The 115,343-nt window shown below is 63.7% G+C and carries 83 protein-coding genes, 1 tRNA gene and 1 pseudogene (2 of these 85 cut by a window edge); 35 read left to right on the forward strand and 50 right to left on the reverse strand.

Annotated features, from left to right (window positions below; genetic code table 11):
- The 5 genes from KF708_05655 to KF708_05675 all read left to right on the forward strand — a co-directional run.
- On the forward strand, nucleotides 1–1,098 hold the end of the coding sequence (locus tag KF708_05655) for a serine/threonine protein kinase (protein ID MBX3412185.1). 1,512 nt of this gene lie to the left of the window's left edge; only the last 1,098 of its 2,610 coding nucleotides appear in the window; its start codon lies off the left edge, out of view; the stop codon is at nucleotides 1,096–1,098.
- Nucleotides 1,099–1,280: 182 nt separating this feature from the next.
- On the forward strand, nucleotides 1,281–1,952 hold the full coding sequence (locus tag KF708_05660) for a hypothetical protein (protein MBX3412186.1): 672 nt from the start codon (nucleotides 1,281–1,283) through the stop codon (nucleotides 1,950–1,952).
- 43 nt (nucleotides 1,953–1,995) lie between these two features.
- Nucleotides 1,996–3,486: a PEP-CTERM sorting domain-containing protein gene (locus KF708_05665; GenBank protein MBX3412187.1), complete on the forward strand. Its 1,491-nt coding sequence runs from the start codon at nucleotides 1,996–1,998 to the stop codon at nucleotides 3,484–3,486.
- A gap of 126 nt (nucleotides 3,487–3,612) precedes the next feature.
- Nucleotides 3,613–5,769, forward strand: a complete 2,157-nt coding sequence (locus KF708_05670) for a hypothetical protein (protein ID MBX3412188.1) — start codon at nucleotides 3,613–3,615, stop codon at nucleotides 5,767–5,769.
- 126 nt (nucleotides 5,770–5,895) lie between these two features.
- Nucleotides 5,896–7,947: a PEP-CTERM sorting domain-containing protein gene (locus KF708_05675; protein MBX3412189.1), complete on the forward strand. Its 2,052-nt coding sequence runs from the start codon at nucleotides 5,896–5,898 to the stop codon at nucleotides 7,945–7,947.
- 55 nt (nucleotides 7,948–8,002) lie between these two features.
- On the opposite strand, the gene KF708_05680 is transcribed toward KF708_05675, so the two are convergent.
- Nucleotides 8,003–9,727, reverse strand: coding sequence for a peptidylprolyl isomerase (locus KF708_05680; protein ID MBX3412190.1), 1,725 nt, complete (start codon nucleotides 9,725–9,727; stop codon nucleotides 8,003–8,005).
- Between the two features lie 171 nt (nucleotides 9,728–9,898).
- On the reverse strand, nucleotides 9,899–13,132 hold the full coding sequence (gene mfd / locus KF708_05685) for a transcription-repair coupling factor (protein ID MBX3412191.1): 3,234 nt from the start codon (nucleotides 13,130–13,132) through the stop codon (nucleotides 9,899–9,901).
- 285 nt (nucleotides 13,133–13,417) lie between these two features.
- Here mfd and KF708_05690 point away from each other — a divergent pair, with 285 nt between their 5' ends.
- Entirely contained in the window at nucleotides 13,418–14,452 is a 1,035-nt protein-coding gene (locus tag KF708_05690) for a ThuA domain-containing protein (GenBank protein ID MBX3412192.1), read from the forward strand.
- Nucleotides 14,453–14,553: 101 nt separating this feature from the next.
- Here KF708_05690 and KF708_05695 read toward each other — a convergent pair whose 3' ends face one another.
- Complete coding sequence (locus KF708_05695; protein MBX3412193.1) at nucleotides 14,554–15,594, reverse strand: NAD-dependent epimerase/dehydratase family protein; 1,041 nt, start codon at nucleotides 15,592–15,594, stop codon at nucleotides 14,554–14,556.
- A 199-nt stretch (nucleotides 15,595–15,793) separates the two neighbouring features.
- On the opposite strand from KF708_05695, the gene KF708_05700 reads away from it, so the two are divergent.
- Nucleotides 15,794–16,888 (forward strand): hypothetical protein, encoded by a 1,095-nt coding sequence (locus KF708_05700; protein MBX3412194.1) that lies wholly within the window; start codon nucleotides 15,794–15,796, stop codon nucleotides 16,886–16,888.
- 100 nt (nucleotides 16,889–16,988) lie between these two features.
- Here the strand turns inward: KF708_05700 and KF708_05705 are convergent, their stop codons facing one another.
- Entirely contained in the window at nucleotides 16,989–19,634 is a 2,646-nt protein-coding gene (locus KF708_05705; GenBank protein MBX3412195.1) for a YfhO family protein, read from the reverse strand.
- 133 nt (nucleotides 19,635–19,767) lie between these two features.
- The gene (locus tag KF708_05710) at nucleotides 19,768–22,359 is read right to left on the reverse strand and encodes a YfhO family protein (GenBank protein ID MBX3412196.1); all 2,592 of its coding nucleotides are present in this window, start codon (nucleotides 22,357–22,359) and stop codon (nucleotides 19,768–19,770) included.
- A gap of 469 nt (nucleotides 22,360–22,828) precedes the next feature.
- Here KF708_05710 and KF708_05715 point away from each other — a divergent pair, with 469 nt between their 5' ends.
- Entirely contained in the window at nucleotides 22,829–25,681 is a 2,853-nt protein-coding gene (locus KF708_05715) for a c-type cytochrome (protein ID MBX3412197.1), read from the forward strand.
- A 154-nt stretch (nucleotides 25,682–25,835) separates the two neighbouring features.
- Here KF708_05715 and KF708_05720 read toward each other — a convergent pair whose 3' ends face one another.
- Nucleotides 25,836–26,339, reverse strand: a complete 504-nt coding sequence (locus KF708_05720; GenBank protein MBX3412198.1) for a hypothetical protein — start codon at nucleotides 26,337–26,339, stop codon at nucleotides 25,836–25,838.
- A 665-nt stretch (nucleotides 26,340–27,004) separates the two neighbouring features.
- Between KF708_05720 and metK the strand changes: the two genes are divergently transcribed.
- Nucleotides 27,005–28,189: a methionine adenosyltransferase gene (gene metK / locus KF708_05725; protein ID MBX3412199.1), complete on the forward strand. Its 1,185-nt coding sequence runs from the start codon at nucleotides 27,005–27,007 to the stop codon at nucleotides 28,187–28,189.
- A 74-nt stretch (nucleotides 28,190–28,263) separates the two neighbouring features.
- A complete protein-coding gene (locus KF708_05730) occupies nucleotides 28,264–29,079 on the forward strand; it encodes a hypothetical protein (GenBank protein MBX3412200.1) in 816 nt (271 codons plus the stop codon).
- Nucleotides 29,080–29,355: 276 nt separating this feature from the next.
- On the opposite strand, the gene KF708_05735 is transcribed toward KF708_05730, so the two are convergent.
- The 4 genes from KF708_05735 to KF708_05750 all read right to left on the reverse strand — a co-directional run bounded on the left by KF708_05735 (nucleotide 29,356) and on the right by KF708_05750 (nucleotide 34,908).
- The gene (locus KF708_05735; protein MBX3412201.1) at nucleotides 29,356–30,303 is read right to left on the reverse strand and encodes an alpha/beta fold hydrolase; all 948 of its coding nucleotides are present in this window, start codon (nucleotides 30,301–30,303) and stop codon (nucleotides 29,356–29,358) included.
- A 111-nt stretch (nucleotides 30,304–30,414) separates the two neighbouring features.
- Nucleotides 30,415–32,487 (reverse strand): carboxy terminal-processing peptidase, encoded by a 2,073-nt coding sequence (locus KF708_05740; GenBank protein ID MBX3412202.1) that lies wholly within the window; start codon nucleotides 32,485–32,487, stop codon nucleotides 30,415–30,417.
- A gap of 286 nt (nucleotides 32,488–32,773) precedes the next feature.
- Nucleotides 32,774–33,547, reverse strand: coding sequence for a sirohydrochlorin chelatase (locus KF708_05745; protein MBX3412203.1), 774 nt, complete (start codon nucleotides 33,545–33,547; stop codon nucleotides 32,774–32,776).
- A gap of 8 nt (nucleotides 33,548–33,555) precedes the next feature.
- On the reverse strand, nucleotides 33,556–34,908 hold the full coding sequence (locus tag KF708_05750; protein MBX3412204.1) for a hypothetical protein: 1,353 nt from the start codon (nucleotides 34,906–34,908) through the stop codon (nucleotides 33,556–33,558).
- 235 nt (nucleotides 34,909–35,143) lie between these two features.
- Here KF708_05750 and KF708_05755 point away from each other — a divergent pair, with 235 nt between their 5' ends.
- Entirely contained in the window at nucleotides 35,144–35,581 is a 438-nt protein-coding gene (locus KF708_05755; protein ID MBX3412205.1) for a DUF423 domain-containing protein, read from the forward strand.
- Between the two features lie 38 nt (nucleotides 35,582–35,619).
- On the opposite strand, the gene KF708_05760 is transcribed toward KF708_05755, so the two are convergent.
- Nucleotides 35,620–37,569, reverse strand: a complete 1,950-nt coding sequence (locus KF708_05760; protein ID MBX3412206.1) for a hypothetical protein — start codon at nucleotides 37,567–37,569, stop codon at nucleotides 35,620–35,622.
- 318 nt (nucleotides 37,570–37,887) lie between these two features.
- On the opposite strand from KF708_05760, the gene KF708_05765 reads away from it, so the two are divergent.
- Nucleotides 37,888–39,288, forward strand: coding sequence for an HD domain-containing protein (locus KF708_05765; GenBank protein ID MBX3412207.1), 1,401 nt, complete (start codon nucleotides 37,888–37,890; stop codon nucleotides 39,286–39,288).
- Between the two features lie 24 nt (nucleotides 39,289–39,312).
- Here the strand turns inward: KF708_05765 and KF708_05770 are convergent, their stop codons facing one another.
- The 4 genes from KF708_05770 to KF708_05785 form a co-directional block, all read right to left on the reverse strand.
- Complete coding sequence (locus KF708_05770) at nucleotides 39,313–39,753, reverse strand: hypothetical protein (protein ID MBX3412208.1); 441 nt, start codon at nucleotides 39,751–39,753, stop codon at nucleotides 39,313–39,315.
- A 312-nt stretch (nucleotides 39,754–40,065) separates the two neighbouring features.
- Nucleotides 40,066–42,384: an HTTM domain-containing protein gene (locus tag KF708_05775; GenBank protein MBX3412209.1), complete on the reverse strand. Its 2,319-nt coding sequence runs from the start codon at nucleotides 42,382–42,384 to the stop codon at nucleotides 40,066–40,068.
- A gap of 212 nt (nucleotides 42,385–42,596) precedes the next feature.
- Entirely contained in the window at nucleotides 42,597–43,292 is a 696-nt protein-coding gene (locus KF708_05780) for an aspartyl/asparaginyl beta-hydroxylase domain-containing protein (GenBank protein MBX3412210.1), read from the reverse strand.
- 32 nt (nucleotides 43,293–43,324) lie between these two features.
- On the reverse strand, nucleotides 43,325–44,101 hold the full coding sequence (locus KF708_05785) for a hypothetical protein (protein ID MBX3412211.1): 777 nt from the start codon (nucleotides 44,099–44,101) through the stop codon (nucleotides 43,325–43,327).
- 946 nt (nucleotides 44,102–45,047) lie between these two features.
- On the opposite strand from KF708_05785, the gene KF708_05790 reads away from it, so the two are divergent.
- Nucleotides 45,048–45,641, forward strand: coding sequence for a sigma-70 family RNA polymerase sigma factor (locus KF708_05790; GenBank protein MBX3412212.1), 594 nt, complete (start codon nucleotides 45,048–45,050; stop codon nucleotides 45,639–45,641).
- A gap of 107 nt (nucleotides 45,642–45,748) precedes the next feature.
- Here KF708_05790 and KF708_05795 read toward each other — a convergent pair whose 3' ends face one another.
- Entirely contained in the window at nucleotides 45,749–48,151 is a 2,403-nt protein-coding gene (locus KF708_05795; GenBank protein ID MBX3412213.1) for a peptidase, read from the reverse strand.
- 463 nt (nucleotides 48,152–48,614) lie between these two features.
- Between KF708_05795 and KF708_05800 the strand changes: the two genes are divergently transcribed.
- Entirely contained in the window at nucleotides 48,615–48,863 is a 249-nt protein-coding gene (locus KF708_05800) for a hypothetical protein (protein MBX3412214.1), read from the forward strand.
- Nucleotides 48,864–48,882: 19 nt separating this feature from the next.
- On the opposite strand, the gene KF708_05805 is transcribed toward KF708_05800, so the two are convergent.
- The 5 genes from KF708_05805 to KF708_05825 all read right to left on the reverse strand — a co-directional run bounded on the left by KF708_05805 (nucleotide 48,883) and on the right by KF708_05825 (nucleotide 58,937).
- Nucleotides 48,883–49,770 carry a creatininase family protein gene (locus KF708_05805; GenBank protein MBX3412215.1) on the reverse strand — a complete coding sequence of 296 codons (888 nt, stop codon included), beginning with the start codon at nucleotides 49,768–49,770 and terminating at the stop codon, nucleotides 48,883–48,885.
- A 101-nt stretch (nucleotides 49,771–49,871) separates the two neighbouring features.
- Nucleotides 49,872–51,248 carry a DUF1501 domain-containing protein gene (locus KF708_05810; GenBank protein MBX3412216.1) on the reverse strand — a complete coding sequence of 459 codons (1,377 nt, stop codon included), beginning with the start codon at nucleotides 51,246–51,248 and terminating at the stop codon, nucleotides 49,872–49,874.
- A gap of 64 nt (nucleotides 51,249–51,312) precedes the next feature.
- The gene (locus tag KF708_05815; protein MBX3412217.1) at nucleotides 51,313–54,738 is read right to left on the reverse strand and encodes a PSD1 domain-containing protein; all 3,426 of its coding nucleotides are present in this window, start codon (nucleotides 54,736–54,738) and stop codon (nucleotides 51,313–51,315) included.
- Nucleotides 54,739–54,874: 136 nt separating this feature from the next.
- The gene (locus tag KF708_05820) at nucleotides 54,875–56,842 is read right to left on the reverse strand and encodes a hypothetical protein (GenBank protein MBX3412218.1); all 1,968 of its coding nucleotides are present in this window, start codon (nucleotides 56,840–56,842) and stop codon (nucleotides 54,875–54,877) included.
- A 73-nt stretch (nucleotides 56,843–56,915) separates the two neighbouring features.
- The gene (locus tag KF708_05825) at nucleotides 56,916–58,937 is read right to left on the reverse strand and encodes a hypothetical protein (GenBank protein ID MBX3412219.1); all 2,022 of its coding nucleotides are present in this window, start codon (nucleotides 58,935–58,937) and stop codon (nucleotides 56,916–56,918) included.
- Between the two features lie 908 nt (nucleotides 58,938–59,845).
- Between KF708_05825 and KF708_05830 the strand changes: the two genes are divergently transcribed.
- Entirely contained in the window at nucleotides 59,846–61,402 is a 1,557-nt protein-coding gene (locus tag KF708_05830) for a 2-isopropylmalate synthase (GenBank protein MBX3412220.1), read from the forward strand.
- Nucleotides 61,403–61,502: 100 nt separating this feature from the next.
- Here the strand turns inward: KF708_05830 and KF708_05835 are convergent, their stop codons facing one another.
- The 5 genes from KF708_05835 to KF708_05855 form a co-directional block, all read right to left on the reverse strand.
- Nucleotides 61,503–61,997: a DUF420 domain-containing protein gene (locus KF708_05835; protein ID MBX3412221.1), complete on the reverse strand. Its 495-nt coding sequence runs from the start codon at nucleotides 61,995–61,997 to the stop codon at nucleotides 61,503–61,505.
- Between the two features lie 205 nt (nucleotides 61,998–62,202).
- A complete protein-coding gene (locus KF708_05840; protein ID MBX3412222.1) occupies nucleotides 62,203–62,649 on the reverse strand; it encodes a hypothetical protein in 447 nt (148 codons plus the stop codon).
- Between the two features lie 115 nt (nucleotides 62,650–62,764).
- Complete coding sequence (locus KF708_05845; GenBank protein MBX3412223.1) at nucleotides 62,765–64,822, reverse strand: hypothetical protein; 2,058 nt, start codon at nucleotides 64,820–64,822, stop codon at nucleotides 62,765–62,767.
- A 546-nt stretch (nucleotides 64,823–65,368) separates the two neighbouring features.
- Nucleotides 65,369–67,591 (reverse strand): protein kinase, encoded by a 2,223-nt coding sequence (locus KF708_05850; protein ID MBX3412224.1) that lies wholly within the window; start codon nucleotides 67,589–67,591, stop codon nucleotides 65,369–65,371.
- Nucleotides 67,588–68,166, reverse strand: coding sequence for a sigma-70 family RNA polymerase sigma factor (locus KF708_05855; protein ID MBX3412225.1), 579 nt, complete (start codon nucleotides 68,164–68,166; stop codon nucleotides 67,588–67,590). Before KF708_05855 ends, KF708_05850 begins: the two co-directional genes overlap by 4 nt.
- A 161-nt stretch (nucleotides 68,167–68,327) precedes the next feature.
- On the opposite strand from KF708_05855, the gene KF708_05860 reads away from it, so the two are divergent.
- The gene (locus tag KF708_05860; GenBank protein MBX3412226.1) at nucleotides 68,328–69,074 is read left to right on the forward strand and encodes a hypothetical protein; all 747 of its coding nucleotides are present in this window, start codon (nucleotides 68,328–68,330) and stop codon (nucleotides 69,072–69,074) included.
- 887 nt (nucleotides 69,075–69,961) lie between these two features.
- On the opposite strand, the pseudogene KF708_05865 reads toward KF708_05860, so the two are convergent.
- A pseudogene (locus KF708_05865) lies at nucleotides 69,962–70,054 on the reverse strand (prepilin-type N-terminal cleavage/methylation domain-containing protein).
- A gap of 124 nt (nucleotides 70,055–70,178) precedes the next feature.
- Nucleotides 70,179–70,799: a class I SAM-dependent methyltransferase gene (locus tag KF708_05870; GenBank protein MBX3412227.1), complete on the reverse strand. Its 621-nt coding sequence runs from the start codon at nucleotides 70,797–70,799 to the stop codon at nucleotides 70,179–70,181.
- Nucleotides 70,800–71,168: 369 nt separating this feature from the next.
- Here KF708_05870 and KF708_05875 point away from each other — a divergent pair, with 369 nt between their 5' ends.
- Entirely contained in the window at nucleotides 71,169–72,047 is an 879-nt protein-coding gene (locus tag KF708_05875) for an alpha/beta hydrolase (protein ID MBX3412228.1), read from the forward strand.
- 30 nt (nucleotides 72,048–72,077) lie between these two features.
- On the opposite strand, the gene KF708_05880 is transcribed toward KF708_05875, so the two are convergent.
- From KF708_05880 to motA, 3 genes are all read right to left on the reverse strand, one after another.
- Nucleotides 72,078–73,313, reverse strand: coding sequence for a hypothetical protein (locus KF708_05880; protein MBX3412229.1), 1,236 nt, complete (start codon nucleotides 73,311–73,313; stop codon nucleotides 72,078–72,080).
- A gap of 129 nt (nucleotides 73,314–73,442) precedes the next feature.
- A complete protein-coding gene (locus KF708_05885) occupies nucleotides 73,443–74,240 on the reverse strand; it encodes an OmpA family protein (protein ID MBX3412230.1) in 798 nt (265 codons plus the stop codon).
- 28 nt (nucleotides 74,241–74,268) lie between these two features.
- Nucleotides 74,269–75,129: a flagellar motor stator protein MotA gene (gene motA, locus KF708_05890; GenBank protein ID MBX3412231.1), complete on the reverse strand. Its 861-nt coding sequence runs from the start codon at nucleotides 75,127–75,129 to the stop codon at nucleotides 74,269–74,271.
- Between the two features lie 373 nt (nucleotides 75,130–75,502).
- Between motA and KF708_05895 the strand changes: the two genes are divergently transcribed.
- Entirely contained in the window at nucleotides 75,503–76,258 is a 756-nt protein-coding gene (locus KF708_05895; GenBank protein MBX3412232.1) for a hypothetical protein, read from the forward strand.
- 34 nt (nucleotides 76,259–76,292) lie between these two features.
- On the opposite strand, the gene KF708_05900 is transcribed toward KF708_05895, so the two are convergent.
- From KF708_05900 to KF708_05935, 8 genes are all read right to left on the reverse strand, one after another.
- On the reverse strand, nucleotides 76,293–77,165 hold the full coding sequence (locus KF708_05900) for a DNA integrity scanning protein DisA nucleotide-binding domain protein (protein ID MBX3412233.1): 873 nt from the start codon (nucleotides 77,163–77,165) through the stop codon (nucleotides 76,293–76,295).
- Nucleotides 77,166–77,445: 280 nt separating this feature from the next.
- Nucleotides 77,446–79,467 carry an ABC transporter ATP-binding protein gene (locus KF708_05905; GenBank protein ID MBX3412234.1) on the reverse strand — a complete coding sequence of 674 codons (2,022 nt, stop codon included), beginning with the start codon at nucleotides 79,465–79,467 and terminating at the stop codon, nucleotides 77,446–77,448.
- A 136-nt stretch (nucleotides 79,468–79,603) separates the two neighbouring features.
- Nucleotides 79,604–79,930, reverse strand: a complete 327-nt coding sequence (locus tag KF708_05910; GenBank protein MBX3412235.1) for a hypothetical protein — start codon at nucleotides 79,928–79,930, stop codon at nucleotides 79,604–79,606.
- Between the two features lie 23 nt (nucleotides 79,931–79,953).
- Nucleotides 79,954–80,820: a hypothetical protein gene (locus tag KF708_05915; protein MBX3412236.1), complete on the reverse strand. Its 867-nt coding sequence runs from the start codon at nucleotides 80,818–80,820 to the stop codon at nucleotides 79,954–79,956.
- A 72-nt stretch (nucleotides 80,821–80,892) separates the two neighbouring features.
- The gene (locus tag KF708_05920; protein MBX3412237.1) at nucleotides 80,893–81,285 is read right to left on the reverse strand and encodes a type II toxin-antitoxin system VapC family toxin; all 393 of its coding nucleotides are present in this window, start codon (nucleotides 81,283–81,285) and stop codon (nucleotides 80,893–80,895) included.
- Nucleotides 81,282–81,539 (reverse strand): type II toxin-antitoxin system prevent-host-death family antitoxin, encoded by a 258-nt coding sequence (locus tag KF708_05925; protein MBX3412238.1) that lies wholly within the window; start codon nucleotides 81,537–81,539, stop codon nucleotides 81,282–81,284. Before KF708_05925 ends, KF708_05920 begins: the two co-directional genes overlap by 4 nt.
- Before the next feature lie 406 nt (nucleotides 81,540–81,945).
- Nucleotides 81,946–83,058 carry a hypothetical protein gene (locus tag KF708_05930; protein ID MBX3412239.1) on the reverse strand — a complete coding sequence of 371 codons (1,113 nt, stop codon included), beginning with the start codon at nucleotides 83,056–83,058 and terminating at the stop codon, nucleotides 81,946–81,948.
- A gap of 2 nt (nucleotides 83,059–83,060) precedes the next feature.
- Nucleotides 83,061–84,356 carry a right-handed parallel beta-helix repeat-containing protein gene (locus KF708_05935; protein ID MBX3412240.1) on the reverse strand — a complete coding sequence of 432 codons (1,296 nt, stop codon included), beginning with the start codon at nucleotides 84,354–84,356 and terminating at the stop codon, nucleotides 83,061–83,063.
- Nucleotides 84,357–84,801: 445 nt separating this feature from the next.
- Between KF708_05935 and KF708_05940 the strand changes: the two genes are divergently transcribed.
- Nucleotides 84,802–85,554, forward strand: a complete 753-nt coding sequence (locus KF708_05940; GenBank protein ID MBX3412241.1) for a hypothetical protein — start codon at nucleotides 84,802–84,804, stop codon at nucleotides 85,552–85,554.
- Nucleotides 85,555–85,619: 65 nt separating this feature from the next.
- Here KF708_05940 and proB read toward each other — a convergent pair whose 3' ends face one another.
- Complete coding sequence (proB, locus tag KF708_05945) at nucleotides 85,620–86,792, reverse strand: glutamate 5-kinase (protein MBX3412242.1); 1,173 nt, start codon at nucleotides 86,790–86,792, stop codon at nucleotides 85,620–85,622.
- Between the two features lie 194 nt (nucleotides 86,793–86,986).
- Here proB and KF708_05950 point away from each other — a divergent pair, with 194 nt between their 5' ends.
- Genes KF708_05950 through KF708_05960 form a run of 3 tightly spaced genes read left to right on the forward strand, consistent with a single transcriptional unit; the run spans nucleotide 86,987 to nucleotide 88,583 of the window.
- On the forward strand, nucleotides 86,987–87,517 hold the full coding sequence (locus tag KF708_05950; GenBank protein MBX3412243.1) for a hypothetical protein: 531 nt from the start codon (nucleotides 86,987–86,989) through the stop codon (nucleotides 87,515–87,517).
- A 12-nt stretch (nucleotides 87,518–87,529) separates the two neighbouring features.
- On the forward strand, nucleotides 87,530–87,736 hold the full coding sequence (thiS, locus tag KF708_05955) for a sulfur carrier protein ThiS (protein ID MBX3412244.1): 207 nt from the start codon (nucleotides 87,530–87,532) through the stop codon (nucleotides 87,734–87,736).
- 7 nt (nucleotides 87,737–87,743) lie between these two features.
- Nucleotides 87,744–88,583 carry a thiazole synthase gene (locus KF708_05960; GenBank protein MBX3412245.1) on the forward strand — a complete coding sequence of 280 codons (840 nt, stop codon included), beginning with the start codon at nucleotides 87,744–87,746 and terminating at the stop codon, nucleotides 88,581–88,583.
- A 15-nt stretch (nucleotides 88,584–88,598) separates the two neighbouring features.
- On the opposite strand, the gene KF708_05965 is transcribed toward KF708_05960, so the two are convergent.
- On the reverse strand, nucleotides 88,599–90,173 hold the full coding sequence (locus KF708_05965) for a hypothetical protein (protein ID MBX3412246.1): 1,575 nt from the start codon (nucleotides 90,171–90,173) through the stop codon (nucleotides 88,599–88,601).
- Between the two features lie 6 nt (nucleotides 90,174–90,179).
- Entirely contained in the window at nucleotides 90,180–91,853 is a 1,674-nt protein-coding gene (locus KF708_05970; protein ID MBX3412247.1) for a hypothetical protein, read from the reverse strand.
- Between the two features lie 335 nt (nucleotides 91,854–92,188).
- Between KF708_05970 and KF708_05975 the strand changes: the two genes are divergently transcribed.
- Together KF708_05975 and KF708_05980 are read left to right on the forward strand one after the other, a co-directional pair.
- Nucleotides 92,189–92,662 (forward strand): DUF393 domain-containing protein, encoded by a 474-nt coding sequence (locus KF708_05975; protein MBX3412248.1) that lies wholly within the window; start codon nucleotides 92,189–92,191, stop codon nucleotides 92,660–92,662.
- Between the two features lie 226 nt (nucleotides 92,663–92,888).
- Nucleotides 92,889–94,280, forward strand: coding sequence for an undecaprenyl-phosphate glucose phosphotransferase (locus KF708_05980; protein ID MBX3412249.1), 1,392 nt, complete (start codon nucleotides 92,889–92,891; stop codon nucleotides 94,278–94,280).
- Between the two features lie 43 nt (nucleotides 94,281–94,323).
- On the opposite strand, the gene KF708_05985 is transcribed toward KF708_05980, so the two are convergent.
- On the reverse strand, nucleotides 94,324–94,551 hold the full coding sequence (locus KF708_05985; GenBank protein MBX3412250.1) for a hypothetical protein: 228 nt from the start codon (nucleotides 94,549–94,551) through the stop codon (nucleotides 94,324–94,326).
- A 929-nt stretch (nucleotides 94,552–95,480) separates the two neighbouring features.
- Between KF708_05985 and KF708_05990 the strand changes: the two genes are divergently transcribed.
- The gene (locus tag KF708_05990; GenBank protein MBX3412251.1) at nucleotides 95,481–96,632 is read left to right on the forward strand and encodes a hypothetical protein; all 1,152 of its coding nucleotides are present in this window, start codon (nucleotides 95,481–95,483) and stop codon (nucleotides 96,630–96,632) included.
- Nucleotides 96,633–96,745: 113 nt separating this feature from the next.
- On the opposite strand, the gene KF708_05995 is transcribed toward KF708_05990, so the two are convergent.
- A complete protein-coding gene (locus KF708_05995; protein MBX3412252.1) occupies nucleotides 96,746–98,461 on the reverse strand; it encodes a serine/threonine protein kinase in 1,716 nt (571 codons plus the stop codon).
- A 193-nt stretch (nucleotides 98,462–98,654) separates the two neighbouring features.
- Here KF708_05995 and KF708_06000 point away from each other — a divergent pair, with 193 nt between their 5' ends.
- From KF708_06000 to KF708_06035, 8 genes are all read left to right on the forward strand, one after another.
- Nucleotides 98,655–99,245 (forward strand): hydrolase, encoded by a 591-nt coding sequence (locus tag KF708_06000; protein ID MBX3412253.1) that lies wholly within the window; start codon nucleotides 98,655–98,657, stop codon nucleotides 99,243–99,245.
- A 459-nt stretch (nucleotides 99,246–99,704) separates the two neighbouring features.
- Nucleotides 99,705–101,084, forward strand: coding sequence for a DUF1501 domain-containing protein (locus tag KF708_06005; GenBank protein MBX3412254.1), 1,380 nt, complete (start codon nucleotides 99,705–99,707; stop codon nucleotides 101,082–101,084).
- 242 nt (nucleotides 101,085–101,326) lie between these two features.
- Complete coding sequence (locus tag KF708_06010) at nucleotides 101,327–102,052, forward strand: US12 family protein (protein MBX3412255.1); 726 nt, start codon at nucleotides 101,327–101,329, stop codon at nucleotides 102,050–102,052.
- 281 nt (nucleotides 102,053–102,333) lie between these two features.
- A complete protein-coding gene (gene ispF, locus KF708_06015; GenBank protein ID MBX3412256.1) occupies nucleotides 102,334–102,831 on the forward strand; it encodes a 2-C-methyl-D-erythritol 2,4-cyclodiphosphate synthase in 498 nt (165 codons plus the stop codon).
- A 44-nt stretch (nucleotides 102,832–102,875) separates the two neighbouring features.
- Nucleotides 102,876–104,420: a cysteine--tRNA ligase gene (cysS, locus tag KF708_06020; protein MBX3412257.1), complete on the forward strand. Its 1,545-nt coding sequence runs from the start codon at nucleotides 102,876–102,878 to the stop codon at nucleotides 104,418–104,420.
- A gap of 20 nt (nucleotides 104,421–104,440) precedes the next feature.
- Nucleotides 104,441–104,968: a crossover junction endodeoxyribonuclease RuvC gene (gene ruvC / locus KF708_06025; GenBank protein MBX3412258.1), complete on the forward strand. Its 528-nt coding sequence runs from the start codon at nucleotides 104,441–104,443 to the stop codon at nucleotides 104,966–104,968.
- A gap of 38 nt (nucleotides 104,969–105,006) precedes the next feature.
- Nucleotides 105,007–105,633: a Holliday junction DNA helicase RuvA gene (locus tag KF708_06030; GenBank protein MBX3412259.1), complete on the forward strand. Its 627-nt coding sequence runs from the start codon at nucleotides 105,007–105,009 to the stop codon at nucleotides 105,631–105,633.
- A gap of 72 nt (nucleotides 105,634–105,705) precedes the next feature.
- Nucleotides 105,706–106,599: a hypothetical protein gene (locus tag KF708_06035; protein ID MBX3412260.1), complete on the forward strand. Its 894-nt coding sequence runs from the start codon at nucleotides 105,706–105,708 to the stop codon at nucleotides 106,597–106,599.
- Between the two features lie 157 nt (nucleotides 106,600–106,756).
- Here KF708_06035 and KF708_06040 read toward each other — a convergent pair whose 3' ends face one another.
- The 6 genes from KF708_06040 to KF708_06065 all read right to left on the reverse strand — a co-directional run bounded on the left by KF708_06040 (nucleotide 106,757) and on the right by KF708_06065 (nucleotide 109,608).
- Nucleotides 106,757–107,050: a type II toxin-antitoxin system RelE/ParE family toxin gene (locus KF708_06040; protein MBX3412261.1), complete on the reverse strand. Its 294-nt coding sequence runs from the start codon at nucleotides 107,048–107,050 to the stop codon at nucleotides 106,757–106,759.
- An 8-nt stretch (nucleotides 107,051–107,058) separates the two neighbouring features.
- Nucleotides 107,059–107,268 carry a hypothetical protein gene (locus KF708_06045; GenBank protein MBX3412262.1) on the reverse strand — a complete coding sequence of 70 codons (210 nt, stop codon included), beginning with the start codon at nucleotides 107,266–107,268 and terminating at the stop codon, nucleotides 107,059–107,061.
- Between the two features lie 139 nt (nucleotides 107,269–107,407).
- Nucleotides 107,408–107,977 carry a hypothetical protein gene (locus tag KF708_06050; GenBank protein MBX3412263.1) on the reverse strand — a complete coding sequence of 190 codons (570 nt, stop codon included), beginning with the start codon at nucleotides 107,975–107,977 and terminating at the stop codon, nucleotides 107,408–107,410.
- Nucleotides 107,956–108,168 (reverse strand): hypothetical protein, encoded by a 213-nt coding sequence (locus KF708_06055; GenBank protein MBX3412264.1) that lies wholly within the window; start codon nucleotides 108,166–108,168, stop codon nucleotides 107,956–107,958. Before KF708_06055 ends, KF708_06050 begins: the two co-directional genes overlap by 22 nt.
- An 88-nt stretch (nucleotides 108,169–108,256) precedes the next feature.
- Nucleotides 108,257–108,339 (reverse strand) — tRNA-Leu (locus tag KF708_06060).
- A gap of 114 nt (nucleotides 108,340–108,453) precedes the next feature.
- Nucleotides 108,454–109,608, reverse strand: a complete 1,155-nt coding sequence (locus KF708_06065; GenBank protein ID MBX3412265.1) for an exo-alpha-sialidase — start codon at nucleotides 109,606–109,608, stop codon at nucleotides 108,454–108,456.
- Between the two features lie 340 nt (nucleotides 109,609–109,948).
- On the opposite strand from KF708_06065, the gene KF708_06070 reads away from it, so the two are divergent.
- Nucleotides 109,949–111,196 (forward strand): hypothetical protein, encoded by a 1,248-nt coding sequence (locus tag KF708_06070; protein MBX3412266.1) that lies wholly within the window; start codon nucleotides 109,949–109,951, stop codon nucleotides 111,194–111,196.
- Nucleotides 111,197–111,637: 441 nt separating this feature from the next.
- On the forward strand, nucleotides 111,638–115,343 hold the 5' portion of the coding sequence (locus KF708_06075; protein ID MBX3412267.1) for a hypothetical protein. It continues 5,909 nt past the right edge of the window; the window shows 3,706 of its 9,615 coding nt (coding positions 1–3,706); the start codon lies at nucleotides 111,638–111,640; its stop codon lies off the right edge, out of view.

Here is a 115,343-nt window from a genome sequence, read left to right on the forward strand (position 1 = left end):
ATCCGCAGAGAGCCTACCAACCAGGATTATCGGCAAGCACTGGCCGCGAACCTGTTCTCTTACGGCGCGCACCTTCGTCGGCACAACGAGTTGGACAATCCGTTGGCGCAACCCTACGAGTATCTGGTTCTCTATCGGTATCTCCTCGGCATGGAACCTGCACAGGGATCCATCATCGCCGACTTCGCTGGGTATCTCTTGGAGCGAGGCAAAGCGCTGTCCCGTGCAGGAGAAACGCCAGCCGCTCACGAGCAGTTCCACTTGGCGGTGGTACTTGTTGTCAATGCACGTGGCAAGTTTCCCCGCGACGAGCGCTTCACTTGGATTCACGCGGTATCCAGCTTCTACCTCGCTTGCAGTTCGAGGCAGCTCGGATTGAAAAGCCAGGCCATTCAGCATTTCACCGGCTGCAACAACCTGCTGGACGAAATGGCACCGCAACGCGGCGAAAATGCCGAGTGGCTGTTCTACCGTGCGGAGGCCAGCCGGCTTCAAGCTGCCTGTATGCGTGATTCCGGGAATACCGACGAAGCGATCTCGATGTTTGAGACGGCACTTCACTTCTTCGAGCGAATGAAGAACGAAGAGGGAGAATCCCAGCGAGCGCTCAACTTGCTGGCGTCGACCTCGCTGAATCTTGCCGAACTCTACAAGCAGAAAAACAAACCCGAGTATGGCATCCTGAACTACGAACGATTCTGCGACTATGCCGGTCAGGCCATTCTCCGGCGCAGTGTCGCGAAACGTTATGCCGAGAGATTGCCCAAGGTTTTACTGGAGTTGGCTCGCAACGACCTGGCCAACGGACGTGACGAGGACGCCAACCGTCGCTTGATCTTTGCTTGCGAAGCCCTGGCGTATATCGATCCGCCGCGCGACGCGCATGCCGCGCCACGGCTGGTGTGGGCAGAGTGCCTGGGCCTACGGGCGGAGCTTGCCAAGAACCAGGGCCGCATCGACGAGGCGCTCAATCTCCACCGCAGCGCCCTCGAAGTACTCGACATCGACTTCCGCGACCTCAGCCGTCGCCAACGCGTCCAAGAACAGGTCGAACATCACCGGGCCGCCATCCAGGCGATCAATGCGGCCGCCGGATGAATCGCAGTAACTCATTGTCTACCAATGAGTTTAGCCTCTCGACCTGGGCCGCTCCGCGAAAAATACTGAATTTTATGTTCGGTTTTTGGCTTGATTCCTCGCTTACGTAAGTAGGGGCGCAATCGGCGCTCGGCCGCTGCCCTCTTTACTTTATTTGGCTTCGAGCGAGGAGAATTTCCACGATGGGCCCCTGTCCGTTCATGGTCTGGCTGCGACGTGTCGTAGTCGTCGTCGCATTGCAAGGGGCCGCCGTCTGCCAGGCCAGCGTCGTGGTCACGGGCGACGTTTCTCCCGACCCCACCACCACCACTTTGTTCGACAATCTCTACATCGGCTTCACGGGCCACGGCACCCTGACGATCGACGACGGTAGCACGGTCCAAAGTGCAAACGGTTATCTTGGCTATTGGTCTGACTCGACGGGCCACGTCACGGTCGATGGAGTCGGTTCGACATGGATCAACAATACGGAGTTGTTTTTGGGTGGTTTTGGCGATGGCACTCTTGTGGTCACTGGTGGCGGGGCGGTTGGTAGTACTCTGGGATTTATCGGTGTTGGCTCGACGGGGCGAGTGACCGTCGACGGTCACGGTTCCTCATGGACGAATACATGGGATTTGCTTGTGGGTGACGGTGCTGGGGGCGAGGGCACTCTGGAGATCACCTCTGGCGGGGAAGTCAGCAATAGCGGCGAGGGATTTGTAGCGTACGGCCCCGATTCAATCGGTGTCGTGACCATCGACGGCGTCGGTTCGACATGGACAAACGACGGGGCAGTGTTTATTGGCCGCCGCGGCGATGGCACGCTGGAGATCACAGGCGGCGGGAAGCTCAGTAACCGGGAAGCTCAGTAACACTGACGCTCATATCGGATACTTGTCCGGCTCGATGGGGCGCGTGACCGTCAACGGTGCCGGTTCGACATGGACAAACGACGGGGATCTGGTTGTAGGCAGCTTCGGAGGCGAAGGCTTGTTGGAGATCACTGGTGGCGGCGCGGTGAGCAGTATTTCGGGTTCCATCCAGCCGACTGGTCATGTCATTGCCGATGGCGCCGGTTCGGCGTGGTCGAACAATGGAGATCTGTTTGTAGGCGGTGGCGGCAAGCTGGAGATCACCGGTGGCGGCGCGGTGAGCAGTATTTCAAGTTTTCTGTGGGAAGACCACGCAACCGCCGCTGTTGACGGCGTCGGCTCAACGTGGACGAATGAATTCCTGGGTGTGCTCGGCGGTACGTTGGAAATCACCGGCGGTGGGGAGGTCAGTAATACTTGGGCTCATATTGGCAACGGCTCGACAGCACGTGTCACGGTCGCCGGCGCCGGTTCGAGATGGACGAACGACAACGCACTGCTTGTAGGCGAAAGCAACGGCGATGGCACGCTGGAGATCACGGGCGGTGGCGCGGTTAGCAGTTATCTCAGCCATATCGGACTTACCGCCTCCTCGACGGGCCGCGTCACCATCAATGGTCCTGGTTCCGAGTGGACCAACACTAGCGAACTGTTTGTGGGCAGTTCAGGAGAGGGCGCGCTAGAGATCACCGGCGGCGGCACGGTCAACAATCAGTCGGCCTCGGTGGCGTATTCTCCCAATTCGGTCGGAGTCGTGACCGTCGACGGCGCCGGTTCGACCTGGACGAACGAAGGAAATCTGGTCGTAGGCGAACGCGGCCACGGCTCGCTGGAGATCACTGGCGGCGGAGCGGTGGCCGTAGAGAACGAGTTGTACATCAGCCATTTCTCCGGCGGCGCCGGCTCCGTCCAGGTGGACGAAGATTCTCGACTGAACGTCGGTCAACGGATCCACCTGCACCAGGGCGGCACGCTTCAACTAACCGATGGTGGCGTCGCCGTCGTGGGAGCCCTTCCTCTCACTCTGCTCGACAACACCCTCCATGTCGGAATTGATGGCACCCTGTCCGGCAGCGGCACGATCCTGGGCGACGTGCTCGTCGATGGGGGTGTTGTTTCCCCTGGTTTTTCGCCCGGCAAGTTGGACGTGGTGGGGAATTACCTGCAAGGTTCGTTCGGCTCGCTCGATCTGGAGATCGGCGGTCTGCTGCCGGGGCAGTACGACCAGCTTTCAGTGACCGGCAATCTCTCGCTAGCCGGGACGGTGAACATCGCTTTCATCGATGGCTTTCTGCCCTCGGTGGGGGATCAATTCGATTTCTTCCAGGTGGGAGGAACCTTCGATCTAAGCGAGGCCACCCTTCAATGGAACAACGCTCCGGCCGGCTTCCAATACAACTCGGCGTTCCAAGATGGCCTCTATTCGGTCCACATCACGGCCGTCCCCGAGCCAAGTTCGCTGGTGTTGGCCCTGGCGGGGGCGGCACTGACAGCCTGGACGCTTCGCCAACGAAAGCAGCGAACGGCGGTTTAAAGACGACCTGCTCAGGACGTGCGATCGACTCGGAACCTCTAGGACTGCTAGTGAACAAGTACCACACCCTGGTTGATCTCAACTGGTTTGGCATTTTGTTCTCTTGTCCTGTGAGGTTCCGACCCCATGAATTGCGTATCTGTTCGCCCGTTTTTCCTAGCTGCTGCCGCTGTTCTGGCGACATTTCGTCTGTTTGCGACAGTTGGATTGGTGCAGGCCGACGATATTCGCTGGACCGGCAATCAATCACCCGGCGCCTATCCCGTTGCTCAAGGATCATTTCACGATGGAGCTAATTGGCAGTACTTTGCTCCGCCAGGCCCCAATGATCGGGCGATTCTTGGGTCAGGTCTGGTTACTGACGTGAATCCCACGACCTCGCCACGAAACGTCTACTTCGGCGACTCCATTTTTATTTACCCGAACACACCTAACGAGAGCTTTGTGCCGGGCGGAACGGCCACTGTGGGCTCTCTGGTCGCGCAAAGTGGATCGTGGACCTTCAACTTCGGCACCTTCGGAAGCTTTCCGCCAAGTTGGGAAGCCGTCTATGGAAATCTGCACGCGTCCGATGCTTTGGTCGTCGGCGCGGACATGCAGGATTTTGGGAATGCTCCCGGCAATGCGGAGTTGGTCATGCGCGGAGCCGGGCAAGCATCGACCCGTTCGTTTGCCATTGGCTACTCAGCAGACTCGACGGGGCGATTGGTCCTGCGTGATGGCGCGGAGCTCGAAAACTCTGGTCTCTTCGGCGTGGGGGGGATTATTGGCGACTTCGGAAATGGCACGCTCGTCCTCGATGGTCCCGGTGTCAGTCTCACCACTCCGATTCCCGACACCGGTCAGTTGGCGATCGGCAAGAACCCGGGAGCTGTCGGACGGCTTGAAGTATTAAACGGCGCCACGGCGGAAACGGGATACATCGGCTACTTAGGTGCCGGTGGCCACGGCACGGCGCTGATCAACGGTCCAGGCTCGCGTTGGGATGTAACGTGGGGCTTGTGGCTCGGTTCGGGCGGGAGTGGAACGGGGGAGGTGACGATTTCGAACGGTGGCGTGGTTTCCCTGGTCGGGGGCGGTGCGTTGGGAATCTTTTCGCCCGATACCTATGGTGAAATGACCATTACCGGCAGTGGTTCGCAGTTCATTGCCACCGGTGGCATGCATGTTGGACTCGATGGGCAGGGACAGTTGACCATTGCGAACGGCGGCTTCGCGAGCTTTGTGGGCAGCAACATTGGCGCTGGCGCAGACGCCGAGGGAACCGTTGAAGTAAGAGGCAATGGCTCGCGAATCGAAACGCAAGGCATCGGCGTTGGTGAAAATGGTCGCGGTACGTTGCTCGTCCGACAGGCCGGTCAGATCGATATCGACGGACACCTGACGGCCGGCATCGCCAGTACGGGAACCGGTGAAATCGACGTTCGTGCTGGCGCCTCCATCAACATGACGGGGGGCATCGATATCGGACAGGCGGGCACTGCTACGATGAATGTTTCTAGCGGGGCACAAGTCTCGAGTAGATGGGGCCAAATCGGCATGCACCAAGGATCCTCTGGCGAGGTGGCCATCAGTGGCGCCGATTCACAATGGAACCTGTCAGAATTCCTGTCTGTTGGTTCATCCAATAACAATAACGGTGGTGTCGGCTGGCTGACACTGGACGATCAGTCCACGATGCAGATTGCAAACCAGGTGCTCCTAGGTTCGCAGGGTACGCTTCAGTTGATCACGGGGGGACGCATGAATGTCGGGCAAGGCGATGTCGGCGACGTGCCTGCTAACACGCTCCGCGTCGGCCCTGGCGGCAGGCTGGGTGGAACAGGCACGATCCTGGGCGACGTGCTCGTCGACGGGGGTGTTGTTTCCCCTGGCTTTTCGCCCGGCAAGTTGGACGTGGTGGGGAATTACCTGCAAGGTTCGTTCGGCTCGCTCGATCTGGAGATCGGCGGTCTGCTGCCGGGGCAGTACGACCAGCTTTCGGTGACCGGCAATCTCTCGCTAGCCGGGACGGTGAACATCGCTTTCATCGATGGCTTTCTGCCCTCGGTGGGGGATCAATTCGATTTCTTCCAGGTGGGAGGAACCTTCGATCTAAGCGAGGCCACCCTTCAATGGAACAACGTTCCGGCCGGCTTCCAATACAACTCGGCGTTCCAAGATGGCCTCTATTCGGTCCACATCACGGCCGTCCCCGAGCCAAGTTCGCTGGTGTTGGCCCTGGCGGGGGCGGCACTGACAGCCTGGACGCTTCGCCAACGAAAGCAGCGAACGGCGGTTTAAAGACGACCTGCTCAGGACGTGCAACCGACTCGGAACCTCTAGGACTGCTAGTGAACAAGTACCACACCCTGGTTGATCTCAACTGGTTTGGCATTTTGTTCTCTTGTCCTGTGAGGTTCCGCCCCCATGAATTGCGTATCTGTTCGCCCGTTTTTCCTAGCTGCTGCCACTGTTCTGGCGACATTTCGTCTGTTTGCGACAGTTGGATTGGTGCAGGCCGACGATATTCGCTGGACCGGCAATCAATCACCCGGCGCCTATCCCGTTGCTCAAGGATCATTTCACGATGGAGCTAATTGGCAGTACTTCGCTCCTCCTGGAGTACTCGACCGGGCGGTGCTTGGGTCGGGCCTGGTTACCGAAGTGAATCCCACGACCTCGCCACGCTATGTCTACTTCGGCGACTCCACTTTTATCTACCCAAACACACCCAATCAAATGTTCATTCCGGGCGGAACCGCCACGGTCGAGGCGCTAGCGGTCCAAAGTGGAGCCTGGACATTCGACTTTAATACTTTTGGCGATCTGAGCATCTTTAATCTTTCCGAGATACGATACGGAAATCTGCATGTGAATGGTTGGCTTACGGTCGGCGGTCCGGCTCAGGATGTGTCATTCCAGGGTGCCGCGACCACATTGAACGTACGCGGCCCCGGTGAAACCCACGCCGGAGCAATCGCGGCGGGCTGGGACGCCGATTATGCCGGTACGATCAATGTGAGCAATGGAGCGAGGCTGGTATCGACCGCCGACGACATTGTGGTCGGTTTCTGGGGGGATGGCGCGCTGAATGTCTCCGGCGTGCCATCTGCCGATGGAATTCCCACCGTCGAGACGCCTTACTCATTAAGATTTGGTGTCCTCGGTAATTCGCTGGGGACCTTGTTTGCCGACGGCGGCGCAACGTTTCGTGCCGGCCAACGGTTAGACATCGGCGTGGGGGGCCAAGGCCAAGTCTGGCTGAGTGGTCCTGGCACCGATCTATCGACGCAAGAGGAAATTGGCGTCGGCTACTGGGGGCACGGAATGCTTGATATCCGATCCGGTGCAACCGCGCACACGTCAAGTTGGATGAGCATCGCGATCGCCTCGGGCAGTGCCGGCGAGGTGGTCGTCGAGGGAAACGGTAGCCAACTTAATGTCGCGGATATCCTCAATGTGGGATTCGGCGGCGAGGGACACCTGACCGTGCGAAACGGTGCCAGTGTGGTCGCACACGAGATGATCTCAGTCGGCGATCTGGCAGGCGCGAATGGCGAGTTGGTTATTGCGGATGGCGGCACTGTGCAGACGCATTTCCTGAGACTCGGCGAGCATTCACAAGCTGAAGGACGAGTTAATCTCAGCGGAAACTCGCTCCTGGATGTCACCGGAACGGGGTTGATTGGTCATCATGGGCACGGCGAAGTGCGGCTGGCGGCCACAGCCGCGCTGAATCTGATGAGCTTGGATGCGGCCATCGCGCCAACAGCTACTGCGGAGATCTTGGTGACTGGCGAGAGCTCACATTTAACTGTTGGAGGTGATGCGCGGCTTGGCGACCAGGGCGCGGCCCAGCTTCATGTTGTTGATAATGGATATGTCTCGATCGCCACACATTTGATGATCAACGCGACCTCAGAAGTCAACGTCTCCCAGGGCGGGATGGTGACGATTGGCCAGGCCATACCCATCAGCGATGCGGTAGTAATGGGCGAAGGTGGACTGCTTTCAGGCGCCGGCACAATCGTCGGTAATATCGTTAACGATGGGGGTGTTGTATCCCCTGGTTTTTCGCCCGGCAAGTTGGACGTGGTGGGGAATTACCTGCAAGGTTCATTCGGCTCGCTCGATCTGGAGATCGGCGGTCTGCTGCCGGGGCAGTACGACCAGCTTTCAGTGACCGGCAATCTCTCGCTAGCCGGGACGGTGAACATCGCTTTCATCGATGGCTTTCTGCCCTCGGTGGGGGATCAATTCGATTTCTTCCAGGTGGGAGGAACCTTCGATCTAAGCGAGGCCACCCTTCAATGGAACAACGCTCCGGCCGGCTTCCAATACAGCACGGCGTTCCAAGATGGCCTCTATTCGGTCCACATCACGGCCGTCCCCGAGCCCTCGACCTTGGTGCTGGCGGCATGCGGTGCTTTGGGCATCCTTGGCTTTGCCCGGCGTCGCAGTTGCAAACCCAACTCATAAAAACCGGCCAAATATCGCACGAGCTTTTCAAAGCTCGCGGGCCGACGAATGATGGTCAGCGTTTCTTCTTGCCGTCGGGCTTGGCGCGGGCGGTGGCTTTTTCGTCGAGCGGCGGCAGGTGATCGAAGATGGTGCTCACCTGCACGCTGGCGCGGGCTTCGTCGACATAATCTTCCGCCTGCCCCTGGATGCGCTCCGCGCGGATCTTTTCCTTGATCTCGGCCTGCGTCTCGGTGAAGGGCGTCCGCCCGGCTTCCTGGCGTTCGATCACCCGCACGATGTGAAATGCATCGTCGTCCTCGAGAATGGCGCTGAGCGTACCGATTGGCAGTGAGAAGATGGCGTGGTCGAGCTTTTTCGAGGCCAGGCTGCCGGCGGTGGTCCAATCGCGCACGCCGCCGTCGGCAGCGGTCGGGCCATCGGAGCCGCTCTTGGCCACCTCGGCGAAAGGTTCTCCGCGCATCACCCGATTGCCGAGTTCCGCGATCTTGGCGTACGCTTCGCGCTTGCGCCGTCCGCGGAAGTGGCGCACCGAGATTTGTTCCCACCGCGCCTTCGCGGCAAACTCATAGTCGGCGATGTGGTCGTGATAGTAGGCGAGCATCTCGTCGTGCGAGATCTCGAAGTCACGCTTGATCTGATTCTGCACCCATTGCTGCGCGAGCATCATTTCCATGAAGGCCCGCTTCTCGCGCTCGAGCGACGTCCCGTAGGTGCGATAGATCTCGTCGAGCTGCGTGCGCGTCTGCACCTTGGCGCGCTCCAGCCGTCGCTTCAACTCGTGCTTCTCGAACTCGTCGGCCAGCGAGCCGTCGATCTTCTTCAGATTCTCGGCCGGAATCTTGCGCCGCAACTCGATGATGACCGCCTTCGTATCGATCAACGCCTCGAGCCGTTGACGCGTCAATCGTTCACGGATCGGCTCGAGATACTCGGGCGGGATCTTGTCGGCGTTGCTCTTCAGCACTTCGTTCACGTGCAGCGCGACTTCGCTGGCCAGGATGACGTCCGATCCGACGCGAGCCAGAATCGTCGCCCCCGACAGCACCTGGGCGCCAGGGGGCGCCCCCTGGTCGGCCACGATCGGCCCTGTCGCAGGTCCGGGTACCCGCGTCATGCCCAAGCCCGCATCGATCGGCGTCTGAGAGGCGTAAGGCACGTCGCCAATCGGCGCCAAAGGCGGCCCCGCCGGCATCGACGAGGGGGGTGTGAGGGGCACTTGCGGCGCCGTCGGAATCGTCCCGCTCGTGGCTTGGTAAGGAGGGGGCACAGGCACGGCCGGGGGTACTTGGGCCGGCATTGGTCCCGCTACGGGGGACACGGCCGCGCCAGGCGCGACATTCGATCCCGGTTGCAGATAGGCCACCTGCTGCACAGACGCCTGCCGATAGGCCGCCTGTTGGCGCTCGGCGGCGATGGCGGCCGCGCGGCGCACGTCGTCGCGAGTCGGAATGCGCGGTTCGTCATCCGGAGGCGCGGCGCCCGGCCACGACGAGGGACGCACCGCCAACGTCGGTTCGTGCGGCGAACCCGGGATACCGGCTCGGTAGCGTGCGTCGTTGGTGGCCGTGCGGGCCCAGGCCGGCATGTCGGTCTGCGAGCCCAGGTATCGCGAACCCGAGGCGTCGTTCGACGTAATATACCCGTCGTTGACTTGCGCCAGTGCCGGCGCGGGCGAAACGATTTCGTCCAGCAACGTAGCGAGGAACGAATCGCTCCCGCCGACGCCCAGGACGACGAGCACGAAAATCGGCGTGAGCAGTCGGACAGTGCGTGCCACGATCGTTATTGACTCTCGAACCGGCTGATGTGTCCGCGGCAAAACAGCGTTTTGGCAACTCGCGACGAGCGTGCGAACGACCCTGTTTCGTCGCCCTCTGCCCACACGGCGAACGAGCGCGAAGTGTTTTCCGCCCGATCTCCAGGCGGGGGGCGGGATTGTAGAAAGGCCTTACGTGGCCTGCAACAGCGATTTCGCTTCGGCGTAGACCACGTCCGGATCGACAACGCCTTTGCCCAGCAAGAGATAGGCGCTCTCGCGATCGGCGATCTTCAATCGCCCGCCGCTCGAACGGGCCAGTTCCGCGATCAATTTCGGGTCGGAATAGCCCAGCACGAGGTAATTATCCTCGATCCGCACCGTGTGGACGCGCCACCGCGCGGCCAGCAGGCGCAGTTCTGCTAGCGCCAGCAAGCGACGCACCACGTCCGGATGCGGCCCGAATCGATCGACCAGCTCGTCCGCGAAATCCTTCAATTGGTCGAAGGTTGCTACCCGCGCCAGACGCCGGTACAGATCGATCTTCGATCGCACGTCGGGCACGTAGCCGCGGGGCAGCCACGCCTCGCCCGGTAGCGCTACGTCGACGTCGATCGTGGCCTTGGCGGGCATCTGCTTCAGATGCCGTACCGCCTTCTCGAGCAGGTCGCAGTACAACTCGTATCCCACCGCCGCGATGTGGCCGCTCTGCTCCGTGCCTAGGATATTGCCCGCCCCGCGAATCTCGAGATCGCGCATCGAGATGGCGAAGCCGGCTCCCATGTCGCTGAACTCCTCGATGGCCCGCAGCCGCCGAGCCGCCGTGGGATTGAGCGCCTTGTTCTGATCGATCAACAGATAGCAGTACGCGCGATGCTTGTAGCGCCCCACGCGGCCGCGCAACTGGTGCAGATCGGCCAGCCCGTACTGGTCTCCCTGATCGATGAAGATCGTGTTCGCGTTGGGAATATCGAGTCCGCTCTCGATGATCGTCGTCGACAGCAGGATGTCGTAGCGCTGGGCGATGAAATCGACCATCACCTGCTCGAGCTCCCCTTCGCCCATCTGACCGTGGCCGATGCAGATGCTGGCTTCAGGCACGATCTTGTTCAGCAGATCGGCCACGCGCTCGATATCGTGGACGCGATTGTGGACGAAAAAGGCCTGCCCCCCCCGGTTCAGCTCGCGGAGAATCGCCTGCCGGATGAGATCCTTGTCGAAGCGGGTCACGCGCGTCTCGACCGCCATCCGGTCTTCGGGGGGCGTCTCGAGATTCGAAATGTCGCGCAGGCCCAGGAGCGACATGTGCAACGTGCGTGGAATCGGCGTGGCGGTGAGGGTCAGCACGTCGACGATCTGTCTCAGCGTCTTGAGGCGCTCCTTCGCCCCCACGCCAAAGCGCTGTTCTTCATCGATGACGACGAGTCCCAGGTTGCGGAAGCGGATATCCTCCTGCACGAGCCGATGCGTGCCGATGACGATATCGATGCCCCCCGACTCCAGCCCCGCGATGACCTCGTGCTGCTGCTTGCCGGTGAGAAACCGGCTCAGCGAAGCGATCGTGTAAGGATACTCGCTGAAACGCGCGGCAAACGTTCGCCGATGCTGTTCGGCCAGCACCGTCGTCGGTACCAGCACCGCCACCTGATAGCCACTCTCGACGGCGCGGAACGCCGCGCGCATGGCGACCTCGGTCTTGCCGTAGCCGACCTCACCGCAAATCAGTCGATCCATGGGGCGCGAGCCGTGCATGTCGCGCTTCACCTCTTCGATCGCGGCCAACTGATCGGGAGTCTCCTGATACGGAAACGCGGCGTCGAACTCGTTCTGCCAGGGCGTGTCGAGCGGAAAGCTGATCCCGGGCCGCGATGCTCGCGCCGCCTGCAACTCGAGCATGTCGGCCGCCAGATCCTCGATCGCCTCTTCGACGCGATCTTTTTGCCGGCTCCAGGTGCGCCCACCCAATCGCGCCAGCATGGGACGCGACTTCATCCCACCGACATACTTCTGCACCAGCTCGATCCGCGAGACCGGTACAAAGAGCTTCGTCCCGCCGTGGAATTCGAGCTCCAGGTGCTCTTCGGTCTGCGCGCCCTTGTCGAGCAGCTCGAGCCCGCGATACCGCGCTATGCCATGCCCCACGTGGACGACATAGTCCCCCTCGCGCAGGTCGAGAAAACTGTCGATGACGCGACCCAAGCGTCGCCGCGAGGAGCGTGCCATGTCGGTCCGCTGGAACAGCTCGGCACTGGCCAACACGATCGTCCGCGCCACGACCAGGCGAAAACCGGCCCGCAGCCGCCCGATGACGAAGTGCAAGCGCCCCTCCGCCACCAGACGCGTGGCGCTGAAGAGCTCTTGCAGCCGCGTGACCTCGGCCTCGGTCTGGCAGATGAGATACACATCGTGCCCGATGGCCGCCGCCTCGAGCTCGTCGCGCACCCGGGCAATCTCGCCGCTGAATCGCTCGACCGATTCGATGCGCAGATGGCACGTGGCCTCGAACGATCCGCGCGCGACACTCTCGGCCGTGATCGACGGAAACTGGTACAGCCGGCGCAGCACCTCGGCCACCGTATGGCACCGCTGCCGATCTTCCTGCCGCTCGACGTAGTGGCGCCCCTCTTCGTCCAGCTCCGCGGGCTCGACCAGCAGCAGCCACGTTCCCGCCGGCAGATAATCGGCCAGGTGCCCCTGCTGACGTGTCGTGGGATCGAGGATCGACAGCTCGACGGCGTCGAGCGAAACCAGGCTGCGCTGGGCCGCGACGTCGAACGCGCGAATCGATTCGATCGCGTCGCCGAATAATTCCACGCGCACCGGATGCTCGAAGTCCGGGGCAAAGAGATCGATGATCCCGCCACGAACGGAAAACTCTCCCGGCATCGCCACGGCGCTCATCGGCTGAAAGCCATTCTCGACCAGCCAGCGCGTCAACTCGTCGAGATCGAGTTCTTCCCCCCGGCGCAGCGTACGCGTCCGGGCGGCGAGCGTCTCTCGGTCGGGCACGGGCTGCACCAACGCCTGGATGCTCGTCACCAGGATGGGGGCCGCCCGCCCTGTCGCCAGCCGCTTGATGACGCGCAGCCGATCGCCGAACTCTTCATCGGCGCGCGTCCGATCGGCCGAAGTCGTTTCGGTGGCGGGAAAGCGGTCGCACGCCGCCGTGCTGAACAGGGCGATGTCGTCGACCATCTCGTCCACATCGCCCGGATGGGGGCAGACCAGGACCAACGGCCCCGAAGCATGCGCCGCCAGTGCGGCCGCGGCCAGCGCGCAGCTCGACCCCCAGACTCCGTCGAGCGCAGCCCCGTGCCCTGCCTGCAGCGAGGACAACACTTCGGCGAAGCCTTCTACCGCTTCGATGCGCTCGGACAGCCGCAATAGCCGCTGCGAGGCGCCCTCGTCGGTTCGGACTTGAGTCATGATTGGTCATCGAATTCTAGTGACGCGGCCGGTTTTTTGAAGTCCGACGCGTCTCGCCCATAGGTGGTTACGCCAGAAAACCATCCCACCGCCAAAAAGGCGGGACCAGGAATCGCAACGGGGCATGATTCACCCGACCGCGCCCCCGGGGTACGATCGTGGAGGATCGGTGCCCGGTGGTCGGAAGCATGGCGTTGCCTGCCGCCTCGGAGCCCCTCGATCGAAATCAAACGACCAATGGTCCCCCCTCTCTCTCCTTGCCGCGGAGGTTCTCTCGTGTCGCGTATGGAATCTTGGTGTCGTCGGGCGCTGCTGGGCACGTTGGCCGCGGTGGCGCTGGGGGGGGCTGGTGAAACGGCCGTCGCCGATGCTCCGACCACGGTCGTCTACGAGGGGAACGACGGGCCGGGCCGCGGCAATCACGTCGTGCTTGTCAGCGGCGACGAAGAATACCGCTCCGAAGAAACGCTGCCTGAGTTGGCGCAGATCCTCGCCGAGCGCCACGGGTTCAAATGTACCGTGCTTTTTGCCATCGACCCGGACGACGGCACGATCAACCCGAACCAGAGCGACAACATTCCCGGCCTCGAGGCCCTGCGCGACGCCGACTTGCTCGTCCTCTTCACGCGCTTTCGCCGTTTGCCCGAGTGGCAAATGAAGGAACTGGTCGATTACATCGAGTCGGGTCGACCGATCGTCGGCTTGCGAACGGCGACCCATGCGTTCGACAACAAGGGAGACGATCCCTACGCACGCTACGGCTGGCAGAGCCGGGATTGGGAAGGGGGCTTTGGCCGGCAGGTGCTCGGCGAGACGTGGATCAATCACCACGGTCAGCATGGCAGCCAAAGCACTCGTGGCATCATCGCGCCGGGGCAAGAGAGCAACCCGATTCTGCGCGGCATCGGCGATGGCGATATCTGGGGACCGACCGACGTCTACGGCGTGCGACTCCCTCTGCCGGGCGACAGTCAGCCGCTGGTGTTGGGCCAGGTGTTGACCGGCATGCAGCCCGACGATCCCCCCGTCGATGGCGCGCAGAACGATCCGATGATGCCGATCGCCTGGACGAAGACTTTCACCGGCAAGGTGGGCAAGAGGGCGCGCGTCTTCACCACCACCATGGGCGCGTCGCAAGATTTCGCCAGCGAGGGGCTGCGCCGCTTGCTCGTCAATGCCTGCTATTGGGCCGTCGGACTCGAAGACAAGATCCCCGAGCACAGCGACGTGGCGATCGTCGGCACGTTCGAGCCGCGGCCCTTCCGCAACAATGGCTTCAAGCCGGGCGTGCGTCCCGCCGACCTCGTTGAAGAGAAGTAGCCGCCCACGTCGAGCATTCCCGCGGAATCCCACCTTTTGAGCACCGTGCCTGGCAAGGCAGCGCGAGGGCGCCGCGGCGCAACATCCGTCGCGACGCAGGCTCAGAAGCGCCCGTCCCTCACCTGAAACTTCGTCGGCTTGTCGAGCAAGCGGCCCCCTGAGCGAATCCAAGCCGCTACCATGGCCAACAGTTCCTCGCCGTCGATTTCCGGCAGGCCGAAGCATTGGTGACAGCTCGAAGCATCGGACAGCAGCGAGCGTTCTCCTTCGCCTTCGGCGAACGTGGGCACGAGGCCGAGATGGCGCCCCAACGTCTCGGCCACGGCGCGAACCGCATGATGCCCCCGCCCCGTCAGGTTCAACACGCGCGGCGGAGAAGAGGCCCGCGCAAACGACTCGAGCGCCACGCGATTCGCATAACCTTGCCACACCATATTCACGCGCGGCGTCGACAAGTCGATCGGTGTGCCCGCCATCAAGGTGCGCGCAATATCGACCGGCACGCCGTAGCGCAGATCGACGGCATAGTTGAGCCGTAACAAGCACACGGGCGTCCCGTACCGCGCGCTGGCGAATTGAAACATCCGCTCGCGCCCCAATGCCGTGCTGGCGTATTCACCGACCGGCGCCGGCGGTGTCGTTTCATTCGGCGCCGGTTCGGACGGCGACACGTAGGGATAGACATTGCCCGTGCTGAAGGCGACCACGCGCGACGCGCGATAGCGTTCCAGAAGCGCACCGGGGGCAAGCACATTGGTGGCCCAGGCCATCCAGGGGGCCGAGCTGGCCCCGAACTTGAACCCCGTCATGAAAAGCACGTGAGCCGCGTCGGGCAGCTTCTCGCGCGCGGCCGGATCCAGCAGATCGCACGCTACCGTCACGATGCGATCGCGCTCGAGCTCGTCGCGCAGGCCCGGCTCCGAAAAGCGCGAGACACCGATCACGCGGACCGTTTCACGCCCCGCCGCATCGAGCGCTCGCCGCGCCATCCGGGCCAGGCTCGGTCCCATCTTGCCCCCCACGCCCAGCAGCAAGAGATCGCCCGAGAACTCGGCCAGGGCGCGGACCGTGGAAGGCGCGGGCCGCGACAGCAACTCTTCGAGTTCGGCCTCGGAGGTCGGCGTCACGTGCGCTTCGGACATGCTGCTCGCCTGGTTTGAAGTCAGGTCCCCCCACGACCGCCGGGGCCGGAATCATCGCCGCGTGCGGCACTATAACGCTCGCAATCGCTGCAATCCACGCCGGCAGACTCCCGGCGGCTGGCCCCCGCCGAGCTAGGTTTTTCCATGGGGATGCGCACTTCCCCTCGATTCGCAGTCACCCACCGGCGAATTCTACGGCATGAACTCCTTCCAGGCTCGCGTGGCGACGCCGTACGTCGATCTTTCGCCCCGCGCGGCACGCCGCGTATTGGCGCTGTTTTGCGCGACAGTCCTCGGGTTCGTTCTGATAACCTTGTCTCCCTGGCGATCGGGTTACGCCGACTCGCCCGAGCGGCGGCCCAGCGACGTGCAACTGTACGCGGCCGAAGTCGCACGCATCCAGGCCGGCGAAGGCTACTACGAGGCGGCCGGCGTCGAGCTCCGCGCGCGGGGATATCCGACGCGCAGCGTCTTCAACTGGCGCACGCCGCTGCCGATGTGGTTCCTGGGGATGTTGCCCAAGCCCGCGTGGGGCAAGGTCCTGCTGGCGTCCGCCGCGCTGGCCACGCTCTTTCTGGCCATGGCGGCGACGGTCGACGACGCCGGCATCGGTACCGCGGCCTTGGGTCTGCTGCTGCTCGGCGGCGCTTTGCTCCCTTGCTTCGTCGGCGAGCTGTATGTGATGCCGGTCGTTTGGGCCGGCACGATCATCGCCCTGTCTCTGTCGGCCATGGCGGCCGGTTATCGCAAGACCGGCATTGCCATCGGACTGGCGGCTCCCTTCCTGCGCGAGTTGGCGCTCTTATTCTCGGCGATCATGTTCGTCGATGCCTGGCGCACGCGCCGGCGTGACGAGGCGCTCGCTTGGGGGGGGGGCATCGTCGCGTTCCTCGCCTTCTATGGCTGGCACGCCTCTACGGTTCATACGCTGATCCAGCCGGGCGACCGCAGCCACTACGAAAGCTGGCTGCAGTTCGGCGGTGCGCCCTTTTTACTCTCGCTGTCGCAGATGAACTGCTACCTGCTGCTCTTGCCCCAATGGGTGACCGGTATCTATCTCCCTCTCGCCCTGCTCGGCTTCGCTAGTTGGCAGGCACCTTGGGCACAGCGCATGGCTCTCGTCTCGCTGAGCTACCTGGCGCTCTTCGCCCTCGTCGGGCAGAGCTTCAACCAATACTGGGGCATGCTCTTTGCCCCACTGCTCTGCCTGGGCGCGGCGCGTGGTGCCTTCGCCATCCGCGACCTGTGCCGCGCCGCCGCACGCACGGAATTCACGCGGGCAGTGAGGGCCTGACAAGCCTTCGCGCGTGGCGCCGCTCGCGTGCCGCACGCCTCACACTTGTCCGGACATGCCACGGCAGGCAGACGCCTGGTTCGTTTCTCGAGCGACCGTGTCAGGGGGAGGGCTCTTTGGGCAGGAGGCGCCCGTTCGCCGGCAGGCCCCACCACGGTTGCCAGCGTGCGATCTCGCCCCCCACCGAGAGTACCGGTTCTTCTCGCGACAAGTCGTCCCGTGCCACCTGAGGTTCCGCCTGCGGTAGCTCGGTTGCCGCTCGGACGCGCTGCTGGCGGCAGGCACGCCGGTGCGACACGACAATCAACAAAAGGGTTGCCAGCAAACTGACCACGCTGACCACCGCACCGCACTGAAACCAGGGATCGACATACTCGAAGACGACCTTTGACGGTCCCGCCGGCACGCTTACCGCCCGCAGCAGATAGTTGGCCGGCATCACGGGGCACGACTGCCCGTTCACCGTGGCGTGCCAATGCGGATCGTACATCTCGGCCAGCAACAACACGCGCGGTTGCGCCGCCCAGACATCGATTTCCACCCGGTTGTTGCTGAAACCGGTGATGCGCGCGAGTTCTTTTGGCTGCAACGGTTCCGGCGATGGCATCATCGACGTCGTCTCGATCACCGGGGTCGCCGAAGGGCGATTCTTGAAACTGGTGATGTAGCGCAACGCCTCGTCCGGACTGGCCACGGTCCTGGTGTCGCGTAACAGTCGCGCGCGAGCAAAGAAGGGATTGAGCGGAATCAGCGCGCGCCCGACATGACGCGCCAGCACCTTGGCGCCGACGGGCACCTCGGTCTCGCGGCAGATCAGATAATCGACCGCCAGCATCTGGAAGAATCGCCGCATCCAGTCCGCGCGGACGGCCCCCAAGCCCGAGCGGGGCGCCGCATGCGTCGCTTGAAACACTTGCGCGTATCGTTCGAGATAAGTGCCCGCATAGCCGGACACGGTCGTGTAACCGTACCCCATTCCGCCGTTGCGAAACGTGCGGCAAGATTCGCCATCTTTCTCGAGCACCATGCCGGTCGCGTTGTCTTGCACGCGCGCGGGAAAGTTATGCCGCTCGAACACATCGGCAAAATTGTCCGGCAAGCGCGTGAGGTCTGCTTCGTAGGTGGACAGCAGCGAGGAAAACGTGAGCCCGAGATCCGCCCACAGCAGCAGCGCCGCCAACGGAACACCAAGCTTCCGCCAGCGCGCGTGCCAGCAGACGAAGATCAGCAGCGCGGCGCCACAGGCGAAGAGCAGCGCTTGTGCGAGTCCCCATAGCGTAGTAGAAGCCGACACGAGCACGACGGTCAGATCGTCGTGCTCGATCGCCGGACGATCGATGTCCATGGGAGGATACACCCATTGCAGGAGCGCTCCCCAGTGAGAATCGAGCCGGTCGTGCGCAGGGTAGTACCACGCGAGGAGCGTGATGCAGGCCAGTGCCACAACGGCGCAGGCGCAGGCCGCTGCCCGCACCAGCGCCGGTCGAGTTGCTCCGTTTGCTCCGTCGTTGCTCTCCGACACCCCCTCGCGCGCGCCGAGGGGGACAAATCCGGCGAACATCGCTTGAAATCCATAGCCGGCCAACGTGGCCAGACAGAACAAACTGATCTCGGAATACTTGCCCGGCCCGCGAAACAACGAGACCAGTGGCACGTAGTCGTAGAAGATGCGAAAGAGCGGCGTGTAGCCCCCCAGTCCCAGGACCAGGAATATCAAACCCGTGTAGAGCAGCGCGGCGCGTTGTTCGCGCGGGGCGGCCCCCACGCCGACCACCGCCGCCACCAAGGGCACGATGCCCACGTAGAGACAGGTCTCCCAGAAAATGCCGCGTCCCCAATAGACGCCGCTGTCTGGCGCGGGGGTGCCGAAAAAAGTCGGCGTCAGCGCCGTCAGCGCCGACTCGGGCGGCAAGGAAAGCGTCGTCGCAAAATCATAGTCGGTATCCGTGCGCGACGAACGCAGGGCAAAGTCGATCGAGGGGAACAACTGCGCCGCGGCGATCCCGACGCCCGCGATGACAAATACGCCCAGGAACAAGGTGGCCCGTACATCCTGCCAGGAACAGCGGTCTTCGCTCGCTCGGACGAGCAACTGCGACACGACGTAACACAGAAAGAACAGCGAGAAGATGAACGTGAACTGCGGATAACCCGCCACGATCAGGGTGCCGTAGGCGAGTGCCAGGTATCCCAGGTAGTGGAGGCGCCCCGTGGCGCGGTAGCGTTCCCAACAGCCCAGCATCCAGGGCCAGGAGACGAACCCGACCAGCATGTTCAGGTGCCCCGCGTCGATGCGCCCGGCCATGCGGCTCGACAAGGGAAAGACGAGGGCCGCGCACGACGCCGCGGCATTGCCCAGTCCCAGCGTGCGCAGATACCACCAACAGCCAATCCCCGTCAGCACCACGGAGAGAGCCACCACCCAGTTGATGGCCACTTCCGTCGGCAGCACGAGATACAGCAAGTTGAGCGGATGGAAGATCGCCGCCTGCCCCTCGGCGAGTTGCGGAAATCCCAGCAAGGCGTGAGGATTCCACAGTGGAAGCTCGCCGTGACTCAGCGATCGCCCGACGAAATCGTGTGCAAAGAAGTAATACGCGGGGTTGTCGCCGAACTGAGCTTCGCCCAAGACCCGGCCGCGCGGCAGAAGCAAGATGCCGACAAACGGCAACAAGAGCGCCACCGCCAACAAGGCGAGTACGTACTCGGCGAGCAACTCGCCCAGACGATGAAATTTGCTCCACACGTTCCAATTCCCCCCACGGCAAGGAACGCAACTCGTCAACTTCCGTTCAGCTCCGGTCCCCGCCTCTGCTTCGTCTTCATAAGACCTCTCGTCCGTCTCTCGAGGCAGCAATTGCTCTTGGCCGTTCGCCCCGCTAACGGCGCGAACGAAATCCCCAGCACCGCCAGGCCGAAGTCTCGCTCGCCGTCACCATCGCCAACTCGCTCTCGCAAGACTTCGCACTGCCGGCGGCACGGCCCCTGCCTGATGCCGACACGGCGGGCCTGTCGACGGACAGATCGCGTCGCGCGCTCAGGTACGATCCCACCACAATCGCCAGGGTGATGAGCAAGGAGGCGAGACTGAGGATCGTCCCCCAGCGAAATAGCGGATCGACGTATTCGAAAACGACCTGGGATCGCCCCATCGGCACGCGCACGGCGCGCAGGAGGTAATTGGCCGGCATGACTGCCGCCGGTTTTCCATCGACCGTGGCGCGCCAGTTCTTGTCGTACATTTCAGCCAGCAACAGCACGCGAGGCTGCGCGGCAAAGACATCCAACTCCACGCGCGTATTGGTGTATTCCGTGATGCGTGCCACTTCGGCCGGACGCAAGGGGCTCGCCGTCGGCAAGGGCTCCGTCGTCTCGAGGATCGGGCGCGACGAAGGGCGAGTATTCTGGTTGCGGATGTAGGCTTCCGCCTCCTGGGGATCGTCCGTGGCCAGCGCCTCGCGCAGCAAGCGCGCGCGGGCAAAGGGGGGATGGAGCGGCACCAGGACGCGTCCCAAGTGACGGCCCACGATGGGCGTGCCGGGTTCCAGATCGCTTTCCAGCGCCATCACGTATTCGACCGACAACATGCGATACAGCCGCCGCATCCATTCGGCCTCGGCAATCGCGCCCGCCCGCCCCTCCGGCCCGACGATCGACGCATAGCGCTCCAGCACATTGTCCGTGTAACCCGAGAGGCTGGTGAACCCGTAGCTCATCCCCTGGTTGTGGAACGTCTGACACACCTCGTCTTGGCGCCCCAGTGCCACCTCGGCCGTCAGGTCATGCACGCGCGGAGGCACCTGGTGCCGATCGATGACGTCGGCAAAGGGCTCGGGCAAGCGGGTCATTGCCGCATCGAACGTCGAAAGCCGATTCGAAAACGACAAGCCGAGATCGCCCAGGAGAATCACCACCGCCAAGGGGAGCGTCAGGCGTCGCCAGGCAGGGCGCCACGCGGCGTAGAGCAACAGTGCCGTCGCCGCCAGCAACAGCAAGGCCTGTGTCAGCCCGAGCATGGCCCGGCGCCCCGCCTGCCCCACGAATTCGGAATTCATCACATCGATCGATTTGATCGGCAACTCACGCTGCGCGTCTACCCAGCGCATGAACGAGTGCCATCGCGAACCGGCAGAAGAAAAATCCAAGAGAAAGTAGGCCAGCAAGCCACAGACCAGCACGGCCAGTCCCAGGAGCGCGAACGAAGCTGCCCGCAGCCAGGCCACTTGCGGCACGACCGCTGTCGCAGGCGAGATCTCGCGTTCCTGACGTCGACTAAAACCCTGGAAGATCGCCTGCATGCCATAGCCGGTAAGCGTGGCCAGGCAGAAGAACGCGACCGCCGAATACCTGCTCGGGGCGCGGAACAACCCGGCCAGCGGCACGTATTCGTAGATCAGCCCGTAGATCGGCGTATGCCGGCCGAACCCGACTGCCAGGAACAGCAGAGCGCAGCCGACCAGGGCCGTGCGCTTTTCTCGCGGCGCCGCAAAGGCGCCGACGACCGCGGCCACGACCGGCAGAATACCGACGTAGAGGCACGTCTCCCAATTCAGACTGCGCCCCCAGTATTGATTCGTCCCCGTCGCCGAGTAGCCGAAGAAGTTCGGCGTGAGCACTGTCAGCAACGATTCGGGCGGCAGCGACAAGCTGCTCGAAAACTCGTAAGCCGAGTTCGCACGCGACGACCGCGACATGAAATCGAGCGTGGGCAGGAGCTGCGCCGCCGCGATCCCAATGCCCAACAGGACGAACAGCGCCAGCCAGCAGACGGCCTTCAGATCGGCGGCGGCCTGTTGCTTCGAGTTCGCGGCGATGAACTGCAACGCCACGTAACAGAGGAAAAACAACGAGAAGATGAAGGTGTACTGTGGATAGCCGGCAAAGATCAGCGCGGCGTACGACAGGGCCAGCACGCCGAGGTGATAAAAACGCCCCGTCGTGCGATACCGCTCCCAGGCTCCCAGCACCAGCGGCCACGAGAGGAACCCGACCAACATGTTCAAGTGGCCGGCGTCGATGCGGGCTGGCATGCGGCCACCCATCGCCCAGACGATCGCGCCACACCACGCCGCGGCCGGGCCGATGCTCAGGGCGCGAAGATAGCCCCAAAAGGCCACGCCGGCGAAGACGATCGCCAGCGAGATGACCCAGTTCATCGCGATCTCGGTCGGAAAAACGTAATACAACGTCGAGAGCGGGTGGAAGATGCCCGCCTGCCCTTCGGCGAGTTGTGGAAAGCCCAACATCGCGTAGGGATTCCACAAAGGCATTTCCCCCATGCGAATCGTCCGCGCCACGAAATCGTGCGCGAAGAAGTAGTACGCCGGGTTATCGCCGAAGATCATCTCGCCGAAGATCTCGCCGCGCGGCGAGAAGAGGGTGCTGGCAAAAGGCGCAAAGAGAACCAGCACCAACGTTGCCACGGCAACGGCGCGCGCACGCCCAGATGTCGACCCCAAGATCGTGCTCACGTTCCATTCCCCACACTCGGAACGCCGCCTGCTGGGTACCCCAGCCATCTGCCTCTGCACTCTCTCACATCCGGGTCGTATGGTAGCCCCCCGGCGTTTAAATGCAAATTTTCCTGGTCATTTTTCCTTCTTTTGTCACGAATTCATGGTTCGCGCCCTAATCCTTCGCCTGCCTTACCCACAACGGCGCGGCGCTGTCCCCACGTTGCAAGTGCTCCAACGGCTGTTCAGAATGACCCTCGCACATCACCTTTGAAGCAAAGAATCCTTTCCATCTCCCTTCATCCGTGAAACCCCCTACTCCACTGCCATGCTCCTGCCGCGCTGCTGGGCTCGAAATCTGTTCCTTGTGATGTGTGCGTTGGGCGCTGCCCACGCTCCGTGCAGGGCCGCTGAACCCGAACGCATTCCGCACAACCAAGAGGCGCTGCCGGGACCCGCGCTAACCCCCGAGGAAGCGGTCTCGCGGATGACCGTGCCCCAGGGTTTTGCCGTAGAAATCGTTGCGGCCGAGCCCGATCTCGTGAATCCCGTCGCCATGACCTTCGACGAGCGGGGGCGCATCTGGGTCACGGAAAGCCTCGAGTATCCACGCCTGGAAGCCGGCGCAGGCCGCGACCGCATCCGCGTGCTCGAAGACACCGACCACGACGGCCGCGCCGATCGATTCACCACTTTTGCCGAAGGACTCAACATTCCTTCAGGCATTGCCGTCGGTTACGGCGGCGTGTGGGTGGCCAACGCGCCCGACCTGCTCTTCCTGGCCGATGACGATGGCGATCTCCAGGCCGATCGGCGCGAGGTGGTCGTCACCGGCTTCGGCCGAGAGGACACCCACGAGCTCCCCAACTCCCTCACGTGGGGCCCCGACGGTTATCTCTACGGTCTCAACGGCGTCTTCAACCGCAGTCGCGTCGAGCAAGAGGGACAGGTCAGCGAGTTCACCTGCGCGATGTTCCGCATTGACCCGCGCACGCGCCGCTTCGAAATCTTTTGCGAGGGGACGAGCAATCCCTGGGGCATCGCCTGGGACAGTGAAGGGAGCGCCTTCGTCAGTGCCTGCGTCATCGATCACCTGTGGCACCTGGTCGAAAGTGGCTACTACCATCGGCAGGCGGGCGCCTATCCACCCCACACGTGGAAGATCGAGTCGATCGTCGATCACGCGCATCAAAAGGCGGCCTACTGCGGCATTCACTACTTCGACAGCGCCGCCTATCCCGAACCGTACCGGCGCCGCCTTTACATGGGCAATATCCATGGCAATGCCATCAATGCCGATCGACTGACCCGGCACGGCGCCACGTATCGTGGCGAGACGGAGGAAGACCTGCTCCGTGCCAACGACGCCTGGTTCATGCCGGTGGCGCAAAAGACGGGTCCCGACGGCTGCCTCTACATTCTCGACTGGTACGACCGGTACCACTGCTATCAAGACGCGCGGCGCGACTCCGACGGCATCGACCGTCTGAAAGGTCGCCTCTACCGTTTGCGCTACGGCGAGACACCGCGCGCCGGCGACTTCGATCTCACCCAAGCATCCGACGAGCAACTGATCGCGCGCCTGCATGACGAGAACGTCTACTTTCGCGAGGTGGCACAGCGGCTCTTAGCGGAACGAGCCTCGTCCGCCGCGCGGCCGAAGTTGCAGACCCTCGTCTTCGATGAGGCCGCTCCCCGGCATGCCCGCCTGCACGCGCTGTGGGCACTGCTGGGCAGTCGCCAGCTCGACCCTGTGTTTCATGAGCAGCTTTTATCGCATGCCGATGCGAGCCTGCGCGCCTGGGGCGTGCGTGCCGCCGGCAATGCCCGCTCGCCAGACGCAGCCCTGCATGCCGCGCTCGGACGTCTGGCCGGCGATCCTTCCCCTGACGTCCGCCTGCAGGTAGCGATCGCCTCGCGCAAGCTGCCCCAGTTCGAGGCCATTCCCACCCTGCTCGAAGTGTTCTCTCACTCGATCGACGATCCTCTCTTGCCGCGCGTCGTGTGGCAGAACCTGCACCCCTTGCTTGAAGCACGGGAGCAGGTCGCGCGTCTCGTCGAGCTGACCCAAGGCGACCAATCCGCCGCCACCGCCGGATTGGGCCTGCTGACCGAGCGCCTGATCGAGCGCTTGATCGCACGCCGCGATCGCGACGTGACGCCTGTCACTACGCTGGTGCTGGCGAGCACGGAACGCCGCAAGGCCGACCCCGCGGCGGCACGTGCGGCCCTCGCCACATTAACGTCGCTCGTCGAAGCAGCTCGTCTTCCGGCCGAGCAACAAGCGTCGCTGCACGCCGCGATCGAGCCACGACTCGTCGAGATCATCGCCCAGGGAGAAAGCGCTCCGCTGTTTCTCGAGGCCCTGATTCTCTCCACCTCCTGGCAAGGGGGTGGTGCGGCGAAGGCCGTCGAACTGTTCACTACCGCCACGACACCCACGCCGGTGCGAGTCCGCGCGCTCGAGGCCCTGGTCCTGGCCCCGAATCAGGAACTGTGGCAATACGTCACTACCCTGCTCGCCGCGGGTTCCGACTCGGTACCGATCGAATTGCGCCTCGCCACGCTGCGCGCGCTGGCAAAATTTCACGCCGCGCCGGTGCCCGAGTTTGTCCTCGACCTTTACCCGCACCTCGAGCCGGAACTGAGGCCCGCGGCCATCGAATTGCTGGTCAGTCGTCAGTCATGGGGTCGGGCATTGCTCGAGGCGATTGCCGCCAAGCGCGTCCCGGCCGAGGCGCTCAACGTCGGACAAGTGCGCCAACTTCTCGCCAGCAAAGACGACGACATCGCGCAGCGCGTGCGCGAGACGTGGGGCACGCTTCGTAGCGAGCGCAATCCCGAGCGCGAGCAGGTCATTCGCCGCGTGCGAGCGCTGCTCGAGCGCGAGCCCGGCAATGCCGAGGCGGGCGTCGCGGTCTTTACGCGCGTCTGTGCCGAGTGCCACCGCCTGCACGGCGCCGGCAAGGACGTGGGCCCCGACCTGACCCTCAACGGCCGCAATTCGTTCGACCAGTTGCTCTCGAACGTGCTCGATCCCAGCCTGGTCGTAGGCGCGGCTTATCAAGCCCGCACGGTAGTCACCACCGATGGCAAGATCTTCCGCGGCCTCGTGGCCGAGGATTCCCCGGAACGCGTCGTGCTCAAGGTGCAAGGGGGCCAGCTCGAAACCGTGCCGCGCGCCGAGATCGACGAGATGGAAACCAGCCCCCTTTCGCTGATGCCCGAGGGCCTCGAACGTCAACTCACCGAGCGCGAGCTGCTCGATCTCTTCGCCTTCCTGGTACTCGACCGTCCGCCCTCCGATCCCACGGCCAAGCGTCTGCCCGGCGCGCCATGATCGCGAGATGCTGCTACATCGCACAACGAAAAGAGCCGACCGGAATCGCACCCCCCTGAGGGCGACTCCGGCCGGCACGGAGCGAGAGAACTCGCACAAGTTTTTATTCAGGCGATCACAGGAATGGCCTGATTTTGATTGCTCGCAGCCACGCTCACGGACCGATGTTGCCCGGGTTGCGGGCCAGGAAGTCGCGCGGACCGCGGTTCGTATAGTAGGGATACGTCACGGCGGCCGTCGGTGGCCCCGGTGGGCCCTGCGTGTTCGCCAGGCGACGGGCGGCCAGGTTGCAATGGCCGTTGGCACAGCCCGGGCCACCAGCCATCATCGGCCCCCCGTGCATGCCGCTGTCGGCGTACATGTCTCCGCCGCCACAGCCGGTGCAGCCGGTGTCGTAGCTGCCGCCACCGCACGAGCTGCATCCACCGCTGCTGCATCCGCCACCGCCACACGAGTCGCACCCACCGCCGCACGAATCGCAGCCGGTGTCGCAGCATCCGCCACAGCCGCCGCAATCGTGCCCTTCCCAGCAGCAATCTTCGTAGGTCGACGGTCCGCACCAGCCGTGATGGCAATGGAAGATGCGGTCGACCAGGCAACAGCCGGTGCTGCTTCCGAGGAAGGCCAGCATCGCCAGCGACAACAAAACGCGTTTCATGATTCGAGTTCTCCCTCTCCCGGCCGTCGCGGCGCGTCTCGCCTGCCCGATCGTGTCCCGGCAAACGTCGCGGTCGCGGTGGCAAATGGCGCGGCAGTCCATCGCCGCACACGGTTGATGTTCGTTCGTCGAGCGGTGGATTTCGCGGCGTCTGTTCGCCCTCTCGCCCAGCAGCGCCACCGCGCGATGTTTGGTCCTCAATCGCAGGGGCCGCGATTGCCGGCTGGCGCGTCGCGAAAGCGCGAACGACGGACAGCGAGCTGATACGGCCGGCGGGGAGCGAAATCGTGCTCCATGACGTGCGCCGTCGGAGAACCCAAGACACCCCCCAAGATGTCGTCGGCCGGGCATCAATCCTGCCCAGGCCGCATGGTCACCTGTAAAGTTCTATCGGCCCCGACAATCGCTACAGTTCAGTATTTCGCTACGATTGATCGAACCGATACAATCGCTGCGATCGGCCGCGGGAGCGGAAGTCGCCAGCCTTTGCCAGCAGTCGTGCCAGCTACTGCCACTTGGCGCGACACCATTGCCCGCCGACCGGCGAAATCTCTATACTGACCGTTTCCAACTACCTTTTCGCCCGGGACTGCTTCCACCGCAAAGTCGGGTGGGGTTGGAGTTTCGAGCCTTTTGAACGCACCTACACACTGGGAGGGTCTCGCGTGGCATCCGGCAAGTATTTGTTCACCAGCGAATCGGTTAGCATGGGGCACCCGGACAAGCTCGCCGACCAGATCTCCGACGGCATCCTCGATGCCCTGCTCGCGCAAGATCCCACGAGCCGCGTCGCCTGCGAGACGATGGTCACCACCGGCATCGCGATCATCGCCGGCGAGATCACCACCAAGGCGGTCATCGACTACCAGGACGTCGTCCGCAAGGTGATCAACGAGGTCGGCTACGACGATGACGAGATGGGCATCTGCGGCAAGACGTGCGCCGTGATGGTCGCGCTGGACCGCCAGAGCCCCGACATCGCCCAGGGCGTCAATTCGGACGATACCGCCGGCAAGGACATCGGCGCCGGCGACCAGGGCCTGATGTTCGGCTTCGCCTCGAACGACACGCCCGAGTTGATGCCGTTGCCGATCGCCCTCTCGCACCGCATTCTCAATCGCCTGACCGAGGCGCGTCAGAAGAAGGAAGTCAACTGGCTGCGTCCCGACAGCAAAAGCCAGGTCACGGTCGAGTACGATGGCGACACCCCCGTGCGGATCGACACGGTAGTGGTCTCCACGCAACACGCGCCCGACGTGTCGAACGAAGAGATTCGCAAGTACATCATCGAGAAGATCATCAAGCCGTCGCTGCCGGCTGAGTTGGTCACGAAGGACATCAAGTACCACATCAATCCGACCGGCCGCTTCGTGGTGGGGGGCCCGCACGGCGACTGCGGCCTGACCGGCCGCAAGATCATCGTCGATACGTACGGCGGCTGGGGCCGTCACGGCGGCGGCGCGTTCAGCGGCAAGGACCCCACCAAGGTCGATCGCAGCGCCGCCTACATGGCCCGCCATGTGGCCAAGAATGTCGTGGCCGCCGGGTTGGCCGATCGTTGCGAGGTGCAGTTGGCCTACGCCATTGGCGTCTCGGAGCCGGTGAGCGTCCACGTCGACACGTTTGGCTCGGGCCGCATCGAGGATAGCCGTATCTGCGAGATCATCCGCGAGGTCTTCCCCCTCACGCCGAGTGGTATCATCCAGTACCTCGACCTGCGTCGTCCGATCTTCCGCAAGACGGCCGCCGGCGGTCACTTTGGCCGGAGCGAGCCAGAGTTCACTTGGGAAAAGACGGACAAGGCCGACAAGCTGGCCGAAGCGGCGGGCCTGAGCGCTGCGGCCCGGTAATGGCCGTTGGCGTCTTGCGACGTCGCCCCACCTACCATAACCCATTCCCGCTCGCCAAAGTCGAGTGAGGCGCCATGGATGCGCTGTTCCCGTCACCAGGACTGCTCGTGCGCGCCGGCCGTAAGACGTGGCGCGATCAGCTCGCCCGGCAAGGCGTAGGGCTGCTGCTCGTCTTATTGCTCGGCGCGGCGCTCACGCTCGGTTTTCGGCGACTGACCGGCGCGCTCGAACGCCCCTTGGCGGCGCCGATGCTGGCCGCCGCGGCCGTAGCGCTGGCGGCTATCTCCAGTCTGCTGCACCTCGCTAGCCGGCGCCTGTGGCCCACGCCTGCTGGTCGCTGGCTCGAAGTCTCGATCGTGTTGGGCCTGCTCGTTGCCGGGCTCGCACTTTCGCTCCCCGGTAGCTCGCCGGCAGGAATGGCATTCTTCTGGCTCGTGCTCGCCACGGCCGAAACCGCCACTCGGGCGCCGTGGAGGAGTCGCCCGGACAAGCGTGTGGAATCGCACGTCGCCGATCGCACGTCGCTCCATTCTCATACGCACGTCGAATCAGTCCCCGCCCGCAGCGATCTGAGCGCAGGCGACGAGGGACTTTCTCAGGGGACCTTGCAGCAGATCACGCGCACGCGCTCGGACGAGGGGGTGGAAGCGGTCGAAGGCAGGCTGGGGGTGGAACTAGCCGCCGGGCAGCGCACCGCCACGGCACACGTGGCCTTCTGCCCCCCCTTTGCTCGGGTGCCGCGCATCGAAGTCGCGGTCGACGGCGAAGAAGCACGGGTAAAACTCGCCCAGGCCCTCCCGCACGGGGCGCGGTTCGACGTAAAATTGAACGCGCCGGCCGAAGAGCCGCTCGTGCTGCCGTTGCGATTCAGCGCCACCTGCGCCCCTTGAAACTTGCGGCCCGACTCGCTGCCGTACTTCCACCCCGAAATGCTTCCGATGGCACGTTGGCCCCGTCACGTCTGGACGTCGATTTTCACCTACGGCACGATCTTCGTGCTCTTCCCGCTGATTTGCTATCTGGCGTATAGCTGGGTCAAAGGCGGCTTTTGATTCCGCCGGTCGCGACCGCGCAGCGCTCACGGGAATCTGCATGGGGTGGCAGCCTGCATCGGTATTCCGGCGCGGGGGCATGCCGATCGTCGCGGTGCTCGAGCCCCGCATGCTCTACGGCTCGCCGGCGAGATGCTCGACGAAAAAGCCCGCCACGCGCTCGCCATACTCTTCACGCGCCACCTCGAGAGCGCCGTTGTGACGCGCGCCGGGCACGACCCAGCTTGTGACCCGCGGCAGCAGCGCGATCCAACGCTCGAAGTATGCCTGGGGCACGAGCCGATCCAGGGCGCCATGGATCACGAGCACCGGCTGCCGCACGCGGCGAAACGCGCGCTCCACCGGCGCGAATCGAATTCCGTGTCGCCGCTCGACGCGACGTCGTGCCCCCCAGGCCAAGGCCGCTAGCACTCCCTCGGGCAGGCGCGAAAAGAACGGCGTCAACATCGTAAAGATCGACATGTACCGGCGGATGTAATACACCTGCATCGCCGCGGTCGCATAGGCGCCATCGGCCACCACGGCGCGGACGCGCGCGTCGCGGCCCGCCAGGCACAAGGCCGCCACTCCACCGCGACTCACGCCGAACAGTCCCACGCCGCGCGGATCGGCATCGTCGCGCGCGGCCACATAATCGAGCGCGGCGCGCAGATCGGTCAACTCGTACTCGGTCAGCCAGGGGAGCGGCCGATAGCCCAGCGCGGCTTCACTCTCGCCGTGGTTGCGAAAATCGAAACAGAACAGGTCGAACCCGCGGCGGCGCAAATCGGCTACGTACGGCAGTAGTGTCCAACGATCGCCCGTCAGCTCGTGGCAGCAGAGGACGACCCCCAGCCGCGCGGACGCCGTCGTCCGCAGGTAGGTCCCGACGAGGTGTCGCTCGTCGGCCGTCGTGAAGCGACACGTTTCCCCCTCGGCCAGCGCGGGCTGCGGCTCGGCATCGAGCCACGGCACGTGCTCGAGCCCCCGTGCAATCACGGGTACGTAAACGATCCAGACCACCCCGACGACGATCGCCAGCAGGGCCAGACCAGCCAACAGAATCGACGCGACGAAGGCCAAGGGATCGCAGAATGGTTGGACGTTGGAGCAGGACGAAAACAACGGTGGCCGGACGCGGTCCTTACCGACCGGCCGGCCACCTTATGTTAACGTCTTGGCAAGTGCCTGGGGCTACTTGGCCGCCAGCTTGAATAGCCGCAGGTAATCGACCGTGATCGCCAGCGCCTCGTCCGTGTAGAAATCGCGTTTGAAGATCTCGTCGGTCGGGCTCTCGCTCTCTTCGAGCTCCTCCTCGGCCTTCTTTTCCGCATCGAGTTCGGCTCGTTCGGCGAGGAACTTTTCTTCGTTCAGCGTCACCGACTTGCGGTTCTTGCGATCCTGGTACCGGCTGATGTCGGCCAGGGCCTTCTTGAACTCGGCCGAAGCGTCGCGGCGGCGGCTCGACAAGTCGTTGAGCTGGTCGATCACCGTGCGATCCACCTGGTTCACGCGCTTGAATTGCGAGGGATCGACGCGGTCGAATTCCATCGCGTAGTCGAGGTCCGACTCGCCCACCGGAAGATGCGTGGTCAGCGACGGCAGCTCGATGTCGGACACCACGCCGCGGTTCTGCGTGCTATCGCCGTTGGGACGATAGAACTTCTGCATGGTGATCTTCAAGGCGCCCAGGTCCGGCGGATTCGGGCCGAGGAACAATTCGCGGCCCAGCTCGCTCAGCGTCTGGACGGTACCTTTCCCGTGCGTGGCATGGTCGCCGATGATCAACCCACGCCGGTAGTCCTGGATCGCCCCGGCGAAGATCTCGCTGGCACTGGCGCTGAACTTGTTGATCAATACCACAAGCGGACCATCCCAGGCTACTCCGCGCTCCAGGTCGTCGTAGCTCTGGACGTTGCCCCCCGCGTCCTTCACCTGCACGATCGGACCTTCGTCGATGAACAGGCCGGTCAGGCTGATGGCCTCGTTCAGCGAGCCGCCGCCGTTGTTGCGCAGGTCCATCAGCACGGCGTCGACGCCATCCTTGCGGAACTGGTCGAGAATCTTGCGCACGTCGCGCGTCGTGCTCTTGTAGTCGGGCAGACGGCGGCGGGCACCGTCCATATCCATGTAGAAGCTGGGCAGGTTGATCACGCCGATGCGATACGGCTTGCCATCCTGCCGCGAGCCGGCGTCGATGATCTTGCCGCGCGCCTCGCTGTCTTTCAGCTCGATCTCGGCACGCGTGACGTTGTAGATCTCGGTCTTGCCGCCGACGGTCACCACCTGCAGGCGGACGATCGTCCCCTTGTCGCCGCGGATCTTGTTCACCACGTCGGTGAGCTTCATGTCGGTAACGTCTTCGATCTCTCCCTTGTCCCCCTGACCGACGCCGATGACGCGGTCTTCGGGCTTCAGCCGGCCGTCCTTGTCGGCCGCGCCGCCGGGAATGATCTTGTTCACGATCGTCTCGCCATCGCGCGATTGCAGCGCGGCGCCGATGCCTTCCAGCTTCAGACGCATCACGATCGAGAAGTTCTCCAGATTCGAGGCCGACATGTACGACGTGTGCGGATCGTACGACGTCGTGATCGACGAGAGGAACATTTCCAACAGCTCGTCGCCGTCGGTCTGGTGCATGCGGCGAGCGAAGCTCTTGTAACGCTTGGCCAGCTTTTCGCGGGCCTTGTCGAGCGTCTTCACGTCATCCTTGGTCTTCTCCATCAGGATGTCGTACTTGACGCGCTTGCGCCACAGATCGCGTGCCTCGGCTTCGCTGGCGGGGTACTTCGCCTCGTCGGCGTCCGCCACCATTTCTTCGTCGACGGTGAAGTCGTGCTCCTCGGCCAGCAATTGCTGAGCAAGCTTTTCCCGTTCGTCGACACGCTTCAGATACGTGCCGAAGACCTCGTAGGCAAAGCTGGCGTCGCCGGCGTTGGCCATCTCGTCCAGATCGTTCGCGCGCTGGGAGAAACGATCGACATCCGACTGGTAGAAGTAAAGCTTCATCGGGTCGAGGGTCTTCAAAAAGGCCTTCAGACCGCGCTGCGAAATCTCGTCGTCGAGCGGGTGCTTCGAAAGATGCCGCGTCTTGAGCAACTGCGACACGGCCCGCATCGCCATCCGGTCCGGGGCCCGCCGATCCTCCGGCTGTGTGCCGGACAGGTCGGCTCGCACGGCTGTCACCGAGACGATCACCGCCAAGAACCCGCAAATCGAAAGCCCCAGAGCTCGGCGTCGCCCGACGGTGAAGTTCAGAACGGCCATGTGAATCCCTTACCTCGTACTTGGAGCGGCAAGACCAACCGTAAGTTCCGTGTTGGGAAAGACTTAAACCGCCATGTTAACTGTTCCCGCAAGACAAAACAATATCAACTGGGCAAACTGCGAACCCTCACGGCCACGGTTGCCAGAGGGGGCAAACCGCTCGCTCGCCAGGAGTTGCGACCAGACGACGACGCTGCGGAAAGCCAACTTACGTCGACGATCCCTATACGTGCCACGCTCCCATTTGGCTCGCCGGGTTCCACGCTCCGGACACAGATTTTGTCGATCACGGTCGGGGGGCGAGCCCTGCGCGGTCGACGATCGCCTCGACCAGCAGCGGGTGAGGGCCAAGATGTTCCGTCATCAGCCAGTGCTGTTCTCCCCGCGACGAGCGCGCCTCGATGGTCCCTCGCAAGCGTTCCAGCAACGCTCCGCGGAACAGGAGATGGGGCTGCACCACGATCCGCCCGAAGGGCAAGCCCGCCACCAGATCGAACGTCCGCTCGACGCGCGGCTCCGCCATCGACAGAAAACAAACCTCGTACCAGCCGACCGGTCGCCGCTCGAATCGCCAGCGGGCGAAGGCCGCCATCTCGGCGTTGGCGTCGGGCTCGTAGCTCCCCCGCCCCACCAGCACGAGCAGCGTCTCCGCCGGCGTTGCGGGGGCCGCATCGCCGCCGGCGATTTCATCGCAGCGCAGCGCCGAGAGCTCGATCAGTCGGTCGTGGCAGCCCAGGTGGGGTGCGAGGAGCAGTTCACACGCAGGATGCGCTTCCCGCGCACGCTCGACGGCAAACGGAATATCGCGCCGCGCATGCCCCGCGGCGAAAAGCAATAATGGTACCACCGCGATGCGACGGGCGCCACGCGCCGCCAGCCGGGCAAAGCCCTCGGCGATGGTCGGCCCGGCATGCTCGAGGAAGCACGTCTCCACGGCCAGCGCCGGCAGGCGCTCGGTGACGAGCCGCGTCAGCGTTTCGATCTCGGCCATGCCTGCTGCGTCGGTCGTACCGTGTCCGATCAGCAGCACGCCATCCGGAGCAGACTCGGCGCGACTCATGGCAAGCGTCAGCTCTCGTCGGCCTGGATGGTCGCCTGCGGCAGCGCCTCGCGCAGCCGGTCCGCGCCTTCCTTCGTGACGTCGGTCAGACGCAGATTGATGAACTTGAGCTGCTTCATCGCCGCCAGCTTCTCGACGGCGGCATCGGTCAGCTTGGCCTGCTTGAGATCGAGCGACTTCAAGTTCTTGAGCGCGGCAAGCTGGTCGAGTCCCGCGTCCGTGACGGCGGTGTCCTCGAGCGAGAGCTCTTCGAGCGCGCCCAGCTTGGCCACTTCGGCCAGCCCGGCGTCGGTCACGCCCGTGTGCCACAAGTTCAGCGAAGTGAGCTTCGGCAGACCGGCCAGGTGGGCGAGTCCCACATCGCTGACCTTGGTCTCGCTCAGGTCCAGGAATACCAGGTCCTGCAGGTCGGCCAGATTTGCCAGCCCGGCGTCCGTGATTGGCGTATCGCGCAGCGAGAGGCGTTTGAGCTTCTTGAAGTTCGCGATGTGCTCGAGACCGTCGTCCCCCACCTGCGTGCGGAAGAGTTGGACGTCTTCCAGATTCGTCAATCCCGTGATGTACGATAGCCCGGCGCCGCTGACGTAGGTGTCTTCGAGCACGAGCACCACCATGTTCTTCAGCCCGGCCAGATGTTCGAGGCCGGTATCCGAGACCTGCGGGCTGCGGATCTTGAGTGCCTTGAGTCCCTCGATTCCCTTGAGATGCTCGAGTCCCGCGTCGGAGACGAGAAAACATCCGCGCAGATCGAGCAGCTTGAGCCGCTTGTAATTGCCCAGGGTGGCCAGCCCGTCGTCGGTGATGTTGTTGTAGAGCAGGATCAACTGATCGAGCTGGGGCAATTCGACGACGTGCTCGAGGCCCGCATCGGTCATGTTCGACCGCCGCAGGTTGAGCACGGTGAGCTTCGTGAGCTCCTTGAGGCGTTCGATACCCGCGTCGGTGACGCCGGTGTTCTCGAGCCCCAGGTTCGTGAGCCCTTTGAGCTTCAAGAGATGGTCGACCGCGGCATCAGTAATGCCGGGGCCCCAGGCAGTAAGTTGCGTCAGTTTCGGCAACTTCTCGAGATTGGCCAGCGTGTCGTCGGTGATGGGGAGCTCGCCGAAATTGATGCTGGTGATGTTGCCGTTGGCATCGCGTTTGAGCGGCGTGCCGGTTTTCTCCAGCGTCGCGACGACTTCGGGATCGTCGGCCGTGACGGCCGACGCCGGTGGCGAGGGAGCAGCCGTGCTGGAGGTCGCCGCGGTCGAGTCGGCGGCCGGTTTCGGGGCCTCGCTGGCCGCCGGCTTGTTCTCGCTCTTTGCGCAACCGCCAGCCAACAGACAGCCTAGCACTAATCCCAGCAACGCACCCATTCGCATCGGGCTCGATCTCCGCTTCGGTGACGAGGTTTTCGTTCTCTCGCACTCAGCGTAATGGTCGGGCTAAACCCACGCAATTGGCCCCGACGCCTGACAGGGGTCTCGAACCCTGCCTTGGGGGCCCGGCGACCTGCTATACTCGCGGCGGTCCGGCGGCACTAGAACCTCTCGGTGCCTCGGTCCGGCATTTCAGCGCTGTCGGTTTACCAATTCGATCAGGCGGAGAAGGTCTGTCATGAACGGAACCACCTGGATGATGCTCGGCGCGATTTGCGGGGCGCTGGGAGTAAGCCTGGGAGCTTTCGGCGCCCACGGCCTCGAATCGGCACTGACCGCCGACGCGGCCGATGCTCAGGCGGTCGAGCTACGCGAAAAGCGCCTCGACAACTACGAGGTGGCCACCAAGTATCTGATGTACCACGCGCCAGCGCTCATCGTCGTGGGCATGATCGCCTCGCGACGGCGTTCGCGAGCACTCACCGTGGCCGGCTGGGGGTTCCTCGCCGGCGCCGTTCTCTTTTCGGGCTGCCTCTATGCGTGGGTCTTCACGCAGATCGCGCCGCTCGTACACATCGTGCCCATCGGCGGCACGGGCTACATCATCGGTTGGATCGCCCTGGCGGTGGCAGCCTGGCAATATGGCACGATGCCCCCCGCAACCTCGGCGGCGTAGCCCCCCGCCACGATCGTGGTGATGCCCTGTGGCGGTGTTTACTCCGTTGCGTCCTTGGCCGACTTGTTCACCGTCGCGCCGACGACGAACCAGCCGGTCTCCTCGGTCACCACGAACAGGCCCGCCGGGCCAAGGTAGGGACGCACCAACTCGTAGTCGGGCATCTTTTCGGGGTCGATCTTCTGCTCGCGCGGCGGAGCGTCTTTGCCACCTCCCAGCACGCGATTGAGCATCGTGCCGAACATCGTCTTCGACTGGGGCATCTTGCCCTGGCGCACGAGCTCGTACGTCGGGCGGAAGGCCTCTTCCGTACGCGTGAAGGCGCGGAAGCTACCTGCCTCGGCCTTGGCTCCCAGTCTGGCCAGCTCGGCCTCGACGAGCTTGAAGTCGGCATCATCGGCCAGCTTCTTCCGCTCGGCATCCTGGTGCAGAATCTTCTCCAGGAAGTCGACGTGCGTGGCGACGTATAAATGGCCGTTCGCCACGGTGACCGCCGAATTCGGCAGCACGCGTTCTTCGTTGGCGATCGCGTCCCCCGCGTCGAGCGGCGGCAGGCCTGGGTTCTCGACCGCCGGCGGCACGATCCCACCGAAATCGATATCGGGGGCCTCGACTTCCGCTTCACGAATCTCCCAGATCACGTGCCCTTCGAACTCGCGTTTGATCACGCTCGGATCCGGCTCCATCGATTTGCGAATCGCCTCGGCCAGCGCCTTCTCGTTCTTCGCTTCAACGGCGAAAAGCATGCGCTCGCAGTCGGGCGTGATCGGCGTCTCGTAGTCGGTAATGATCGTGGCGCGCGAGCCCAGGTGAGCGATCATGTCGCGCTTGAGATTGATCTTTGGGCCGTTCGGGTCGTCCTCGAGGCTTTGCACCACATCGGCCCACACGCCTGGCTCCCCCTCGCCCACCGTCTCGTCGAAGATCGGACCGAAGTAGTCGTAGGCCTTTTGCACGTCGACGTTCAGGCTCACGTACATGGCGACGTCGGCCGGTACCCAGTCTTGCGGGGCGAGATTGCCCGAGTTCGGAAACTCGAGCATGTTCATCGATTTTTCCCACGGCTTCGGGGCGAAGATCGCCGTGCGATGCAGAATGTCGTGCTCCGGCGCGGCGGCCAGCGTGACGAAGCCGCCGGCGCCTCGCAGCGCCTCGAAGCCGGTCTTCTTCATCGCCTTGACGTAGTCCATCCCCACGCGCCTCCGCGTCGGGTCGAGCCCACGAATCGCTTCGGCCAGGGCGATCGGCTCGGCAAACCAACGGACGCTCGGCTGCTGATCCTTTGCGTCCTGCTGGCAGCGTTTCATCACCGCCTGGTACACCTCGTTGCCGGCGAGCGTCCCCTTCGCGGCGCCCGAGAAGCGCCCCAGAATGTCTTCGGCGACCGCCAGGTTGTCCGAGGCGCAGAGCAGGTTGTCTTTCAGAAAGTAAACCGCCTTGCGAGAACGGGGCTCGACCGTCGGATCGGTGTCGGCGTCGGGCTCGGCCGGCGGCAGCTCGTAGATCACGATCTTCGTGTCGCCCACCGTCTTTTCGCTGCGTTTGGCCTGCTGCTTGGCCAATTCCGTGCGGACCTTGTCGAGGAGTTCATTCGCTTTGTCGAGATGGTCGGTCACGTCGACGAGCATCGCCACGCCGGGATCCGACTTGCCGTCGTGGATGATCGCGCCGCAGACTTCGCCGTTGGGGATACCTTCCAGGTCTTCCCAGGCCAGACCGATCCGCTCGCGGCTCTCCGACAGGCGCTCGCGCAACTGCCGTTTCAGGTCTTCGGTAAAGGCCTGCATCTGCGGGTCGTCCATCAACTTGCCGAGCTGCGTCTTCTCCCACGCGGTGGTCAATTCGTTGTAGTTGTCGGCCGTTACGAAACCTCGCGTCGTGGCGGGCAGAAGCGTGTCGGCAGGCGGCGCGGCCATCGCCGTGGCAGCAGCCACGGTGAACGCCAGACAGGTCGACCAGAACCAGACGCTACAGGACCAAATGCGCACGGTGGGCTCTCCTCGAAGGCGGGCAGACGGCAGGGGCTTCGTCATCTTCGGGTATTCGCGGAAAAGAAGTTTAGACCGTTAGAAACAGAATCAATTCGTCAATCGGCACGAGACTTACAGCCGCGCTCCCGCCTGCGGGCGAGCGCTCGACAACACCTTCTCCGCGTACACCTTGTTGCGTGGCCGACCAAAGCGATCGGGGGACGTCCAACCACCGACCACGCAGGCTGGGCGAACTTTGCCGGCTGCGTCTCACGTTACCGCGACCGTGCCACGGTCGCTAGGCGCATGGTCCACCGGGGGGGATAATTCGCCCTCATGAAGGACTTTGCCAGCGAAAGCCTCAGCCACGACCCGCTCCACGGCTATATCCCCTTTATCGCCGATACCGCCCTGCCGCCGGGCGAAGTCTCGGAGCGGGCCATCATCGACCACCCCTGGGTGCAACGGCTGCGCCAAATCCATCAATTGCAGACCGCGTGGTGGGTCTTTCCCTCGGCCGAACACACCCGCTTTCAGCACGTCGTGGGGGTGATGCACGTTGCCAGCCGGGCCACGGCGGCCCTTTACGACAGCCTGGCCGAAGTCTGCCCCGAGGTCCCCAGCCGCGGTTACGTCGAAACGTTGCTCCGTATGGCCGGCCTGCTCCACGACGTGGGACATGGCCCGTTCGGCCACTTTTTCGACGACCACTTTCTCTCGGCGCACGGCCTGACGCACGAGACCCTCGGCCAGCGGATCATCATCGATGAGCTGGGGCCCTTGCTGGCCCGCGTGCGCCGCAATCCCTACAGCCGCCTGGAACCCGGCGAGTCGCTCGATCCGGCGCAGATCGCGCTCTTGATCAGCCGCCCCCGCGCGGGCGACGCCCCCCACGCCCCCCGCTGGCTCCGGTTTCTCCGCAGCCTGTTCAGCGGCCTCTATACGGTCGACAACATGGACTTCGTGCTGCGCGACGCCTACATGACGGGGCTCAGCACGCGCAGCTTCGATCTCGCGCGACTGCTGCACTACAGCTTTTTCAGCGACGCCGGGCTCACGATCCACAGCCGGGGTGTTTCGGCCCTTGTCCATTTTCTGGGCGTCCGCGCCGAGTTGTTCCGCAGCGTCTACTTCCACCGCACGGTGCGCGCCATCGATCTCACGCTGCGCGATCTCTTCGCCGCCAGTCGCGAGGGACTCTTCCCCGGCAACCCGCTCGAACACCTCGAGGCCTACCAGCGCTTCACCGAATGGTCGTTGTTGGTCGATGTGGCGCGCTGGCACGAGAGTGGCGATCCCGCACGGAAAGCATTGGGCCTGCGCTGGCAGGAGTTTCTCGGCCGGCGCGTGACGTGGAAGATGGCCGCCGAGCAGACCCGTTTCTTCGTGCCGGGGGATGCCGAGCGCACGAGCATCTTCAGCCGAGAAGACTTTTTCGAGCAGGCGCTGCGGGCCCAATTGCCGGCCGAGCTGCGCGACATCCCATTGCGCGTGGATCTTGCGCGTCATGTACACCGACCCGGCACGCGCGGTCCCGCCGCGGGGCAGAACTTTGTCTTCGAGCCTGCTACGGGGAACACGCGCTCGATCGACGCCAGCGAACTGTTTCGACAGTTGCCCGCCAGCTACCGTATCTGCCGCGTCTACGCGCAGACGAACGAACACGACGCCGCGATCGCCGCGGCGCTGGCCGATCTCGTCGGCGCCGAGGGGGAAGACAGCCTTACGAACATGTAGTCCGCGCGGGCACGAGCAGAACTTTTAATAGTTCCACCGGTAGCGATATTTGCGCGCGTCGAGCTCGCGGGTGAGCTTGTCCTCGGCCAGGGCCGAATAGATGCCCCCCTGCTGCTGCGGGCCGACGAAGCGATACTGCTTCAAGCGGTTGCCGTGATAGCTCACGTCGCGCCCTTTCGGCTGCTTGGGCACCGGCATGGTGACGCTCGTGTTGCGGCGCAGTTCGTCCCGCTCGATGTCGTATTTGATTACCCGCGGCTGACCGTAGTAGAGCGGATGGCGGTACGAACGCAGGCGTGCGTCGTCGCGCAACGTGGCCCGTTCATCACTTTCGAGAGAAAGCTCGGCGGCTCGGAGAGTGCCGGGAAGGGCCACCACGCACGCGAGCAGCGCGCCCGCTGCAAAAACAATACGACCCCGGCGTGCAGCCCGAGCGCGGGCCGCCGTCTGGCGATCCAAAGACATGAGTTGTACCTGCTTCTCTGTTCTGTTCCGCGCCGAACCCTCGTGGTTCGACGAGCAGGTATCGTACCGACCGCCGGTTTTCGCTGTCCAGCAAATTGTCGGGAAAAGCAGAGGATTCTCGGACCGCGGGCCAGCACCCTTAGATTGGGTAGACTTTACCGGCGCCTCGCATTCGAACGCAGGGTGGGCCATGCCATCACGCTCCCCAGCGTCACCCGGGGTAAGCGCTACCTGGCAGAAGCAGAGCTCGCCAGCGACGTTCGCTACCTAAGTCGACACGGTCAGCTCACATCGCCGCGACGCGATTGAACGTCAGGGATTCTCGGCTGCGGGCTTGGCTGTGGGCTGCGCCGATGCAGCGGGCGCCGCCGTTGGATTCGCGGTCGGCGAATCGGGCATCGTAATCCACTCGTTGTGCGACAGATAATGCCGCTCTGCCGTCGTGAGATCGACTTCCGGATCGATCACCAGCCGCCAGGGCTCGGGCGGAATCGACGACAGATACAACACGCGCACGCCCGGCCTCGACTCGAACTGCTGCTCCCAGCGATCGGCCACGTGCTGTGCGTACTGATGAATCATCAAAGGATTCTTCAGCATGTTTAGAATTTGCCAGTTGACGAGATCGGCGTACGGATTCCAGACGAACAGGGTGCCTCGCTCGGGCTCGCGACGCACGTGTACGAGCGGAAGCGCCGTCCAATCGGCCGTGTAGAGCTGTCCCATCGGCACATAGACCGTCTGGGGCGAAAGCAGCAGCGGTCGCAGCTCGTCGTGATTCAACCGCACGACACCATCTCCCAGGTCGCGCTGCAAGGTGATATCGGCGACGCGCACGAAGGGTGTGCTCGGATCGGGGGCGCCCCAGAGTGCCAGAGGGTGAATCACGGAGAACACGGCCCCAGCTTGACGGCCGTGTTGCGGATCGGCGGCCAGATCGCGCAATGTCTCGCGAAACTGGTTATAGGTCGCGACCCGCTCCGCGCTATTGGGCGGCGTACGTAATAGCGCCGCGTACAGCGAACGGGCACGCTGCGCACGCTCGATCATCGCGGGCGATGCCTTCAACTCGCGCAGGCGGCGCTCGAGATATCCAAGCTGCACCGGAACCGAGCCGGTCTGATACAAGCTCTCATCGGGCAAGACGCGGCGGAACTTCTCGTTCCAAAGGTCTTTTGCCCGCTGACCTGCCTCCAGCGTCGTCATCGGCACTTCGCGTCCACCCGCGAAGGGATTGATCAGAATGCGCTCGCCGTACAACGGCACGAACTCGACGATCACCTCGGGCAGCTTCGACCAATCGACGTTACCGGGATTGAGATTCTCGTACACGATCTGCTCGCCTGAGTACGAGAACCAGTCGATCTCGGGCTTGCCGTTCTCCCCCGTCGTCTGCAACGAAGGATCGTCGACATAGAAGGTCGGAAACTGCGACAACTTCAACGACGATTTCATGCGCCAACTGAACAGGCCCCCTTCCTCGGTCCAGATCACCGGACCGGCAATCGCCAGGTGACGCAGGGGCCAGACGCACTGCAAGACCAGCCAGCAAACGAGGATCGTCGAGACGGGCCAGCGCGACACGGGCGCCGCGGGGGCCGGTTGAATGCCCGACGGCTTCGGCTGCCAGCCCAGCGCGGCGCCAATGCCCGGAATCGCGATCGCCCCGGCAAAGAACCAGCTCCAGTCGGGCCAGGGCACCTTCGGCTTCCGCACCACGTTCCACAACCGCGTCGGCCAGTCGGGCGCGAAGAAGATCAACGCCGACAGCACGCCCAGCAACGGGAACCAGCCGATGTCGTCGAAGAATAGGAAATGATTGAGGGCGTGGAAGACCACGGTCAGCATAAAGCCCAAGAATCGCGTGCGCCGGAACACCAGCAAGAAGCCCACCGTCAGATCGAAGGCCAACCCCGCGTACGAGAGAAAGTAGGCCGTCTGCGGTCGGGCCAGCAGCTCGCGCAACCAGTCGAAGGTCTCCGCCGAGAGATAGGGACGATACGGCGCCAGCACCGCGGGCGAGTTGGCGACCGAACGCATCGGTTCCGCGGCGTTCAAATAGGGCGCGTTGAGTTTGGTCAGCCCACCGTAGAAGTAGACGATGAACAACTGCGCGCGGAACAGGAATACGCCCCAGAAGGGCACCCAGCGCGAGGGTGCGTCCCCCTCGGGAAGAGTGGCAGCTTTATTGCGCGCATCGACGCTCCAGCACCGGTCGGCCGGAATGAAGATCAAGTACAACAGCAACAAGCACTCCAGATAGTAGTGATTGTTGTAGTTGGCGGCATCGATCAGAAAGACATAGCTCCGCAGCAGGAAGGCGACGATCGTGGCCGGGCGATAGAGAAACCCCGCCGCCACGGCCACGCCCGAGACTCCCATCAACAGGATAGCCAGGCTCATCCAGGGATCGGCCAGCGGCTGGATCCAGCTCAGTCCCGGATAGCTGAAGTGCCAGTTGACGCGGGGACTCGTATAGAGCAGCTCGACGATCGAGGTATTGCCCTGGGGGCGTAGCAGGCTGACGGCTTCGAGCGCCGTGACAAGGCCGACGAAAATTCGCATCGCGGCCAGCGAGCCGCCATCGACGGGAGCGGCCATCCATCGCGTAAAGCGCTGCCAGACGTTCATGTAGACTTTCGCAACTCCGTCTGGACCAAATGCTCGGCGGCGCGACCTGAACGGCGCGCCGCAATGGCGTAGAAATCGCCTCAGACTTCCCCAGCACGAACACTTCCACGGTAAGTGGGGTGCGGGGGTCCGTCAAGCAGTCACAAATCCCTTGCTGCAAAATAGTTGCTGCGTTTAATTCGCACGCTCCCAGAGACCCCGGCTCGAACCCGTCAGCCCAGGGGGGCCCCGGCCCGATCCAGTTTCGTCGTGGGCCAAATAATCAGTCGGCTCAGCAAAAACATCATCAGATCGTTCAACCACCGCACCGGCCCCGGCAGAGGCCGCTTGATGTCGAGAAACAACACCACGCGCGGGTCGCCGCTGTCGTTCCAGGCCTCGTGTTCGTAGGTGTCGTCGAAGAGCAGGCTGCGCCCAGGCTCCCAGGCCCGCACCTCGTCGAGCACTCGGATCCGGGCCGAGCCACGCGGCTCGGGAATCACCAGCCCCAGGTGATAGCGCAGCACGCCGCGGAAGGGTCCTCGATGCGGCGGCACGTGGTTGTGCCCCTCGAAGATCGAGAACATGGCGGTCGTCATGCCTGGCACGGACTGCAATAGTTCGGCCGTGCGAGGACAGCGCCGGCAATTTTCCTCGAGGTCCTTGTCCCAGATGCGAAAGACGAACGCCTTCCACTTGTCGTCGGCGATGGTCGTCTCACCCGGTAGCACATCGTACAGCCGGGGCACACCCCGTCCCGCCAACAACGGCGCGAGCTCGTCGCGAATCTCTTCCCAGTGCGTTTCGAACGTCGCGATCCAGGGAAAATCGTTCGTTTCGAAGAAGGCCGGCGTCGGGCTGAAGCAGCCGACCCACGCGCCATACAGGCGCGAAAAAGTCCGGAGCGCCAGTCGCACGGGGTTCGCCATCTCGGGGTTGCTCGCTGAAACTCGGGCAGCCGTTACTTGCAATATTTGGCGTAGGCGTCTTTGGTCGCTTCGATGCCGCGCTTCAGGCACGAGACATCGCCGCCGACGCTCAACATGCGACACCCCAGCTCGACGGCGCGATCGGCATACGCGGGATCGGCTGGCACGATGCCCCAATGCTTACCATGCTGGCGGCAGGCCTTGGCCACGCGCTCGATGGCCTCCCACGTGCCGGGGTGGTCGAGCTGGCCGAGATGCCCCAACGCCTGCGAAAGATCGCTCGGCCCGACGAACAACAGATCTACGCCATCGATAGCCGCAATCGTCTCGGCCTCTTGCAGGGCGCCGGTCGTCTCGATCTGAATCGCCACGAAGTGCTCGCGATTCGCGTCGGCGGCAAACTGGGCCTGCGTCTTGTGCGTGTAGTGGGCGTCGTAGCCGCTGGTGTTCATGCCGCGAAATCCCCGCGGCGCGAACTTGCACCACTGCACGAACTCCTCGGCCTGCGCGGCCGATTCGATCCGCGCGGCCATCACGCCGCCCCCTCCCGCCTCGAGATTCTGCGTCACCAGCGCGTAGTCGGTCGGCGCCATGCGGACGAAGCAATCGAAGTCGTTGGCCCGCGCACAAACCGAGAGCAACAACACCTGCTCGTACGTCAGGCCGCCATGCTCCTGATCGATCCAGAAGCCGTCGAAGCCACCGGCCAGGCCGAACAGGTCGACCGTCACGGGGTTGATCGTGCGACCCATGCAAAACAGGCGTACCACCTTGTCCGCAGCCAGCATCTGCTTGATCTTCACACCCATCGTGCGGTCGCTTCCTCGTTTGAAATGCCACAAAAACAGGAAAACCAGGCCGGTTCCAGGATCGGACCGGTCGCTCAAAGCGGGCAGTCTGACACCCGCGCCGGGGGTGGTCAAGCTGCCGAAGCGGGCGAAAAAAGAGTCGCTTCGACCGCCTGTCCCGTCTGCCGGCCGTTCGCGAAGTGATTATTACAACGGAACTTGCGAATTGGCGACTTTTTTCGTGAACCTGCCAACCGATACAGTGTCTAAAGACTCCGTAAGGCCGGTCGTTCATCCGGCAGGGGAGATTCCCGGCCTGCTGACACAACTTGACCCGTGTGGGGAAAGGTGTCAGTCTTGAGTGACCGGATGGGCCGGGCTGCGACGGTGGTACGCCGACCGTCGCGGCCCGTCTGATCCGGAAGGTGCGGTGCCGAGTGGGCGCCGGCCGCACGGATGACGTTTCTCTCCAACCGCGCGAAGCGCAGGAAGACGAACATGCGTAACTCGATCATTACCCGCTGCTCGAACGACGTCCTTGGTATTCGCCAAGATCGCGCCGTCGTGGCCGCCGGTGCCGAACGAGTGCATGCGTCAGCATCGCTTGCGCGCAGTCTCTCCTTTGGGCATCTGCATCTATTGGCGGAGAAATTTGCCACGGCGCTCACGCGTTATTGGCAGATGGCCGCCAGGGCTACGACGAAGCCGAAATGTGCCGTCGTCGTGGTTACGCCGCCAGTCGGACGCCGAGTCCGTGCGGTGCCCAGGGTTTCCGTCGAAAGAACCTAGTCGCCCGACAGGTTCTTCCTCACACCGAGGCTAACGACGGAAGCCGGCCCAGCCGACGCTTTGGCTGACCGTGCCCGTTCATTCGCGCACCTGCGTCAGCCCCAGCGATTCCAGCGTTGGGTCCTGTGCGTGCCGCCGTGCCGCAATCGCCAGGAAATAGGCGCGGAGAGAATTCCCCATGTTTGCTACTACGACCGATACCAACGAGTTGAACGAACTGACCACCACCGGATCGCTGGTCCGCGCCGCGCAGGCGGGAGACCGGGACGCCTTCGGTGCGCTGGTCGAGCGATACCAGTCGAGCGCCTACGCCATCGCGCTGCGTCGTCTGCGGAACCACGCCGAGGCCGAAGAGCTCGTCCAGGAGGTCTTCGTCCAGGCGCTGCGGAAGATCGACCAGTTGCGCGAAGGCGAGTGCTTCGGAAGCTGGCTCCGCGCGATCACGGTCCGCATGGCGATCAACCGCGCCGTGCGGTCGGCGCCGGTCTACGCGACCGAGCCGGAGACCTTCGTCTCGGCCTGCGTCAACCACGAAACGCCGCTCGCCAGCGCCCTCACCGAAGAGCGCCGGCAGCGCGTGCAGGCCGGTTTGGGTCGGCTACGCCGGCTCGACCGCGAGACCCTCGAGGCGTTCTACGTCCGGGGTCGCTCGCTGGCCGAGATGAGCGACGAGTTCCGCTCGCCGGTCGGAACGATCAAGCGGCGTCTGCACGTCGCGCGGAAGCGCCTGGCCAAGGAGCTCGAAGACCTGGCCGAGCCAGTCGGAGCCTAATCCGCTGGCACGGCACGGTCCTCAGATCTCGCGGTTCGACTCCTGCGTGCTACGGCACCAGGAGTCGAGCCGCATTTTCATGCGCGTCGGACCCCTGCCCCCTGATCTCACTGCCCCGCCATCTGATTCACCACGCCGCTGGGCAGTTCGACCTTGGCCCAGAACGGATGCTGCCGATCGCCGCGCGTCCGCACGTCCTCGAGCAGGACGACGAGGTCGGGCAGCACGTTGAACTTCTGTCCGCCTTGCTTGGTCCTGTTCCCTTGTAGCTCGATGCTTCCGTCGAATTGCACCATCTCGGGCGCGAGCCACACGGTCACGCGGCGGGCCCCCGAATCGACGCGCACGTTCCCCGTTGCCGTGAGCTTCGCGTCGACCTGCACGGGACGGGTCCCGCGCGGCGGCGGCCAATGGTCGGGATCGACCAGGGTCTTTTCCGGCAGGTCGGCCAACTCGACCCACCAGAAGAAGTTGTCCCAGGGGCGCATTGCCTGGCAGGTGAATTCGCGCGGGAAGAAGTCGCGCTTCTGGCGTCCCATCCAATCGAAGAGGCGCAGAATCTCGTCCGAGAAATGTTCGTGCCCGCGGCCGACATATTCCACCACCGTGGTGTTAAAGCCCCGATCGAGCATGCGATCGAAGTCGCGGGCGTTGCGGATCATCTTGTCGCCGTCCATTTCGCCTCCGACGAAATAGAGGGGCACGTAGCGCGCGTTCTCCCAATAGAAGTTCGTATAGCGGTCCGAGGTGCCCGAGATGGGAATCGCGCCGGCCCACAGATCGGGATGTGCGATGGCGAGGTCCCACGCGGCGTCGGCCCCCATCGCGTGTCCGCTCAGGTAGACGTGGTCGACATCGATGGCAAACCGGCGACACGCATCGCGCAACGTGTCGAGCACCGCGGCATGCTCGCGGGCCGAGTATTCGTAACCGCGCTGTGAAGGTTTGCTCCAGGCCGGCGCGATGACGATGTATCCGTGGCGGGTGGCCTGCCCCAGGCGCGCGCCGTTCTCCATCCGCCCGCCGGCCCACCAATCGATCTGCAGCGCCGGATCGGTTCCCGAGGCGTGCAGCGTGACGATCGTCGGATAGCGGCGATAGGGATCGTACTCCGGGGGCAACTGCACCAGGTACTGAATATCGGGCCCACCATCGAAGGCGGGCACGCTCAACTGGTGCAAGCCGGGCGTTTCGGCATTGGCCGGCGGAAGCTGCCACGGCGGCTTCATCTGCGAGATGAGCCGCGCCACATGCTCCGGCGTCGAACCCTCCTGCGAACGAATCCGATCGAGAATGCGGTCGCGATCGAGCTTTACTTCTTCGGCCAGATAGTCGCGAATCAAGTTGCGCAGGTCGTACATGGCCAGGGCCACGCCCAGGCTCTCGGTGGCCGAGTTGCTGCCGGCGAGCCAGCCACTGGCCGCCAGGGCGATCTTTTCGCCCGGCTCCATCTGCGGATCGTCCATCAATTGGCGGTAGGCGCTCAAGCGATCGAGCGTGACGGGGCCCAATTCGGCCGCGATCTCGTCGCGCCAGGGACGCAGGCGTTCGCGCACGTCCGAGTCTTTGATCGCTTCGAGCTGCTCGTCGATCCGCGCCAAGACGGTGCTGCGCGTGGCCTCCTGCGTCTGGAACTGCTCGCTCATTTCGCGCGCCGCCCCCAACGTTTCGCCCGCGACTCCCTCCGAGGGAAAGTTCGCCACGAGCTGCGCGGCAAACCGATGCTGCCCCGCGTCGCGGCGCAGCTTGATCTCGAGCAGGAGCCGGCGGGCGCCCAACTGCAGTAGCGACTTGAGCTGCGGCGCGAGCTCTTCGCGACGATCGGGAAAATCGGCCACGATCTGCTCCAGCTCGCGCTGCGCGTCCTGGTAGCGGTCGCTCTGCAGGTAAAGTCGGGCCACTTTCAGCCGTTGCTCGATGTCCGACCCATTGACGTTGTTCGCCAGAATCGCCGACAGCGTTTCGCGGGGAATCGAACTGGTCGCCAGCCGCTGGTCCCAGATGTGCGTCAGCCCCTCGACCTTGGTCCACAGGGGCGTGATGACCGTAATGCCCTGGATGACGTCGACATTGCCCCGGTCCGTGTACATCTTGAACGTACGGCGGCCGAACGAATCGAAGGGCTCGATCGAGACGATCTGTCCCACGTTGTTCACCATCGGTCCTTCGCGTGGGACCGCCTGCCGGACATGGAAGCGTTCGACCGCCTCGGCCCCCGCCCCCTCGCGAACCTCCTGCACCTGGCGTTTGGCGACGAACGTGCGACGGAGATCGTCGTGGATGAGCAGGATGAGCCGCAGCCCCCCTTCTTTCTTCTTCATCACCGCCTTGGGATCCTCGGCCACCGCCGAGATGGGCGCGATGCTGCCCGACAGAATGCGACCGTCCTTCATCACCACGTCGCTCGCGGACGCGTGAGGGGGGGGAGTAGGACCGAAAACAAGCGTGACTGAAAGCGCGCTCGCGAGCGGCAGCACGTGCAGCAGCCGCACAATCAACCATTGGCGCATGGCGTCTTCCCGAACAGGATCGCCCAAGCCTGAGCTCTCTTCTGATCTCGCGGCGCGGTGCCTACGTCGCGCCGGCGAATCTTGCGACCGGCACCGAGCGAACCGGGCCGGCCTTGGTTCCGATGCGTTCCATTGTCGCCCCGCCCCCCAGGGAGTCAACGAAAATGCTAGACGGCGGAACGATTTGCGTCGGCCGCGTTCGCTTCGTGCCCACGGCATCGAAGCATCCGTTGCCAGCAGTGCCGCACCATTGACACCCCCGGTGCAATCCGCAAAATTGGCGCGACTGGGAAGATTTTACCGGCCCCTGCGCTGCCATAAACCCGAGCATGACCAGCGCGAGCCCGACCGACGTGCCTCGGGCGCCGCAGTGGGCTCGAGCCCGGTGTGGGCACGACGAATGCCTCGGCGGTCGATGGCCTCGGGTCTTGGTCCCTGCCGTGCAGCATATTGCGAGGGTGGCTTGGTTTCGCGCCGCTGGCTGATTCAACTCGTCGTCGCAGCCCTGTTGCTGCCGATCGTTATCTGCGTCCTTGCCGCGGTGGGCCGGTTGCTGGCCGGCATGGGGGACGCGACCGGCGGCGCGGTGCTCGACTACCTCGCGCTGGGGGCGGGAGTCCTCTGGCTCGTCGACCTGATCGCGCTCGTGATCTTGCTCGCGCTCGAAGCCGTGACGCGTGACGAGCAACCTAGCGACGAAGAGCTCCCCTAGCGCCGCCACTCCCCACCTCTTAGCGGCGACGTTCCAGCGAGCTAGCCTGTCCCCACGGCATCGGCATCGTCGGCTCCACGGTGTGCGTTTCCTTGCGCGGGGGAGCCGGACGGCCGTACCATTCGTCGATGAACTCCCCCAACCGCGTGACGGCCTCTTCGAACGCCTGCCGCCCCTTCTCGGCGGTGGCCAATTCGGCATCCCCCAGCACGCCCGTGTCCGAATAACTGGCCGTCCACGAGGTCACCGAGACCGGGCCGGCGCCGAACAGGTCGGTGTAACGATAGCGCGATTTCCACGTGTTGTACGAGATATCGTCCGAGCGAATCTTGTCCTTGCGCACGTCCTCGGGCGCGATGTGCAGGTACATGCTCGTCTCCAGCTCGCAGGCATGCGCGCACCCGCCGGGAAAATGACTCTCGCGCCAGCGCGGCAAGAACTCCGGGTCGACGGTCAACATCAGCCACCAGGCCGTGAACGCGCACTCGGCGTCCGTCTCGAGATTGCACCGCCGCGCGACCAGGTCGAGATTCGGCATGTTCGAGCCGTGGCCGTTCAAGAGCAGAATCTTCTTGAAGCCGTGGTAGGCCAGGCTCTTGCAGATATCGAGCACGTGCTCGATGAAGTGCGTGTAGTGGATGTTGATCGTGCCGGGAAAATCCATCACGTGGCCGGTGTAGCCGTACGATACGCTCGGCAGCACCACCGCCTTCGTGCGATTCCGCTTTCCGGTCTCGAGCGCGACGCTCGTCGACAGCAGCATGTCGACATCGAGCGGCAGGTGGGGGCCGTGTTGCTCGACCGCTCCCACCGGCACGAGGGCGATCTTGCCGGCGGCGACTGCCTCGTTCACGTCGGGCCAGGTGAGCTTCTCGTAGCGGTATTCTTCCAGGGCAGGACCGGTCATGCTGAGTGTCTCCGCGCGCCAGGCGAGTTGAAGGGCGGATGGCGACGGAACGAAGTCGCGCCGTCCGATGCCGAAGAGTGTAGCGAGCGCGGCGGCGTGCGTCACGCCAGCAGGGCGTCGATCACGTTGCCATGCACGTCGGTCAGACGCATGTCGCGCCCGCCAAAGCGGAACGTCAGCCGCTGGTGGTCGAGCCCCAAGAGGTGCAGGATCGTGGCGTGCAGGTCGTGCATCTCGACCTTGTTCTCGAGGGCGTAGTAGCCATATTCGTCGGTCGCGCCGTAGGTCATGCCGCCGCGGATGCCGCCGCCAGCCAGCCACATCGTAAAGCCGAAGGGATTGTGGTCGCGGCCATCGCTTCCCTGCGCCATGGGCGTGCGGCCGAATTCCCCTCCCCACAGCACGATCGTTTCGTCGAGCAGTCCCCGCGACTTCAGATCGCGCAACAACGCCGCCACCGGGCGGTCGGTGGCCTGCGCGTTCGCCTGGTGCCCTTCGACCAGGTTCGAATGCTGATCCCAGCGATCGCCCGGCACCTTGGGACACAACACTTCGACGAACCGCACGCCGCGCTCCACCAGCCGCCGCGCCAGCAAACAACGCGCTCCGTAGATCTGCGTCTCGGGACGATCGACACCGTACGCTGCCAACGTCGCGGCGCTTTCGTCGGCGAAATCGAGCAACTCGGGCACGGCCGTCTGCATGCGCAGCGCCAGCTCGAAGTTGGCAATCGCCGACTCGAAACGCTCGTCGTGGGCAAAGCGCTCGGCCGCGTGGCGATCGAGTCCGCGCACCAGGGCCAGCTTATCGCGCTCGGCCGCGGCATCGCTGCTGGCGGAACGCAGATCGGCCACCTGCACCGGCCCCTGCTGGAACATCGTGGCCTGATAGCTCGCCGGCAAGAAGCCGCTCGAGAAGCAATCGCGCCCCCCCGGCGGGATCAAGCCGCTGTCGAGCACGACAAAGCCCGGCAGATCGCGGCATGCGCTCCCCAGGCCATAGGTGACCCAGGAACCGAAGCTGGGGCGCCCCTGCAGACCGCTCCCCGTGTGCAGGAAATAGTTGGCCGACGTATGCTCCGAAAACTCGGAGACCATCGAACGCACGATCGCCAGATCGTCGACGCACTCGGCCACGGCCGGAAAGAGATCGCTCACTGGAATGCCGCTCTGGCCCCGCGGGCGGAACTTCCAGGGCGATTGCAGCACCGTGCCCACGTTGTTGAATTGCGTGAGGGGCACCTTCATCTGGATCGGCTTGCCATGCTCACGTGCGAGGCGCGGCTTGGGATCGAACGTATCGACCTGCGACGGTCCACCATCCATGTAGAGAAAGATGACGTTCTTCGCCCGCGGCGCAAAATGGGGCGGAAGCACGTGCTCGTCCGTCTCCGACGACGCCACCGCGCCATAGGCCGGGTCGGCCGCCAGCGCGGCAAGTGCCAGCGCCCCGAATCCCCCCGCACAGCGCGCGAGCATTTCGCGCCGCGTCTGTGCTCGCGAAATGTAGCGGTGGCAGTGCATGACAGATTCCTCGCGCTCGTTATTCGACGAACACGAACTCCTTGGTGTTCATTAGCGCATGGGCCAGTCCCTGGTAGGCCAGGGGCGGCGTATCTCCCGCACGCATCCGCGCGTCGAGATACGCAAGTGCCGCGTCGAGTTCCTGCGCATCGGGCGCACGCGAAAACGCTGCCAGGTACATGGCCGTGATGCGCGCGTGCGCGTCTACTTGCGGGTGCTCGGCCAGCACGCGCTCGGCCCAGACGCGGGCTTGATCGAGCACGAAGGGGTTGTTGAGCATGGCCAGCGACTGGCTGGGCGTGTTCGACGTACCGCGGCGTCCCATCGTCGTGATGGGGCGGGGAAAATCGAACGCCACCAGCATGGGCTGGATGAAGTTGCGTCGCACGCCGGTATAGAGCGTGCGGCGGCCATCGCCGTCGAGCGGTCCGCGCGCTTGCGGCGTGCCGCGGTCGACTGTGCCCTCTTCGATATAGGGCATGATCGGGGGGCCTCCCACCGTGCGATCGAGGCGACCGCTGACGGTCAACAACGCATCGCGTATCGCCTCGACCTCGAGCCGTTGCGGCGGCACGTGCTGCCAGAGCCGATTCGTCGGATCGGCGGCCACCGCCTCGGGCGAAGCCTGCCCCGACAACCGATAGGTCGCCGAATTGAGCATCAAGCGATGCATCGCCTTGAGCGACCACCCCGACTCGATAAAACGCCGTGCCAGGTAGTCGAGCAACTCGGGATGCGTGGGAAGTTCGCCCATGTGGCCGAAGTCGTCGGGCGTGGCCACGAGCCCCCGACCAAAGTGGTGCTGCCAGAGGCGATTCACCATGACTCGCGCCAACAGCGGGTTCTGCGCGGGATCGACCACGCGGCGTGCGAGCTCGAGACGTCCGCTGCCCACCGCCGACGAGCGTTCCTGGACTCCGCCGAAGACCTGCATGAACCGCCGCGGCGCCGGCTCGCCCAGCACGCGATAGTTGCCGCGCACGAAGACGCGCTCGTCCTCGCCCGTTCCGTCCACCATCGCCAGTGCGTATTGCGGCGCAGGCAGTGCGGCCTCGACCTCGCGATAGTAGGCGGCCACGTCCTCTTTGAGCTCGACGTGCAGAAGTCCCGACGCGAGCATCCAATTCACGAGGGCCACGTGATCGTCGTCGACTGTTCCGCCGCTTTCTCGGCTGGCCGTCGCGGCGGCCACGGCTTCGAGCACCGCCGACTGGTAGCGTGCCGCGAGCTCCTCGACCGATGCCACCGGCGGCGTCAGCACTAGGCTCGATATGCCGCTCGGCGATAGCGCTGGGGCCACTTCGTCCGACGTGCGAATCTCGCGCGCGAAGAGATAACCATCGACCGCGCGGTTCTGCGCGATCGCCTCGGGCAGCGTCTGCGTGGGATTCGGCAGCGGGCTGTCGACCAATTCGAGGTAAGCGCGATGACCGCGCCACAACTCGAGATCGAACGTGCGCCAGGCGAGCCGATCGTCGTCGAGCCCGATGGTCAGCCCGCCGTAGATCGGATCGCGAATCAGCGTGAAGCCATCGATGATCACATTCAGCCGGCTGCCGCGCCCCGCGGCCAGCACGTGCAGGTAACGCCGGTCGATCGTGAAGCTGGGCGAGCGCAGCGTGCCTTCGAGCCGTGGCGACAACTGGCCACTATGCGCCGCACCAGGGGGGACCAACCTCGCGCGGGGCTCGCGATTCGCTCCCGCGACGGTGAGCAACCACTCGCCCGAGGACGCGGGCCCGGCGCCAAAACTGTCGCCGGTGGCCAACCAATCGCGCCACGCCGCCAACTGAGGATCGGCAAAGCCCGCCAGCCGCGTGGCGCCTGCCAGCCGAGCGGCGGCATCATCGCTGGCGGCGCTGAGGCGCAGGGCGAGTGCCTCGCTCTCGGCGCCAAACTCGGCGGGGTCCGCGCTCGCGGTGCCTAGCACGCGCCAGGCGTGAAGCGGATGGGCAGGATCCTTGAGCTCGTCGCCCGCCAAGGCCTCGAGCCAGCGCGTCAGTTGGCTGGGATCGAGACCCCGTTCGCGCGCGATGCGTCCGCAGTGGGCGTCGCGATCTTGTGCGCCGTTCGTCGATTGCTCGACCGCCGTATTCACTTCGCGGGCCGCCAGCAGGCTTGCCGCCACCTGCTCGCCCACGCGATGCCAACCGGGCCGCTGTTGCGGCAGTTCCCCCACCCACCCCGCGCGAATCTGCGCCAGTTGCTCCTTGCCGGCGGCGATTCGTCCCCCGGGATCGAGCGGCGCCTGCTGATAACGCGAGCTCTTCAAGTAGCCGGCCAGCGCGTAGTAGTCCTTCGTCGCGATGGCGTCGAACTTGTGATCGTGGCAGCGGGCGCAGGCGATCGTCTGCGCGAGAAATGTCTTCCCCAACACGTCGAGCTGGTTGTCGATTCGATCGGCCTGCGTCTGCCGCACATCGACTGGCGAGTGCGACGCCTCGAGCAGCCAGTAGAAGCCCGTGCCGAGCACCGATTCGTTCGTGCCGTCGTGCGGATTTCGTCGCGGCTCGGTCAGCAGATCGCCCGCCAGATGCTCGACGACGAACTGGTCGTAGGGCAGGTCGGCATTCAAGGCGCGCACGACATAATCGCGATAGCGCCAGGCATGGTAGATGTCGTAATCGAATTCGTGTCCGAGCGTATCGGCGTAGCGCACCAGATCGAGCCAGTGCCGCCCCCAGCGTTCGCCGTAGTGGGGCGAGGCGAGCAGTCGCTCGACGACGCGCGCTTCGGCCTGCGGCGAATTGTCGGCCAGATAGGCGGCCAGTTCCTCGGTCGTCGGGGGCAGGCCAATCAGGTCGAACGTCACTCGGCGTAACCACGCGGCGCGCGGCAAGGGGGCCGCGGGCGCCAGGCTGGCTGCTTCGAGCGGCGCCAAAATGTAGGCATCGAGTTCTGTTTTCGCCCACGCGACATCGCGCACCGGCGGGGGAGACGATTTGGCAAGTGGCTGGTAAGCCCAATGCTTCGCGCGTTCGGCGAGCTCGAATCCGCTGGCCGGCTTCACGGCGGCTGCCGTCGACTCGGCCGGCCAGGGAGCCCCGTCGGCCACCCAACGCTCGAACAACTTGATTTGCTTGTCCGACAGCTTGCCCGTGGGGGGCATCTGGTAGCCGTCGGGACCGTAACGCAGGGCTTCGACCGCGAGACTTTCTTCCGGCTTGCGCGGCTCGATGGCCGGCCCGGTATCGCCGCCCGCCAGCCAAGCCGCGCGCGAATCGACGCGCAGCCCTCCCTTTTGCTCCTGGTCGGCGTGGCAGCGGTAACAGTTGTCGACCAGCAGCGGGCGGATCTGCCTCTCGAAGAACTCGATCTGCTCGGCCGAAAAATCGGGCGACCCCTCGTCCCCCCGGGCACGCGGCACAATCAAGGCAGCGCCCGCCAACAGCAAAACACCGAGCACGTATCGAGTTCGCACGATCGGTGAGAGACCGTTCCGCATGGAGTGGATCGCGTGGCTGGCGGGCGAGAAGGTCACAAGCCCCGGGTCTGGCGCTGGCGCCGTACGCTCGATTGTCTTCCAATCGCCACGGCACGGCAAGAAGTTCGGCCTCGCTCGGCAGGCTCGCCTGGATGTCCTATTCCCACAACTCCATGCGGCGGTCGTTTCGCTGCTGGATCAGACGACGCACCGGCTCTTCCTGTAGTTTGCCGGCAGGGTCGAACAACAGCTCCGACGAGCACTTCTGCGGATCGAGCGGCACGCGACGTTGCCATCGCTCGAGAGCTCCCTTGCGGGCCTGCACGCGCGTCGGCAAGGGGCCAACATAGTCGAACGCGAAATCGCGGAATTCATCGTCTTGTTGCAGCGCGCGATGCGCGAGATAGCGCACCGGCGAATAAGGATCGACGAGCAACTCGGCCAAGAACGGAGGCATCCACTCCGTCCCCGCGATCTGCCGCGCCGGCTCCCAACCAAAATGCCAGGCGGTCAAGGCCCGCTGACCGGCATCGCCGCGCAGCAGCCAGCGGAGCGCCGCCGAAGTGGTCCGAGACTCCTCGTCGAGCTGCGGGGCCGGCTGGCCGTACCAGCTCGTCAGATGCTCCCCCGTCCACTGGAGCGTCTCGTCGAGATGGCACAGATTGCAGGCGTTCGGCCGGCCGTACTTCGTGCTCTCTTCCACGCTCGGGTTCGTCACCGTGTGCGAGCGGATCCCCTTCATCAGCCCGTACGTCGTGTGGGGCATGTGGCAGTTGTAGCAACGGCTCCCTTCCGAATCGGCCGCATGGTGCGTGTGCTCCGTCAGCTTCGACTCGTACTCGCCGTGACACTGCAGGCAGGCCTGGTTGCCGTCCATCCCCGCGCCCAACTGGTTCTCTGGCTTCCCTTCGTGCAGCGAGTGGCAACTGACGCACGACAGGTCGCCGCGTTGATGACAGGCCGTTTCCAAGAGCCCGTTGTATTCCCGACCCGAAACGCGCACCATGCCGTCGGGCCAGAAGAAGTGGCTGAGCATCTCGGCCGACTGCATCGGGTTGGTCGGCTGCGCCAGATCGGGATCTGCTCCCTGTTCGAGCGCCACCCTTCGCGGATTGCGCAATACGAAACGCGTCGAGTCGAGTGGTTGTCCCGGACGAAAGGTGTCTCCCTGACCGTGCCAGTAGTCCTGCTGATCGTGAACCGAGTGGACACTGTGGCAGCGTCCGCAGACTTGAGCCGAAGTCTTCGCATCGCATCGTGCCGGATTGATGATCGTCGGATCGGCCACGTCGCTGGCCGGCTTCCGCGGAGCGTCGAACGCAGCGCCGGCCAGTGCCGTGCCGGCCGCCTCGTGCCTGGCGATGTGCTCCGCCCCCGGACCGTGGCAGGCCTCGCACGCGATGCCCAGTTCGGCCACGCGCGTCTCGGGTGATCCAACCCCTTGAGCGAGCTTCGGCTGACCGGCTACCGCATGGCACGCCACGCAGACTTCGTTCCAGGCCTGCACCTTGAGGGGTGCCTCGTACGGCTCGCTGGGGCCGTGCAAGAAGACGTCCGAACGGGGTACCCAGCGAGCCTCGTCGATGAGATAGATGAGCGGCACGGTCACCAGGCGCTTCGTCTCGGGCCCCTGCACCCAGTAAAGTTGCATGTGGTGCGAGCCGGTCGACATGATCACGCGACGATCGACCTGCGGAGGCTCGCTGGGCAGGCCCGGACGTCGGTCGGCCGGGGGCGCCTTCATGTCGAGATACCACTCGGGGTCGGGCAGATTGACCCAGAACTCCTCGCCCCGGCGCGAAAGGCGATATTCGCGTCCCTGGGCCTTCAACACCACATCGTCGAACGGCGCGACGACCGACTCGGGCGAGACGGCCTGCGTCATCGTGCGATGGTAGCTATGGTGCCACGACCGAAACTGTTCCTGGTGACACTTCTGGCAGGCCTGCGACGTGACGTAGCCCCCCTCGGTGCGCCGACTGGGGAGCATCTCGGCCTGCGTGAGCGAGGTGTGATCGCCGATGCGGATCAGACTGTTGACATAGAGCAGCGCGCCCCCCACGATCGCAAGCAGGAGTGCCCCGCCGATCCAAGGTCGCACGCGGCTGGCGCGCAACCCTGTCATGGGCAGCGCCACCACAATGGCGATCCCGCTTACCAACAGTAATGGCGGCAGAGCGGACCACATCGAGAAACGACTATTCCCAGAGCTCCAACTTGCGATCGTCGCGCGCGCCGATCGTCTTCCGTACGGCCTCCTCCTGCAGCGTCCCGTCCGGGTTCATCAGCAGGCGCGCCGCGGCCGGTGGCGGGATCTCGTGGGGAGCGTTTTTCCAGCGTTCAATCATTTGCTCGCGCACGGCAGCACGCTCCTTGAGGGGCGCGACGAAGTCGTAGTCGATCTCTTGGAAACCTTCGTTCTTCTTGAGCGCGTGGTAGCTCATATAACGCACGGCGGAATAAGGATCGACGAGCAGCTCGGCCAGAAAGGGGGGCATCCAGTCGGTGCCCGAGGCCTGCCGCGCCGGTTCCCAGCCGAAATGCCACGCCGCCAAGGCCCGCTGACCGGCATCGCCGCGCAGCAGCCAGCGGAGCGCCGCCGACGTCTGTTTTTCTTCTTCAAGCAACGTCGGGGCCGGCTGGCCGTACCAACTCGTCAGATGCTCTCCCGTCCACTGGAGCGTCTCGTCGAGATGGCACAGATTGCAGGCGTTCGGCCGGCCGTACTTCGTGCTCTCTTCCACGCTCGGGTTCGTCACCGTGTGCGAGCGAATCCCCTTCATCAGCCCGTACGTCGTGTGGGGCATGTGGCAGTTGTAGCAACGACTCCCTTCCGAATCGGCCGCATGGTGCGTGTGCTCCGTCAGCTTCGACTCGTACTCGCCGTGACACTGCAGGCAGGCCTGGTTGCCGTCCATCCCCGCGCCCAACTGGTTCTCTGGCTTCCCTTCGTGCAGCGAGTGGCAACTGACGCACGCCATGTCACCCCGCTGATAGCAAGGAGACTCGAGCAAGCCGTTGAAATCGCGACCCGAGACTCGCACCTGTCCATCCGGCCAATAGTAGTGCGACAGAATTGCGGGCAGTTGATATTTGTTCGTCGGACGGACGGCGTTCGGGTCCGCTCCTGCTTCGAGCGCGATCTGTCGTGGGTCGCGTACGACGAGCCGATTCTCGAATAAGTTCGTGCCCGGCCGAAACGTATCCCCCTGCCCATGCTTCCAATCGAGCTCGTCCTGGGGATGGCTGATTCCGTGGCACCGTCCGCAGATCTGTGCCGAGGTCTTCGAATCGCAACGGGCGGGGTTGATGATTGTCGGGTCGCCTGAACCCGTGCCGCGCTGCGGCGTCGAAGCCGCCTGGTCGGCGCTGGCGAGTTGGCCGGCTTCAGCCTGGCGCTGGGCAACCGTATGTACCCGCACGTGCTCTTCGCCTGGGCCGTGGCAGGCTTCGCAGGCAATGCCCAATTCGGCCACGCGTGTATCGGCATGGCCACTCTTTTCGTCGACGCGCGGTTGCCCGGCCACGGCGTGGCAATTGACGCACACGTCATTCCACGACTGCACGGGCAGGTGATCTTCGTAATACTTGCCTCCCACCAGGAAGACATTCGCACGAGGGGCCCACCGCTGGTCGTGAATCAGATAGATGATCGGCACGTTGTAGTACCGATTCGTCAAGGGGCTGACCGTCCAATAGAGTTGCATGTGATGCGATCCGGTCGACATCACGATGCGGCGATCCACTTGCGGCGCGTCGGTAAGCTTCACCTTGGATTTCGTTTCCTCCGCTTGCCGCGTCAGGATCCATTCGACGTCGGGCATATTCACCCAGAACTCGTCGCCGCGGCGATAGAAGCGAAACTTGAGTCCTTGGGTTTCAATCTCCGTGTTGTCGAACGGGGCAAGAACCGTCTCGGGGGTTACCGCCTGCGTCATCGTGCGATGGTAACTGTCGTGCCAACTGTGGAACTGGTCGGCGTGGCAAGACTGGCAGGCCTGCGAGCTGACATAGCCCCCTTCGACCCGACGGTCGGGGACCGGTTTCGCCTCGGCCAGATGCGGACCACCCAGAAAGGGGCGCGCGCCAAAGAACAACATTCCTCCCCCTGCCAGCACCAGCAGCAACGCCAGGAGAGCGATGCGCTTGGAAGGCCACGGAAGTCGCGAACCGGTGGCCGGCAGCGCCGCCACGACGGCGATGCCAACGACCAGCATCAATTGTGGAAGGATTCCCCCCATCGATCGAATCTCAGCAAGGGGTCACGGCGAGATGGTTGCGCGGAAACTCGGCACAGAAAAGCGCCACCGAGGGCTATCTTCGAGTCTATCCTGACTCTAGCAGCGAAACAAACTTTCGGCCGTGGCGGAGTGAACCTGGGGCGAGATCCCCGCAGGCGGCTGGGCGCGCCATAAAAAGCCCCCTTCATGCGTCTTGGCCCCGGGCCGCAAACGGTGTCTCGAGCGATTCCTCCGGACAGGCCCCGATCGAATTCGCTCGCGCAGCATGCTGCGCCATCTCCGGGCGCGTGCGAATCCGACACACCGAAGCGTGCGTTGGCCGTGGAGTCCGTCGCACGTATTCCTTGACCGGCAGGTACCAACCCAAGCGGGCCTCAGGGCGATCCTCGCAACCGCTCCAATTCGCCCGATCGTTCGTTTCGACACCCCGGAGGCGCGAACCTGCGAACTTGACCGAGGGTCTTGGGTTCGGTAGAGTCGATAAGCCCTTGAGGCGTCCGGAAATGACCCGAATTGGGTGAATTTCGATCGCCCAAGTCCACAACTGCCTGGGAACGCTTCCCGTGTCGCCACAAACCCTACTGCCGCTACTTTTGCTGGGCCTAGGGGCCCGGTTTGGGCTTGAGGGTTAATCCACGGTCGCTTCCTGAAATCGAATGCCACCGAACCCCGAGGCCCAGCCGGTCTCGGGGTTCTTTTTTTGCCCGTTCGCCGACTTCCAGCGAACCGGAACGGTAGGGAGTAGGATGTTGATGGCCGTTGAAATCCGACCGGGGCGACAAGCCCCTTCGAGGGCATGGCTGGTGCTACGAAGGCCGACCAAGAGTCGGCCTGCTCGTCGCGTCGCACCCACCATCGACCCTGTTTAGCCCGGACCACAAATCATCATGAACGAACCTCGCTCGATCCGCATCTTCGACACGACGCTCCGCGACGGTGAACAATCGCCTGGCGCGAGCATGAACATCCAGGAGAAACTGGAAATCGCGCAGGCGCTGGTCGACCTGGGAGTCGACATCATCGAAGCCGGCTTTCCGATCGCCTCGATCGGCGACTTCGAGGCCGTGCAAGAGATCGCCCGCACGATTCGCGGCTCGACGATCTGCGGCCTGGCCCGCTGCAACGAGGCCGATATCGATCGCGCCTGGGAGGCGCTGCGCGACGCCGAACGCGCCCGCATCCACGTCTTTCTCGCCACCAGTGCCATCCATCGCGAATTCAAGCTGAAGATGGACAAGGAGGAGATCCTGCGCCGCGCCGTGGCCGGGGTCGAACGAGCCGTAGGCTACTGCGACGATATCGAGTTCTCGCCCGAGGACGCCTCGCGCACGGAACTCTCCTTCCTGTGCGAGGTGGTCGAGGCGGCCATCGCTGCCGGCGCCACGACGATCAACATTCCCGACACCGTCGGCTATGCCACGCCCGCGCACATGGCGACGATCATGCGCACCCTGCGCGAACGCGTCACGAACATCGACCGCGCGGTAATCAGCGTACACTGCCACAACGATCTGGGCCTGGCCGTGGCGAACAGTCTCGCCGCCCTCGAGGCCGGCGCCGGCCAGGTCGAATGCACGATCAACGGCATCGGAGAACGGGCCGGCAATTGCTCGCTCGAAGAAGTCGTCATGGCACTGCGCACCCGGCACGATGCCTACCAATGCCAGACGGCCATCCAGACCAAACGACTCGTCCCCACCAGCCGCCTGGTCTCGAAGATCACCGGCCTGCAAGTGCAGCGCAACAAGGCGATCGTCGGCCGCAACGCCTTCGCGCACGAGGCGGGCATCCATCAGGACGGCATGCTCAAGGAGCCGCGCACCTACGAGATCATGCGCCCCGAGGATGTCGGCTTCGCCAAGACCGATCTCGTGCTCGGCAAGCATAGCGGCCGTGCGGCACTCGCCGATCGCTGCGCGACGCTCGGCTACCACCTCTCGCCCGAGCAACTGCAGACGGTCTTCGAGCAGTTCAAGGACCTGGCCGACCGCAAGAAGGTCATCTACGACAGCGATATCTCGGCCCTCTGCGATCAGCAGATTCGCGAAGCGCCGGAGAGCTGGTCGTTCGTGGGCTATGATCTGGCGGCCGGTGCCGGCAAGACCCCCACGGTCACGCTCAAGCTGCGACACGGCGAGGAAGAGAAGTCGCAACTCGTCTCCGATGGCGATGGCCCGATCGACGCCGTCTTCCTGGCCATCGAGCAAATGACGGGCATCTCGGTCGTCTGCAAGGATTTCCAGGTACACAGCGTGTCGATGGGCAAAGACGCCCAGGCCGAAGTCACGGTCGAGGCGGAATACCAGGGCCAGATGTTCCGTGGCCGAGGTATTTCGACCGACAGCATCGAGGCCAGCGCTAAGGCGTTCCTCGACGCGATCAATCGCGTGCTCGCCCTGGGAGTCTCTCCCCTGCCCGAACGCTCTGCCACGGCGTCGCTGTAAAGCGCCGCGAACGTGGCGGCGTCGAATTCAATTCCACGTCGCTAGCGCATTAACAGGCGATAGTCGTGGGCGCGGACCGGTCGTGCCAGCTCCAGGCTCGCTACGCCGCAAAGGCCAGATAGTAGAACGTCCAGCCGGTGACGGTCGTCAGCCCCATATCGATGGCCGCCAGCCGTCCCCACAAAAGATGACTGGCGCTATGCTCCGAGGGCACCGGGGGCGAGGGAAAGCGCCGCAGCGCGCGCACGACCACCAGGGTCCACAAGATCGCCGTCGAGACGGCAAAGAACAGATGTACGTACAGCACGGTGAACACGATCCCCGGCTGCGTCGGCGTTCCATAGTAGGGAGAAGCCTCGGCACGCTCGCGCCAGCCATGCACTCGGATGTCGACCTCGAAGATCACCACGGTCACCGCCAGCACGGCGGCCAAGGCCAACTGAACGCGCTTGTGCCACAGGTAATTCCGGCGATAGCGCACCAGCCAGACGCTCCAGATCAGCGCAGGCATGACCGCGAACATCGCGAGAAACACGACGTCGAGCATGAAGGAGGCCCGCGTTCCCAAGAAGCCATTGAAACCGGCGTACTCCATCCATCCTCCAGGATGCCTGAGCGAAATGAGCGGCGCACGATGGGCGCCCCAAGCAGCCCATCTACTGACGAGATTCTAGGCGAAGAGCGCCCCGTGCAGAATGCCGGTTCCCGCTCGGCGGAGACATCACCCGAGGTACCCACCTCCGTTCTTCGGTGCGGTCGGGGGCGCCGCACGCTAAAGAAAACACCGAGGACGAGCCCCACTAGTGGCCCTCGAGATCGGCCCGCAGCCGCTCCAGCTCGCGCCGCAGGGCGGGCACCTCAGACTCGTCGATCCGCTCGTCCGCGGCCAGGGCGTCGAGCTGATCGTTGAGCGACATCCACTCGACGAACTCGATCTTTTTCCCACGCGCCGCGAGACGCAATTGGGCCACCTGCTCGAGCAGATCGTCGCGTTCCTCGGCGGGGATCTCGGCGCTGCCGATCAGCCGTTCGACGCGGGCCAGATCGCTATCGACGCCGTAACGCACGAAACTGGGCCACAACCACAGCGCGCCGCCACTGCAGAACACCAACATCGCCAGCGTCGCGCCACAGCCGAGCGCGAACGAGCTCACACACCCCCGGCCACCGCCGGCCGGCAGCCTGGTGTGCGGATTCTCACGGTGCGTGCTGCTGAAATCGCCGTAGGGATTGGCTTTGCCGAACATCGCCGTGCGCAACTCAAGTCATCGAGGCACTGCCTGCGGACGATTGTCACCAAACCTGATCGGTACGGCAAGCCAGGCCGGCACTCGACTGGCATTCAGTTACGTCCTCGATCTTTCAATACTCCCCAATCAGGTAGAACCACGTGTTGGATTCCAGCCCACCCGCATCGGTGACCTTGGCCGTGATCGACTCGAAAGAATTCTCCGGCAAATGAACCGTGTATGAAAAAGCGCCGTTTTCGTCAGTCGTCGTCGAGTGTCCGGCGAGGAGACCTCCGAATTCGACCGTGAGCCCTTCATTCCCTTCGGGGTCGATCACACGTCCAAAGAACGTGTAGATATTGCCCGGTTGAACGTACCACCCTTGTTCATTGCCTGGTGGCGCCACGATTTTGGGTGGATCGTTCACGGGCTCGACTTGTACTTCGAAGGTCGTGTTGGTCGTAAACCCTAAATTATCGGTGGCACTGATGGTCAGTGTCGCGCTACCGAATTCGTCGGACGCAAAAGAAATGATCAATTCGCCCGTCACCGGATTGATCTCTACCGAAGAGAAGAGCTGCGAGTTGGTATTCGAGACGATTGAATAGCTCAACGACAGACCAGACTGCTGAGCATCGCTGAAGATGGTAGCTAAGCTGATGACGATCGAGTCGGCGTCTTCGTCGACCACAATGTTGTCGATGCCGTTCGTGGTGGGAAACGTATTGGTCTCGGTCAGCTCGCCCGTCGTCAGATCGGTGAGCGTATCCAGCGGCAAGTCTGCCAACAGCCAATCGGCGTCTGCGCCCCCCGTCAGGACATCTACCGCGGTATCATTGATCAGCGTCGAGCCGTTGAGATATTTACCATTGTTGGCGCCCCCCGCTTCACCACTGAGGCGCGCCACGCGCACGTTATAGCTGGCCTCGGAGGTCCATTCCTTGAGAATGTCCGACCAGGCGACTTCCTCGGGCTGACCGAAGCCCCCCTTCCCCCCCCACAGCAGATCTTCGCCGGCATCGCCCTGCAGCGTGTCGGCGCCCATCCCTCCCACCAACACATCGCGACCGTTGCCACCGTAGAGCACATCGGCGCCATCCTGGCCGTGCAGCAGATCGTGACCATCGTTGCCGTAGAGCGTGTCGTTCCCCCCGCCACCGAACAGCACGTTGTCCAACGCGTTGCCGATGATCAGGTCGGCGCCGCTCGTACCGCGCACATTCTCGAGACCCCGGCTGCTGGATAACGTGATCTTCGTGCCTGCGCTGACCGTCTGCTGACTGGTCGAGCTCAAGTCGAGCGTAATCGCCGTGCCGAACTCGCCAAAGTCGATGGAATCGTGATCGCTATCGGCGGCTTCGACGATTGTGTCCTCACCCTGCGCAACCCCACGGTAGCCATAAAAGTCCGATCCTGTGCCACCGATCAGCAGGTCGTTTCCGCCATCGCCGTAGATCGTGTCTCCCTCGGCGCCGTCTCCTCCGTAGATGGTGTCGTCCCCTTCGCCGCCGTTGAGATAGTCCCCTTCGGGTCCGTCCCCGCCGTGGATCCAGTCGTGACCATCGCCGCCGTCGACGAAATCGATGCCCGAGCCGGCGTCGATCGAATCGTTGCCGTCTCCTCCGTAGATGCTGTCGTTCCCCTCGCCCCCATCGCTGCTGCTGCCGTATAGAGCCGAGATCGTGTCGTCGCCGGCGCCGGCGTAAATCAGATCCGCCCCCTTGTGGCCGATGATGAAGTCGGCAAAGCCGCTGCCGGTGATGACGTCGTCTCCCCCGCCTCCGTTCAGCGTGGTGCCGAGGATCCCGGTGAAGCCATGGGCCGCGGTCACGTCACCGAGATGAATCTTGTCGTTACCGTCGGCGCCCCCCATATAGTTCGTGCCGGCGACATCGATGAGTTGCACCATGCCGGTCGTCACGCCGGCGGCACTCCCGTTCCAATGGACGACACTGCCCGACTCGTTCTCGACCGAAACATAGCCGCTTCGCGCGCGGATAAAGAGCTCGTCGCTCTGCTCAGTGCCTACCACCGACAACTTGCCGAGACTTGCATTCCAGGTGGTGTTGATCGACAGCAGTCGTCGTGACTCGAGTGATTCTGCCGTCAGGATCCTTCCGGACGGACGCCTTCGTTGTTTGGTACCGTGTACATAGGTGGCCAATCGTCGCGAGTCACTTCGCAGGTACATGTCAGATCTCCTGGCGTGCATGCGCAGCGCGAACCAGGGCAGACAAGACCGCCTGAATGCTCCGCGCGAACGGAATCGATGGAGTGGTCACCGAGGGCCAAAGGGGGCCCGGCAGGTTGACCGCCGAGGGACTAGATCACCCTCTGCACCTGCCTCGAGTGACGCTGGGGGGTTCGCCGCACGCAGAGATCGGCAAGGTCACAGACCAAACCGATCGGCGCACAAGGCGCAGCGAACACGGCAAACTCGTCCCAGGACGAGTGCCCATGAGTAGAACTAAACGGACACGCCAAAAACGGCGTTTCGGAAAACAAGCAACAATAGTGGATGCGCCGTGTACACAATTCGAGCAGGTGTCACGGGAAGCGAGCCCCTCACCGGGACCGCTCCGCCCTAAGGGGCGGGGGAAGTATCCCTCGGCCTGGGCGGATCGCAGGATGCGCTCCCAAAATCGCGACGTCGGTCGTGATGTTGCGAGCCGTGAGCAGCCTTGCTGCGAACCTGGCGAGGGGGAAGAGTGCCACGAGGGCGTTCTTTTCCAGGCTGCTAAGGGGCGAAAGCGGCTGCAAATTCCGGGAGCGTCCGGTCCCCCAGGGGATCTTGCAAAGTGGGAGAGGCAAAGCGAGCTGCCGGCATCCGCGCGTGCCGGCAAAGGGCCGCGAACCTGGGATCGGAACGGAGCGCGCCAAAGCGAGGATCGTGCTCGACGCCCCCAGGATCGAGACCCAGTTCGACGGCCGCTTTCAGATGATCGAGCGCAGCTTCTACCCACTGGGGATCCAACTCCGCAGCTTTCGCGTAAATGGTCGCCGCCAATAAGCGTGTTTGACCGGTGTCTGGCCCGATGGCCAATGCCTGCTCGATGTCGACCATTGCCCGTTGCGGCACGTTCGACGTGTTGAACGAATGATTCAGATGGGCGCTTGCGCGCCCGATCCAGGCCGGCTGGCAGTTCGGATCGAGCTCGATCGCCCTCTCAAAGCAAGCGATGGCCTGATTCGTCCTGCCACTTCGGCTCTCGGCATACCCTCGCACGTACCAAACCTTGGCCGTGTTGAACCCCAGCTTAATTGCCTGTTCGGTGTGGTAAACGGCGGCGTCGAAGTAATGTTCTTTTGCCCGGCAAAAAGCGAGCGCCGCGTGTACCTGTGCGTTTGGTAGCAGTTCTAACGCTTCCTCGTAGTCTCCGGCGGCGAGGCCGTACTTGCCTTGCACCTGATAGATGCGTCCCCGGGTCGCCAACGTGACGGCGTCGCGTTTTCCCGACTCGATTGCGGCGGTGATCAAATGGGCGGCGAGCGGCTCGTCTCCCGCTCGAAAAGCCACGACCGCCGCTGTCGAGGCACGCTCGGCATAGGGTGGCCGCAGCCACCACCACGCGGCGCCGCAGGCCAGCGCCCCGCCCAGCACGGCGGCACAACAGGCCACGAACACTCGATGACGCACCACCCAGCGACGCACGCGGCAACGCCAACTCAGCCAGTCGCGCAACTCGTGGCCTACTTCGGCGGCCGAACTAGGGCGCCCTTCCGGCTCGAATGCCACGCAGCGTTCCACGAGCGCACGTAGCCGACTATCCCGCGCCAGAACCGAGTCGTCCGGGTACCACGGCGCGCCGCGTTGATTTTTCAAGTGCTGCTGCGCCGCGTCTTCGAGCGAGGTGGGCGCTGACTCCTTGGCAGGCGGAAAGGGCACCTGCCCCGTCAGCAGTTCGTACAACACGATCCCCAGCGCGAAAATATCGGCCCGCTCGCCGTGCTCGGGTGCTACGTCGATCACCTCGCGCGAAATGCCGGCCACCATCTCCGGGGCCATATAGGGGAGCGTGCCCCCCAGGTTGCGATGCGCCTCGGCGGGATCGACCGAAAGATTGAAGTCGAGCAGCATGGGCCGCCCCGACCAATCGAGCAGAATGTTCGACGGCTTCAGGTCGCGATGCTGAATCCCGCGACCGTGCGCGTAGCTGAGCGCATCGGCGATCTGTGCCACGAGACCGACGATCTGCTCCTCGAAACTCGGGCCAAACCAGGGACGCGATTCGGCGCGAACGTCGGAATTCGGCTGAGCCTGCGCCACGCGTCGCAACAAGCCCGCCAGGCGGCGGGGCGATTCCTCGGCCAGCGACTGGTCGAGCAGATCGCACAAGGTCGCACGGCCGTGAAAGGCCATGCAGATCGCCGACAGCCCGCTCTCCGCGTCGTACTTGACGCTGTGTACGGTCACGATATTCGGATGCTTGAGCTGCCCCAGCAGCCGTGCCTCGCGTTCGGCAATCGCGGTGACCTTGAGCACGACCTCACGATTGCCGAGTGTGGGATCGGTCGCGAGAAACACCCGCGCAAACGCGCCGTGGCCGATCTCCTCGACCAGTTGAAAGCCCGCGAACACCTCCCCCGCGACGGGCCAGATCGACGTGTCCGATAGCCCCACAAGATCGAACGACCCCAGCAGCTCGTGAATCTCGAGACGCCGCCTCACCGAGGCCTGATAGCGGGCAAAGCGTCCGGAAAATTGCTCGGGATCGACCTCCTCGCCCGATTCTCGGCGCAGGCAGAATTCCTCGTAGGCGAGATCCACCACCAGCGACTTGTGCTGCTGCAGTTCGGGATTGGCGCGCAGCGCCTCCAGCGCATCGATCGTCGTCCCGCCGCGCCATTGGCGTTTGATCTCCTCGACGAGATTCTCCTCGCGCCGAGAGCGCTGCGAGCTGATATTCAGCGTCGAGGCTTCGTGTTCCGACCGCGTCGATTGTCGCTGGGCAGGGCTCATGTCCCGGTCTCAAGGTATTCGCGTTCGATCGAATCCATGACACGACGAACGGTCCGCTCGGCGCAGCCCAGCGCGGCGGCGATTTCCACATACGTGGCGCCTTTGGCGCGCATCTCGACCATCTCGCGATAGTGCTGCGGCAGACCGGCCATCAAAAGCTGCCAGCGTTCCTTCGCAGCCACCACCTGGCTGGGACGCGCTCCGTGCGCTTCCAGTGCGATCTCGTTCGAGGGCGCCCCGCCGAGTGGCACGCCCCGGCGAATATCGCGGCAGGCCCGATGATGATCGCGCACGGCATGTCGCAGCTTGTTGCGTACGATCGCCGTAATGAGCCCCACCAGTTCTTTCGGCTGGTCGATGCCCGCCAGACGCGAACGATGACGGAAGAACGACATCCAGGCTGCTTGCGCCAGATCGATCGAGTCGAGCCGCGTGCGCATCTGAGGTCCCAGCCCTCGCGCTAGCACGCTGCGAACGTGGGGCTCGTAGCGCTCGACGAGCTCCCACGCGGCCGAATCCGAGCCGGCGCGAACCTCTTCGAGGAGTTCGGCGAATGTGCGCTGAGTGGATGGCATCTTAAGTGGGTAACTATTCAACCCGGCCCCCCCATATTGGCGCTAGCTGCGGATATCGTACCTGCTGCGAAACTTTTTTTCGAAGTTCATGTCCGGTGACAGCCGGCCAGGGGCACACCTAGGTGGGGATTGCGATCACTGCCACCGCCACGCGTGCAAACATGACTAGGCTACTCGACCAGAGAACCTTCGCCAACGGTTCAGATCGCCTGGAACGCATTCTCCGCATGGTGCGTTTGCTCCGTACCTGGCCCCTCTCCACCAATCAGGCCGTCGCGGCCGAACTCGGCGTCAGCGTGCGTACCGTGCTGCGCTATCGGGCGCTGCTGGCACGTGCCGGCTACGGAACGCAACTCGATGGGGCTGATGTGGCTCCGTCGCGCGCCAAATCGGAAGCTCGGTTCTCCGTCGACGAGGTGCTGGCCCTGCTCATGGCCGCCCGGGTCTCGTCGGTCCGCTTTGGCGACATCAAGTGCGATCCGCTGGCCTCGGCCGTGGAAAAACTACTCGACACATTAACCACTAATCAGCGGCACGAAGTCAATGCTGCACTTTCCGCATTTTTCGTAGAATCCGTGGAGTACCGTCCCAGTACCGAGGAAGCGGCCGTCTTCGATACGCTGGTCCAGGCCCTCCGCCGCCGGAAGCGCCTGCGGCTGCTCTACCGCGGCGACGATCGCAAAGATCTCGTCCCCACCATGCTCTCGCAAGTTCGCATCGGTCGAGAGGAGGGGGCCTGGGTGGTCTTCGGTCGCTCTTCGTGGCATCGGCGCGTTGTCGCCATTCCGCTTAAGGCAATCGTCCAGATCGAAGAAACGAAGGAAACGGACGACGATCGCGAGTCCTTCCAACCGATCCGCCACCCCAGCGGCGCGTTGACCCTCAAGCGGCTCGATATCGCCGGGTAGGCTCACGACCCGATCCCTCAGCGCTCGGCCGAGTCCCGTCGATTGGCGTTTCGGGCATGTACGTACAGGTCGATCGTGTATTCGACGTGTCGCACCGACCCATCGCAAAAGGCCATTTGGCATCCGCCCGGGTGCGCGCTGCCAAACCGCTGCAGGCGGGCAGAAGGCTCATCCGCCATCGGAGGGTTCACCCCAAAGCGGCAGTTGTCGATCGAAAAACCCGCGTACATGCTCTCGTCGTCGCCGTCATCTTCACCCGTCTGGTAATAATCCTGGTGAATGTATTTTTCACCCACGAGATAGGTATTCGAGGCGCCATCCTGCACGTCTTCGAGACTCACCTCGCTGCGCTGGAAGCAGATGCCGGTGTAGAGATGCCGGGCCGTCCACGGATAGTTCGGACGTCGACCGTCGGCGAGGCTCGTAGGCCCTGCTCCCATCGATGTCGCGCGATCGCCGCCATTAGCCGCATAGTCTGAACGGGCCACGACCGTCACGGCCGCCGTTTCGCGCGGCTGCTGCCGATGGCCGTATTGAGCCGCGGGCGCTTTCACCACCGTGGGTAGTACCTCGGCCGTGCGGCGACTCGGACAGTTCATTGTCGCCAGAGGAGTGACGATGCGGCGGGCACTGGCCTGGGCGCGGGCATCCCCCGTCTCGCCGCTCCCCAGGTTGCGCAGGGCGTCCTGCTCGAGAAACGGCAACACGCCGTACACCCATCCTCCGGGCTGCTGGCGATCGTAGCCCTCGTCGGGCATGCCCACCCAGGCATAGCCCCATCCTCCGGTCGGAAAATGCCCGTGCGTGTCTTCGTGCGCGAGCATGGCCAGCACGATCTGCCGGAGGTGGTTCGCACACTGCGAGCGACGTGCCGACTCGCGCGAGAACTGGATCGCCGGCAACAATAGCGCCGCCAATATGCCAAGGATGCCGACCACCATCAGCAGTTCGATGAGCGTAAAGCCCCGGCGGAAAGACATGGGCCCAAAATGCTCCACCGTCGAAGAGGGTGTGAATCGTTGAACCCCGGCGAGCAACCGGATTATTGAAGTATTCTCACCCGTGGCGCGGCCAGACGCAATGGCGATGCCATGCCAACACTGGTCAGGCTTTGCGTTGGGCCATTCCCGTGTAATGAGCGGCCAGGATGGCTGGTGTCCCCGGCATCTCGAAGCGTTCCAAACGCTCGATCGTCAATCCTGCCACATCGATCAAGCGGTCGATCGGGCGGTTCAAGTGGCAGCCGCAGGCCACGAACTTCTGCACGCTATTCCAGCGATCCTGACGCCGGGCAACACGCGGATCCTCGCTTCGCCCATGCTCCAGGAAGAGAAACTTCCCCGTCGGCGCCAGCACCCGCCGCACTTCGGCCAGAGCCTGCTCGACGTCGGGAATCGTACACAGCGTCCACGTCGAGACCACGGTGTCGAAGCGCCCCGCGTCGAACGGCAAGGCCGTCGCATCGAGCTGGGCATGCTCCACGGGGAACTCCACCTCGCGAATGCGCTTTTCCACCTTCTTGGGAAGATGACGCGCCGGATCGATGATGGTCAGCCGCGACACGCCCGCCGGATAACACGCGAGGTTCAATCCGGTGCCGAAGCCGATCTCGAGCATGTCTCCCCGCGCGGCGGCTAGCGCCGTCCGCCGACACTCCATCAGGCGACGCTGTCCCATGACCAGGTCGAGCACGCGCGGAAAGATCACATCGCCATATAGGGACATCGTCGAGAACTCACCTCACCTGGCATGTTGCGTTCTGGCAGCCCTCTCGAGAGGTGTTTGTCACCGCAGTGCCCTGCGCCATGCAAGACCGTCAACGCCGCGACTCCCATGATCGCCTCCCCTTCCCGGCTGATTAGCGTGACGAAGGCTGGCACTTCCGTAAACCACCCACCGTGCGAATCCGCCCTCAGTTCCAGATGCCAGGAACGCAGAGATGGCTTCTTGCCGATCGGCGCCAAGATGCGTTCGGCTGGGCATGCCGCCGGTACACCTCGGGCCGGCTGGTGACCCGTGCGCTGCGACCAGTTATCATGGCGGCCATTCTTGCACTGCCGATTTTTCCGCGCTCGTTTTTGCCGAGGTCCCACGATGTCCCATCCGCTGATGCGTCGTTTTCTTGCCGCGATCACGATCGTCGTCCTGGGTACGAGCGCGACGCGCGGCGCCGATGTTCCGGTCGAAGTCGAATCGAACGTCGAATACGGCACCGGCGGCGGAGAACCTCTCACGTTGCATCTGGCGAAGCCCAGCTCGGGCGAAGGGCCCTTTCCGGTTATCGTGGCCATCCACGGCGGCGGCTGGATCGGCGGCACCAAAGATAGTCACATCGCCAACATCAAAGACTACGCGTCGAAGGGATACGTGGCGGTGTCGGTCGGATACCGCCTCGCACCGAAGCATCCTTTTCCCGCGCAGATCGAAGATTGCAAATGTGCCGTCCGCTGGCTGCGTGCGCATGCCGACGAGTTGAAGATCGATCCCAACTGCATCGGCGCGATCGGTTGGTCGGCGGGCGCGCACCTGGCGATGATGCTTGGCGTGATGGATTCGAGCGATGGCTGCGAGGGCAAAGGTGGCTGCGCCGAAGAATCGAGCAAGGTGCAGGCCGTCGTCGCCTACGCCGGTCCGACCAACCTGCTGGCCGAATTCCCCGACATCGCGGTACCGATCCTTGACAAGTTCCTCGCCGGTCCGCTCCAAGAACGCCGCGCCGCGTATCGTAATGCCTCGCCGGTCACGTACGTCAACAGCGGCGACGCGCCGATGCTCCTCTTTCACGGCACGAAGGACGAGATCGTGCCGTACGAACAGGCCGTCGACATGGTCGCCGCCCTGACGAAAGCAGGCGTACCGGGCCGCATCGAATTGCTCCTCGGCGCCGGCCACGGCTGGGGTCCCGAAGAAGCTGCTCGCACGGACCGCGAGGCGCAGGCCTTTTTCGACGCGGAGCTCCAGCCGCAGAAGTAGCCGTCGCGTCGTAACGCACAATGGCCCGGCTTACGCGGTGCGCGGCAACACGAGCGGCGTATCGCCCGTCTCGACACGGCCGACACGCCGCGTGACGAGCGCCGTCACCGTTCCTTGAAAACGCGTCACGATCAACGTCGCTGCTTCGTCCCCGGGCACGTGCAATTGCCGGCGCAACTCTTCGGGATCGTACGGCACGCCGCGCTTCTTCACTTCCAGGCGCCCCAGGCCCCGGCTCCGCAACAGCGCCTTCAGGCGCTTCGGCTGAAAGGGCAGGATGGCCGTCACTTCAAAGCTCGCTGCCAGCAAACCGTTCACCGGCACGTCCCCCGTCAGGTAACCGATGCCGGGCTCGATGCCTTCGAGACGGTGTTGTTCGGCCAGTACCCCCGACAAACCCGCTGCCAGCACCGCCGGATCGGGCTCGATCAGGTAACGACCGATCCGCGTCGCCGTCTGGGGCACCGCTGCCGCCGGTCCACGAAGCGTCTCGTAGGCGCCGCCATTGGCGATGCGCGTGGCACAGCAGGTGCCCGGCTCGGACGCGAGCGCGCCGAACCAGACGACCAGTTGGCGGCATTCGCCCCCGCGGCTGATCCACTCTGCTTCGGCCACCTCGCGCCAATCACCGGGCAAGCTGGCGGCAGGCGATAGTTTTACGGCGCCGTTGGGACGCGAGCCGAGCAGCCCACGAATGAAGTTATCGTTGGGCTCGTGGTCCTCGACACGAATGGTGCGTCCACCGTGCGGTCTTCGATCGGGATCGAGATGCCACACGTCGAACCGGGCGACATCCACCTCCTCGACGCCGGCCGCCAGGCCGCGCGCAGGATGCGCCGCCCCTAGCGCGCGGCAGTTCGCCTCGGCCATCAGTACCTTGTGCTCCTGGCAATCGACGCCGAGGGTCGGCCCGCGCTCGGCGAGCGCCGCCAAATCGCCACCAATGCCGCAACAAAGATCGGCGCACGTCACATCCTGCGGATAGCGGCGTGCCTTGTACGAGGCCACCACTCGATCGGTCGCCTGTTCGAGTCCCAGCGGCGTGAAGAACATCTGCTCGGCCGCCGCCTGGAACTTCTCGCGTGCCTTGGCCCGCAACGAGACCTGCTCGAGCACCAAATGGGTCCGCTCGGGCGAAAGGGACTTACGCAGCCGAGAGGTGGCCGCCACCAGCGGCTCGCGGCGCTCCGCCGTTTCGGCCATCAGCGCAGCAGCCTCCGCGCCCAGCAGCCAGCGGTAATCGCCGAGCACTCCGGTTGCAGTCATGGCGAGCGTCTGGCTAGCGGCTTGCCGCCAGAACAGGCTGCAAGAAGACGATGCAGCCACCGACGGCAAAAGTCCCATTGTACCCCCAACGGGGTCCATCCGGCCATGCCGACAATTGCCCGAAGCGGCTTAATGGATGGCTGCCTGATCGGTGGGCAGTCCTACCTGGGGCGGCGGCTCGTTCAGTTTTTCGCGCTCGTCGCGCGTCCCCCTCAGGTCATTCGTATGCTCGCCGAGCATGGTGATCTCGACGCGCGAGTTCTTGGCCACCGCCTCCGATTCGGTGCGCAAGGTGAACGGTTCGGACGAGCCTGCCTGGCTCATGCGAATACGTTCGGCGGGAATCCCCTTCGACTCGAGATACTTCATCGTCGCCAGGCAACGATCGTAGCTCAGACGCCAGGGGTCCACCGCTTTAGCCCCCTCGGTGGCGGGCAACTCGACGGCATGCCCGCGCACCTCGATCTTGAAGGGCTTGCCGAGCAGGATTGGGACCAGTTCGTTGATCCGCTGCCTGGCCGGGGCGTCCAGCTCGGCCGAGTGGTCGGCAAAGAACACCACCGTACCGACGGCGGCCTTGTCGCCATCGTGCAGGACGAAGAGGCGCGGCTTGCGCGAGATCTGCCCTTCGTCCGACATGACGGCACGTTCCGTGGGGGGCATCTCCCCCGCGCCGCGTCCCTTCTTGCGATCTCCCTTGAACCGGCCGGTGGCCGTCGGGGCGCCACCATCTTTGCGCAGCGGCAACAACGACGACGAGCTGGGACGGTCCGACGGAATGCCGTAAGGATCCTTGAAGTACTGCGAGATGGCCTCCTTGACGGGCGCGTTCTGCTGGGTGATCCACATCACCATGAAGAAGGCCATCATCGCGGTCACGAAGTCCGCGTAGGCCACCTTCCAGGCGCCGCCTCCTTTTCCCGCCATCGCCAACCAATCCTTTCACGCGGGGAACTTAGTTCCCTTCGATTTCCTTAAAGATCTCTTCCACCTCTTCGCGGCTGGGACGCATGTCCGATGCCACGCTGCGGCGGGCCTGCTCGATCGCCACCTTGGGCGGAATGTTGTTCACGAAGGCGATGATCACCGTGGCGATCGTACGGAAGAACCCCAGCTCTTCTTCTCCCTGGAACTCCATGCGCGAGGCCAACGGCGCGAAGAAGCCGTAGCACAAGAGAATCCCCAGGAACGTACCGACGAGCGCGGTACCCACCTTGTGACCGATCTCGTGGATCGGCCCGTCGATGGCGCCCATCGTGATCACGATGCCGAGCACCGCCGCCACGATGCCGAAGCCCGGCAGCGAGTCGGCCGTCTTCTGCATCACGTTCAAGGGACCGTGATGCTCGTGGGCCACGACGTTGATGTCGGCCTCCAAGAGCTGCGGCAATTGCTCGGGCTTGGTCGTGCCATCGATGATCGGCATCAGCGCGCCGCAGATGAACTCGGTCACGTGGTGGTCGTCGGCAATGCGCGGATACTTGGCAAAGATGCTGCTCTCCTCCGGCTTCGACAGATGCGCTTCGAGCGCCATCAGGCCGTCGCGCCGCGCCAGACGCAGCAGTTCGTACAGCAGGCGGAACAGATCGCGATACGACTGTGGTCCATACCGGGAGCCTTTGACCGCCTGCAGCACTCCCTTCATCAGGTTGACGAGCACCGCCTTGGGCGACATGACGATCAGCGCGCCGAGCGCGGCGCCGCCGATCGTCAGCAATTCCGAGGGGTGAATGAGCGAACCGATGGTGCCACCCGACATGGTGAAACCACCAAGCACGGCGCCCATCACGACAATGACACCGACGATGACCAGCATGGTTGCTTCGCGGATTTCGGGGGGGAAGGTGGTGTGGGGGGCAATCGCGCGCGGAGTGACGGCGCAGCAGTATGCACCGCACATAGATATGTAGCTTGCCTTGCAACCACTTGCGGCGATGGAAGGGTGTTCCGTGGCTGGTCGTGTGGGTTGTAACGGAAATACCAATGACGCGACGGCGGCTCGTGATCGGATCGGCCGACACGTGTCGCCGCCAGGCCGCGTGTATGTGTTGCGTAAGGTCGAGCGCGCGCGGCCCCGGCGGCCGATTCCTCGCGCGCCGCTGGTCGATGTAAGTCGATAAGCGTCCGCTCCCGTAGATTTCTTCGCGACGGGATACGTCTGACGCGCTATCCGGCTGGGAGCCGGCGCCATGTCCGCTCCAAAACCGATGCCCGTGCTGGTCGCGGCGAAGCCATCCGCCGCCCAGGGAGGAACTCGCGCGATGTTTGGCCGCACCAAGATGATGCTCGTGGGCCTGGCTGCCGCCGTGGGCGTTCCTTACGCCGTCAGTTCGACCGGCGTGACGAAGACGATCTCGTCGAGCGACGAAGCGGCGCCCGCGGTGGCCGTCACCGCGACCAAGGAAACTTCGTCGAGCTTCCAGATCCCCTTTCTGAGCTCGTCGGAAGAAACGAAACCGGCGCGAATCTCCGACGTACCCGCCTTGCCCTTCGATCCGCGCATCGCGGGCGATCCGGTGCAGAACCTGGGCGAGATCTTCAACTTCCACGTCACCACTGGCTGGGTGATGGGACGCTGGCCGCGCGTCTCCACGCGCCTGGGCGAGATCGACCTGCAAGGCTACCGCGTGCCGCTCGTGAGCGGCACCGCCTACGACGACGTCGCCGGCGCGCTGACCTACTACTTCAACAAGGAACAGAAGGTCGAGCGGATCACCTTCTTCGGCACGACGGGCGATCCCCAGAAGCTGATCGCCGCGGTCCAACAGCTCGGCCTGTCGCAGGTGATCCACCCCGACGCCGGCCTGATGCTCTACCAGCACATGTGGAACGGCCAGGTCGAGAGTGAGCTGCAAGTCCGGCCGGCCAAGGTGGTGCGTTCCGGATCGCCCCACGAGCGGTACTCGGTGGCGCTCGTGCTGGTCCGCCCGTCGAAACTCAAATGAGCGAGGATCATCGAACGCAGGCCCGGCGGTGCGTTCAATCGCGGCCGTCTTGATCGTGCTCGAAGTCGCGCCATTTCATGGGGCGGCGGAAGGGCTCGACGCGCAGCACGACCTCGCCGTTCTGAAAGATGCGCACGGTCCCGCTCGACTCGCTGACGGCGATCGCCACGGCCTTGGTCGATCGGCTCACCGCGGCGGCGGCCCAATGGCGGGCGCCGAGCCCCTTGGACAGCGTCAGCCCCGCGGCCGGCGCGTCGACGTACCGCGCCGCGGCCTCGACCGTGCCATCGGCCGCGATGACGATCGCGCCATCCATCTGCGCGATCTCTTTGATGCCTTCGCGCACCTTGGCATTCTTGATGTTGCGTTCCTTGCGGCTGTATCCCTTCACGGGGTCGAAGCCGGTCGGGTAGCTACTGGCCAGCACCTTGCGCGTATCGCCGACGACGAACAGCGTGCCGATCGGCTTTCCTTCGCGACCTTCGCGGCCGATCTCGAGGGCCAGGTTCACCACCGTGCGCAGCGTTTCGAGCGGGACGCGGCTTTCGAGCTGGCGCAGATCGGCCACGGTGAGACGACCCAAGTGCTCGCCCAGGTCGAGCAGGCTGAGCGAATCGAACTCGCGCTCCTCGAAGCCACTGTAGAGCGACACGACACGACAACCGGGCGCGAGGATGTCGTCGGCCACGCTTTCCAACAAGGCCTGCGTGAGCCGCTCGTAGACGGGCAGATCGACGACTCCCACGATCACCGTCGGCAAGCCGCATTCTTGCGCGCCGGCAAGACAATCGGGAGTCGAGGCCGCCGCCAGCAGCTTCACGCCGTCGGCCAGCCCCTTCGCCTTGGCCCAATCGATCGGACGCTCGGCCAGCAACAGCAGTGCGTCAGCGTCGGTCGCCCGTGCCATGCGCACGGCGTTCTCGAAGATCGTCTCGAAAAGCTCGTCGACGTGCTGAGACTTCGCCATTGCGCGACATGAATGGTCAACGGGAGCCAGCCCCCGGGCGCGCACGCCGCGCCAGGAACGGTCTCACCTCGGGGAGAAAAAGCAGCGAACCGGGCGATCCTTCGCCCAAGGAGGGAATCCACGACAACCACGTGCATGGTAAGGCTTTTCGCCGCGCCCGGCAACCGCCCCCGGCCACTTCGCCGCGCGCCCGTTTGCCGTCGCCTGGCCCCCTCACGGGTCATGCAATCTCGCGGAGTTGGATATCGTACAACCGGGCGTAAAGATCGCAGCGGCGCACCAGCTCTTCGTGCGTGCCGATGTCGAGAATCCGCCCTGAATTCATCACCACGATCCGATCGGCCAGGGCCAACGTGGCCATGCGGTGCGTGATGAGGAACGTGGTCCGGTTCCGCACGAATGTTTCGAGCACCTTCTGAATGAGCTGCTCGCTTTCGAGATCGACCTGGCTGGTGGCTTCATCGAGGATCAGGATCGAAGGATCGCGCAGGATCGCCCGCGCCAGCGCGATCCGTTGCCGCTGACCGCCCGAGAGTTGTCCGCCGCGCGGACCAACGACACTCTCGTAGCCCGCGTGCAAACGCTCTTCGATAAAGCGGTGGGCGTGCGCCTGCTTGGCCGCCTCGATCACTTGCTCGCGCGTGGCATGCGGCGCCCCGTAGCGAATGTTGTTGAGCACGGTGTCATCGAACAGGTGCGGTTCCTGCGTGACGAGTCCGATCTGTTGCCGCAGGTCGCGCAACCGCACCTCGCGCAGATCGACGCCGTCGAGCTTCACCGAGCCCGATACCGGATCGAAAAAGCGCGGAATCAGATTGGCCAGCGTCGACTTGCCGCAGCCGTTCGGTCCGACGATGGCGATCGTCTCGCCAAAAGGGACGCGGAGATTCACGTCGTTGACCACCGGCACGCCCGGACGATAGGCGAACTCGACGCGGTCGAAGTGCAACTCGCGCGCGTGGCGCCCCAGCTTGCGCGGCGCGGGGGGATCCTTGATCGTCGGCTCCCGATCGATCATCGCAAAGATGCGATCGCTCGCCGCCGACGCACGCTGGATACGGCTGAAGATTTCCGACAATTTCCGGGCCGGATCGCTCGTGCCAGCCAGCAAGCCGTAGAACAGCACGAGTGCCCCCACGTCGAAGGGGCGGTCGCTCATGCGAATGCCGAAGAGATGCGTCTTTTGCTCGAGTACGAGGTAGGCCCCCGCCATCAGCGCCAGGCAGATCGTGACGATGCCCATGAACTCGGTCAGGGGGCGCGTCAGCGAATCGTAACGATCGATCCGCACCGCCTTTTTGTTGTACTTCTTGCCGGCGCGATGGAAGCGGGCCCGCTCGGAGCGCTCCATCGTAAAGGCCTTCACGATCTTGATCCCCTGCAGCGTCTCTTCGAGCACGCCGTAGAGTTGCGACATCTCTTCCATGGCCTTGCGATTGGCGCGTTTCAGGGTTTTGGCCAGCGAACCGATCAGGTAGGCGGCAATCGGAGCCACGACCAGCGACAGCACCAGCAACTGCCAGCTAATCAGCGCCGCGCCGGCGAAGCAGACGAACATCTTGAGCGGCTCGCGAATGGCCTTGCCGAAGAGGGCCTTCATGCCGGCGGCCAGCGACTCGATGTCCTGCGTGAAGCGGCACATCAGGTCGCTCGTCCCTTCATCGGTGAAGGTGGCCAGATCCATGCGCAGCGTGCGTCGATAGAACTCGTTGCGCAATTGGAATGTTGTCCGCTGCACGAGCAGGCTGACCAGGATCGACTGCGCGATGAAGAACACGCTTTTGATCAGCGTGCCCACGATCAGCAGCAGCACGATCAGCACGAGGGTCTGAAAGGCGTCGTGCGGCAGGAAGCGATCGATGTAGTATTTGGCCAACTCGTAATTGGCGACGGCGCGTTCTTCGGCCGCCAGGCGATGACGGACGCCGGCCAGCTCGCGATCGGCCTCTTGCCTCGCGTCACCTTGCAATTTCGTCAGTTGTGCTTCGAGTTCCGTCGCCTGCGCGCGAATCGGCGCGGCGGTCGCCTCGGCGTCCGAGATCTTCGTACGCACCCAATCCTGCATCGTGCTGCGCTTGAAGATCACCTCGACGAACGGGTAGACCGGGCCGATGTTGGCCCCCCACATGACGCCGACGACGATGGCACAGACCACCGACGAGACAAACAACAGACGGTGCTGGAGCGCCATGCGCATCGCGCGACCGAACGTGCTGGGACGAGATGTTTTTTCTTGTGGCACGCGACCTGGATCCATGAAGGTGCGCCTGCGCAGACCGGCAGGCAGAGATACCGCCAAATGATGAGCGGCGTCTTGTAACAGATGCCGCGCGTGCGGCCAAGATCAGCGGCGCGGGGCTCGGCCCCTTCCCTTCCCCTCAGGGTCGCCGGCGATAGCGTCGATAGGCCTCCCAGGCCGCCGCCGAGCCGCTGGCGATCACGCTGACGGCCACCAATACCGCCAGCGGCGCCACCAGTGCTATCACGACAAAGGTGGCGGAACTCGACTCCGCTTCGACCCAGGCCATCTTGCTGCGCAGCAGTCCGCCCAAGACGGCGCAGAGCACGCTGGCGATGAGCATCAGCCGGAACAGCGTGGCCAGCGTGAAGCGCGGCAAGCCAGCCCCCGCCTGTTCCGCCGCCGGCGGAGCAGGAGTCGTCGTCGGAGGCGATTTCCCGCGCGGGGGCTTCTTGCTCGGGGGCATCGACGTCTCCCCTCCGCCGCGATTTAAGTCAGCCGCGCGAGACGGCCCACGATCTCACCATGCGTGTAGGTCCGATCGGTCGGCAGCAACAGGCACGTGGCCTTGTCTCCCGTACAATCGAGAATCACCTGCACGTCGTTCGGTACGTCGAAGCCATTCGGGCAGGGCTCGTGGCCGTGGATCAGCACGTTGGCCGAAATGGCCTGGGCAAACGCCACCGCGTTCTCTCGCCGGAAGTCGCGTCCCCACACCAGCTCGAATACGCGTCCATGCTCGCGGAAGTCGATCGCCTCGAGCTGCTTCTCGAGAATGCTCGTGTCGAAGCCCTTGCGATCGACCTGCTCGGGCAGCGTGTGGCATACCACCACGTCCCCCGGCAGACGCACGGCCAGCGGACACGACTTCAAGAACGCCACCATTGCCTCGCGCACCTTGTCGACGGCCGGACCGTACATCACCTGCATGCCCATGCGGAACAGCAGGTTGAGCATCTTCTTCGCCTTGAGGATCGGGTATTCCGTCATCTCGGCGAGCTCGTGATTGCTGAGGATGAAGTGAACCCGGTCGGGATACTTCGCCTTGAGCTTGGCGACGTCCTCGAGCATCGAGTGGGACATGCAGCCGCCATTCTCGGGATAGGTTGGCCCGCCGTGGCAGACCTCCTGCATGATGAGGTGCCGCCGCGGATGGTTGTCGAGATCGGCCAGCTTGCGAATCGCGTTGAAGTTGCGCCGATGGCCGTGCAGGTCGGCCGTCACGAGCACGTCGTCCGCCATCTCGGGCGTAATGACGACGACGTTTCCCTCGCGCCCCGGCGTGCGCCGATTCGCCTCGGCCGCCTGGCGATAGGCGGCGATGACACCTTCGATGTAGTCGAACGGAGCAACCATTAAAGATCATCTACGAGCGAACGATCCGCTTTGATGAAGGCGGCATCACTTGCCAAGGAGCGCCACGCCACATTAACTGGCCGCTTTGTGCAATTGTTCGTCCAACGATGCCAAAGGTAATTGTCGTCGTTGTGCAAGTTCCAAATACATCGAGTCGTAACAAGTAAGGGCAAACTTTCTCGCGAGAGGTAAGAACTGGGAGAAGGGCTGTTCAGGCGAGAGGAGTTCTACTTCTATTCCAAGCTTGAGCAAATCCGAGATGAACCGCGCCGATTCGACCTCGGTAATGCGTCCCTTTCGTTCGGCAAGCCCCACGACGTTGGCAATCTCGAGGAACCACCAGCTTGGCACCAAGGCAGTTTCCTGCTCGAGGCGCACGAGAAGTGTATCCGTGCTTTCGGTGGCTTCGTCTTTGAAGAGCCAAGTCAGAGCGACGGACGCGTCCACGACAAACGCCGCGCTCATCGCCGGCCCTCTTCGATGAGATCGCGGATCTTGAGGTCGCCTAGACTTAACCCCTTCTGGAGTTCTTGAATCCTCCGAATCGCGTCGCGACGCTCTTCCTGAGTGTGCTGGCGTGCCACGGGCACAATCCGCGCGACCGGCTGCCCATGCTCGGTGATGATGATCTCTTCACCCGAGGCCACTTTTTCCAGCAACTCTGGAAAATGAGCCTGCGCTTCGAAGGCAGCGAACGTATTGAGGGGTTGTGAGCTCATACCGTGACCCGAGGTTTGCCCGATCCCTCAAGTCTACTGTGGCGCCGCCGGAAATCAAAAAACGATGGTGTGCGATGCGGAATCAGTCAAGGAATGCCGTTTTCACGGCCTCGCGAGCGATCTCAACGTCCCGCCGGTAATGTTTGTTGTCGAGAATAATCTCTGTCAGTTGTTGTTAAAGCCGGATTTCTAATTCCCACAGCATGCGTTCCTCTGCCTGATCCTCAAAGGAATATCCTTGGCCGAGATCGCTGCACCGAAATAAGAAATCCCAAAGCACCAAAGCTTCTTGCCGGGTGAACTCGACTGTTATTCGGTTGGGAATTGACATCTCGTAATGGCACCACGAGTTTGGGCGATTCGAAGATTGCTCATGACCGAGTGAGCACCCACTCCGAATCGCCATTCACTGCCCGGCCTGCGGTGACTTGGCACTGGTTTCCGCCGGCATCGCGGCGATCCACTCGCGGATCAGTTCCACCCCTTCCTCATGCACGAGCCGCTTGCCCAGCTCGGGCATCATCACGTCGGCTTCGCTCGAGGCGATGCGGAAGGCCAGGATCGACTGATCCGGTTCGCCCGGCACGATGTCGTACTTCAGTCCGCCCGAGCCGCGTCCGGCGGCGACCGGTGGCTTGAAGATGCCGAACTTGAACGGTTCGGCCTGTGCCACCGACAGGTCGAGCCCCGAATTCCGGGCCGGTCCGCGGCCGTTGTGACAGTGCGCACAGTTCACGTCCAGCCACGCGCGAGCGCGTTCGTCGAGCGTGCCCGAATGTGGATCGTCCCACACCGCCATGCGCGGCGCGTCGGCCGGCGCCGGGGCACCCGACAAGGCCCCCGCTTTCGTCCAATGAGTCAATTGATTCTCGCTACCGCCGGCGTAGACGAAATCGCCGTTCAACTGGCTCCCCTTGGGGCCGATCGGGCGCATGATGTTGTCTTCGACCTTGTGGCACCCCTTGCACTGGTTGGCATTGGGCACCAGGTAGTCGATTTTGCGCTCGGCCCCGTCGGTGTGCGTCCAGGAGACCGGCATGATGCGGCCCCCCAACTGTAGCGTGGCCTCGGTCTGCTCCTCGTTCCAGAGATAAGGCAGGCCGACCCAGCCCGACTCTTCATGTACTAGGATGCGCGTTTCGAGTAGCCGCTCTCCCTGGCTGGGATCGCGCATGTCGTGCGGATACGCAAACGTCTTGGCGATGACCGTGCCGACCGGGAAGTCGAACGGCTTTTCAGCGTGGTACGTCGCGCTCGTGCCGGCCGGCAACTTCACGAAACGATACTTCGACGTGTAGTCCGAGAAGAGAGGCGTGTTCAGCGCGTAGGGAATCACCCCCGCGGCCGGCTCTTGCGTGGCGCCATTCCCCACGAAGAGACCATACGCCGAGAGCTTCTCGGGGGGCCCCTCCTCGACGATGGGGGCGCCCGATTTCGAACTACAACCACTCCACGCGACCGCCAGCAAGACAATAGCGGCGCAGCACGAAAGTCGCCGGCGAGACACGCCGCTTCGCATCGTTACTCCACTCCTTCAATCACAATCGCCGACAGCGGCGGAAGCTCGCCCTCGAACTTCGACAGGTCGCGCGTCATGCCCGAGGGGTCCCCCTCTTGCAGCTTCACCATGTCGAGGTACACGAAATCGGCGTCGCCGTTGTTCTTGAAGTAGATCCCCTTTTCCGGCGGAAGCTGGCCATCGACCAGTCGATCCTCGGGGGGCAGGATGCCGTCGTAGATGATGTCGGGCACCGGCATCTCGGTGATGACCGTCTTCAACAGCAGGCCGAACTCTCCTTGCGGATTCTTGCCCCCGTCTGAGATTTCGTTGTCGTGAATATAGACCGCCTCGGGATACGGATCGAACTTCGGATCGTCGTACTTCGTGCCGGTCGCCAGGAAGCTGATGACCGAGACGTTCGAGGTTTGGTTATTGCGAATCTTGTTGTTGAAGACCTCGACATGGTCGTTGGCCATGATCATCAGGCCCGTGCCCGAGGGAACCGACGCCACGATATTGCCCGCCTTGGCGAAGTTCTCGTGGTTGTTATCGGTAATCTCGTTGTTGTAGACGCGGCAGTGGCTGCCATCTTTCTTGTCGAGACCGGGCAGCGTGAACACGCCCAGGCCGCCGGTGTTGCCGCGGCAGATGTTGTCGTACACGTCCGCGCCGGTGGTATTCTCGATCTCGATGCCCATCACGTTGCGCTCGGCGATGTTGTTGCGCACGATGACGTTCTCCGACTGGCCGACGTAGACGCCGGCGTCCGAGCAATCGGTAACGGTGCAGTGCTCGACGAGCACGTTCTTCGAGAGCACCGGGTAGACGCCGTAGGCACCGTTGTCGGGGTGCGGCCCGCGCGTCCATTCGACGAGCACGCGACGGAACGTGCAGCCGTCGATGCCTTGCACCTTGATGCCGTCGGCCTTGGTATCGCGGATCGTTAGATCCTCGATCGCGAAGTTGTCGCAACCCGCGGCCACCTTGATCCCTTCGCCGCCGGCGCCGGCCCCCTGCGAGGCGAAGTTGAGAATCGTCTTGTCCATGCCGCGGCCGCGAATCGTCACGCCGGGCGTATCTTCGAGCGAAAGGGTCATGTCGAGATCGAACGTCCCTTCGGCGAATTCGATCACCTCGCCGGGCTTGGCGGCGATCAAGGCCTCTTGCGCCTGCTGTCGCGCCTCGGCGCCCGGTTCGATCACCGTCACCTTGGCGGCCGGTTTGCCGCCGTTGGCAGCCTCTCCCTCATGCTTCGCACAACCGACGGTCGACGCGACCACGATGAGTGCAAACGTTCCCCATATTGATATACGCATGACCTTCCCTCCTGGCACGAAAGGTTTTGCTGTACGCGCGGCCAACGAGCTGCTGAAAAGAACGGTGCAAGTACGCGTTCTGGGCTTCCGTTGGGCGCCCTAGCCTCATTGACTGCGCGGAGCGGTGTAAATGGCTGATTGCCGTAAGTGATTCATGGTAGCCGGGTACAAGGCGCGTGACAATCGCCGGACGACGTTCGCAATTGGTTTCCACCAACGAACTTCAGCCCCGCCACGTCGGGCGAATAAATTCGTCGCCCCGCTCTCCCGCTGCTACCATGACGCGTGGAAATCCTAGGGAATTGTACTCCGCTCGGTACCCGGTTCGGTTGCAGAAGGCCGCGAGCAACTCACCTGTATTTCCACGGCGCCGTACGTCGCCCGACCGACGTCCACGGCCGGGTGATTCGCAAGATCCTGGCGTGACTCCCCAAGGATAAATCGCGTGCGCGTGCTGCCGGTCCTGGATTTGATGTCGGGCGTCGTCGTGCGTGGCATCGGCGGACGCCGCGACGAGTATCGCCCCCTCGAGAGCCCTCTGATCGCGTCGCCCCAGCCCGTCGACGTTGCCCACGCGATCGCCGAGCGCTTCGCCAGCCGCGAGTTCTATCTGGCCGATCTCGATGCGATCGCCGGCCACGAGCCTGCCTGGGACACGTACGCCGCGCTCCTGTCGAGCGGGTACGACCTGTGGGTCGATGCCGGCCTGGCTGACCTGCCGCGCGCTAATGAACTGGCCGAGTTCGTGGCCCACGATCGTTCGCTCACCGGCGTCATCGCGGGACTCGAGTCTCTCCGGAATCCGCAGCAACTCGCCGAGATGCTCACCGCCGTCGGTCCCTCGCGGCTTGTGTTCAGCTTGGATCTCAAACACGGCTCGCCTCTGGCGCGGCACGAAGGAGCGTTCGGCGCCGACCCGTTCGACGTTGCGCGCGCGGCGCTGACCGCCGGCGTCGAACGGATGATCGTGCTCGATCTGGCGAACGTGGGACAAGACGCCGGCCTCGGCACGCTCGATCTGTGCCGGCGCATTCACGTAGCGGCGCCGCACGTCGAACTTGTCGCCGGCGGGGGCGTGCGCGGCCTCGACGACCTGCGCGCGGTGGCCGCGGCCGGCTGTCGCCGCGCGCTGGTCGCTTCCGCGCTGCACGATGGCCGCCTGACGCCCGCAGATCTGCAAGCTGCCGACGAGCTTTGATCCGGCCTAAAAGATACGGTGCATTTGGATGCGTGCCGGGTGAAACATGCCCTGCGAGGAGATGGTTAGCGCGTCGCCTGCTTACTCTCACCAGAGGAGTTCGTGACCATCAAGTTATCGCGATGGATCACTTCTTGATAAGGGCACTGCCCCAGCGCGGCCGCGATGGACTCGGTGCGCAGGCCCTTGATCTTGAGCACCTCTTCGAGCGAATAGTTGATGATGCCACGGGCGAACTCGACGCCTCGTGCGTCGCGCAGGCCGACGATATCCCCCTTGTAGAAGTTGCCCTCGGCTGCGGTGACGCCAATGGCGAGCAGACTGCGACCGTCCCGTTCGATGGCGCGGCGCGCGCCGTCGTCCAGCGTGAGATACCCGCGCGGCGGCACGGTGAAACCGATCCAACGTTTGCGCGCCGTGATGGCGGCGCCTTGCGCCAGGAAGAGCGTGCCCACCGTCTCGCCGGCCAGGATGCGCGTCAAACTGCCCGACTGCTTGCCGCCGGCGATGATGACGTTCTCCCCCGCGGCGGTGCAGATCTGCGCGGCCGTGAGCTTGCTGGCCATGCCCCCTTTGCTGAGCCCCGTGAAACGATCGCGCACGAGACCCCAGATCGATTCATCGAGCCGCGTGACCGTGGGAATCACCTGCGCGTCGGGGAGCGCCGGGTCGCTCGAATAGAGCCCTTCGACATCCGAGAGAATAATCAAGAGCGGCGCGCGAATCAGGTTCGTCACCAGCGCCGCCAGGCGATCGTTGTCGCCGAAGGTGGTTTGCAGCTCTTCGACGCTGACGGTGTCGTTCTCGTTGATGATCGGCACCGCGCCCAGCTCGAGCAGCGTGAGAATGGTATTGCGGACGTTCAAATTGCGCTGGCGGTCTTCCAGATCCTGCGCCGTAAGCAGCACCTGCGCGGCGTGGCGACCATTGGCACGGAGCGCGCGGTCGTAGGTCTGCACGAGATAGGCCTGCCCCACCGCGGCCACTGCCTGCAGATGGGCAAGATCGGCCGGGCGCTTCGTCAGCCCAAGCTGCCCCATGCCGGCGCCGACGGCGCCCGAACTGACCAGCACCACCTTGCGCCCCGAGGCGAGAATGCCGTTGATCTCGGCGGCCAGCGCCGCGACGCGTCCCTCGTCGAGCGTGCCCGAGGCCGACGTCAGGGGGCGAGTGCCGATCTTGACCACCACGATCTGAGCCGTCGCGGCGATTTCCTGGCGAACGAGGTCGGTCGGCATCGTGGTCGTCTAGGGGTGTCGCGGAAGGCGTTGGAAGGAGTCAGGCGCCTAGAATACTCGAAGGGCGCCACGTCGCCCAGGTTCGCCTGTCGTGCCCGCCTTTGGCTGGCAGGCCCGCCAGACCTGTTGTACGATGACCCGGCATGGAGCGAGGTGTTCCATTCTCAGGACAGCGAGGGGAGGAGGCGGTCGATATGTGGCAGGCTTGGAAGCAATCGCGCGGCGCTTGGCTCGTGCTCGGATTGTGCTTGGGAATGTTTGTCGGCAGCTTGCTGCCGGGCTGGCCCGACACGCCGCTGCACGCCGTGGCGACCGACCGGCACGACAACTTCGCCATCGCCACCGGCGCCCTCGACGAAGACATCGAAGCGGTCTACTTCCTCGACTTTCTCACCGGCGACCTGATGGCCGCCGCCCTGGGCGTTCAGTCGGGCAAGTTCATCGCCTTCTACAAATACAACATCATGGGGGACTTCCAGGTCGACGTGGCGAAGAACCCCCGCTTTCTGATGGTGACCGGGTTCGCCAACCTGGTGCGCGGGGGCGCCCGCTTCCAGCCCGCCAATTCGGTTGTGTACATCGCCGAGCTCAGCAGCGGCAAGGTCGGCGCCTACGCGATTCCCTGGGATCCGACCTCCCATCGCCGCAATCAACCTTTCACCGGCAGCTTTGTCGCGCTCGACGTGAAGCAGTTCCGCAATGTCGCCATTCGCGAGCAGGAATAACACGCGCAGGCCATGTCGCTCGAAATCACGGTGAACGGCGAACCGCGCACGATCCCCCCCGGGACGACCGTCGCCCGGTTGCTCGAAGATCTCGGCGTAACACCGCGCCACTGCGCGGTCGAAGTGAATCTCGAGCTCGTGCCGCGCGCGCGCCAGGCCCAGCACGAACTGGCCGCCGGCGACCAGTTGGAAGTCGTCACCCTCGTAGGAGGAGGTTAGCGCTCGGATGAGCACGTCTCTCGAGTCCGATGCCGCCTTGCGCATCGGCACGCACACGCTGTCGAGCCGTCTGATCGTCGGCACGGGCAAGTACGCCAGCTACGAGCTGATGGCCGAGGCGCTGGCCCTCTCTGGCACCGACTGCATCACCGTCGCCGTGCGCCGCGAGCGCCTGGTCGATCAGGCGGGACGCAACATTCTCGACTTCATCGATCCCGAGCGCTACCTGCTATTGCCCAACACGGCTGGCTGCTTCACGGCCGACGATGCCGTGCGCGTGGCGCGGCTGGGGCGCGAGATCCTGCTGGGGCTCGAAAACCCCGGCGCCGATTGGGTCAAGCTCGAAGTGCTGGGCGATACGCGCACGTTGCTGCCCGATCCCGTCGCGACGCTCGAAGCTACCCGGCGCCTGGTCGACGAAGGCTTCCAGGTCTTGTGTTACACGACCGACGATCCGGTGACCGCGCGTCGCTTGAAGGAAGCGGGGGCGGCCAGCGTCATGCCCGCGGGCAGCCCGATCGGCTCGGGACAGGGAGTGCTCAATCCGAACAACATTCGCATCTGCCTCGAGTACCTCAAAGAAAACGATCCCGACTATCCGGTGATCGTCGACGCCGGCGTCGGCACCGCGAGCGACGTCACCATCGCCATGGAGCTGGGGGTCGATGGCGTGCTGCTCAACACGGGCATCGCGCATGCGCACGATCCGTTGCTCATGTCGCGTGCCATGAAGGGGGCCGTGGAGTCGGGCCGCATGGCCTATCTGGCCGGTCGTATTCCGAAGCGACTCTATGCCACGGCGAGCAGCCCGGAAGAAGGGGTCGTCGCCCGCGCTCGTCCGCGCTAAAGCACAGACCGTACGCTACTCCTTCTTTGGCGATCGGGCCGGCGCCGGCGCGGCGCCGGTCGCTGAGCCCAACGGAACGGCCCCCGGCTGCACGTTGCTGGGCGTGGTGGAGCCCCGCGGAGCCTGTCCGGGCGCGCCCGCCGCGGGCTGATTCTGACCGGGAGCCGGCGCGCTACCAGGTCGGGGAATCCCTCCTGGCCGGACCGACGCCGGGTTCGCCAAAGGTTGCTCCGGCAGCGACGTCTTGCCCGGCAACCCCGAACTTAACGGCGCGGCATTCGGCTTGTTCGCCCCCCCTTTCGACTTGCCCGCCGTCGCCGCTGTCTCGCTGTCGGCGTCGCGCAATGGTGGCAGCTTGTCGGCATCGAAATCGGTCGGATGTGGCTGCTGGACCGTCACCTCCGAAGTGGGCAATCCGTCTTCGTACAGGACCTGCGAGATCAACACGCCCTCTGCATCCCACTGCGACCAGGTGTCGATGGGAAAGCCCTTCTTATAAAACTGCACCGCCATGGGGCGGCCATTGTCGTGCCAGTAGTCGATACGTCCGTCGAGCTTGTCGTCGACGTAGCGTCCGACGGCGCGGCGCTCGCCGTTGGCGTGCCATTCGGTCCACTCTCCCTGCTGCCGGCCATGCTCGTAGAGGGCCTCGCGCTGCTTCACGCCGTCGGGAAAGTAATTGATCTCGACGCCGTGGAGATTGCCGTGCTGGTACAACGCGTCGACGATCAAATGATGGCCGGGCGCCTCGCCCCATTCGCGCCAATGACCGTGAATCAGGCCGCTCAGATACTCGGCCTCGATCTGTGGCGCACCATCGGGATAGTACTTCGTTGCCTTGCCGGTCAGGTAGCCGTCGTCGTAGTCCCCCTCGAACTTGAGCTGGCCGCCGACGTGCCATTCCTGCACATGCCCGTGCAAGCGGTGGCGATCGTAGTGCTCTTCGCGGGCGAGCAAGCCGTTGGCGAACCACTTCTGGGCGGGCCCGTGCTTGATGCCTGCCACGTAGTTTTCGACCGACTGCGTTTTCCCACTGCGGTACCAGATGGTCACCGTGCCGTCGTAGAGCCCGGCCTTGAAACTCGCTTCGAGGCGCTTCACGTTTGGGCCTTGAAAATCGACATAAGGACCATGACGCTTGTCATTCACGTAATGGGCCTCGAGGGCCAAATCGCCCGAGGGCGTGTAGCGTACCTCGCGTCCCTCGCGCGCGCCGCGCCGGTAGTTGTTCTCGATGCGCAACTGCCCGTTGGGATGCCACTCTTGGGCCACGCCGTCGAGTTGGCCATCCTGAAAGTGGCGCTGGCTCGACATTTTGCCGTCGGGAAAGTAGCGCGTTTCGACGCCGTGCGGCACGAGTTGCCCCTTGGCGTAAAGGCGCATCTCACAGCGTAGTCTCAGCGTGCCGTCGGGATACTTCTCTTCGACGACTTCTAACTTGTCTGCCGGCGCCTTCGCGGGGATAGCGGCGTCGGCGGCCTCGGCGCGCGGCAAAAGCACACCCGCGCAAAAGATCGCCCACACCCACGCGCCGATACAGAGCGTCTCGCGCAAGCGAGGCGATTTCATCGAAGGCCAGGCAGCAATCACGGGACTTTATTCTCCCTCGCGCAACGCATCGAAGTATTTCTGCGCATGCTCGCGATAACCGCGTGGCAGACGCTGGCCGGTGAGTGGATCCTCGGCCGCCGATTCCACGTTCTGGAACTGCGACTGAATCTCCTGCTCGACGCCGACCTTGCTCGACGGGCCATCCACCTCGCCCACCATGACCCCGCCGCCAGGCTTCACCTTCTGTCGCACGCTCGTGTCGTAGGTCGAGGTGGCGAGATCGGGTCCCGGCTTCTTATTGCGACCGACACCATGCCCGGGACGCGAGTTCTTGCCTTCGCGCTCTTGCTGGCAGACTTTGCAGCCGGCGCCATGGCATTGTTTGCACTTCATGGCCCCCTTGGCGTCGGCGATCTCCTGCATCGCCTCGTCGAGCTGTTCGAGCTCTTGCATCTCGCGCTGGAGCGACTCCATTTGCGACTGCATGTCCGCCAACGCTTCGCCCGCCTTCTTGTTGTCTCCCTGCTGCATTGCCTCGGCGCACTCGGCACACTGCTGCGCCATTTTACGCATGTCCTTCTCGCGCTGGGCCTGCTTGGACATGCTGGCTAGCTGGCGTTCCATCTGCTGGGCGTCGGCCTTGCGCCCTTCTTTCTGCGCCTTGGCCAGTTCCTGTTCGAGCTTTTGCCGTGCTTCTTTTTGCTTCTGCGCCTGTTGGTTGAGCTTCTCGGCCATCGCCTGCATCTGCTGGGCAAGCTGCTTCTGCTCGGCCTCGCCCAGTTGGCCATCCTGCAGCTTCTGTTGCAGCTTTTCGAGTTCCTTGAGGGCCCGTTCGGTATCTCCCTCGCGCACGGCCTGGGCAAAGCGGTCGGCAGGGCCTGCCTGCAAGTTCTCGAGCTGGCTGAGCTGTTCCTTCAATTCCTTCGAGCCGGCAAGTTCCTCGCGCCGCTTTTCCAACTCCTTGGCCAGGTCGTTGAGGCCAGTCAGCGCCTGCTTGCGATCGTCCTGCTCCTTGTCGGCCAACTCGCGCGTCCCCTCTTCCAACTTCTTGAAGAGCTCTTCGGCTGCCGTGAGCCCTTCTTCCTCGGCCTTCTTGCGGCGCTCGCTCAGCTTCTTCTCGAGCGACGTCGACGTCGTCTTGATCTGCTTCTTGACTTCGAGCGTTTCCTGCCGGGCCACGGCCTGCTGCTGGGCAGGCACCGGGTTCAGCAGCCACGCCACCAGAAACGCCACCACGGCCGGCGCCAAGGGCAACCACGACGCCCGCGTCAAACGCACGCGGAACTGTTCTCCCACGTGCAGGCGCTCGACCCGCGCCGCCGCGTCGGCAATCAAGGCACGGCCCACCGGGGTCTCGCGCGTCGCCTCGTCGAGCGACAACGAACTGGAGACGCGTTCCTTGAGTTGAAAACGGCGGTCGATCTCGATGGCGGCGTCCATGGTCCGGCGGCGGCGCCACGCCGTCCAGACCAGCGCGATCGCGATCCCCGCGGCGAGCGCCCCCACGAGCCAGGCCGCCGGCCCGATGCCCAGCGGGCGGTACTTTTCCACGCCAATGCCCAGGGCGGCGAGGCACAAGGTGGCCGTCCAACTCCACCCGAGCGCGCGGAGAAACTGCTCGAAGATGAGTCGGCGCAAGGCACGTTGTACTTGACGTCGCAGCACGTCCATCTTGGCGATCTCCCAGACAGAAACCGCGGCAACGAACGGCGGGATCACCGCCGGCCACGGTCCATTCCACTAGCAGCCGGCCGGGCGTCGCGACGCGCCTGGCTAACCGCTTCTATATAGTGTACTCACGCACGTTGTAAGTTTAGCGGAGTCGAACCGCCTGGGGCGAACGGATTTGCCCGAAATGTGCGTCGCAGGAGCGTTCCACGAAGACTTTACGGCCCGTTGCGCGGCGTGTACGGCTTGCGGTTGCACTGGGGGGGAGCCGCGCGACTGAGCTTGTTGCTCACCCGCTGCCCCCCTACGATTTACCCGCGCCCCGGTAGTGGCCTGCCTTGCGGCAGGGCCGGCTGCCGGGCGGGGGCCTGTCCCAGGTGATAGCCATGACCGCCACCGCGACTGCCGACAAGCCTGCCCGCCCCGAGCCCCGCACGATTCCGACCCCCACCGATCGGCCCCAGGCCGACATCGTGCTCTACGACGGACAGTGCAAGTTTTGCCTGGCGGGGGTTGAACGCTTGCAGTTCTTCGATTGCCAGAAACGGCTGGCCTATCTGTCGTTGCACGATCCCGAGGTCGCCCGTCGCTGGCCCGATCTGGATCACGACGAGCTGATGCGCAACATGTACATCATCGAGGGGGCCACCGGCCGCCGGCATCGGGGCGCCGACGCCCTACGCTATCTGACGCGGCGGCTGCGCCGCCTGTGGTGGTTGGCGCCCTTGCTGTACATCCCCGGCTCGATGCCCTTCTGGCGCTGGTGCTACTCCCAGTTCGCCACGCGGCGCTACCTGCTGTTCGGCAAGGTCGAGGCCTGCGATAGCGGTAGCTGCAGCATTCATTTCAAGCCGCGCTAGCAGGTCGGGGAAGTATTCCTCGGCCTGTGCGAGCCGTGAGCTGCTTCGCTGCGAACCTGGCGAGGGGGGAAGAATGCACCACGGGGGCAGTCTTCCCCAGGCTATTAGCCAGCAGGGCCAGCTCGCGTTGACCCGTGCCAGCGCGAGTGCTACAAGGGTCCACCGCGCGGCAGTCTACCTTGCCGCGCGGGGACTTCTTTTCACTCCGCTGTGCGAGGGTACAAGGATGTACCGACGTCACGGTCAAAAGCTGGCGCATGTCTTTCTGCTCGTCGATCTTGCGGTGACGGTCGCGGCCTGGCTCGCGGCCTATGCGCTACGCTTCGGCCTGGTGGCCTCGCCCGAAGGGATTCCCCGCTTCGAGCTCGTCGTGGCCGGCATTCCCTTCGTGCTCGTGTCGGCCGCCGTGGCCTACCGCGCCGCGGGGCTCTACGAAATTCACCGCCTGCGCGAGCTTCCGCGCGAGCTCGGCGTCGTCTGCCGCGCTAGTGGGCTGCTCTTTCTGATCACCATCGCCGTCACGTTCTTTCGTCGCGATCTGTACGAGTCGCGCCTGGCGCTGCTGCTGTTTCCCGCGCTCAACGTGCTGGGAATGGCGGTGGCCCGCCGCGCCGTGTGGCAGGTGCTCAAACGCTTGCGACGCAACGGCTTGAACTACGGCCGGGCCGTTATCGTCGGCGTGGGTCGCACGGGGCGGCGGGTCGCGCGAACCATCGAGCGCCACGACTGGACCGGGCTCGACGCGGTCGGCTTTGTCGACGATCAACTGGCGCCGGTCGAATCGAACGTGCTCCCCCGTCTCGGCACGATCGACCGCTTGGGACAGATCGTCGCCGAACACGATATCGATCACGTGTTCGTGGCGCTCCCCCTGGCCCGTTATGGCGAATTGCCGCGGATCTATCGGGAACTGGCGGGCACGTTCGTCGAGGTGCAACTCGTGCCCGACGTGCCACAACTGACCGGCATGCGCATCCGCACGCTCGAGATCGACGACGTGGCCTTCTTGAGCCTGCTCGAAAGCCCCCACCGCGGCTGGCACCGCGTGGCGAAACGGAGCGTGGATTTGGCAGTCGGATTGGCGGCGATTGTGCTGCTCGCGCCGCTGATGGCGCTGGTCGCGCTGCTGGTCAAATTGACCAGCACCGGTCCGGTCTTCTATCGTCAGGCGCGAGTCGGACAGGGAGGGCGCACCTTCCACATGCTGAAGTTCCGTAGCATGCGCCTCGACGCCGAGGCCACTACCGGGCCCGTTTGGGCCACACGCGACGATGACCGCACGACTCGCGTCGGACGCGTGCTGCGGCGGTGGAGCCTCGACGAGCTACCGCAGCTTTTCAATGTGCTGGCGGGGGACATGAGCCTCGTCGGGCCACGCCCCGAGCGTGACACGTTTATCGAGCGGTTTCGTCGCGAGTTGCCGGGCTATACGCAACGCCATCGCGTGAAAGCCGGCATGACCGGCTGGGCCCAGGTGAATGGCTGGCGCGGGAACACGTCGCTGCGCCGCCGGCTCGAGTTCGACCTGTATTACGTGGCGAACTGGTCGCTGCTTTTGGATCTGAAGATCCTCTGGCTGACGCCGTGGCGCGGACTGCGGCATCGCCACGCCTATTAGAAGCAACGTCGATTGCACGCTCGCCGATCGCGGGCCGAGGCTGCTAGACGGCGTACAGCACGCGTCGCTGCACGTCGATCGGTTGCCGGTGGAATTCATCGAGGGCGTGGCGCAACGCCGGTTCGAAGTGGCTCTCGATGGCCCGATCGAGCACGTGGTAGACGTACTGTTCCCGTCCCAGCGTCGTCGCGACGGCCCGTCGCAACTCGACCAGTTCGTGTAGCAGGTCGTTCAGAGTTTCGATTTCGGAGTCGAGGTTTTGTTCGAGCATGGGTGGGGATGGTCGTCGCCGTGGCCGACCAGGATTGAAGAGCGATCAGGGGCTGGTCCTACTGACATCACACGGATGCTGGAGAATGCGGCAGGGAAGGCGCTTTCCCCAAGCACGGAAGTGTCCTGCCTGAAAAAAACTTAGCTCAAACCACAGCCGCGCGGGGCATCAAGAGAACGCCGGCAAAAGGGGGGTGCCGTGTGTGAATGCGCAAAGTGTGAACCGTGAATAAATTGCGAATATTCGCGAGCTCCCCCTTCGAGGTGTAAAGGAACATTGTAAGCCAAATAATTAGCTATTTACCGAAACTGGGGCATGGAATTTGCTCGACTGATTCGCATACAATGGGCCGCTCAAACCGAGCCAAGTGATTTCCGACAAGTTTCCTCGTAATTCGGTCTGGAGAAGGAGCCGACGCCATGTGGCCAAGTCTTCGCAAACCTTTGCCTGTCAGAGGCTTGCCCTTGACAAAGCAAAGCCAGATTTCTTAGACTCCGCCGTTGGCATCAATTGGTAAGCGATTTTTTCCACTGTCCGGATCTGTCTGCTAGCGGACTAACTTCATGGAACCCTACTGCCCGCCGGCGCACCTCAAACTGCAGCAGGTGTCAGCAGAAGGCAAACCGGACGGACCATGTGAAGAAGGCGTGGGGGGATCGAAACCAGGCGGCAACCGCACACGTAAATAAGAGAAAAGCAACGAGACGCGACAGAAATAAATCGCACTTGGCATGAGCAACCGGCCCTGCACGGAACAGAGAGCCAAAGGGCCGTGATTTTGATTGATAACTAGTCGAAAGCACCGCAGCGCGGGTCGCAGGAAGCGATTCGTCGTGAGTGCTCGCCGACTCCCACCAAGCATGGTGGAGAGAGTTGAGACCGGTCCCAGTGCCTTCCCCCCCGAGGCACGCAAGACCAGGGAGGATCCCATGAAATTGAATCGGACCTCGGCAGTAGCAGAGTACAAGCTCGTCTCGCGCTTCGAAAAGCTGCGCCAAGAGCTGCTCGCACCTCAGTACGCCGACCGCCTGGAGAAGCCTCTCGCCTTTTGGGCCCTGCCCGCCGACCGCCGGCTGCCGCTGGCGTTCATGGGCTGCACGATTCGCGAGTTGCTCGAGACCCCTTTCGAAGAGCTGCTCGCCACGCCCGGCGTCGGCCAGAAGAAGATCAATTCGCTCGTCAAGCTTCTGGCGCGCGTCGCCAAGGAAGACCCGAACGAAGAACCCGCGACCGCCGCGGAAGAAGCGGTGTTCGACACTGCGGAAGTCGTCGTGCCCGTGACCGGCGATTCCTTCAACCCGAATGTGGTTTCCGAGGCGCTCTGGGCCCACTGGCGCGAATGCGTCCTGCAGCACGGTCTGGGACGCGAAACGCTGGGGCGTTTTGCTCCTTCGCTCGAGCATCTGCCGCGCGTGCTGTGGCAGACTCCACTCGAAACGTACACCGATTTTTCGTTGGCCAAGATCCGCCAGCTCAAGACGCACGGCGAGAAACGCGTCGCCGCGGTGCTCGAAGTGTTCGCCGAGCTGAATAAGATCCTCGGCCGGCTCGGACCACCGGGCGCCCTTTCGGTGCGGATCGTACCCCGTTTCGTTACCGAACTCGAAAGCTGGATCACCGGCGTGCTGGTCCGTCCCGGCGTGCCGAGCGATGCCGAAGTCGAGATGCGCTTCATCCGGCCCCTGGTCGCCCAGGTGCGGATCGACGCGGGGGCGAACATTGCCGAGCTCGTCGAAAGCCGCCTGGGGTTGCAGGGCGAGGACGCCAGCGTCCGCGAAGTGGCCGAGCAGTTGGGACTGACCCGCGCGCGCATCTACCAGTTGCTCTCCGACGTCGGCTGCATGATGAGCGTGCGCTGGCCCGAAGGTCAAAAGCTGGTGGGCCGACTCGTCCGGAAGCTCCATGCCGAGGGACATCCCGGTCGGGCGCTCGAGCAATTCGAGGCCGCCGCCGAGCTCTTCTTCCCTGGCGCGCACGACGTGAAGGTCGAGACGGACGACGAAGCTCGCACGATGCCCCTGCCGCACGACGAACTGTTCGGCGAGGAGCTGAACGACCCGACCAATCGGCTCGCCGGGTAAGTTCCACTCGGTCGGCATGCACGTACAAGGCCGCTTCACGCGAAGCGGCCTCTTTTTTGCGCGCATCAGCGACGGCCACTCACGCTCGGACCGCGCGGCGGGCCGAAACCCTGTCAACCGATCGTTTCCGTGCCGATCTCGGCGGGGGAGAGCGCAGGCGCGCTGTCCGTACTTTGCGGCGGCGCCTCGTCGCGACCGACCCACCAATGTGCCGCCATGTCCTGCGACCATTGATCCGCGCACGAGCTGGCCGCCAGGGCGCGTTCCAATTCCGTCGCGTCCTGGTAGCGTTCCTGCGGCTTCTTCGCCAGGCAACGCAGGACAATCGACTCGAGATCCGCAGGAATGTTGGGGGTTCGTTGCGAGAGAGGCACCACCTCTTCGCGGGCGTGCGCCATCATCACCTTCAAAGGCTTGTCGCCCCGAAACGGAGGCTGGCCGGTCAGCAGGAAGTACGCCACCGCCCCCAGGCTATAGACATCGCCACGGACGTCCGCTTCGACATTCTCGAGGAAGCGTTCTGGCGCCAGGTAGAAGGGAGACCCCGCGATGGCTCCCTCCTGGGTGAGCTTGATATCGCCCGTGTCCTCGAGCGAGCGCGCCAGGCCGAAATCGAGCAGCTTGGCCACGTCGAACACGCCCCCACGCTTCGAGGCGATGATATTGCTCGGCTTGATGTCGCGATGGACGAGGCCGATCGTGTGGGCCTCGACCAGCGCGTAACAGACCTGCCGCAGCAGGTGGACGGCCCGTTCGGGTTGAACCGGACCCTGCCGTTCGACCACTTCCTGCAGGCTCAGTCCCGGCAGGAACTCCATGGCGTAGTAGAACGTGCCATCCTCGGCGCGGCCGTAGTCGAACACCTCGACCGAATTCCAATGGCTGAGCTTGGCCATCAGCCGCACCTCGCGCTCGAAGCGGGCCAAGGCCTTGGCATCGGTCGATTGGGCCGGACGGATGAGCTTGATCGCACAGGGGCGCTTAAGGAGTTGATGCTCGGCCAGATAGACCTCGCCCATGCCGCCGCTGCCGATCTGTTCGGTCAGTCGATACTGGCCGAGCAGGCGTGCCTTGAAGGCCTCGCGGCGCAGCGCCCCGAGTTTGTACATGCCGTAGGCGCCCAGCGTATAAGCAATGGCCATCGCCACCGCCACGATCACCAGGTCTCCCCAGAACACTACCCGGCCGATTGCCGGAAGGACGAGCCCCTGCAACGAGATGATCGCCACCGGCGCCAGGGCCATCAGTGCCATCACGATCAAACCGCGCAGCGTCGTGTTCGGGATAAATGTGCTGTAGATCAGGATAAAGGCGAACCACATGAGCGAGATGAGCATCACGCGGTACTTCACCTCGTAAGGATCGACCACTTGCAACGGGTGCGAGGGGTCGACGATCCGCTGCAGGAAACTGAAGTGCAGCACGATGAACAGGGCGCTCAAGATGCCGAAGACGGCCACCTCGACGGCCCGCAACTCGACCAGCGAAAGCTGAATTCGCGTCCACAACAACACTGTCGCGCCGGTCAGGATGACGACCGCCAGCCCCTGGTAGAGCGTGGTGAAGATGGTCTCGTCCCGCGACTCGCTCAATCCCAGCCAGTTGCGCAAGACGAAGAAGGCCGTGGTCGAGGCGAGCAGCGTGGCCGCCACGCGCAACCGGTCGCGCAGCAGCTCGGCCGTCTCGACGGCCATGACCGGACCGGTTCCCTCGACGAGAGCGACTTGCGGTCGATCGACGCTCGGGAGAGAAGACTCCTCGCCCAGCGGCGTCTCGACCGTCTCGTCGTTCGAGACGTCGTCCAGCGGCTTTGGTTCAAACGGGCTCATGGAAGGAGCCTGGGGCCGGAATCCGAGTACGACACTCCCTTAGACCGACGGGCGCGCAGACCATCACGAACGGAGGCCGCGCGGGTTCCTGTAGACAGCGGCATCCATCATAGGCGAAACTTGGGCGCGCGGCGACAGTTTCGAGCACTCGCTCCCCACGACCGCAAAACCCTCTGCTGGCGCAAGTTGAACCATGCCCGATGCTCCCGCTCCCCTGCCGCGCAGCCCCGAGCTCATGTCGCGGCACGATACGGCCCTGCTGGTCGTCGACGTGCAGGGCAAACTCATCACGCTGATACCCGAATATCGTCGGATCGTGTGGAATATTCGGCGCCTGATCGACGGAGCGAAGATTTTCGGGCTCCCGCTGGCCGGCACGGAGCAGTATCCCCAGGGCCTGGGCCCCACCGTTCCGGAGCTAGCCAGCCTGCTGGGGGATATCCCCGGCAAGACCGCCTTCAGTTGCGGCGAGTGCGGCAAGCTCTTCCACCAATGGGAATCTCGCGGGGTGCGAAAAATTCTACTCTCGGGAATCGAGGCCCACGTCTGCGTCAGCCAGACGGCCCACGACCTGATGGCGGCCGGCTTCCGCGTCTACCTGGCGGCCGACGCCGCCGGTTCCCGTTTCGAGATCGATTACACCACCGGCCTGCGCCGCCTCGAATCGGCCGGCGCGACGATCACCACCACCGAAGCCGCCCTGTTCGAATGGTGCGAACGCTCCGGCACGCCGGAGTTCAAACAGATCAGTGCGCTAGTCCGTGAGCAGCCACCTGGCAAGTGATTGCGTCGTCGCTCGTCGCGAGAAGTTTGGTGGCCAGGAGCCGGCAGCCGCAAAGCAGCGGCAGTGAATAGCCAGGGGCGTGAGCCCCTGGAAGCGGACGAAAGGCGAAAGACCTGATTCTTTCACAATCCCAACATCCAAGCCCCAACGGGGCGACAATCGCGTCGTACTGCTGTCGCCCCGATGAGGCTCAAAATCTTATTGAACAGCCGACACACCTCCAGGGGCTCACGCCCCTGGCTATTGACGGTTGCCCCGTTGGGGCTTTTTTTATCGACCGTTGTGCATCACCGGCAATTCGATCTTCGGAAAGTGCATGCGGGTCGAGTAATCGTTCCCTTCAAACGGAACCTATATCGAAACCCCTGTTTTCTTGCTTCCCGGCCCCTCCGGTGATACGATCCAAACTCGGCATTCTGCCGGGGCAAATCGCGTTTTCGCACTCAGGGGATCGGACCGATGCTGCGACTGATCGGCAAGGGCACGGCGCACACCTGCGACGGCATCACGCGGCGCGATTTTCTCGAGGCGGGCACCCTCTCGGCCATCGGACTCACGCTGCCGCAGCTCATGGCGATGCAGGCGCAGGGCGCCGTCACCCCCGCGCACGATGAACGCAGCGTGATCATGATCTTCAACCTGGGCGCGCCGAGCCAGCTCGACACCTGGGACATGAAGCCCGACGCGCCGGCCGAGATCCGCGGTCCCTTCAAGCCAATCACCACGTCGGCCCCCGGCATCGAGATCTCCGAGATCTTCCCGCAGATGGCGCGGCACGCCGACAAGTTCTCCCTCGTGCGAAGCTGCTACCACACGGCGGCCGCGGTCCACGATACTGGTCACCAGATGATGCAGACGGGGCGCCTCTTTACCGGCGGCATCAACACACCCCACGCCGGGTGTGCCGTCTCGTACCTGCGTGGGCGGAAGAGCGACCTGCCGGCGCACGTGATCCTGCCCGAGCCGATGGGCCGCACTGGCGGCAATCTGCCGCACGGACAAGACGCCGGGTTCCTCGGCAAGGCGCACGATCCTTTCGTGCTGATGGCCGATCCGTCGAAGCCCGACTTCCAAGTGCCCGACCTGCTGCCCCCCAAGGAAATCGGTGAAGTACGACTCGCGCGGCGCCGCAAGCTACGCTCCATCGTCGACGAGCGCGTGAAGGCCTTCGAGACGAGCGCCAGCGCCCAGCAGCTCGACAACAACTTCGAGGCGGCCTTCCGTCTGATGACGAGCACGCAGGCCCGCGAGGCCTTCGACCTAACTCGCGAAAAACCCGAGACGCGCGAGCGTTACGGCATGACGCGCTTCGGCCAAAGCTGCCTGCTCAGCCGGCGCTTGATCGAGGCGGGCGTGCGCTTCGTCACCGTGAATACTTTTCTGACGGTGTTCGACGAGATCACCTGGGACATCCACGGATCGAAGCCGTTCACCTCGATCGAAGGCATGCGCGACATCGTCGCCCCGATGTACGATCAGGCCTACAGTGCGTTGCTCGAGGATCTGAGCCAGCGCGGCCTGCTCGAGAACACCATGGTCTGCAATCTGGCCGAGTTCGGCCGCACGCCCAAGGTGAACCCCGCCGGCGGGCGCGATCACTGGCCGCAATGCTGGACCGTGTCGTTCGCCGGGGGGGGCGTGCAAGGGGGGCGTGTCGTGGGGCGCAGCGATCCGATCGGCGGCGTGCCGGCCGAGCGGCCGGTCGAGCCGGCGGAGATCGTGGCCACGATCTACAAGAGCCTCGGACTCGATCTGGAAACGAAGCTGCCTGGCCCGCAGTCGCGGCCGTTCCCGCTGGTCGATTTCGGCGTCCACGAGATTCGCGAGCTGTTCGCGTAACCGCCAACTCCTGTGCGGGGCGCGAGTTTCGGCCCCTCGCGGCACGATCGGCACAAACGACAAAGTCCTGTTGCGACGGGCTCCCGGCCCTCTTGCCGCGGCGGCAACTGTTGTTGACCGGCGCACCAGGGACTTGTAGAGTTCAGCGTGAAGGTCGATCGAACGCTAAGTTGCCAGCATGCAACAGTTTTCGCGTCACTGGACGCGCCGCGCGGCTCAAAAAACCCCTGGGGTAACGTCACATGAGTTACGTCGACGACAACAATCCATATCGTGCCGGTCTCGGCACCCTGGCCGCGCAGGCCGATGTCAACGAGCGAGCCGAGTTCATCACGAAGACTTACCTGCACCTGGCCGGTGCGGTGAGCGCCTTCGTTGGGCTCGTGTACCTGTTGCTGAATTTCTTTCCGGCGACCGAACAACTCGTGCAATGGATGACCGGTGGTTACGCCTGGCTCGTCGTGCTCGGCGCCTTCATGCTGGTGAGTTGGATCGCGCAGAGCTGGGCCATGTCGGCCACGTCGATCGGTCTCCAGTATGCCGGCCTTTCGCTCTACGTCGTGGCGCAAGCCTTCATCACGCTGCCACTCGTCTGGGTCGCGCAGAACTTCGCCGCGCCGGGTACTATACCCGCGGCCGCGGTTATTACGCTCGTCCTCTTCGGTGGTCTGACGGCCATCGTCTTTGTCACGCGGTACGACTTTTCGTTCCTGCGCGGCATTCTCATGCTGTCGGGCTTCGTGGCCCTCGGCGTGATCGTGTGCAGCATCCTGTTCAGCTTCAACCTGGGCATGCTGTTCACCGCGCTGATGATCGCCTTCGCCTGCGGCTACATCCTCTACGACACGTCAAACATCATGTACCACTACCGCATCGGCCAGCACGTGGCGGCTGCCCTCGGGTTATTCGCCTCGGTGGTGTTGCTCTTCTGGTGGGTGTTGCGACTCGTGATGGCCTCGCGCGACTAAGCCCCGTGCGCCACCACAACTCGAAACTCCACACGGCCACGCCAACCGGCGTGGCCGTGTGCGTTGCGGGGCAGGCAACTCGCGTCTGGCAGCGGTCGAAATAGAGGCACGCTCACCACGAAAAGAGTTACGGCGTCGATGTTTAGCGATCTCGACCTCGCGTTGTCAGTGAGGGCGAGAAGCGATATAATCCGCCGCAGAATCGAGGACTTTCCGCGTCGGATTCGTGCCCGTGGCAAGACCGTACGGCAGCACGCCGGCCGCGACCCTGGATCCACCGACTGGGAGACGACGCCACGCTCGCTGCAAGAGTTGGAATCGGACACGATACGCATCGCCTGGCCCCCGGCGGTCCGTTGCGATTGGGCGGGATCGACGTCCCCTTCGAGCACGGTCTAGTGGGGCATAGCGATGCCGACGTGCTCCTGCACGCCGTGACCGATGCCCTGTTGGGCGCCGCGGCGCAGGGAGACATCGGCGAGCTGTTTCCCGACACCGATCCGGCGAACCGTGGTCGCGATTCGGCCGATATGTTGATCGCCGCTCGCCAGCGCGTGGCGGCCGCCGGTTATCGCGTCTCGAACGTCGATTGCATCGTGTTCGCCGAGCGACCCAAACTTTCACCCTTCAAGGATGCCATTCGCGAGCGCCTGGCCGCCCTGCTCGAGATACCGATCGATCGTGTCGGCGTCAAAGCCAAGACGGGAGAAGCCGTCGGGCCGGTCGGGCGGATGGAAGCGATCATGGCCCAGGCAATCATCGCGATCGAACCATGTTGACCACTTCACCGCAGCACACTCCCTCAGAGACTCAAGCGCCCCCTATGGCGATTCGCATCTACAACACGCTGTCGAAGAATAAAGAACCCTTCGAACCGTTGCAGCCCGGCAAGGTGGGCATCTACCTGTGCGGGCCCACGGTCTACAAGCCCAGCCACATCGGCCACATGGTCGGGCCGGTGATCTTCGACACGATCAAGCGCTATCTCGTCTACTGCGGCTTCGACGTGACGCTGGTGATCAACGTCACCGACATCGACGACAAGTTGATTAACGAATCGCGCACGCGCGGCATGACGATGCCCGAGCTCGCGCGCGAGATGACCGACGACTACATGGCCAACCTCCAGGCGATGGGAGTCGAAACGGTCGATCACTTCCCGCGCGCCACCGACAACATCGAAGAGATCATCGCCCTGACCAGAACGCTCGTCGATGGCGGCTTCGCCTACGTGGCCGCAGGGGGGGACGTCTACTTCGAGGTGGGCAAGGATCCCGAATATGGCAAGCTGAGCCATCGCTCGGTCGAGGCGCTCGTCGGCGAAGGGGGCGACATGGCCGATCGCAAGCGCTCGGCCGCCGACTTCGCCCTGTGGAAGGGGGCCAAGCCGGGCGAGCCCTCGTGGCCCAGCCCCTGGGGACCCGGCCGGCCTGGGTGGCATATCGAATGCTCGGCCATGAGCCGCCGGTTGCTCGGCGAGTCGTTCGACATTCACGGCGGCGGGCTGGATCTCGTCTTCCCGCACCACGAAAACGAAATCGCCCAGAGCGAATGCTGCCACGGCAAACCCCAGGCCAAGTACTGGCTGCACAATGGACTGATGCAGGCGGCCGATGAAGTCGGCAAAGTCGGCGGACGCAACACGCGCACCGCGGCCGATGGCGACGATCGCGCCGAGCAAGAAGCGGGCAAGATGGGCAAATCGAAGGGGGCCAGCGCCTTCCGCGACCTGCTCCAGCAATACTCGGCCGAGACGATCCGCTTCTTTTTGCTATCGACGCACTACCGCCGACCGATCTACTACAGCGCCGAGCGTCTCGACGAGGTCGGCACCAGCCTGGCCACGTTCTATCGTTTCTTCGAGCGTTTCGCCCGCGTCGCGGGCTCGAGCTTCTACGAGTTGCAGCCCCCCGTGCGGCGCGGCGCCCAGCACGACGCGAAGAGTCTCGGCGCGGCCGAGCGCGAGCGCTATCTCGAAACCATGGACGACGATTTCAACACCGGCGGCGCCATCGGCGTGCTGTTCGATCTCGTCCGGTTGCTCAATAAGTTCGTCGACGAAAACAAGCTGGAAGAGCGCGACAAGCAAACGCCCGAGCTGATGGGCCGGCTGCGCGAAGGCGCCCTCACCTTGCGCGAGCTGTCGGCCATTCTGGGCCTGTTCCGCGAGCCGGTCGTTCAAGCTGACGCCGCCGGGGGGGACGATCTGGCCGATGGACTGATGCAGCTCATCATCGAGATCCGCGCCGAGTCGCGCAAGAAGAAGGACTTCGCCACGGCCGACAAGATTCGCGACGCGCTCACTGCCCTGCGCGTCACGCTCGAGGATCGCCCCGACGGCACCGGTTGGAAGCGCGCCGCGCCGTAAGGCCCGCGAAACTTCTATCCATGAACCATCCTGCCAGCACGCTGCGGATCCTGGGCGTTGATCCGGGCCTCAACATCACGGGCTACGGCGTGCTCGACGTTAGCGGCGGGCAACCGCAGTTGGTCGAGGCCGGTGTCGTGCGCGGCAAGACGCGTGGGTCGCTCACTGCCCGACTGGCCGAGATCCACGAAGGACTGGCCGAGGTGATCGCCACGCTTGCCCCGGCGGCCATGTCGCTCGAGCAGCTCTACAGCCATTACCAGCGGCCGCGTACGGCGATCTTAATGGGTCATGCACGGGGCGTGATCTGTCTGGCCGCCTCGCAAGCGGGGGTGCCGGTCTTTCACTACAACGCCACGCAGATCAAGCGCGTGCTCACCGGCAATGGCCGCGCGCCTAAGCTGCAGGTGCAGCAGGCGATCGAGCGCGAGCTGCGGCTCACCTCGCGGCCCGACCCCCCCGACGTGGCCGACGCCTTGGCCATTGCCATTTGTCACTACTATCTGAACCGCGACGGCATACGCCGCGCCCGCGCTCGCAAGGCCTGACGGGCCACGACTACCCACGCAATGGAGGCGATTCGACAGTGATTACGCGCATCACGGGCCGGCTGCTGGCAGTCTCGGAGGAGTACGTCACGCTCGCCGTGGGGGCGTTCGAGTACGAGGTGCTCATTCCCGAATTTTGCCGCCGCCAGTTGCAGCACGAGATCGGCAACGAGGTGAGCCTGCACACGATCGACTATCTCGAAGGAAACCCGATGCAGGGGCGGCTCACGCCCCGACTGGTCGGCTTCTTGAGCCAGGTCGAGCGTGAGTTCTTCAACCTGTTCTGCTCGGTCGACGGCGTGGGGGTGAAGAAGGCGCTGCGGGCCATGATCCGTCCCGTCCCCGAGGTGGCCCAGGCGATCGAGGAGCAAGAGATCAAGGTCCTCTCGGCGTTACCGGGCATCGGCCCCGCGATGGCCGAGCGCATCGTGGCCAAGCTGCGCCGCAAGGTGCCGAAGTTCGCGCTGCTGGTGGCCCGCGATCTCCCCGCCGGCGCGGACGTCGAGCGCGACGTGGTGGATGAAACCTACGAAGTGTTGCGCACGCTGGGGCATTCGGAAAGCGACTGCCGCCGCCTGATCGAAGCGGCACTGTCGCGGAAGAAGAAATACAAAGACGTGCAAGAACTGCTCACCGCGGTCTACGATCAGACGCACGCGGGGTGATGGCATCAAGTCGAGCGCCCGTGGTTCATTCGATCGGGTATCTGCCCGTTGGATTGGTGCGGGGAAATTCTCATGCCAAATGGATCGGATGCGAAATACGACGTCTGTCCCTGCTGCGGCTATGACTCGCTGCATGAGTGGTGTTCGATCTGTTATTGGGAAGAAGACACGGCATGCGAGCGGTTCCCAGATTGGACACGTGGTGCAAATTGGCATTCACTGCGCGAAGCACAGGAATTATTCAAGTTGTTTGGATTCTGCGACGGTCCACACGAGCCATGGGCAAATAGGCCGCTTATCGAGCGAACTAGTGGGTTCGAGCGCAGCTCTTCATGGCAACCGTTCACTCCGCCATTCCGCGGCCCGTCAATCGATCCCGACCTGCCACTGAACGACGCGACGTGTCCTTGCTGCGGATTCGTCACGATCAATGCGGGCGAGAATTGGTGTCCGATTTGTGGGTGGACCTTCTGCAGCCAACAGCAGAGTCCAGATGCTCAATGCATGCCGAATCGCATTAGCCTTCGCAACTCGCAATACAACTATGATCGCTGTGGCGCTATCAACGAGGCTTGGCTTCCATACGTTCGGAAGCCATATGTCCGCGACCGCCGTAATCCTGCCTGGCAACCGTTGCAGTGGTGTCACGACGCCACGCAGTACGGTCGGTTGGCTATTCCGGATTCTGCTACCAGATCAGACCTGACCTGTCCCTGTTGTGGGTACAAAGCTATTTCTATTCAGACTAGCATTTGTCCAATCTGTCTTTGGCACTTCTATCTGGGACACAGAGACGCGTTGGATGCGAGCAAGCCCAATTCGATCAACTTGCGTCAAGCACAAGAGAACTATCGCCGCATCGGTGCGTATCGCGAGTTACCGACCCACGAGTTTCCTTTTGCTAGCCCTCCACGTCAACCAACCGATGATGATGTGCGCGATCCAGAGTGGCGGTCCGTCGACTGAAGGTTCGAGGTTGCTCTATTGTGACGTGGAGCAAATCGATACTCCGCGCACACCTGCCCGAGTAGGTTTCTGAGGGATGATGTTTCGTGGGGCGCGCATTCAAGCACACCTGGAAGACCTGGCTGTCCCCTTGACGGGAAGGGTTACTCCAGTACGTCTACCTTCGGTCTTTCCAGTAGGCAGGACGGCGGCGATGATGGGCCACGGCGAGTATACGGACTCGCCCAGGGGCTTCGAGCACATAAATGAGTCGGTAAGGGAACGACTTCACGCGTATGTAGCAGAACTTTGTACCGGCAATCTCGTGCGTTCCTGTATCTGCCCTGATGGCCACTGCGGCGTTCATCACCGAGTCCCGAAAACGCTCCGCCGCCTGCACACTGCGAACGGAATACCACGCCTCGGCAGCACGAGCTTCCTCCGCGGCAAGATGATGGAAGACGATTTCCACGTCCTAAATCACTCTCTCGTCCAAAGGTTCGAGAGGGGAATAGAAGGCATAGTATCCTGCGCACGTCGTTCCAGTTCGTCGAGCAGCGCAGTATCGTCAGCGCTGAGTCCCGGCAGTTCTTCCGGTAACGAATCCAAGATTTCTCCCACCAGCAGGAGGCGTTCTTCTTCGGACAGCTTCAGCACGGCATCGAAGATTTGATCGCGAGCGGAGGACATGTCGGCAACCTCGGGTATCCAGAAGCAAGCAAGACTTCCGATTCATTGTAAACAGTGGCGCCTCATTTTACCTGCGGCAGATCAAGTGGCGAATAGTACGGTTTGCATCGCGGAAATCGGAGAGACGGACCGCCTTGGGTCACTCGATCGGTTTCGCTTGAGCGATTAACTGGTTCCAATAGGGAGTTAAATCTAATGCCTTAACCCAATGCTCGAGGTAAGCGTGATCGAGAACGGCGAACTGCACCTCGTAAACGCCAATCGCATCTTGCAGTTGCTTTTCGCTACCACCATACATCTGCGACCAGCGCAACTTCTGAACGATCGTATCTTCTGGAGCACTGACGTGCAGCGCGAGGTCGCCTGCCCGGTCCTGCATGCGACGCGCAAAGCGGCTCTGGTCGAACTCTTCCTCGGTCAAGAGCCAGAAATCGACTTTATCTCCTTCGCCCAACTCCAGCAGGTTGAACGTGGAACGCCGGGCGATCGCCTCGCTCATCGCCGGGCGGCTCAGGTAATAGTCGGGCGGCGGAAACGCCGCCAGCAGCCCCTCGATGTGGGATGTCGCAAGCTGCACCACGATATCGATATCGTGAGTCGCACGCGGATCACCTTGCAAGCTCGAAGCCAGCGATCCGGTCAGCATGAAGGGGACCTCCAAGCGCTCCAGCACTTGAACGGTCTGCTTCAATAGTTCCGATTGTGACATGCGGCCAGCCGTGCGAGGTAGAGCTGGTGGAACTCATCGTCCGGCAGCGTGGGAAATCGACGTCGCAATCCCTGCCGAAACAAGCTCCGCGACAGTTCGGTCAATTCGAACGCTTTCCTCAGTCGCTGCTCGGACGTCATGGCCCGCAGCACTGCCAGATGCCGGGCATGATTCTGGCGCGGCTTGGACATTCGCATCTCGCCATCCCGCGCAAAACCCCGACCGAGAACTGCCGGGACGATCCCAAATGCCAGGCGAACCGCCCACGGAAGGAAAAAATACCGGAGGTGGGAGTCGAACCCACACGTCCTTGCGGACACTGGATTTTGAATCCAGCGCGTCTGCCATTCCGCCACTCCGGCGCGCAATGCGCATCCTGAAGAGTTTAGCAGCCTGGAGAAGAATTCAACAGGCGGTGCCGCACGGTTGCTCGCGGTCCATCGGCGCCCCGTCCCCCAGGATACCGGACTCCATGTTCACCTACTGCCTGGATCCCAAATCGTGGCCATGATGCGACGGAACGGACTCTCCTGCGGATAGAAGTAATACAGCGTGACCACTTTTCCGTCGGGGCGCTGCAGGGTGCGGGGATAGCCCAGGTCTCGGCCACCGCCCCCGGTTTGCAGCACGAACGGCGCGCTCCACGTGAGGCCCTCGTCGCGGCTGAATTTCGCCTGTATTTCATAAGGCGCCTTGCGCACGCCGTAAGTCAGGCACAGCCTGCCGTCGGCCAAGCGAATCATCGCGGGAGGATTGCCCTCGCCCAAGTCGTCGACCGCGTCGCCGAGCGCCTGCCAGCTCTGCCCGTTGTCGTCCGATTTCCAGAGGTCGATCCAGCGATGCTTGGGCTCGTCCTCGGCCGCGCGGCGACGGGTCGCCAGCACCAGCTTCTCGGGCGAGAGGCGAACGGTCGAGGGCATGATCGAGAAGCCATTCGGCGACGGTCCCACGTACGAGAGGAACTCCCAACTCAGGCCACCGTCGGTCGTCCGGCCGCAAAACACGCGCCCCTCCTGGTGGTTCTTTTTCGACGCCGTCAGAAAGACATGGCAATCGCGCGGGCCGTTCACCAGGTAATCGGTGCGGGCCATGACCCCCAACTGGCCGAACGAGGGGACCTCGAACGGCCCCTGCCACGTGTGCCCGCGGTCGTACGAATAGTAGAGCCGAGAGCTGCCGCCGTCGACGCCGCTGAAACGCAGCGTCATCGAGAAGTCGGGATGCGTGAAGTCGATCGGTTCGGTGATCGGCCGCGCGGCCGCTTCGGCGTGTGCGGGATCCTGCGTGCCGTGTCGCATACCGCCGAAGTTGATGAGCTGACCGCGCTCGTGAGGATACTCCGTCTGCCACGATTCGCCACCATCGAGACTGCGGGCCAGCACGTGGTACTCTGGTTTGCCACGGTCGATGTTGTGCCGCTCTTCGCCCAGATTGGCGTGCTGCCCGACGCTGAAGCCCACCAGCAACTCGTCCCCCCAACCCCACAGACCATGATTCGCCGGCCAACCGGCAAAAAGCCCCTCTTGGCCAAAGACTACGACCTGCCGTTCGACCTTCGGTTCGGCCGCCAACCCCACACGGCAACAAAACGGCAGAAATAAAATGGCGAGGATTTGCCGGTTACGGCGCATAGCGATTCATCCGATCGGGCAACGGGGTCGGAACCAGGGCCAGATTGCATTTTGCATGGTTTGGCCGTGTCAGGAAACCCACGACCGGTGGCGACTTAGCGAACGTGCCGGTCCCGGCGAGCAACTGACGCCGCACATGCGAAGCTACACAAAGCCTAGCGATTGCCCCGGTTTTATCTGACGGGCAAGACTGCGGTGTTATTCCGCCTTTGCACACACACGCATCAAACCTGAAACATCGAACATTTCAGGCCGATCCGTCTAAAGACGCATAACCCGCTCGGCGGGATCGCCGTGCGTGATCGTGCAACACCCTATCGGAATCATAAAGGTGCGAACCGTGAAGACCCTTACCGCATGCATGGCGGCCTCTGCACTGATGATGGTACCGCTGGCTACGTCTGCCCAGCAGGCGGGGTACGCTTATCCACCATCCGGCATGCAGCCGACGGCCTCTCAGCAGTTCGCGCCACAGCCGGGAGCCCCCCAACACCTGCCGCCGGTCTTGCACCCCTCGATTGGTGCGCCCGCGGGTAACGTCGGGCATCAGCCCGCCATGTACGGACCCATCTCGCAAGGGCTCCCCTACGAAACGAGCCCCCGCGACGTACGTTACGAGTTGACTGGCGCCGGCAATTCGTGCGACAGCTCGTGCTGCGACGACAGTTGCTGCGCGGATCGCTGCTGTGCGGTCTACACCGGGCACAAGACCGGGGTCTTCGCCGACTTCCTGCTGTTGCAACCGCGCGGCATCGACATGCCCTACGCGATTCCGCAGAACGGTATCGATCCGGCGATCGCCGTGCCGGTCGGTCCCGTGGGGGTCGCCGATCCCGACTACGAGCCCGGCTTCCGCATCGGCGGCAACTTCGCGCTAAGCTCCTGCACGAGCATCGGTGCGATGTTCAGCTACCTCGACACGCAGACGAACGGTTCGATCGCGATCGACCAGCCGAACGTGATCCACTCGCTGGTCACGCATCCCAACACGATCAGTGCCGCCGCGAACACGCAATTGTCCGAGGCGAGCTACGACATCGATTTCCGCATCGCGGACGTCTATTATAAGGCCCTGTGGAGCGGCGGCCCCTACCACGAAGTAAACTGGCTCGTCGGTGCCCGGTATGCCCATCTCAGTCAGGATTTCAACGAACGACATAGCGTTAACGTCGGGCTGACGACCACGGCCACCGACATCGACTTCGACGGCGCCGGTCCCCGCTTCGGTCTCGAGGCGGAACGCCGCTGCCGCACGAACGGCTTTCTCGTCTACGGCAATGCCTACGCGAGCTTCCTCGCCGGCAACTTCGGCGCGGACTACTTGCAGTCGAACACGTTTGCCCTCACACAGGCCGCCACGTCCTTCTCGGACGACCGAGTCGTCTCGATTCTCGAGTACGAAATCGGCATTGGTTGGATCAGTTGCAACGGTTGTGTTCGCGTGAAGGCCGGCTACTACATGGCCGCCTGGTACAACACGCTGACGACAGGCAAATGGGTGCAGGCCGTGCAGTCGAACAACTACGTCGACCAGGAAGACACCGTCACGTTCGACGGTCTCGTGACTCGGCTCGAATTCCTCTGGTAGCAGACGGCCAGGTCGGCGGTCGACCCACCACCACCTCGACCCCTTTCTCGACGGATAAACTCCGAAGCCGGACTTGCCGCAAGGTGAGTCTGGCTTCGGTTTTTTGTTGCGCCCGGCCGGCATGCTTCTTCCCCGTTCCGAAGGGCTCTCGTCTCACCAGAGTCGGGTGCCCCCTCGCACACCGGTGAAACAGGGGCAGCCCCGGCAGGGCGAACGCGCAGGGACCGCGGGATTTCCCCGAGAAATCCCCTTAAAAGCCCTTGCTTGCGAAATTAGCCGCAACTAGGCTAACCACCCGATTTAGCTAATCTTGCGATTTTGGCGAATCGTCAGATTTATCGTCTCCGGTAAGTCTTGCGCGCTAGTGCGCCAATGACTGACTGGGGGGCATTCTCCACCTTGATCGACCACCCATGACCTTACACGAAGAGGGGACCTGCCATGTTTCGTCGCCGTCGCGTTCGCCACGGTACTGAGGTTTCCCACGCTCCGCGCCGCCGCGGCACGCCGTTCGCCAGCCGTCTCGGCTCGTCGTCGCCGTTGAATCACCGCTCCTTCCACCTGGAACCAATGGAAGAGCGGCGCATGCTGGCGGTCGATCCGCTCATGTTCGACGTGGCCCTCGTCAAGGACATCAACCCCAGTGGGAGTTCTTCTCCCGCGGAATCGGTGAACGTGGGTGGGATTCTCTACTTCGCTGCTAGCGACGGGACAAACGGCCGAGAGCTGTGGAGGAGTGACGGAACCGAGGCTGGAACCGCCATGCTCGGGAACATCAACTCTGGCGCGGGCGACTCCGATCCTCAGAATCTGGTGAACGTGGGAGGCACTCTCTACTTTACTGCCGACGACGGCTTCAGAGGCCGGGAACTTTGGAAGAGCGACGGGACACCGGCTGGGACCGAGATCGTCAAGGATATCGAGTTCGGACCGCTAGGCTCCGCGCCCACCAGCCTGGTGAACGTGGGGGGCACCCTCTACTTTGGCGCCGGCGACACCACGAACGGTTATGAGCTTTGGAAGAGTGACGGGACCGAGGCCGGAACCGTGCTCGTCAAGGACATCCGTCCCGGCGGGCAAAGCTCCGTTCCCAACCATCTGACGAACGTAGGGGGAATCCTCTACTTCAACGCCTTCGTCGGTGCGAACGGTTTCGAGCTTTGGAAGAGCGACGGGACCGAGGGCGGAACCGTGCTGGTCAAGGATATCGCTCCCGACTTTGAGAGCTCCGATCCTACCCATCTGACGAACGTGGGGGGGATTCTCTACTTCGCCGCCGGCGACACCACGAACGGTTTCGAGCTTTGGAAGAGCGACGGGACCGAGGGCGGAACCGTGCGCGTCAAGGACATCAATCCTGGAATCTCCAGTTCCAATCCCAGCAACCTGACGAACGTGGGAGGGATCCTCTACTTCACTGCCGACGACGGCACGAACGGTACCGAACTTTGGAAGAGCGATGGGACCGAGGCCGGAACCGTGCAGGTCAAGGACATCAATATCAGTTCGTTCAGTTCCAATCCCAGTAACCTGACGAACGTGGGAGGGATCCTCTACTTCGCCGCCGACGACCTCGTGAACGGCACCGAGTTATGGAAAAGCGACGGGACCGGCGCCGGAACCGTGCGCGTCAAGAACATCAACGCCAGTATTATGGGGAGCTCGAACCCCAGCGAACTGACGAACGTGGCAGGGTTGCTCTACTTCAGCGCCGACGACGGCACGAACGGGGTCGAGCTGTGGGTGAGCGACGGGACCGAAATTGGGACCGTGCTCGTCAAGAATATCAGTCCCGGTGGGGGGAACTCGAATCCCAGCCAATTGACGAACGTGAGAGGGGCACTCTACTTCAGCGCCAACGACGGCACGAACGGCATCGAGCTGTGGAAGTTGGATGTGATCGACACGCTGCCGCCGCAGCGCCCCACGCTCGACCTGCTGACCGCCTTCGACACCGGCTCGGCCACGAACGACGACATCACGAACCTCGCCGTGCTCGACTTCCGTCTCTCGGCCGAGCTGGGGACGACGGTCCACATCAAGGACGGCGAGACGATCATCCACACGATCGACGATTTTACGCCCGACGCCGACGGCTTCCTGGTCGTGACGATCGACTTCAACACGGTCTTCGCCGATTTCGGCATTCCGGTCGAGGGGCCGCACCCGCTGTCGGCCGAGGCCTTCGACTACGCCGGCAACCGCAGCGCGCAGAGCGAAGTAGTGCCGCTGCTGATCGACACGACAGAACCGCTCGTGGGGGATCCCGCGCTCTATATCCTTTCGTCGAGCGTGACCGACGTCTGCCTGGACGACGACGTGATTCAGACGAGCATCAACGAACCGGCCTTCTCGGGCTACGTCGAAGCGCTTTCCACCGTGCGGCTCTACGCGCTCAATCTCGATGATCCAAGCGCGCAGCCCGTGTTGATCGGCGTCGGTCAGGCGGGTTCCGACGAGAGTGACGGCACCCCCGGCGACGGGCTGGGCATCTGGGAGATCACCGTCGAGCCACTGGCCGACGCCACGTACGCGATCACGATGCAGGTCGAGGACAGCGCCGGCAACATCACGAGCTATACGCACGGCGGCCAGCCAAACACCGTGCTGGTCAAGGACATCAACCCCAGCCCCGGCACCGGCTCCAGTCCCGAATTCCTGGTAAACGTGGGGGGGATCCTCTACTTCAGCGCCACCGACGGCACGAACGGCTTCGAGCTTTGGAAGAGCGATGGGACCGAGGCCGGCACCTTGTTGGTCAAGGACATCAACCCCAACCCCATCACCGGCTCCAGTCCCGAATTCCTGGTAAACGTGGGGGGGATCCTCTACTTCAGCGCCACCGACGGCACGAACGGCCGCGAGCTTTGGAAGAGCGATGGGACCGAGGCCGGCACCTTGTTGGTCAAGGACATCAACCCCAACCCCAACACGGGCTCCAACCCCAGCAGCCTGGTGAACGTGGGAGGGATCCTCTACTTCAGCGCCACCGACGGCACGAACGGTTATGAGCTTTGGAAGAGCGATGGGACCGAGGCCGGAACCGTACTCGTCAAGGACATCGTCGCCGGCGCGGGCAACTCCAATCCCCAGTACCTGACGAACGTGGGGGGTATCCTCTACTTCAGCGCCTTCGACACCACGAACGGTTATGAGCTTTGGAAGAGCGATGGGACCGAGGCCGGAACCGTCTTGGTCAAGGACATCAACCCCAACACGGGCTCCAGCCCCAGCAGCCTGGCGAACGTGGGAGGAATCCTCTACTTCAGCGCCCACGACGGCACGAACGGCTTCGAGCTTTGGAAGAGCGATGGGACCGAGGCCGGAACCGTACTCGTCAAGGACATCAACCCCAACCCCAACACGGGCTCCAACCCCAGCAGCCTGGCGAACGTGGGTGGGATCCTCTACTTCAGCGCCAACGACGGCACGAACGGCTTCGAGCTTTGGAAGCACGACGAGCGGTTGATCATCACGATCGACACGCTCGCGCCGCAGCGTCCCACGCTCGACCTGCTGGCGGCCTTCGACACCGGCTGGGCCACGAACGACGATATCACGCGCCTCACCTCGCTCGACTTCCGCCTCTCGGCCGAGCCAGGAAGTCACGTCGTGATTAAAGACGGCGAGGTCGTCATCCTCGAGATCCCGAACTTCACGCCCGACGCCGACGGTTTCCTGATCGTGACGGTCGACTTCAACACGGTCTTCGCCGATTTCGGCATTCCGGTCGAGGGACCGCACCCACTGTCGGCCGAGGCGTTTGACTGCGCCGGCAACCGCAGCGCGCAGAGCGAGGTGCTGCCCCTGCTGATCGACACGACGGCGCCCACGTGGACCTCGATCGAGGTTCTAAATGCCGTGGTCGACGGACCGAATCTCTATACGAACGTCAACCCGATCACGTTCGAAGGGAGCGCCACCGCGGGCGCCATCGTGCGGTTCTACTCCAATGGCGATCTCGTCGGCGAAGCGTATGTCGGCGACGATGAAAGTGACGGCAATCCGAACGATGGTTTTGGCGTCTTCACCGTCACGCTCGCGCCGCTCGCAGACGGTCAGCCAAACTTGACCATCCAGGTCGAGGACCTAGCCGGCAATCTAGACGACACGGACGAAGTCTTTCCAAATCTGATCCTCGACACGC

It is taken from the genome of Pirellulales bacterium, assembly GCA_019636335.1.
Taxonomy (GTDB): Bacteria; Planctomycetota; Planctomycetia; order Pirellulales; family JAEUIK01; genus JAHBXR01.

Coding starts and splice junctions, on each gene's coding strand:
- KF708_05850 (MBX3412224.1), bottom strand. CDS start 67,591: ATGAGCCCTGCCCAGCGACAATCGACGCGGTCGGAACACGAAGCCTCG.
- KF708_05810 (MBX3412216.1), bottom strand. CDS start 51,248: ATGCTCGCGCGCTGTGCGGGGGGATTCGGGGCGCTGGCACTTGCCGCG.
- KF708_05990 (MBX3412251.1), top strand. CDS start 95,481: ATGAAATTGAATCGGACCTCGGCAGTAGCAGAGTACAAGCTCGTCTCG.
- KF708_05980 (MBX3412249.1), top strand. CDS start 92,889: ATGTACCGACGTCACGGTCAAAAGCTGGCGCATGTCTTTCTGCTCGTC.
- KF708_05690 (MBX3412192.1), top strand. CDS start 13,418: ATGGAATCTTGGTGTCGTCGGGCGCTGCTGGGCACGTTGGCCGCGGTG.
- KF708_06065 (MBX3412265.1), bottom strand. CDS start 109,608: ATGCGCCGTAACCGGCAAATCCTCGCCATTTTATTTCTGCCGTTTTGT.
- KF708_05995 (MBX3412252.1), bottom strand. CDS start 98,461: ATGAGCCCGTTTGAACCAAAGCCGCTGGACGACGTCTCGAACGACGAG.
- KF708_05670 (MBX3412188.1), top strand. CDS start 3,613: ATGAATTGCGTATCTGTTCGCCCGTTTTTCCTAGCTGCTGCCGCTGTT.
- KF708_05860 (MBX3412226.1), top strand. CDS start 68,328: ATGACTAGGCTACTCGACCAGAGAACCTTCGCCAACGGTTCAGATCGC.
- KF708_05975 (MBX3412248.1), top strand. CDS start 92,189: ATGACCGCCACCGCGACTGCCGACAAGCCTGCCCGCCCCGAGCCCCGC.
- KF708_06045 (MBX3412262.1), bottom strand. CDS start 107,268: ATGTCCTCCGCTCGCGATCAAATCTTCGATGCCGTGCTGAAGCTGTCC.
- KF708_05840 (MBX3412222.1), bottom strand. CDS start 62,649: ATGTTCGGCAAAGCCAATCCCTACGGCGATTTCAGCAGCACGCACCGT.
- KF708_05830 (MBX3412220.1), top strand. CDS start 59,846: ATGAACGAACCTCGCTCGATCCGCATCTTCGACACGACGCTCCGCGAC.
- KF708_05910 (MBX3412235.1), bottom strand. CDS start 79,930: ATGCCCCCGAGCAAGAAGCCCCCGCGCGGGAAATCGCCTCCGACGACG.
- KF708_06055 (MBX3412264.1), bottom strand. CDS start 108,168: ATGTCCAAGCCGCGCCAGAATCATGCCCGGCATCTGGCAGTGCTGCGG.
- KF708_05855 (MBX3412225.1), bottom strand. CDS start 68,166: ATGCCATCCACTCAGCGCACATTCGCCGAACTCCTCGAAGAGGTTCGC.
- KF708_05745 (MBX3412203.1), bottom strand. CDS start 33,547: ATGAGTCGCGCCGAGTCTGCTCCGGATGGCGTGCTGCTGATCGGACAC.
- thiS (MBX3412244.1), top strand. CDS start 87,530: ATGTCGCTCGAAATCACGGTGAACGGCGAACCGCGCACGATCCCCCCC.
- KF708_06000 (MBX3412253.1), top strand. CDS start 98,655: ATGCCCGATGCTCCCGCTCCCCTGCCGCGCAGCCCCGAGCTCATGTCG.
- KF708_05715 (MBX3412197.1), top strand. CDS start 22,829: ATGACCGTGCCCCAGGGTTTTGCCGTAGAAATCGTTGCGGCCGAGCCC.
- KF708_06010 (MBX3412255.1), top strand. CDS start 101,327: ATGAGTTACGTCGACGACAACAATCCATATCGTGCCGGTCTCGGCACC.
- KF708_05820 (MBX3412218.1), bottom strand. CDS start 56,842: ATGACAGGGTTGCGCGCCAGCCGCGTGCGACCTTGGATCGGCGGGGCA.
- KF708_05985 (MBX3412250.1), bottom strand. CDS start 94,551: ATGCTCGAACAAAACCTCGACTCCGAAATCGAAACTCTGAACGACCTG.
- KF708_05700 (MBX3412194.1), top strand. CDS start 15,794: ATGAACTCCTTCCAGGCTCGCGTGGCGACGCCGTACGTCGATCTTTCG.
- KF708_05660 (MBX3412186.1), top strand. CDS start 1,281: ATGGGCCCCTGTCCGTTCATGGTCTGGCTGCGACGTGTCGTAGTCGTC.
- KF708_05775 (MBX3412209.1), bottom strand. CDS start 42,384: ATGAACGTCTGGCAGCGCTTTACGCGATGGATGGCCGCTCCCGTCGAT.
- KF708_06035 (MBX3412260.1), top strand. CDS start 105,706: ATGCCAAATGGATCGGATGCGAAATACGACGTCTGTCCCTGCTGCGGC.
- KF708_06005 (MBX3412254.1), top strand. CDS start 99,705: ATGCTGCGACTGATCGGCAAGGGCACGGCGCACACCTGCGACGGCATC.
- KF708_05935 (MBX3412240.1), bottom strand. CDS start 84,356: ATGCGTATATCAATATGGGGAACGTTTGCACTCATCGTGGTCGCGTCG.
- mfd (MBX3412191.1), bottom strand. CDS start 13,132: ATGACTCAAGTCCGAACCGACGAGGGCGCCTCGCAGCGGCTATTGCGG.
- cysS (MBX3412257.1), top strand. CDS start 102,876: ATGGCGATTCGCATCTACAACACGCTGTCGAAGAATAAAGAACCCTTC.
- KF708_05790 (MBX3412212.1), top strand. CDS start 45,048: ATGTTTGCTACTACGACCGATACCAACGAGTTGAACGAACTGACCACC.
- KF708_05895 (MBX3412232.1), top strand. CDS start 75,503: ATGTCCGCTCCAAAACCGATGCCCGTGCTGGTCGCGGCGAAGCCATCC.
- KF708_05785 (MBX3412211.1), bottom strand. CDS start 44,101: ATGGGTGTGAAGATCAAGCAGATGCTGGCTGCGGACAAGGTGGTACGC.
- KF708_05675 (MBX3412189.1), top strand. CDS start 5,896: ATGAATTGCGTATCTGTTCGCCCGTTTTTCCTAGCTGCTGCCACTGTT.
- KF708_05805 (MBX3412215.1), bottom strand. CDS start 49,770: ATGACCGGTCCTGCCCTGGAAGAATACCGCTACGAGAAGCTCACCTGG.
- motA (MBX3412231.1), bottom strand. CDS start 75,129: ATGCTGGTCATCGTCGGTGTCATTGTCGTGATGGGCGCCGTGCTTGGT.
- KF708_05950 (MBX3412243.1), top strand. CDS start 86,987: ATGTGGCAGGCTTGGAAGCAATCGCGCGGCGCTTGGCTCGTGCTCGGA.
- KF708_05815 (MBX3412217.1), bottom strand. CDS start 54,738: ATGCGGAACGGTCTCTCACCGATCGTGCGAACTCGATACGTGCTCGGT.
- proB (MBX3412242.1), bottom strand. CDS start 86,792: ATGCCGACCGACCTCGTTCGCCAGGAAATCGCCGCGACGGCTCAGATC.
- KF708_05845 (MBX3412223.1), bottom strand. CDS start 64,822: ATGTACCTGCGAAGTGACTCGCGACGATTGGCCACCTATGTACACGGT.
- KF708_05835 (MBX3412221.1), bottom strand. CDS start 61,997: ATGGAGTACGCCGGTTTCAATGGCTTCTTGGGAACGCGGGCCTCCTTC.
- KF708_05960 (MBX3412245.1), top strand. CDS start 87,744: ATGAGCACGTCTCTCGAGTCCGATGCCGCCTTGCGCATCGGCACGCAC.
- KF708_05915 (MBX3412236.1), bottom strand. CDS start 80,820: ATGGTTGCTCCGTTCGACTACATCGAAGGTGTCATCGCCGCCTATCGC.
- KF708_05750 (MBX3412204.1), bottom strand. CDS start 34,908: ATGCGAATGGGTGCGTTGCTGGGATTAGTGCTAGGCTGTCTGTTGGCT.
- KF708_05885 (MBX3412230.1), bottom strand. CDS start 74,240: ATGGCGGGAAAAGGAGGCGGCGCCTGGAAGGTGGCCTACGCGGACTTC.
- KF708_05870 (MBX3412227.1), bottom strand. CDS start 70,799: ATGTCCCTATATGGCGATGTGATCTTTCCGCGCGTGCTCGACCTGGTC.
- KF708_05900 (MBX3412233.1), bottom strand. CDS start 77,165: ATGGCACGGGCGACCGACGCTGACGCACTGCTGTTGCTGGCCGAGCGT.
- KF708_05780 (MBX3412210.1), bottom strand. CDS start 43,292: ATGGCGAACCCCGTGCGACTGGCGCTCCGGACTTTTTCGCGCCTGTAT.
- KF708_05740 (MBX3412202.1), bottom strand. CDS start 32,487: ATGGCCGTTCTGAACTTCACCGTCGGGCGACGCCGAGCTCTGGGGCTT.
- KF708_06050 (MBX3412263.1), bottom strand. CDS start 107,977: ATGTCACAATCGGAACTATTGAAGCAGACCGTTCAAGTGCTGGAGCGC.
- KF708_05875 (MBX3412228.1), top strand. CDS start 71,169: ATGTCCCATCCGCTGATGCGTCGTTTTCTTGCCGCGATCACGATCGTC.
- KF708_05795 (MBX3412213.1), bottom strand. CDS start 48,151: ATGCGCCAATGGTTGATTGTGCGGCTGCTGCACGTGCTGCCGCTCGCG.
- ruvC (MBX3412258.1), top strand. CDS start 104,441: ATGAACCATCCTGCCAGCACGCTGCGGATCCTGGGCGTTGATCCGGGC.
- KF708_05765 (MBX3412207.1), top strand. CDS start 37,888: ATGAAGGACTTTGCCAGCGAAAGCCTCAGCCACGACCCGCTCCACGGC.
- KF708_05755 (MBX3412205.1), top strand. CDS start 35,144: ATGAACGGAACCACCTGGATGATGCTCGGCGCGATTTGCGGGGCGCTG.
- KF708_05880 (MBX3412229.1), bottom strand. CDS start 73,313: ATGACTGCAACCGGAGTGCTCGGCGATTACCGCTGGCTGCTGGGCGCG.
- KF708_05930 (MBX3412239.1), bottom strand. CDS start 83,058: ATGCGAAGCGGCGTGTCTCGCCGGCGACTTTCGTGCTGCGCCGCTATT.
- KF708_05920 (MBX3412237.1), bottom strand. CDS start 81,285: ATGAGCGCGGCGTTTGTCGTGGACGCGTCCGTCGCTCTGACTTGGCTC.
- KF708_05770 (MBX3412208.1), bottom strand. CDS start 39,753: ATGTCTTTGGATCGCCAGACGGCGGCCCGCGCTCGGGCTGCACGCCGG.
- KF708_05925 (MBX3412238.1), bottom strand. CDS start 81,539: ATGAGCTCACAACCCCTCAATACGTTCGCTGCCTTCGAAGCGCAGGCT.
- KF708_05695 (MBX3412193.1), bottom strand. CDS start 15,594: ATGTCCGAAGCGCACGTGACGCCGACCTCCGAGGCCGAACTCGAAGAG.
- KF708_05730 (MBX3412200.1), top strand. CDS start 28,264: ATGGATGCGCTGTTCCCGTCACCAGGACTGCTCGTGCGCGCCGGCCGT.
- KF708_05720 (MBX3412198.1), bottom strand. CDS start 26,339: ATGAAACGCGTTTTGTTGTCGCTGGCGATGCTGGCCTTCCTCGGAAGC.